Below are 103063 nucleotides of genomic sequence, written 5' to 3' on the forward strand. Positions count from 1 at the left end.
ACGAGGGGTTCCTCCTGGGCGGGGGCCGGTCGGCGGTCGACGGTGCCCGTGCGGTGATACCCACTGGCGCGGGGGGTGGCCGATGCGGTGTCATGGCGGGTGCATCTGCCAGCACCGTCCAAGGGGGACACCCATGACAGCTCGCGCCGAGCGCACCCCGGCCGCACCCGCCGGCACTCCGGTGGCGGCGGGGGCCGCGCCCACCGCCGGCCGGCTCGGGGCGGGCGTGTGGGTGGCGCTCGCCATCGTCTACGTGGTGTGGGGTTCGACGTACCTGGGGATCCGGATCGCGGTCGAGACCATGCCCTCCTTCCTCTCCGCCGCCGCGCGCTTCCTGACCGCCGGACTGCTGCTCGCCGGCTTCGTGGCCGTCCGCCACGGCCGGGCCGGGCTGCGGGTGGACCTGCGGCAGCTGGGCTCCGCCGCCCTGGTCGGCGGACTGCTGCTGACCGGCGGCAACGGGCTGGTGGTGCTCGGCGAGACGTGGATCCCCTCCGGCCTCGCCGCGCTGCTGGTCGCCGCCGTGCCGCTGTGGATGGTGCTGCTGACGGCGGCGGGCGGCGACCGGCCGAGGCCGGCCGAGCTGGGCGGGGTGCTGCTCGGACTGGTCGGCCTGACCGTGCTCTCCGCCCCCGCGATCGGCGGGGACATCGCGCCCGCCGGCGTGATCGCGATCCTCTGCGGCACCCTGACCTGGGCGTCCGGCTCCTTCGCGGCCAAGCGCATCCGGATGCCCGGCAACGTCCTGGCCTCCAGCGCCTACCAGATGCTCGCCGGCGGGCTCGGCAATGCGCTGATCGGGCTGCTCCGCGGGGAGCAGCACGGCCTGCACCCCGGCGACATCTCCACCCGCTCCTGGCTGGCGCTGGGCTTCCTGGTGGTGTTCGGCTCGCTGGTCGCCTTCACCGCGTACGCCTGGCTGCTGCGCTCCGCGCCGCTGACCCTGGTCGCCACCTACGCCTACGTGAACCCGGTGGTGGCCGTGCTGCTCGGCCGGCTGGTGCTGGCCGAGCCGCTGACCGGCCCCACCCTGCTGGGCGGGGCGATCGTGGTCGCGGGCGTCTGCCTGGTGGTGAGCGTCAGCCGGTCGTCGGCGCGCCCTTCCGCCCGTAGGTCCGCACGATGACCCCGTTGGGGAAGACGCGGGTGTCGGCGAGCGTGAACGTGTGCGGGGCGAAGTCCGTGCGGAACAGCGGCACTCCGGCGCCGATCGCCACCGGGGACTGCTTGACGACCAGTTCGTCGATCTCCGGCAGCAGCCGGCCGGCGAGCTCGCCGCCGCCGCAGAGCCAGAGGCCGAGGCCGTCCTCGCGCTTGAGCTCCCGCACCCGGCCCAGCGGGTCGGCCGCGGTGACCTCCACCGCGGGATCGGGGCTCTCGGCCAGGCTGCGGGAGAAGACGATCTGCCGCAGGTGGGCGTAGGGGTTGGTGAGGCCGACCACCAGGCCCGCCCCGTAGGTGGCGCGGCCCATCAGCACGGTGTCGTAGCGCTTGTTGGGCGCGTCGGCGATCCCCATCGCGGCCCGCCCGGGGGTCGGCACGGTCTCCGGGTACTCCGCGCACAGGTGGGAGAGGAACTCCCCGGCGACGTACGGCATGAGGAACTGGTAGTCGCCGTCCGGGGAGGCGATGAAGCCGTCGAGGGTGGTGCCGACGTAGTAGGTGAGCTTTCGCATCCGTGTCCTTCGTTCCGGTGAATGAACCACGACAGTTATAGTACTTCGCCTGTAGTGGTTGCCAGCGATTTCCTGAGGGAGCTTCAGCGATGGCCCAGAACCCCGCCCGCCGTGCTGCGCTCACCGACGCGGCGATCGACGTCCTCGCCGACCAGGGCGCGCGCGGACTCACCTTCCGTGCCGTGGACCTGCGGGCGGGCGTGCCGGCCGGCACCGCGTCCAACTACTTCGCCAACCGGGACGACCTGCTCGACCACACCGCCCGGCACATCCACCACCGGCTCACCCCGGACCCGGCGGTCATCGGGGCACTGCTGCGCGCGCCCCGCGACCGGGCCCTGGTCACCGCCCTGATGCACGACCTGCTGCGCCGCATCGACGCCGACCGCTCCGGCTACCTCGCGATGCTGGAGCTGCGCCTGGAGGCCACCCGCCGGCCCGAGGTGCGGGCGCGGCTCACCACCACCGTCCGGGAGGAGCTGGAGGCCAACATCGCCTACCACCTGGACGAGGGCTTCCCCGGCGACCGCGAGACCGTCGTCGTCCTCTACCTCGCGATGACCGGCCTGCTCGTCGAGCACCTCACCCTTCCCGGTGTGCTCGGGCCGGAGAACCTCCCGGCCCTCGTCGACACCCTGGTCGCCCGCACCGTCCCGGCGGCCTGAGGCCGACCCCGAGGGCCGGGTGCGCGCGGCGGCCGGCGGTGGCGCGGTGGGGTCCGGGCAGCCGGGGGTGTCCGTCGGGGCAGCGGTGCCGGGGCGTCCGGCCGTTACCGGCCGGTCGGGAGTGACGTCCCGTCAAGGGCGCTGTGAAGCTGGGGAGAAGGGGTGACCGCGGACGACCGGCCCCCGCACCGGCTGCCGTCCGGCAGCCGGGACACCGTGCGCATCGGAGGTCAGTGATGAAGGCGAACCGGCTCGGGAGGGCCGCCGCCTCGGCGGCCGTGGTCCTCAGCACGCTGGCAGGCGTCGTCGTCGGAACGGCGGGAACCGCCGACGCCATCGAGATCCGGCAGGTGGAGCAGACGTACAACCGGTACTGCGACAAGCCGACGACCTCGATCGAGACGACCGAGTTGTGGGGCGGCCGGATACTCTGCGGGGGCGGGTTCGGGGTGGAGATCTCATCGGTCCTCTTCAGGAACGACGGGCGGCAGGCGTTCTTCGTGGGAACGGACCACGCGGTGTGGACCCGCTGGAAGGAGTACGGCGTCATGAGCGACTGGGTCTCCCTCGGCGGCCGCCTGAGCGGAGACGTCACCATCAACGCGTGGAACAGCTCCGGGTTCATCCAGCTGATGGGGAAGGGCACGGACGGTCGGTACTGGTTCGACAACCGCGACGTCAACGGCAGCTGGACCGGCTGGTTCCGGTAGCCGCCGGCCCACCGCGGTCGCACGGTGCGCCGCCGGCCGCTGCGCCCCGACCGCCCGCCCGGTCGTCCCGGGGCCCGCCCGCGCACGGGCGGGCCCCGCACACGGCCGCGGAGCGGACCGTCGCGCCGCCCGGGTCGCCCTCCCCGGCGAGCACGTCCCGGGAGTGCCGCAGGAAGGCCCCGCCCGCCGCCCGGATCCGCGAACCGCCCGCGCCGGCGGGATCATTCGACTACCATCCACCGGGTGCCCGGCACGACGGGGCGGACCGGGGGAGTGGACGTCATGGCGGGTGCGGACGGGCGGACGGCGACGACCACCACGACGCCCCCGTCACCCGGGCCGCCGCCCGCCCTGTGGCGGCAGCGGAACTTCGCCGCGCTCTGGTCCGCCCACACCGTCAGCCAGTTCGGCACCCAGCTGAGCTTCTTCGTGCTGCCCGTCCTCGCGCTCACCACCGTCGGTGCGACCCCCGGCCAGGTCGGCCTGGTGTCCGCGGCCGAGACCCTGCCGTTCCTGCTGATCGGCCTGCCCGCCGGCGCGCTGCTCGACCAGTGGGACCGGCGGCGGGTGATGGTCGTGGCGGACGCCGGCCGGGCGGTCGCCCTGGGCGTCGTCCCGCTCGGCCACGCCCTCGGCGTGCTGAGCGTGCCGCTGCTCTGCGCGGTGGCCTTCGTCACCGGCCTGTTCACCGTCTTCTTCGACATCGCCGACCAGGCCTTCCTGCCCGCCGTCGTCGGGCGGCACCAGGTGGCGGACGCCAACAGCCGCCTGGAGTTCTCCCGTTCGGCCGCCGACCTCGCCGGACCGGGTCTGTCCGGCCTGCTGCTCCAGTGGGCGGCTGCCCCGCTGATCCTGCTCGCCGACGCGGCCAGCTACCTCGTCTCCGCGCTGCTCCTCGGCGCGATCCGCCCTCCGCGCCCGCCCGCCGGGCCGGTCCCGGCCCCGGCGGCCCGGGAGCCGATGCGCACCCGGATCGCCGAGGGCCTGCGCTTCGTCTTCCGCCACCGCGCCCTGCGATCGCTCGTCCTGGCCAGCGCGCTCGCCAACCTGGCCGGGTTCGGCGGCGCGCTCAGCGCGCTGCTGCCCGCCTTCGCCCTGCGGGACCTCGGCCTCTCGCCCGGCCGGCTCGGACTCGCGCTGACCGTGGGAAACGCCTGCGCCCTGCTCGGCGCGCTGTTCACCGCCCGGCTGGCCGGGGTGTTCGGCGTGGGCCGGGTGCTGCTGGCCGCCCGCTGCCTGCCCGGCCTCGGCGTGCTGCTGCTCGCCACGGCCGGGCCCGGCCGGGCCGTGCCCACCCTGGCGGTGGCGGCCGGGCTCCTCGCCTGTGGCAGCACCGCCTACAACATCGTCCAGGTGAGTCTGCGGCAGGCGGTGACCCCGGCGGCGCTGCAGGCCCGGATGAACGCCTCGGTGCGCTTCGTCATCTGGGGCGCGCTGCCGCTCGGTGCGGCCGCCGGCGGCCTGCTCGGGTCGGCGGTGGGCCCGCGGGCGGCGCTCTGGACGGTCGCCGCCGTCTCGCTGCTCTCCGTGCTGCCGCCGCTGCTGACCCGGGAGGTCCGGGCCCTGCGCGACTTCCCCGGTGCCGAGGTCGGCTGAGGCGGCGTCAGGCGAGGTAGGGCGGGCGGCCGGCCCACCAGTGACCGGGGGCCTCGGGGGTGCGGCCGGTCCAGAACTCGATGAGGCCGGAGATGAACTCCTCGGCGGAGAGGGTGCCGTCGCCGTCCAGGTCGAGGCGGTGGAACGCCTCGTCCGTGTCGTCGCGGGAGAGCGCGGAGAAGTGGCCGCGCTGGAAGACGAAGAACTCGCCCGCGTCCACCGTGCCGCTGCCGTCCACGTCGGCGACGGCGAGGAACGCCTCGGCGAGCGCCCCGAAGACGGTCCGGGCGGCCACCGGGTCGTCGGCGAGCGCGCGGGTCGAGGCGACGAACTGGCGGCGGCTGATCGCCGTGGTGCCGATCGGCAGGTGGGAGACGTGCAGGTCGCGCCAGATGGCCAGGTAGGCGGCGACGATCCGCTGTTCGGCGGCCGACCCCTCCGTGTGGCCCAGCGAGCGGGCCACCGCACGGCCCATCAGGACGTGGTCGTGCTCGGTGAGCAGACCGTCCCCGTCGGCGTCGAGGTGGTCGAACCCGTGGTTGATCCTGGCGAGCAGCAGTTCCTCGGACACCCGTTCATCCCCCGGCTGGTCGGTCCCGGCAATCACAACAGCAGCAGTCACAACGGTCGGACGCAGCACGCTAACCCGCCGGGTGCCGGGTGCGCAGCCGAAGCCGCGAAGTGGCACCCGGCCGGCTCCCGGGCCGCCGTTCAGCCCGCGTTCTGGAGCGCCGCGTCCGCCAGTCGCTCGGCCAACTCGCCGAAGACCTCCTGGAGTTGTTCGTCGGAGACGCCGTTGGCGTAGCCCTGGAAGGCGAGCGCGGCCTGCGCCTGGACGGCCGGGGTGGCATAACCCGCGTCGATCGGCAGCGGGCCGGTCGGCGGCCAGGGCAGCGGCCAGTGCCGCGGCCAGGGAATCCGCCCGTGCGGGGTGCCGCACCAGTCGTCGCCCACCTCGGCGAGGACCTGCCGGGCGTCGCCGCCGGAGACCCGGGCGGTGATGGCGGCGTTGGCCACGGCGGTGACGGTGCGGGCGACGGACAGCCGCAGCGCGGCGGCGACCGGCGGCAGCGGCTGCGGGTTGAGCCCGGCTGCCTCGCCGCCGCCCTCGGCGCGGGCCGCGAGCAGGCCGTCCAGGACGCCGTGGCCCGCCTCGTGGGGGATCAGTCCGTCCAGGGCCGCGGGATTGAGACGGCCGACGAGGGCGACCAGGGTGACGGATCGGCGGACGAGCGTGGTCATCGGAAAACCCCTTCTCCGGGGACGGGTGGCCGTGTGCTCACGGTCGGTGACCGATCGTAGGCGCAGCGTCCGCGCGGACGGGGGACCGACACCACCCGCCGCCGCCCGCTACCCGCCGCCGCCCGCCGCCGCCCGCCCGCCCGCCGCTCAGCGGGCGGCGGCGAGCAGTTCGCGGGTGTACGCGGTGTGCGGGGCGGCGAAGAGCCGGTCCCGCTCGGCGGACTCCACCAGCCGGCCGCGGTGCATCACGGCGACGCGGTCGCAGAAGTGGCGGACCACCGCGAGGTCGTGCGAGACGAACAGGAAGGCGACGCCGAGGCGTTCGCGCAGCTCCATCAGCAGGTTGAGCACCTGGGCCTGGACCGAGACGTCCAGGGCGGAGACCGGTTCGTCGGCGATGATCAGCCGCGGTTCGGGGGCGAGCGCCCGGGCGATCCCGATCCGCTGGCGCTGGCCACCGGAGAACTCGTGCGGGTAGCGGTCCAGGTGGGCGGCGGACAGGCCGACCTGTTCCAGCAGCTCGGCGGAGCGCTCGCGGCGCTGCCCGGCATCCAGCGCGGTGTGCAGCCGCAGCGGGGTGTCCAGCGTCTGGGCGACGGTGCGGCGCGGGTTGAGCGAGGCGTACGGGTCCTGGAAGACCAGCTGGACCTCCTTGGCGAGCCGGCGCCGCAGGGCCCGGCCGGGCGCCGTGGCGTCCACGCCGTCGTAGCGCACGGTGCCGGCGGTGGCGGGCTGGAGGCCGGCCAGCACCCGGGAGGTGGTGGACTTCCCGGAGCCGGACTCGCCGACCAGGCCGAGCGTCTCGCCGGGCGCGATGCGCAGGCTGACGCCCTCCACCGCCCGGACCGGTCCGGGCCGTCCGCGGCCCGGGAGCGGCAGGCGCCGGCCGCGGCCGGGGAAGTGCACGCAGAGGTCCTCGACCTCGGCCAGCCAGCGGCCGGACGGCGCCGCGGCCGGCCCGGGGCGGACGGCGGCCCGGGGCGCGGGCGAGGGGTCGTCGACGGTCGGCAGCGGCGCGCCCGGGACGGAGTCCAGGGTGAGCGCGGCCCCCACCAGGGCCCGGGTGTACGGCTCGCGGGGCGCGGCCAGCAGGGCGGCGGTCGGCGCGCTCTCCACCGGCCGGCCGTCGCGCAGCACGAGCGTGCGGTCCGTGGTGCCGGCGACCACCCCGAGGTCGTGGCTGACCAGCAGCACGGCGGTGCCGTGCTCGCGCTGCAGCTCGCCCAGCAGGTCCAGCACCTGGCGCTGGACGCGGGCGTCGAGCGCGGTGGTCGGCTCGTCGGCGATCAGCACGTCGGGGTCGTTCATCAGCGCCATCGCGATCATCACGCGCTGGCGCATGCCGCCGGAGAACTGGTGCGGGTAGTCGCGCACCCGGGCGGCCGGGATGCCGACCCGGTCGAGCATCGCCGCCGCCCGCCGGCGGGCCTCGGCGCGGCCCGCGCCGGGGTGGTGCAGCCGGTACATCTCGGCGAGCTGCGCACCGACGCCGTGGAAGGGGCTGAGCGAGGTGAGGGCGTCCTGGAAGACCAGGGCCGCCCGGCCGCCGCGCACCCGCCGCAGCACGGACTCCCCGGCGCCCACCAGCTCCTGCCCGGCCAGCCGGATCGAGCCGGTGACGGTGGTGGTGCGCGGGTCGTGCAGGCCGAGCACGGCGAGCCCGGTGGCGGACTTGCCGGAGCCGGACTCGCCGACCAGGCCGAGGACCTCGCCGCGGGCGAGGTCGAAGGAGAGTCCGCGCACGGCGGCGACCGGGGCGCCGCCGCGCGGGTCGGCGAAGCTGACGCGCAGGTCCCGGACGCTGAGCACCGGCTCGGCGTCCGGCCCGGAGGCCGCGGAGGGGGCGGGGGCGGGGGAGGTGGTCACGGGGAGGGCTCCAGAACGGGACGGGGACGGTCAGCCGAGGCGGATGCGCGGGTCGAGCCAGGCCACCACGAGGTCGGCCAGCGCGACGAACAGCACGACGAAGCAGGCGGCCAGCAGGACGGCGCCGACCACGGCCGGCAGGTCCTGGCCCTCGACGGCCTCGATGGCGAAGCGGCCGACGCCGTTCAGCCCGAACACCGTCTCGGTGATCACCGCGCCGCCGAGCAGCGCCCCCGCCTCCAGGCCGAGCAGCTGGACCAGCGGCCCGGCCGCGCCGCGCGAGGTGTACTTGAGGTGGGCGCGCAGCCGCCCGAGGCCCTTGCCGCGGGCCGTGCGGACGTACTCCTCGTTCATCGTCTCCAGCAGCTGGGAGCGCGACAGCCGGGCGAACACCGCCGAGTTGACGAAGCCGAGGACGATCCAGGGCAGCAGCAGCCCGCCGGCCCAGGCGGCCGGGTCGGTGGCCGGCGGGGTGTAGGAGGGCAGCGGCAGCAGACCGGTGGTGTAGACCAGTCCCCACTGGGCGACGTACCCGAGGAAGTAGATCTGCACGCTCGCGCCGATCAGGGTGAAGCCGGAGAGCAGCTTGTCCGTCCGGGTGCCGTGCCGCAGCGCGGTGACGAAGCCGGTGCCGAGCCCGAACAGGACCAGCACGGCCAGCGCGCCCGCCGCCAGCGAGACGGTGACCGGCAGGTGGTCGGCCAGCGCCTCGGTGACCGGCTGGTGCAGCCGGTAGGAGTAGCCGAGGCAGGGCGCGTCGCAGTGGATCGTCGAGCCGTCGACGTCCTGGATGTCCCGGCCGGCGACGATCCCGGTCAGGTAGTCGGCGTACTGGGCGAGCAGCGGCTGGTCCAGGCCCATGCTCGTGCGGACCGCCGCGACCTGGCCGGTGTCGCAGCGCGGGCCGCAGGCGGCCCGGGCGGGGTCGGCGGGGCCGGCGTAGAAGAGGGCGAAGGCGGCGGCGGAGACCGCGGCCAGGACGGCGAGCGCCTGGAGGATCCGCCGCAGGGCGAAGGAGAGCATGGTGGCCGGTCCGGGTTCGGGGGGCGTCGGGGCGGCGGCCCCGCCGCGCGCGTTCCCCGTGGGAGGCGCGCGGCGGGACCGTCCGGGGACTTCGGGCGGGTCAGGACTTCAGGTAGAGCCAGGCGAGGCTGACCGTCCCGTAGATCGGGTGGATGAACGCGCCGCCGACGTTGGAGCCGCGCAGCTGGTTGACCGTGGGGTAGGTGAACGGCAGGACCGGCAGGTCCTTCATCACGGTCTGCTCCAGGGCGTACAGCTCCTTGGCCTTGGCGTGCGGCTCGCCGATCTGGTTGATCCGGTCGATCTCCTTGTCCACCTCGGGGTTGCGGTAGCGGGCGGAGTTGAGGTCGCTGCCGGCGCGGCCGTCGAAGGAGAACGGGATCAGGGTGGAGGGCGTCGGCCAGTCGACCGAGCTGGTCTCCTCCCACAGGTCGTACGGGGAGTCGGCGCGGTGCACCTCGTCCAGCAGCGCCTTGGGGTCGACCGGCTTGGGCACGACCGTGATGCCGGCCCGGGCGAAGCCGTCGACCAGCACCTGGGCGACCCGCTGCCCGTTGGGCGTGTTGGCGTAGGCGTAGGTGAGCGCGCCGGGTGCCTGCTTGGCCTTGGCGAGCGCGGCCTTGGCGGCCTCCGGGTCGCCCTCCGGCTTCGCCGGGTCCAGGTCGTACTTCTGCCAGTCGACCAGGGCGGGGGAGCTGAGCGTGGTGGCCAGCTCGCCGGCCCGGGTGCCGCCCTGGACCTGGCGGGCCTGCTGGCGCGGGTAGGCGAGGTTGAGGGCCTTGCGGACCTCGACGTCGGCGACCCGCTCGTTGTTGACCATCAGATAGGTGACGAAGGCGCCCTGCCGGCCGGAGACGACCAGGTCCTTGGCCTTCGGGTCGGTGTCCACGGTCTGGTACAGCTCGGGGGAGAGCACGGTCGCCGCGGTGGTGGCGTTCTCGCCGCCGTCGCGCCCGGAGAGGATCTCCTGGTTGATGTTCAGCGCCTCCTTCCCGAAGGTGAAGACGAACTTCTCCGGGTACTGGCTGCGGATCGGGTCGGTCTCCGGCTTCCAGTGCGGGTTGCGCTCCAGCACCATCCGGGTGTTCTGGACGTGCTCGACGATCCGGTACGGCCCGGTGGCGAAGGGCTGGCGGTCGTAGTCGGTGCCGGTGTCCTTGTCCTGGCGCACCGGCGAGGAGGAGGACTGCGCGGCCATGTACGGCACGTCGGCCTGCGGCTGCGGGAAGCGGAAGACGACGGTGCGCTCGTCCGGGGTCTCGATCGCGGCGAGGTCGCCGTCCTGCGGGCCGCCGTACTTCTTGCGGGCGTCCTCGTAGCTGGCCTCGCCGGTCAGCCACTGCGGCCAGTACGGCGGGCCGACCTCGTAGCCCTTGCCGAAGGAGCGCTCGATGCCGTACTTCACCTGCCGGGAGGTGATCGGCTGGCCGTCCTCCCAGGCCAGGCCCTCCTTCAGCCGGTACGTCCAGGTCCGGCCGCCGTCGCTCGGGGTGCCGGTGTCGGTGGCGAGGTCGCCGACCAGCTTGGCCTTCCCGTCGACCACCTGGTACTGGGTCAGCTGGCGGCCCCAGAGCAGCGAGGTGTTGTAGGTGGCGCCCGCGTACACCTTCTGCGGGTCGAGGTGGCGGAAGTCGGTGGCGTTGTAGACGTTCACCGTGCCGCCCTGGCGGGCCCCGGCGACGGCGGGGGCCGGGCCGGCGCTCTCCTGCTCGGTGCCGAGCGCGGCGGTCAGCGGTGAGGTGTCCTTGGCCGCGCCGGTGGCGCCGGAGGAGCCGGTGCCGGCGCCGGCCGAGCAGGAGGTCGCCAGCAGGGCGGTCGCGAGGACGGCGAGGGACGGTCTGATCCAGCGCATGGCGAATCTCTCCTTGCCCCGGGGCTCCGGGGCGGGTCGGGTGAACGGGTGGAACGGTGAGGGTGGTGGTGGCGCGGGGCCTCAGCGGGCGGCGCGCGGGTCCAGGGCGTCCCGGACGGCGTCGCCGAGCAGGTTGAAGGCGAGCACGAAGAGCAGCAGCGCGGTGCCGGGGAAGACCATGTACGTCGGGTCGGCCTGGAAGACCTCGGAGCCGCGGGAGATCATCCGGCCCCAGTCCGGGACCGGCTCGTTGACGCCCACGCCGAGGAAGGACAGCACCGCTTCGGAGGCGACGAACGCCGGCACCGCCATGGTGGCGTGCACCAGAAGCTGCGCCCGGACGTTCGGCAGGAGTTCGCGCAGGACGATGTGGAATCCGCTCGCCCCGAGGGCCCGGGCGGACTGCACGAAATCCCTTTCCCGGAGCGACCGGACGGTGGCGCGCAGGGAAAGCGCCAGCGGAATCCAGCCGAACGCGGAGAAGACCAGGACGAGCACCAGGAACTGCATCCACTCCGGTTCCGCGGTGCCCGGATCGACCAGCCGGGACTGCACCACCGGGCTGAGCGCGAGCAGCAGGAGCAGCGTCGGGAAGGCCAGCAGGACGTTCGACAGGAAGCCGAAGAGCCGGTCGGTGATCCCGCCGAGGTAGCCGACCGCGACGCCGGCCAGCACCCCGAGGGTGGTGGTGACGGCGGCCGAGACGAAGGCGATCAGCAGCGAGGTGCGGATGCCGTAGAGCAGCTGGGTGAACACGTCGCGCCCGAGGCCGGGCTCCAGGCCGAACCAGAACTCCCCGGAGATTCCGCCGTTCGGCGCGACGGGCAGGCCGCCGTCGCTGAGCAGGCCGGGCGTGTTCTGGCCGTAGTGCTCGGTGGGGTTCTTGCCGTACAGCGCGGCGATCAGCGGGGCCGCCAGGGCGAGCAGCAGGAACAGGAGGACCACGCCGAGCGCCACGGCCCCGGTGCGGTCGCGGCAGACGCGGCGCAGCAGTCCCGCCGGGGCGGGTGCCGGGGGCGGTGCCGGGGCGTCCGGCGCTGCGACTTGTTCGACCACTGCCATGAGAGGCGTACTCCCCGAATTCTGTGCCGCCCCGTGGGTGAGGGTGCGTCGACGTGCATTTCCGGCCGGTCCTTCCGGGGGTTTCCCGGAGGGCCGGCAGGCGTCATCAGATCGGACCGGAAGGGGTTTTCGCAAATCATTCCGACGGTGGTCGCGGAGTGGTTCGGACCCTTTGTTTCGGGAATTGTGACGGCTTCATTCCGCCGCAATACTGCTGTAGCAGGAGAACGGACATAGCCGGGCAAAGTGCATGTCATGTCCGCTGCCGTCCCGTATGGTGAGATGTCCGCCACAGGCCGTCCGGCGTTGGTACGATTCCGGCGGGCCGCGACTGGCGCGCACGGATGGAATCGACCATCGGGAAGCGGCCCCGTGCCGGATCACGACGCAGTTGCCGAGCGCCTGGGCCCCCCGACCTCCCCACCAGGAGACCGCCATGGCCCCGCAGCCGCACACGGCCGCCACCCCCGCCGCCAACACCGCCTTCCGCTCCGCCCTCGACGTGGTCCGTGAGGTCGAGCCGCGGATCGCCGCCGCCATCGGCCAGGAGATCGACGACCAGCGCGCCTCGCTCAAGCTCATCGCCAGCGAGAACTACGCCTCCCCGGCCGTCCTGCTCGCCATGGGCAACTGGCTCAGCGACAAGTACGCCGAGGGCACCGCCGGCCGCCGCTTCTACGCCGGCTGCCGCAACGTCGACACCGTCGAGACCATCGCCGCCGAGCACGCCCGCGCCCTCTTCGGCGCCGACCACGCCTACGTCCAGCCGCACTCCGGTATCGACGCCAACCTCACCGCCTTCTGGGCCGTCCTCTCCCAGCGGGTGGAGAGCCCCGCCCTGGAGCGCGCCAAGGTCCGCAACGTCAACGACCTCACCGAGCAGGACTGGGCCGAACTGCGCCGGGACCTGGGCAACCAGCGCATGCTCGGCATGTCCCTGGACACCGGCGGCCACCTCACCCACGGCTTCCGCCCCAACATCTCCGGCAAGATGTTCGAGCAGCGCAGCTACGGCACCGACCCGGCCACCGGCCTGATCGACTACGACGCGCTGCGCGCCACCGCCCGCGAGTTCCGCCCGCTGATCCTGGTGGCCGGCTACTCCGCGTACCCGCGGCTGGTGAACTTCGCCCGGATGCGCGAGATCGCCGACGAGGTCGGCGCCACCCTGATGGTCGACATGGCGCACTTCGCCGGCCTGGTCGCGGGCAAGGTGCTCACCGGCGACTTCGACCCGGTGCCGCATGCCGACATCGTCACCACGACCACCCACAAGTCGCTGCGCGGCCCGCGCGGCGGCGCGGTGCTGTGCACCTCCGCACTCGCCGAGCACGTCGACCGCGGCTGCCCGCTGGTCCTCGGCGGCCCGCTCTCGCACGTCATGGCCGCCAAGGCGGTCGCCTTCGCGGAGGCCCGCCGCCCCGAGTTCCGCGCCTACGCCCGGCAGGTCGTCGACAACGCCCAGGCGCTCGCCGAGGGCCTGCTGCGCCGCGGAGGCACGCTCGTCACCGGCGGCACCGACAACCACCTGGTGCTCGCCGACGTCTCCGGCCACGGCCTGACCGGCCGCCAGGCCGAGGCCGCGCTGCTCGACTCCGGCGTCGTCACCAACCGCAACTCCGTCCCGCAGGACCCGAACGGCGCCTGGTACACCTCCGGCGTGCGGATCGGCACCCCGGCGCTCACCACCCGCGGCCTCGGCACCGCCGAGATGGACGAGATCGCGGCCCTCATCGACACCGTGCTGCGCGCCACCACCCCGGCCCTCACCGCCTCCGGTGCGCCCTCCAAGGCCCAGTACGCCCTGGACCCGGCGGTCGCCGAGGGCGTCGCCAAGCGCGCCGCCGACCTGCTCTCCGGCTTCCCCCTCTACCCGGGCGTCGACCTGGCCTGACCCCCTGCCGCCGCCCGGCCGGGTCCGTCCCGGCCGGGCCCGCGGCCGGTCAGTACTGGAGCGCCTTGTACTGCAGGAACTCCTCCAGGCCGTGGCGGCCCAGCTCGCGGCCGAGGCCCGAGTTCTTGTAACCGCCGAACGGTGCCAGGGGGTTGAAACGGGCGCCGTTGAGGTGGACCTGGCCGGCGTCCAGGCGGCGGGCGAAGCGGGCGGCGGTGTCGGTGTCGGCCGCCCAGACCCCGCCGGCCAGGCCGTACTCGGTGCCGTTGGCCAGCTCGGCGGCGTGGTCCTCGTCGTCGTACGCCAGGATCGCCAGCACCGGCCCGAACACCTCCTCCTGGGCCACCGTCATGTCCGGGGTGACGTCGGCGAGCACCGTCGGCCGGACGTAGAAGCCGGCCGTCAGGCCGTCCGGTGCCTCGGCGCCGCCGGCCGCCAGGCGGGCGCCCTCGGCGAGCGCGCCGTCGATGTAGCCGCGCACCCGCTCGCGCTGGCGGGCGCTGACCACCGGCCCGATCCGGGTCGCCGGGTCCGCCGGATCGCCCGGGACGTAGCCGTCGGCCGCCTTCGCGGCGAGCGCCACCGCCTCCTCGTACTGGTCGCGGTGGACCAGCAGCCTGCTCCACGCACTGCAGGTCTGGCCGGAGTTGGCGCACACGTTGGCGACGTTGGCCTTCACCGCGCGGGCCAGGTCGGCGCCCGGCAGCACCACGTTGGCGGACTTGCCGCCCAGCTCCAGGGCCACCCGCTTGATGCCGCGCCCGGCCGTCTCGGCGACCGTCCGCCCGACCGCCGTCGAGCCGGTGAACGAGACCACGTCCACACCCGGGTGGGCCGCCAGCGCCGCGCCCGCCACCGCGCCGGTCCCGGTCACCAGGTTGAACACCCCGGCGGGGAAGCCCGCCGCGTCCACCAGCCGGGCGAACAGCCGGGCCACCAGCGGGGTGTCCTCGGCGGGCTTGAGCACCACCGGGCAGCCGGCCCCCAGCGCGGGCACCACCTTGGCGGCGATCTGGTGCAGCGGATAGTTCCACGGCGTGATCGCCGCGACCACCCCGGCGGGCTCGGCGTGCACCACCGAATGGCCGATCCGCTCCTCGAACGGGTACCCGGCCAGCAGCTCCAGGTACGAGTCGGTGACCGTGAGCGGCAGGGTGGCCTGCACCGAGGTGGCGAAGCCGATCGGCGCGCCCAGCTCGGCCGAGACGGTGGCGGCGATCTCCTCCTGGTGCGCGGCCAGGCCGTCCCGCAGCCGGGTCAGCGGCACCAGCCGCTCGGCGACGGTGGTCGTGCCCCAGGCGCGCGCCGCCCGGCGGGCCGCCGCGACGGCGGCGTCGACGTCCGCCGCGCCGCCGGCCGGGACGGTGGCGAGCAGGCGCTCGGTCGCCGGGTCGAGCACCGGGATCGACCCCTGGTCCAGGGCGGGCCGCCAGGCGCCGTCGACGTACTGATCGGTGTACTCGGCGTACCCCTCGGCCCGGTCCGTCTCGCCCGCCATGTGCTGCCCTTTCGTGCCGATTCCACTGGCTTCCACTGGCCCCCGCGACCCCCGCCGGCCCTCCGTACGGCCGGTCCCGGACCAGTCAACGGTGCGCGCACCGGGGGTGCAAGGACCGGGCCGCCCCCGGGCCCGGTCGGTGCCGGACCGGCCTCCCCCGCGGACGCCGACCGGGTGAAGGTCATCTCCTCTGATGATGACAAATCGGGTGGCCCGGTTGCAGTATGGACGAACCGTCGGCCGTTCGCTGCGGATCCGTCAAGTACGCCCACAAATGGCCGGGCGGCGGAATTCTTCTTCACGAGTCCGCCCAACTCCGCCCGGCGGCGAGTAGATTGCAGCGCACTCGGGCGTGCCGGACCACGGTTGGCGGCAGGTCGGGTCCTGTCCACGCGCCCGGGCGCCACTCCGCCCGGGCCGGTGTGCCGGCGAGGACCGTCGGCCGCCGACCGCCGGGGACCGCCCTTCCGAGCCCGGAGATCCTGCCCATGGTCGTTCGTCCCGTCTTAGGAGCCGCCCCGTGAACGACGCCGCACGCAGTGCCGACCAGCAGCCGGCGGAGCCGGCGGTGCTCGACGACGTTCCCGGCTGGTTCTGGGACCAGGACCGTCACCTCTTCGACTGGTTCCTCGGCCGCCAGGAGAAGGCGGGCTTCACCGGGGACCTCCTGGAGATGGGCGCCTACCTGGGCCGCAGCGCGATCGTCATCGGCGCACACCTCCAGGCGGCCGAGACCTTCACGGTCTGCGACCTCTTCGACTCCGCGGCGCCGGACGACGAGAACGCCGCCGAGATGGACAACTCCTACCGCAGGACGCTGACCCGCACCGCCTTCGAGACCAACTACCTCTCCTTCCACGACCGGCTGCCGGAGATCATCCAGGCCACCACCTCGACGCTGGCCGGCGGCCGCATCCCGCCCGGCGCGTTCCGGTTCATCCACATCGACGCCTCGCACCTCTATGAGCACGTCGCCGGCGACCTCCAGGTGGCCCGGACCGCGCTCGCCCCGGAGGGCGTCGTGGTGCTGGACGACTACCGCTCGGAGCACACCCCGGGCGTCGCCGCCGCCACCTGGGAGGCGGTGTTCAACCACGGCCTGCGGCCCGTCGTGCTCACCGAGAGCAAGTTCTACGGCACCTGGGGCGACCCCGGGCCCGCCCAGCTCGACCTGCTGGCCCGCCGCGGCACCCTGCCCCACTGCGACATCACCACCGAGACGCTCGCCGGGCACCGGCTGGTCCGGATCAGCGGCAGCGACGAGGGCGCCGAGCCGTTCCGGCCCTCCCGCCACCACGCCCGGCTCTCCGTCGAGGCCGAGCGCCGGGAGAGCGCCCGGGCCGCCGAGGACGCCCTGCGCACCGCCGAGCGCGAGCGCGACGAGGCCGTCCGCGACCTCGCCGAGCGGCGGGCCCGGGCCGCCGAGCGCCGCCGTCCCGCCAATGTCGCCAAGCGCGCGGTGGGCGACCTGCTGCCGCCCGTGGTCACCTCCGCCATCCGCCGCGCCCGGCGCGGCTGACCCTTCCCGCCCCCGCGGCCGCCGGCCGCGCACCTCCCGCCGACGGGGGTGCGCGGCCGGCGTGCTGCTGCCCGCGACCGGTGCATCGCCGTGCCCGGCGCGGGAGCGTCGCCGTGCCCGGCGTGGGAGCGCCGGCGGTGGAGCATCGAAAGCGGTACCGCTCAGGGTCGGAAGAATGCGCTTTTCCGACTCCTCCCACCCGGCCGAGGATGGCAGACGAACCAGCCCGCCGGGAGGAATCCGTGTCGTCTGTCTCGCCCGCCGCCGCCCCGTCGTCCGCCGACGTCCGGTCCGCCGATCCCCAGCCCGCCGCCGCGCCGCCCGTCGACGCCGGACTGCTGCCGCTCACCGCCGAGACGGGCCCCGCCGGGCTGGCCGTCGGCGGCGTGCCGCTGACGGAACTCGCCCGCCGGTTCGGCACCCCGCTCTTCGTCTACGACGAGGAGCACCTGCGCCGCCGCTGCCGCGAGGCCGTCGCCGCCTTCGGCCCGGACAACGTCGCCTACGCCTCGAAGGCCTTCCTCTGCACCGCGATGGCCCGGCTCGCCGCCGAGGAGGGCCTGCTGCTGGACGTCGCCTCCGGCGGCGAACTGCGCACCGCCCTGCACGCCGGGGTCTCCCCGGAACGGATCGTGCTGCACGGCAACAACAAGAGCGGGGCCGAACTGCGCACCGCCCTCAGCGCCGGCCTGCGGCACGTCGTGGTCGACAGCTTCGACGAACTGGACCGGATCGAGCGCCTGGTCGCCGAGGAGGGCCTGCCGCCGGCCCGCGTCCAGCTGCGGGTGGCGCCGGGGGTCGCGGCCGGCGCCCACGAGGCGATCCGCACCGGCGGGCACGACTCCAAGTTCGGCTTCGGCCTCGCCGACGGCGCCGCCGAGGCCGCCGTCCGCCGGGCCGCGGCCTCGCCGGCGATCCGGCTGGAGGGCGTCCACGCCCACGTCGGCTCGCAGGTCCTGGACCCGGCCGAGCTCGCCGACGGCGCCGCCGCCGTGGCCCGGTTCGCGGTGGACAGCGGGGTCGCCCGGCTGACGGTGGGCGGCGGACTCGGCGTCGCGTACCTCGCGGGCCAGAGCGCGCCGTCCTTCGCGGTGTGGGCGGACCGGGTGCGCGCGGCCGTCCGCGGGGCCGGCTGGACGGGCGAGGTCGGCGTCGAGCCGGGGCGTTCGATCACCGCGCGGGCCGGCATGACCCTCTACGAGGTGGGCACGGTCAAGCGGATCACCGGCGTCCGGACGTACGTGAGCGTCGACGGCGGGATGAGCGACAACCTCCGCCCGGCCCTGTACGGCGCGCGCTACGAGGCGTTCCTGCCGCGCTGCCCGCAGGAGCCGCGGCCGCTGCGCGCCCGGCTGGTCGGCAAGCACTGCGAGAGCGGCGACGTCATCGTCGACGACGCCGCCCTCCCGGCCGGTCTGCGGATCGGCGACGTGCTCGCCACCCCGGTCACCGGCGCCTACGGGTACGCGATGGCCTCGAACTACAACAAGCTGCCGCGCCCGGCCGTGGTCTTCGTCCGGGACGGCGACGCCCGGGTGGTGGTGCGCCGGGAGACCGAGGAGGACCTGCTCCGCCTCGACGCCGACGGCCCCGCCGCCCCCGTTCCCGTCCCCGTTCCCGCCGCCTGACCCGGCGGCCCCCAGCAGGCCGGTCCACCCGCCGTGAGCGCTCCCGGCGGGTGGACCGGTCCGCTCCTTCCCGTCCCGGGATCCCGCCCGGGGAACCCGCCGCCCCGCCGCCCCGGGACCCCGCCGCAGCGAGGGAGCGACCCGGCCCGCCGAGCCGCCTTCCGCCCCTGACCAGCCACGATGACCTACCCTGGCCCGATGCTGAACAGCGCCCGTCTGCTCGTCCTGCTGGAGATCGCCCGCCGGGGCACCATCGTGGCCGCGGCGCAGGCGCTCCACCTCAGCCCGTCCGCCGTCTCCCACCAGCTCGCCCGGCTCGAACAGGAGCTGGGCGTCGCGCTGGTCGAACGTCAGCCGCAGTCCCTGCGGCTGACCCCGGCCGGCGTCCGGCTGGCCGAGCACGCCCAGGCGATCGCCGACCTCATGGCCGTCGCCCAGGACGACCTGCGCGCCCACTCCGAGGGCACGGCGGGTGTGCTGCGCCTCGGCTTCTTCGCGTCGGCCGGCCTCGACCTGCTGCCCCGCGCGCTCACCGCGTTCTCCGCCCGCCACCCGCAGGTCGAGCTCGAACTCATCATGGGCCAGCCGCACGAGCTGCTCCCCGACCTGGAGGCCGGCCGCCTGGACGCGGCGGTGGTCTTCGAGCACCCGCTCGACCCGTGGATCCGGCAGGCGAGCCGCCAGGGCGTGGCCGAGGTCCAACTCTACTTCGACGAGCCGCAGTTGCTGATCGTGCCGCTGCGCCACCGGCTCGGGCGCCGGGCCCTGGTCCGGCTCGCCGAGCTCGACGGCGAGAGCTGGATCGGCACCCACGGCGGTTCGACCGGCGAACCGGTGCTGGAACGCGCCTGCGCCGCCGAGGGGTTCCGCCCCCGGGTGCGCTGCCGCAGCGACCACTACCAGGTGACGATCAACCTCGCCCGGGCCGGCATGGGCGTCGCCCTGATCCCGGCCCTCGGCCTCGCCGACACCGCCGGTGTGCACGTCTGCCGCCTGGACCACCCCCAGCTGCATCGCCGGGTCGGCGTGGCCACCCGGGCCACCAACCGCAACCCCGCCGTCCGCACCTTCCTCGGCGAACTGCGCGCGGCCGCCGGGGAGGTCAGGTCACTGCTCGAACTCCAGTGGTCCTGACCACCCCGGCGGCCGCTCACCACCGGTCCCGGGCTCCCGCGCTCACCCGCCCGGCTGCCGCAGCAGCGCGCAGGTCGCCGGCTCACCGCGCTGCGCGCCCGCCGCGAGCGCCCGCCCGACCTCGCGGATGGCGTGCACCGCCGCCCGCTCCGTGCTCGGCCCGAGCGTCACGTCCCAGTGCGCGATCACCGCGTACGCCACCCGCCGGGCGCCGATCAGCACCCCGGCGTCGGCCCGCACCCCGGTGTCGGTCCCGGTCTTGTTGGCGACCAGCAGCCCGCCGGGCAGCGGGTCGGGGAAGCATTCCGCGTACGGGTCGTGCTGGACGAGCGCCGGCACCAGCCCGTGGTCGGTGTTGGAGCGCATCCACTCCAGCAGCCGCGCCGACGCGCCCGGCGAGACGAGGTCGCCCCGGACGGCCAGCGCGACCAGCCGCGCGAGGTCCCGGGCCGTCCCGGTGGCGAACACCGGCGGCACCCCGGGCCCGCGGACGTCGCGGACCCGGTCGTGCAGGGTCAGGTCCGTCAGCCCGAGGTCCCGGGCGAGCCGTTCGGTGGCGGGCAGGCCGACCGTGCGCAGCAGCGCGTTGGTGGCCGTGTTGTCGCTGACCGAGGCGGTCAGCCAGGCCAGGTCCTCGACGGTCCAGCCGCACGCGTCGCGGCCCGCACCCGCCGTCGCACCCGGGCCGGTGCCCGCGCCCGTGCGCGAGAGCCGGCGCAGCAGCCCGGTGCCCCCGGTCACGTCCTCGTCGGCGATCGGCACCACCGCGTCCGCCCGCAGCTCCCCGGCGTCCAGCCGGCGCGCCACCTCGGCGAGCAGCAGGAGCTTGGAGGCACTGGCGACCGGCAGCACCACCGTGTCGTCCACCCCGACCGAACCCCGGCCGGGCCCCACGGCGTGGCCCGCGCCGTGGCCCGCGCCGTAGTCCGTTCCGTGAGTCCCGCCGTAGCCCGTGCCGTGACCCCCGGCCGGTTCCCCGCCGGTGCCGGGCACCGGCTGCGCGTCGAGGTCCGCGTCCACGTCCACCGCCGCGACCGCCAGGGTCATCGGCAGTGCGGCCGCCGACCGTGCGGCGGCCGCCACCTGCGCCAGGATCATCGGACCCGTACCACCTCTCCGGCCCGGGCGTCCGTCGCCCGCCCGTCGCGCACCGCGACCTGCCCGGCGACCAGCACGGCCGCCACCCCCTGCGGCGGCAGCAGCGGCCGCTCGAAGGTGGCCGCGTCCCGCACGGCCTCAGGGTCCAGCACCACCAGGTCCGCCACCGCGCCGTCGCGGACCACCCCGCGCCCGGCGAGCCGGAACCGCTGCGCCGGCAGCCCGGTCATCTTGTGCACCGCGCTCTCCAGCGACAGCAGCCCCTCGTCCCGGCCGTAGTGGCCGAGGACCCGGGCGAAGCTGCCCGCCCAGCGCGGATGCGGCCGCCCGGGCTTGGGCACGCCGTCCGAGCCGATCATCGACAGCGGGCTGGCCAGCACCCGGCGGACGTCGTCCTCGCGCATCGAGTGGCTGATGATGGTCACCTCCCCCTGGGAGTCGAGCAGCAGGTCGCAGACGTAGTCGACCGGGTCGACCCCGCCCGCGGCCGCCAGGTCGGCGATCCGGTGGCCCTCCGCCGCGCGGCGGGCCGGGGCGGCGGCGACCGCGATGAGGTCCCAGCCGCCGTTGCCGACGGTGTTCTCCCAGCCGTCCACGCCGCCCGCGATGTCCGCCCGGATCCGCTCGCGCACCTCCGGGCCGCGCAGCCGCTCCAGCAGCGCGCCGATCCCGCCCTCGCTGGCCCACGGCGGCAGCATCGCGTGCAGCACCGTACTGCCCGCGGTGTAGGGGTAGACGTCGCACAGCACGTCGAGGCCGTCCGCCCGGGCCTGCTCCAGCCGGGGCAGGGTTCGCAGGGTGGCGCCCCAGGCGTGCCGGCCGGCCGTCTTGTGGTGGGAGACCTGCAGTGGCGCGCCGGAGCGTTCGGCGATCTCCAGCGCCTCCTCCAGGGCCTTCTCCACCTGGGACATCTCGTCCCGCAGATGGGTGACGTACGGCTTGCCGTGCCGGGCCGCGACGCGGGCGAGCTCCACGATCTCGGCGGTGTCGGCGTAGGTCCCGGGCGGGTAGATCAGCCCGGTGGAGAGCCCGGCCGCGCCCTCGGTGAGGGCCCGGTCGAGCAGGTCGCACATCGCGGCCAGTTCGTCCGGCCGGGGCGGTCGGTCGGCGAAGCCCATCACGCCGGCGCGCAGCGTGCCGTGGCCGACCAGCGAGGCCAGGTGGTTGCGCCGCAGCGCGGGCCGCTGGGCGGCGGCGAAGGCGGCGAAGTCCTCGGCCGGGCCGACCGGGCCGATGCCGAAGGTCACCCGCAGGTGCTCGGCCAGCTCCGGGAGCCGCTCGGGCAGGCAGGGGAAGAGGCTGCTGCCGCAGTTGCCGCTGATCTCGGTGGTCACGCCCTGGAGGAGCGGGGCGAGCCGCAGCTCCTCCAGGGCGTCCCACGCGGTGTCCCCGGGGGCGGCGCCCGGTGCCGGGTCCGGCCCGCCGACGGCGGCGAGCGCGTCGGAGTGGGTGTGCACGTCGATGAACCCGGGGGTGACGACCAGTCCGGTCGCGTCGACGACCGGCACCTCACGGCCGCCGGCCGCGCCCGCGCCGTCCCCGGGCGGCAGCACGGTGACCCGCCCGTCCGCCACCGCGAGGTCGGCGGGCCGCGCCGGCGCCCCGGTGCCGTCCACCAGCAGGCCGCCGCGCACCAGGAGTTCCACGGCCGCCATCACAGCACCGTCGCCAGGAAGGACCGGGTGCGCTCGTGGCGCGGGGCGGAGAAGAACTCGTCCGGGCGTCCGGCCTCGACGACCGCCCCCTGGTCCATGAAGACGACCCGGTCGGCGACCTCGCGGGCGAACCCCATCTCATGGGTGACGACGATCATGGTCATCCCGCTGCGGGCCAGGTCGCGCATCACGCCCAGCACCTCCCCGACGAGTTCGGGGTCGAGCGCGGAGGTGGGCTCGTCGAACAGCATCAGCGTCGGCTCCATGGCCAGCGCCCGGGCGATCGCCACCCGCTGCTGCTGCCCGCCGGACAGCTGGCCGGGGTAGTGGTCGGCCCGGTCGGCGAGGCCGACCCGGTGCAGCAGCTCACGGGCCTGCCGCTCGGCCTCGGCCCGGCCGCGGCCCTGGACGGCGACCGGTCCCTCCATCACGTTCTGCACCGCCGTGCGGTGCGGGAACAGGTGGAAGCGCTGGAACACCATGCCGATCCGCTCGCGCTGGCGCTGGATGTCCTTGGGCCGCCGCTCGCGCAGCGTGGTGCCGCCGGAGCCGGCCGGCTCGTAGCCGATCAGCTCGCCGTTGACGGCGATCCGCCCGGCGTCGATCTTCTCCAGGTGGTTGAAGCAGCGCAGCAGGGTGGACTTGCCGGAGCCGGAGGGCCCGATCACGCAGAGCACCTCCCCGCACCGCACCTCCAGGTCGATCCCGCGCAGCACCTCCAGGTCGCCGAACCGCTTCCGCACGCCGCGCGCCGAGAGGATCACCTCGTCCGTCGCCACCGTCACTTCGCCGCCCCCTTCGTCTTCACACCGGTCCTCACGTCCGTCTTCGCGCCCGTCTTCCTCGCACCGGGCCGCAGGTTGCGCAGCACCCGCTGCCCCAGCGCCGGTCGCGCCGGCTGCGTCCCGGGGCTGAACTTCCGCTCCACGGCGTGCTGCGCGACGCTCGCGATGGTCGTCAGCACCAGGTACCAGATCGACGCCACCACCAGCAGCGCGATGACCTCGAAGTTCGCCAGGTACAGGTGCTGCGAGACCGTCATCAGATCGGCGCCCGCGATCACCGAGACCAGCGAGGTGGTCTTCAGCATCGAGATGAACTGGTTCCCGAACGGCGGGATGATCACCCGCATCGCCTGCGGCAGCACCACCCGGACGAGGATCTGCCGGTTGGACATGCCCAGGGCCGCCGCGGCCTCCCGCTGCCCGGGGTCGACGCTCTGGATGCCGGCCCGGACGATCTCCGACATGTAGGCGCCCTCGTTGATCGACAGGCCCAGCAGCGCCGCCACGAAGCCGGTGATCAGCGAGTTCGTCTGCCAGCTGACCAGCTTCGGCCCGTCGAACGGGATCCCGATGCTGATCTCGGGGATCAGCAGCGCGAGGTTGAACCAGAAGATCAGCTGCACCAGCAGCGGCGTCCCGCGGAAGAACCACGTGTACGCGCCGGCCGTGGCCCGCAGCACCGGGCTGTCCGACAGCTGCATCACCGCCGCCAGCACACCGATCACGATGCCGGCCACCTGCGAGATGAGGGTCAGCTGGACGGTGACCCACAGGCCCTCCAGGATCACCCCGTCGAACTGGTACTTCGCGATGATGTCCCAATGCAGGTTGGGATTGACGATGATCGTGTAGGCCAGCCAGACCGCCACGAACGCCGCCACCAGGACGGCCACCCACCGCCCGGGCCGGGGCCGCCCGGTGACCCGCAGCGCGAGGTCGTCCTCGCCCGCCGTCGCCACGGGCACGGTCGCCGTGGCCCCTCTCATGCCGTCGTCCGCCACCGCACTCACTGCCCGACCGTGTTGACGGTGGCCTTGGTGACCGCGCTGCCGCCGACCTCGTAGGTGTCGAGCACCGTGCGGTACTCGCCCGAGTCGATCAGCTCCTGGAGCGCCCGCTGCACCGCGTCGCGCAGCCCGCTCTCCTTCTTCGCCACCGCGATGCCCCACGGCGCCGTCCCGTACTGCTCGGGCAGCACCTGGTACGCGGTGTTCTTCTGCGCGAACATCTGCGCCACCGGGTAGTCCACGATGGTGGCGACGGCCCGCCCGCTGTCGAGCTGCAGCAGCCCGGTCGGCGCGTCCTCGCTCTGCGAGATGGTCATCTTCTCGGCGCACTTGCCGTTCTGCTGCTCGCCGATCTCCAGGTTGGAGCTGCCCTTGGCCAGCACCACCTGCTTGCCGCAGAGGTCCTCCAGGGACTTGATGCCCAGCGGGTTGTCCTTGGTCGTCATGACGACCCCGCCGGTGCGGAAGTAGTCGACGAAGTCCACGGCCTGGCGCCGCTGCTCGCTGTCGGTCATCGAGGACATCACCAGGTCGAACCGGCCGGCCTGGAGGCCCGGGATCAGCCCGTCGAACGAGGCATTGGTCATCTCCAGCTTCAGCCCGAGCTTCGCCGCGATCGCCGCGGCGAGGTCCGGGTCGACGCCGGTCAGCTCAGTGGTGCCGGGCTTGTACATCTCCATCGGCGGGTACCCGACGGCGGTCGCCACTCTCAGCACACCGGCCTGCTTGTACTTCCCGGGCACCAGCTCGGCCGAGCTCTTCCCGGCGGTGTCCGCGGCCCCGCCGCCCGCACCCGGTGCGGCGGCGGAACCCTGGTCGGATCGCCCGCAGGCGGTGGCGGCCAGGGCCACCAGCGCCAGCGCGGCCAGACAACGCAGAGGACGGGGGCGGTTCATCGGCATCTCCCTCAGGCGGCGACGGTCCGCCGATGCTGGCAGCCGCCCCCGGCTGAATGGAAGATGATGAAACTATTGCCCCCTGACCAACGAAATACGTACGGCTGCCCCCCCTGGACCTGCATGGGAAAGCGCCGGCCGGACGACGCCCGGCCGGCGCTTTCCCATGTGCGGTGGCTGTCAGGCCTGGGGAACCGCGGCCCCCTCCGGAGCGGGCCTGGGCGCGCCGTCGGCGTCCAGGAGTTCGCGCTTGACCGCGGCGAGGGTGGGGTTGGGCCAGGCGCTGCGCAGGCCCCAGGCGTAGAAGGCGAGGCCGATCGCGGCGACGACCAGGAGGTCCCAGCCCTCCGGCAGGTAGCCGTGGCCGCCGAAGTCGGCGGAGCCGGCCCAGGAGACGCCGGCCATCACGAAGAGGTAGGCGATCATCCAGGCGCCTGCCTTGAGGTGCGGCTTCAGCTCGGAGAACGGCTTGCGCAGCTCGTACCAGGCCCAGATCGGCAGGCCGGCGGCCATCAGCAGGATGACCTTGCCGGTGAGCGGCCAGCGGGCCCAGTAGAGGACCAGCGAGCCGAAGACCATGGCGACCGGGGCGATCACCGGCATCGCGCGCAGCCGGACCGGGCGCGGCAGCTCGGGCGCCAGGCGGCGCAGCGCCATCACGGCGACCGGGCCGGTGATGTAGGAGATCACGGTGGCCACCGAGACGATCTCGGCGAGCGAGCCCCAGCCGCGGAAGACCGCGAGGAAGCCGAAGGCGACGACCAGGTTGAGCACCAGCGCCGGGCGCGGGATGCCGGTCCTGCGGTCGACCCGGCCGAAGACGGACGGCAGGTGGCCGTTCTCCTGGACGCCGTGGATCATCCGGGAGGTGGTGGCGGCGTAGATCATGCCGGTGCCGCTGGGGGAGACGAAGGCGTCGGCGTACAGCAGCAGCGCGAGCCAGTTCAGGCCCCAGGCGATGGCGAGGTCGGCGAGCGGGGAGGTGTAGCCGAGGCCGCTCCAGCCGTTGGCCAGGTCGGCGGTCGGGACGGCGCCGAGGAAGGCGATCTGCAGCGCGACGTAGATCACCAGGGCGATCAGGATCGAGCCGATCACGGCCTTGGGCAGCGACTTGCCGGGGTTGCGGGCCTCGCCGGCCAGGTTGAGCGGGGACTGGAAGCCGTTGAACGCCCAGACGATGCCGGAGACGGCCACCGCCGTGAACACCGCGCTCCAGCCGTTCGGGGCGAAGCCGCCGTGGTCGGTGAAGTGCGCGGTGTCGAAGTGCGCGAACAGCAGGGCCCCGGCGGTGAGCGTGGGGACGACGACCTTGAAGACGGTGATCGCGGTGTTGGTCTTGGCGAACAGCGTGATCGCGAACCAGTTCAGCGCGAAGTACACCAGGAGCAGCACACTGGCCAGCGCCACACCGCTGACCGACAGCTCCTTCCCGTCGTAGAGCCCTCTGGCCCACCCGAAGTCCCAGGAGCTCATGTACTGCACCGAGGCGGTCGCCTCGCCGGGGATGACCGAGACGATGGCGATCCAGTTGGCCCAGGCGGCCAGGTACCCGGCCAGCGACCCGTGCGAGTACTGCCCGTACCGGACCATGCCGCCGGCCTTCGGGAACATCGACCCGAGCTCGCTGTAGGTGAGCGCGATGGTCAGCGCGACGGCCGCCCCGATCACCCACGCGACGATCGACGCCGGCCCGGCCAGCCGCGCCGCCCGCTCGGCCCCGAAGAGCCAGCCGGACCCGATGATCGACCCCAGACCCACGGCGGTGAGGCTGATCGTGCCGAGCGAGCGGCGGTAGTGCTGATGGGATGCCGTCGTCGACTCGGGTTCACTCACCGTATCGGTCCTCTGTCTCATCGTGTCACTTGGTTTTCCGGACAAACGGAGACAGCCTAAACGGCGAAATCGGGCGAAACCTCAGATCAGCCTCAAATGCGAGACAAAACACCTGATCGTTGTCATCTCGTGCCCGAATCATCACGCTGTTGGCGGTATGTCGCACCGGCGCCGGCGGGGGTGCCGGGGGTGTGGGACGGGGGTGCGGCGGGGCGCCCGGAAAGCGACCCGGAGCCGGTCGGGAGCCGGTCGGGAGCCGGTCGGGAACCGGCGGGAAAGCGGCGGGAAAGCAGCCGGAAAGCGGCCGGGGAAAAGGAAATTCCCCGTGGGATCTCTTTCGAGTTCCCACGGGGAATCCATGGTGTCCGAGGGGGGACTTGAACCCCCACGCCCGATAAAGGGCACTAGCACCTCAAGCTAGCGCGTCTGCCATTCCGCCACCCGGACGGGGTGTGTGCTTCGGGGGATTTCTGCTCGCCCCCTCGGCGACAGAGAGAACATTACCAGGGTTTCGGAGTGCTTCTCACCTGCGTTTCCCCGGTGGGGATGGTGGGGGTCCGGGGGATGGTTCGCAGGAGTGCGCGAAGCGGTGGTTCGACGGCGGTAAACGGTCGAGTTGCGGACGGTGAACAGTCGGGAACGGGCGTGGGTGGTCCGACACGGGCAAGTTGTCGACGGTGCCCCGGCCCCGGGGGCGGCTCTCCTAGCCTCTGTGGACCGAGGGCGCCGTGAGCGGAACGCCTGATTCCAGGGTCGCGGACGAAGGACGGCTGGACGTGGAGCGGATCAGCGAGGACGAGGCGGCGGCGTGCGGCGGGCCCGTCGAGGGGGTGTGGCGGTTCACCGTGCCGGCCGAGGAGGCGTCGGTGCCCCGCACCCGGCACGCGGTGCGCGACCGGCTGCTGGCCCAGGGGCTGGCGGAGATCCGCTACCAGGAGCTGGTGGACGACCTGCTGCTGATCGTCTCCGAGCTGGTCGGCAACGCGGTGACGCACGCCGCCGAGCTGTCGCCGGAGGTGACCACCGAGCTGGCGGTGCGCGGCGGCTGGGTACGGGTCGCCGTCCAGGACGGCGACCCGTACCGGCCGAAGGCGCTGGCGGCCGACGCCGGGCGGACCGGCGGGCGCGGGCTGCTGCTGGTGAAGAGCGTCACGCTGCAGGCCGGCGGGGTCTGTGACGTGGAGAAGGCGGGGGAGGGCGGCAAGGTGATCTGGGCCTCGCTGCCGCTCCCCCGGGGGGACCGCGCCTGACCGGGGGGCGAGGCGCCCGGCCGGACCTACCAGGTGTTCCCGGCGATCTCGCGGATCCCCGGCAGGGCGGCCTCGAAGACGGTCCGGAACCACACCGAGAACGGCCGCTCCGCCTGCAGCGCGCGCAGCTCCTCGGCGGTCACGAAGGCGTAGTCGTCCACCTCCTCCGGGGCCGGCCGCACCGGCCCGGTGACCAGGCCCACGAACAGGTGGTTCCATTCCCGCTCGATCAGCCCGGACGCCTCGTCCGGCAGGTCGTAGCGGACCGTGCCCGCCTCGCAGAGCAGCGCCGGGGCGACGCCCAGCTCCTCGGCGGTGCGCCGGGCGGCGGCCACGAACGGCTGTTCGTCGGGGTAGGGGTGGCCGCAGGCGGTGTTCGACCAGACGCCGGGGGAGTGGTACTTGCCGAGCGCCCGGCGCTGCAGCAGCATCCGGCCCTGCCGGTCGAAGAGGAACACCGAGAACGCCCGGTGCAGCCGGCCGGGCTGCTGGTGGGCCCAGAGCTTCTCGCCGGTGCCGATGGTGACGCCCTCGTCGTCCACCAGCTCCAGCAGGATCTCCTGCGGCGCGCCGGCGGACCGCGCGGCGGTGTCCACGTCGGTCTCGACGTCGAGGCCGGTGTCCACACCGGTGTCGAGCGCGTTGTCGAGCCCGGCGTCCGCACCGGCGTCGGTGCCGGGACCGGCCTGCGGGTCGAGGTGGGTCGGGCGGTCGGTCGGCAGGCTCTGGGGCATGAGGCCTCTTTCGGCAGCTTCGGGAGCACTTCGGGAGCACGGGGAGCAACCACGGCTCGCACCGGTGGCGTCGCGCCCCAGTCTGCCGTACGGGTGGCACCGCGCAGAGGTCCCACGCACAACCCGGCGCGATGGCGGCGTCCGGTGGCCGGGGACGGGCGCCGCGCTCGCAGGTCTGTTCGAGATGTGTTCGATCTGTGTTCGACGCTCCGGCCGCGTTCGGGCTGGTCGCCGTGGTCGCCTACCATCACATAGGACACCGCGGCCGCATCTCGGCGGCCCCGGCGCGCCATCGCCGGTCACCCGGAGACTCCCGGTAGCCGCGCGCGGCCGCGCACCGCACGACGGATCAGGAGACCCCGCATGATCGGCCTCGTTCTGGCAGCCGGCGCCGGCCGCCGACTGCGCCCGTACACCGACACCCTGCCCAAGGCACTGGTGCCGGTCGACGGGGAGCGGACCGTCCTGGACCTCACCCTCGGCAACTTCGCCGAGGTCGGCCTGCGCGAGGCCGCGATCGTCGTCGGCTACCGCAAGGAGGCGGTCGAGGAGCGCAAGGACGCCCTGGAGCGCAGGTACGGCGTGAAGCTGACCCTGGTCGAGAACGACAAGGCCGAGGAGTGGAACAACGCCTACTCCCTCTGGTGCGCCCGTGACCTCTTCACCGAGGGCCTGCTGCTCGCCAACGGCGACACCGTCCACCCGGTCTCGGTCCAGCGCACCATGCTGGAGGGCAACGCCCGGCTGGCCGCCGAGGGCCGCGAGCCCGGCATCCTGCTCGCCCTCGACACGGTGAAGCGCCTCGCCGACGAGGAGATGAAGGTGGTCGTCCACCCCACCGCCGGCATGCGCCGCATCACCAAGCTGATGGACCCCTCCGAGGCCACCGGCGAGTACATCGGCGTCACCGTGATCAACCCCTCCGCCGCCGCCGACCTCGCCGACGCGCTGCGCGCCACCTACGAGCGCGACCCCCAGCTGTACTACGAGGACGGCTACCAGGAGATGGTCGACCGCGGCCTGCGGATCGACGTCCAGCCGATCGGCGAGGTCTCCTGGGTCGAGGTCGACAACCACGACGACCTGGCGAAGGCGCGGGAGATCGCGTGCCAGTACTGACCAGGCTGGTCCCGTCGCCGGTCTTCGTGGAGATCCGCCCGGGTGCGCTGGACGCGCTCGGCGGCATCCTCGCCGACCAGCGGCTGTCCGCCTCCGGCCGGATCGCGGTGGCGATCAGCAACGGCTCGGGCTCGCTGCTGCGCACCCGCCTGGAGCCGGCGCTGCCCGGCGCCGACTGGTACAGCGTCGAGGACGGCAGCCTCGACAGCGCCGTCCGGCTGGCGGACGAGATCCGCGGCGGCGTGCACGGCGGCCACTACGACACCGTCGTCGCCCTGGGCGGCGGCAAGATCATCGACGTGGCCAAGTACGCCGCCGCGCGGATCGGCCTGCCGCTGGTCTCCGTGCCGACGAACCTGGCCCACGACGGCATCTGCTCGCCCGTCTCCACCCTCGACAACGTCGGCGGCCGCGGCTCCTACGGGGTGCCCAGCCCGATCGGCATCGTGATCGACCTGGACGTGATCCTCGGCGCCCCGCCGCGCTTCGTCGCGGCCGGCATCGGCGACATCGTCTCCAACATCTCGGCCTGCGCCGACTGGGAGCTGTCGCACGCCGAGACCGGCGAGCCGGTGGACGGCCTGGCCGTCGCGATGGCCCGCTCGGCCGGCGAGAACCTGCTGCGCCACCCGGGCAACCTCCAGGACCGGGGCTTCCTCACGGCCCTCGCGGAGGCACTGGTACTGTCCGGCATCGCGATGAACATCGCGGGCAGCACCCGGCCCTCGTCGGGCGCCTGCCACGAGATCTCGCATGCCCTGGACGTGCTGTATCCCAAGCGGTCCGCCCAGCACGGCGAGCAGGTCGGCCTCGGGGCCGCCTTCGCCAGCTTCCTGCGGGGCGAGCGCGAGCTGACCGGCCTGATCGTGGAGCGTCTGGCGCACCACGGGCTGCCGGTGACCGCCGCTCAGATCGGCTTCACCGAGGCGGAGTTCACCGAGGCGGTGCACTACGCTCCGAACACCCGGCCGGGCCGCTTCACCATCCTTGAGCACCTCGACCTCTCCCCTTCCGCAATCAGGGACGCGTACGCCGACTATGTCCAAGCCGTCAACAGCTGACCGCTCCGCCGCGGAGGCCGCTCCGCCGCCGGTCGACCTGACCCGCCGGCCCTCGATCGAGGAGCTGCGCGCGGTGATCCACCCGGAGGGCATGCTCCAGCGCCGGAGCGCCGAGCACTGGGCCGGCCGGCTCTACATGCGGAAGATCTCGCTGCGGATCACCCGGGTGCTGTCGACCGTGACGGCGATCACGCCCAACGGCCTGACGTACCTGATGATGCTGACCGGCATCCTGGCCGGCGCCGCGCTGGTCGTCCCGGGGATCGCCGGCGCCGTGCTGGCGGCCCTGCTCATCCAGGTGTACCTGCTGCTGGACTGCGTGGACGGCGAGGTGGCGCGCTGGCGCCGGCAGACCTCGCTGACCGGCGTCTACCTGGACCGGGTCGGCCACTACATGTCCGAGGCGGCCCTGCTGACCGGCCTCGGCCTGCGCGCCACCGACCTGCTGCACCGCGAGGGGAGCGCCGCGCACTGGGAGTGGGCGTTCCTCGGCACCCTGGCCGCGCTCGGCGCGATCCTGATCAAGTCGGAGACCGACCTGGTCGACGTGGCCCGCGCCCGCAGCGGCATGACGGCGGTCGAGGACAGCGCCTCGGTGCCGCGCTCGGCCGGTGTCGCCAGGGCCCGCCGGGCGGCCTCGCTCCTCAAGTTCCACCGGCTGGTCGGCGCGGTCGAGGCCTCGCTGTTCATCCTGGCGGCGGGCGTCGCCGACCTTGTCCACGGCGGCCTGTTCTTCACCCGGATCGCGGTGGTCGTGCTGGCCGCGATCGCCATGCTGCAGACCGTGCTGCACCTGCTGAGCATCGTCCTGTCGAGCAGGCTCCGGTGAGCCGCGTGGAGGGGAGCGCCGTGGAGGGCAGCGCAGTGGAGGGGAGCACCGTGAACGGGAGCGCCGTGGAGGGGACCGGGACGACGGGGAGCACCGTGCCGACCAGCGCCGCCGGCGCCGACGCCTTCCGGCTCGGCGCTGTGATCATCACCATGGGCAACCGCCCGGCCGAGCTGACCGCGCTGATCGAGTCGGTCCGCGCCCAGCAGGGCCCGCCGGTCGAGCTGGCCGTGGTCGCCCAGGGCGTCCCGATGCCCCCGCTCCCGGAGGGCGTGCGCACCGTCGAGCTGCCCGAGAACCTCGGCATCCCGGGCGGGCGCAACGCCGGCATCGAGCTGTTCGGCCACAACGGCCGGGACGTCGACGCGGTGCTGTTCCTGGACGACGACGGCCGGCTGCCCGGCACCGACGCGGCCCGGCTGCTGCGCGAGGCCTTCGCCGGCGACCCGGAGCTCGGCATCGTGAGCTTCCGGATCGCCGACCCCGACACCGGCGTCACCCAGCGCCGCCACGTGCCCCGGCTGCGCGCCAGCGACCCGCTGCGCTCCTCCCGGGTGACGACCTTCCTGGGCGGCGCGAGCGCGGTGCGCTGCGCCGTGTTCGAGAACGCCGGGCAGCTGCCCGCCGAGTTCTTCTACGCGCACGAGGAGACCGACCTCGCCTGGCGCGCGCTGGACGCCGGCTGGGCCATCGACTACCGGGCCGACGTGGTGCTCCACCACCCCACCACCTCGCCCGCCCGGCACGCCACCTACTTCCACAACGTGGCCCGGAACAGGGTTTGGCTCGCGAGGCGGAACCTTCCGGCCCTGTTGGTGCCTCTATACCTGGGAACCTGGTTCCTGCTGACGCTGGCCCGCCGCCCCTCCCCGGAGGCGCTGAAGGCCTGGCTGGGCGGGTTCAAGGCGGGCTGGCGCGAACCCTGCGGTGCGCGGCGGCCCATGCGATGGCGTACCGTGTGGCGCCTGACCCGGCTGGGCCGGCCGCCGGTCATCTGATCCGCCCGGCGACCGTACGGTAGGACGGTCGCCACGGCCGGTGGCCACACACCGGCCGCACTCCCCCCGATATCCGAGTGGATCCCCCTCGGCGCAAGGCCGGCGGACCCCCGCCGACCGGCCCGCCCGACGATCCCGCGCGAAGGACGAATGTGTCGACAGTGAGTGAACCCGTCAGCCTCTCAGCCCCGAGGGGGGCGGACGCGGGCCTGACCCCCAAGCAGCTTGCGGACAAGTACGGCCTGACGGTCAGCGGCAGACGGCCCGGCCTGTTCGCCTACAGCAAGCAGCTCTGGGCCCGCCGCCACTTCATCTGGGCCTTCGCCACGGCGCGCCTGGTGGCCCAGTACACCGACGCCAAGCTCGGCCAGATCTGGCAGGTCGTGACGCCGCTGCTGAACTGCGCGGTGTTCTACCTGGTCTTCGGCGAGATCCTGAGCAACAAGGACGACAACCCGTACTACGTCGCCTGGCTCTGCATCGGCGTCTTCATCTTCCAGTTCACCCAGAACGCCGTGCAGTCCGGCACCCGGGCGATCGCGGACAACCTCGGGCTGATCCGGGCGCTGCACTTCCCGCGCGCCTCGCTGCCGATCGCGTTCACCGTGATCCAGCTCCAGCAGCTGCTGATCTCGATGGTCGTGCTGTTCGCCGTGGTGCTGCTGAACGGCGTCGAGCCCGGCCGGACGTGGATCCTGGTGGTCCCCGCGCTGGTGCTGCAGTCGATGTTCAACACCGGTGTCGCCCTGATCTTCGCCCGGATCGGCGCCAAGACCAGCGACATCTCCCAGCTGATCCCGTTCGCGATGCGCGCCTGGCTGTTCCTGTCCGGCGTCATGTACAGCATCACCGACAAGATCAAGGACTGGTCGCCGTTCTGGCAGAAGGTGATGGAGCTCAACCCGGCCTCGGTCTACATCGACCTGGTCCGCCACGCGCTCGCGCCCGTCATCTACAACAAGCACCAACCCCAGTTCCTGGAGTTCCCGCCGCACCAGTGGAAGTACGCGATCGCCTGGGGTGTGGGCATGCTGGTCATCGGATACGTCTTCTTCTGGAAGGCTGAGGAGGAGTACGGCCGTGGCTGACACCGACGTGCGAGGGACCGATCTGACCAAGGACCTGAAGGACGCCGCCCCGCGTCGCAAGGTGTTCGACGCGGACGTGGCCCGCGAGCCCACCGTGGTCGTCGACGACGTGCACATCGTCTACCGGGTGCACGGCGCCGGCTCCGGCAAGGGCAGCGCCACCTCGGCGCTCAGCCGGATCATCAGCCGCAAGCGCGGGGCCGGCGTGCGCGAGGTGCACGCGGTGAAGGGCGTCAGCTTCACCGCCTACAAGGGCGAGGCGATCGGCCTGATCGGCTCCAACGGCTCCGGCAAGTCCACCATGCTGGCTGCCATCGCGGGCCTGCTGCCGACCGAGAAGGGCGGCATCTACACCAACGGCCAGCCCTCGCTGCTCGGCGTCAACGCCGCGCTGATGAACGAGCTGACCGGTGAGCGCAACGTCGTCCTCGGCTGCCTCGCCATGGGCATGTCGCCGGCCGACGTGCGGCGCCGCTACCAGGACATCGTCGACTTCTCGGGCATCAACGAGAAGGGCGACTTCATCTCGCTGCCGATGCGCACCTACTCCTCCGGCATGGGCGCCCGCCTGCGCTTCGCGATCGCGGCGGCCAAGACCCACGACGTGCTGCTCATCGACGAGGCGCTCGCCACCGGCGACCAGGCCTTCCAGAAGCGCAGCAAGAAGCGGATCACGGAGCTGCGCGAGGAGGCCGGTACGGTCTTCCTGGTCAGCCACGACAACGCGTCGATCCGCGAGACCTGCGAGCGGACCATCTGGATCGAGGCCGGCGAGCTCGTCATGGACGGGCCGACCGAGGAGGTCGTCCGCCGCTACGAGCGCGGCGAGCGGCCGTAGCCGCGCGCCGCACCACCAGGGACCGCGCGGCGGGGCCGGTGACCGGAGGACGTCCGGGACCGGCCCCGCCGTCGTTCGTGCGCCCCCGGCCCGCCCCGTCGTGCCCCGGGTGGCCCGCCGCCGCCCGGGTGAGCGCCCCGTGCGCCGGGTGAGGCGCCCTTCTCCGGCGCGGTCGTTGGTGTCAGGCTGTAAGCGCGGGGGTGGTGTGCCGGACGTGACTCCCGTGATCGGACGCGTGTCCGACTCGGGCCCGTCACCGGAGCGGTGTAGAACGGGGGAGTGACAGCAGTGTCGGCTTCGGCCCAGCCCAACAGTGAGTCCCCGCCCGGAGGCGGTCGTCCGGTGGAAGGTCCCGCGGGAGCGGCGACCCTCGCCAAGGCGGACGCGGAGAACTTCCCGGTCGCCCCGTTCTTCCTGCCCGCCGCGTGGCGCGACGACCTCATGACGGTCTACGGCTTCGCCCGGCTGGTCGACGACGCCGGGGACGGCGACCTCGCCGACCCGGCCGGCACCGCCGCACTGCTCGGCGTGCCCGCCCCGCCCCCGGCCCCCGCGGCCGCCCCCGCGGACGGGACCGCTCCCGCCGGGGCGCACCGGCCCGGCCCCGAGGAGACGGCCTTCCGGCTCGCCCTGCTGGACGGCCTGGAGCGCGACCTCGACCGGGTCTTCGAGACCGCCCTCGCCCCCGCCGGGGCCGAGGCCCCCCGCCACCCGCTGCTGCGCCCGCTGGTCCCGCTGGTCGACCGCCACGGCCTCACCCCCGAGCCGTTCCGCCGGCTGATCCGGGCCAACCGGGTCGACCAGACCACCGACCGCTACGCCACCTACGAGGACCTCCGCGGCTACTGCACGCTCTCCGCCGACCCGGTCGGCCGCCTGGTGCTGGCCATCGCCGGCGTCTCCACCCCCGAGCGGATCGCGATGTCCGACGCCGTCTGCACCGCCCTGCAGATCGTCGAGCACCTCCAGGACGTCGCCGAGGACCTCGCCCGGGGCCGGATCTACCTGCCCGCCGAGGACCTCCGGCGGTTCGGCGTCACCGAGGACGACCTCGCCGCGCCGAGCGCCGGTCCCGCCGTGCGCCGCCTGATCGCCTTCCAGACGGACCGTGCCCGCACCCTGCTCGACCGCGGTGCGCCATTGGTAGGTACGGTTCGGGGGAGGCTTCGACTGCTCCTGGCGGGATTCACCGCAGGTGGTTACGCGGCCCTGGCGGCCGTCGAGGACGCCGGGTACGACGTGCTCGCCCAGCAGGCGAAGCCGGACAAGCGCCGCCTCGCAGCGAGGGCGGCGGCCATCTTCGCGAAGGGAAGGTGAACGCCCGAGTGGCGGCATCACCACTGGCGTCGGCGCCGGTCATGGCGGCGTACCGGTACTGCGAGGCAGTGACCGGGCTGCAGGCCCGCAACTTCAGCTACGGCATCCGGCTGCTGCCGGAGCCGAAGCGGCTGGCCATGTCGGCCCTGTACGCGCTCGCCCGCCGGGTGGACGACATCGGCGACGGCGACCTCCCGGACGACCGCAAGGCCGAGGCCCTGCTGCGCACCCGCGAGCTGCTGGACGAGATCCGGGCCGGCTCCGTCGCGGAGGACGACACCGACCCCGTCAAGGTCGCGCTGGCGGACGCGGCCCGGCGCTTCCCGATCCCGCTCGGCGGCTTCGACGAGCTGATCGACGGGGTCGAGATGGACCTCAAGGGCGCCGAGTACCAGACGTACGAGGAGCTCAAGGTCTACTGCCGGTGCGTGGCCGGGGCGATCGGGCGGCTGTCGCTCGGCGTGTACGGCTGCGACGACCCCGAGCGCGGCGCGCGCTACGCCGACACCCTCGGCCTGGCGCTCCAGCTCACCAACATCCTGCGCGACCTGCGCGAGGACGCCTTGAACGGCCGCACCTACCTGCCGACCGAGGACCTCGTCCGGTTCGGCTGCCAGGAGGGCTTCGCCCGGCCCCGGCCGCCGGTCGGCGCCGACTTCACCGGCCTGATCGCCTTCGAGGCGGCCCGCGCCCAGGCGGCCTTCGAGGAGGGCCTGCGGCTGCTGCCGATGCTGGACCGCCGCAGCCGGGCCTGCACCGCCGCGATGGCGGGCATCTACCACCGGCTGCTCGGCCGGATCGCCGCCGACCCGGAGTCGGTGCTGCGCGGCCGGGTGTCGCTGCCGGGCTGGGAGAAGGCGTACGTGGCGCTTTCCGGGCTCGCCGGGGGGCGTTCTTGATTCTTACCACAGTTCTGTCACGCTGTGTCAGCGGGGAATCACTTCTGGGTAGAGCCCTGTTGACGGCTGTGCCGGACCCGACCGCACTGGTCCCGGGTCCGGCCGCATTGACCACGGGCGCTCCGGCCACGACCGGACCGGGCGCGGGACGCGAGGGGGAGAGCCGATGACCGGGCGAGCCGACGCCGCGCGCCCGGCCGCCGTCGTGGTCGGCGGTGGCCTCGCGGGCATCACCGCCGCACTGCGGCTGGCCGAGGCCGGCCACCGGGTGACCCTCGCCGAGGGCCGCCCCCGGCTGGGCGGCCTGGCCTTCTCCTTCCAGCGCGGCGAGCTGACCGTCGACAACGGCCAGCACGTCTACCTGCGCTGCTGCACCGCCTACCGCGGCCTGCTGGAGCGGCTCGGGGCCAACCGGCTGGTGCACCTCCAGGACCGCCTGGAGGTGCCCGTGCTGGGCGTCTCCGGGCCCGTCGGCGCGCCGGTCCGCACCCTCGGCCGGCTGGGGCGCGCCGCCCTGCCGGTGCCGCTGCACCTGGCCGGCAGCCTGGCCCGCTACCCGCACCTGGGCCCGGCCGACCGGGCCCGGGTGGTCCGCGGCGCCCTCGCGCTGCAACGGCTCGACCTCGCCGACCCGGCGCTGGACGCGCTCTCCTTCGGCGACTGGCTGCGCCGCCAGGGCCAGAACGAGCGCACCCTCGCCGCGCTGTGGGACCTCGTCGGCGTGGCCACCCTGAACGCCCGGGCCGACCAGGTGTCGCTGGCGCTCGCCGCCATGGTGTTCAAGACCGGGCTCCTCTCCGACCCCGGGGCCTCCGACATCGGCGCGGCCACCGTCCCGCTCGGCGTGATCCACCACGACCGGGCGCTCGCCGAGCTGGAACGCGCGGGCGTGAAGGTGCTGCTGCGCGCCCGGGTGAGCGAGCTCAAGCCGGCCGTCCCGCAGCACGCCGTCCGGCTGGAGGGCGTCGACGAGCCGCTCGCCGCCGACACCGTGGTGCTGGCCGGCGCCCAGGACACCGCGGCGGCGCTGCTGCCGCCGGACGCGATCGCGGACCAGGAGCGGCTGGCCGGCTTCGGCACCGCGCCGATCCTCAACGTCCACGTGATCTACGACCGGCGGGTGCTGCGCAAGCCGTTCTTCGCCGCGCTCGGCTCGCCCGTCCAATGGGTCTTCGACCGCACCGCGCACTCCGGCCTGGCCGGCACCGCGCTCGGCGCGGCCCACCCCGGCGCCCAGTACCTGGCGCTGTCGCAGTCCGCCGTGCAGGACGAGATCGACCTGCCGGTGGCCGAGCTGCGCCGCCGCTACCTGCCGGAGCTGGCCCGGCTGCTGCCCGCCGCGGGCGGGGCCGAGGTGCTGGACTTCTTCGTCACCAGGGAGCGCACCGCCACCTTCGACCCGGCCCCGGGCACGGCCGCGCTGCGGCCCGGCCCGCGCACCGACGTCCCCGGCCTGGTGCTGGCCGGCGCGTGGACGGCGACCGGCTGGCCCGCCACGATGGAGGGGGCCGTGCGCAGCGGTCACGCCGCGGCCGACGCGGTGCTCGCCGCCGACGGCCGGCCCCGGCCGTCGGACCGCGGCGACGGGAGGTGGCCGCGGTGACCGGCGCCCCGCTCGCCGGGGACCGCGGCGAGCCCGCGAGAGCCGGCGTTCACCCGTTCGGTCCCGGCGGCGGGAGCGTCCTCGCCGGCCGCGGCCGCACCGGCCGCACCACCACCGCCAGCGTCCGGCCGTCCCACGCGGCCAGGCACCACCAGGGAGAGGGAACGTACGTGGAGTCACGCATCGGCAGGGCCGTCGGAGGTACGGCGCATGCCGAACCGGTCTCGGTGCCGGAGCTGCTCAACCGCACCCGCGCGCTCTGTACCCCGCCGCTGAGGGCCGCCGTCGCCCGTCTGGCGGCACCCATGGACACCGTCGCGGCGTACCACTTCGGCTGGATCGACCGGGACGGCACGCCGGTCGCCGGGGACGGCGGCAAGGCCGTCCGGCCGGCCCTGGCGCTGCTGTCGGCCCAGGCCGCCGGAGCGCCGGCGGAGGCGGGCGTGCCCGGCGGGGTCGCTGTTGAACTGGTGCACAACTTCTCCCTGCTCCATGATGATCTGATGGACGGTGACGAGACCCGGCGCCACCGGGCCACCGCCTGGACGGTCTTCGGTCCGGCCCAGGCGATCCTGGTCGGTGACGCGCTGGCGACGCTCGGTACGGAGGTGCTGCTCGACGCCGCCTCCACGGGCGGCGCGAGCGCCACCGACGCCGCGCGGGCCGTGCGCCTGCTCACCACCGCCAGCCGCCGGCTGATCGACGGGCAGGCGATGGACGTCGCCTTCGAGCAGCGGGACACCGTCACCGTCGCCGAGTGCCTGGAGATGGAGGGCGGCAAGACCGCCGCCCTGCTCTCCGCCGCCTCCGCGCTGGGCGCCGTCCTGGCCGGCGCCGACGACCGGGCCTCCGACTCCCTCCAGCGCTTCGGCGAGCACCTCGGCCTGGCCTTCCAGGCCGTCGACGACCTGCTCGGCATCTGGGGCGCCACCGAGGTCACCGGCAAGCCGCACTGGGGCGACCTGCGCCAGCGCAAGAAGTCCCTTCCGGTCGCCGCCGCCCTCGCCGAGGGCGGCCAGGCCTCCCGCGAACTGGCCGAACAGCTCGCCGACCCCAAGGGGCGCGGCGAGGAGAGCGAGACCGAGCTGGCCGCCCGCGCCCTGCTGATCGAGAAGGCCGGCGGCCGCGCCTGGACCCAGGAGGAAGCCCGCCGCCAGCACACGACTGCCCTCGCCGCCCTGGACGAGGTGCCCATGCCCGACGGGGTGCGCCAGCACTTCGTCGCACTCGCCGAATTCGTGGTGGTACGAGAGAGGTGACGTTACGTTGACAGCAACCGCGGACGGCCGGCTCGACCCTGAGTACGATTCCGAGCCGGTCGCGGTGGGAGGCCTCCCCCCGGCGCTGCTGAGCGCCGGGCGGTGGCAGCCCGAAGGATCCGCCCCGGACGCCCCGGCCGGCCGGACCGAGCAGCAGGACGGGGCCGCCTCCGCCGAGGAGGCGCTGAGCCGCGCCACCACGCACCTGCTCTCCCTGCAGAGCTCCGAAGGGTGGTGGAAGGGCGACCTCGAAACCAACGTCACCATGGACGCCGAGGACTTACTGCTCCGGCAGTTCCTCGGGATCCGCACCGAGGAACAGACCAAGGCCACCGCCGAGTGGATCCGCTCCCAGCAGCGCGAGGACGGCACCTGGTCCACCTTCCACGGCGGCCCGGCGGAGCTCTCCACCACCGTCGAGGCCTACGTCGCCCTGAAGCTCGCGGGCGACGACCCGAACGCCCCGCACATGCTGGCCGCCGCCCGCTGGATCCGCTCCGCCGGCGGCATCGCCGCCTCCCGGGTGTTCACCCGGATCTGGCTGGCGCTCTTCGGCTGGTGGCCCTGGGACCGGCTGCCGGAGATGCCCCCGGAGATCATGTTCCTGCCGAAGTGGCTCCCGCTGAACATCTACGCCTTCGGCTGCTGGGCCCGCCAGACCATCGTCCCGCTGACCATCGTCTCCGCGCACCGCCCGGTGCGTCCGGCCCCCTTCCCGCTCACCGAGCTGCACACCGACCCGGACGACCCGTACCCCACCCGGCCGCTCGCCCCGGCCACCAGCTGGGACGGCCTGTTCGAACGCCTCGACAAGGTCCTGCACGCCTACCACCGGCGCGCCCTGCGCCCGCTGCGCCGGCTCGCGCTCTCCCAGGCCTGCCGCTGGATCGTCGAGCGCCAGGAGGCCGACGGCTGCTGGGGCGGGATCCAGCCGCCCGCCGTCTACTCCCTGATCGCCCTGCACCTGGAGGGCTACGAGCTCGACCACCCCGTGATGCGGGCCGGGCTCGCCTCCTTCGACCGCTTCACCGTGCACACCCCCGACGGCCGGCGCTGGCTGGAGGCCTGCCAGTCCCCGGTCTGGGACACCTGCCTGGCCACCATCGCCCTGGTCGACGCCGGCCTGCCGGCCGACCACCCGGCGCTGGTCTCCGCCGTCGACTGGATGCTCGGCGAGGAGATCACCAAGCGCGGCGACTGGTCCGTCAAGCGCCCCTCGCTCGCCCCCGGCGGCTGGGCGTTCGAGTTCGAGAACGACACCTACCCGGACATCGACGACACCGCCGAGGTGGTGCTCGCGCTGCGCCGCGTCGCCCACCCGGACCCGGCCAAGGTGGCCGGCTCCGTCGACCGCGCGGTGCGGTGGAACCTCGGCATGCAGTCCAAGAACGGCGCCTGGGGCGCCTTCGACGTCGACAACACCAGCACCCTGCCGAACAAGCTGCCGTTCTGCGACTTCGGCGAGGTCGTCGACCCGCCGTCCGCGGACGTCACCGCGCACGTCGTGGAGATGCTCGCCGAGGTCGGCCGGGCGCACGACCCGCGCACCCGGCGCGGCGTCGAGTGGCTGCTGCGCAACCAGGAGGCGGACGGCTCCTGGTTCGGCCGCTGGGGCACCAACTACATCTACGGCACCGGCTCGGTGCTGCCCGCCCTGGTCGCGGCCGGCGTCCCGGCGGAGCACCCCGCGGTGCGCCGGGCGGTGCGCTGGCTGGAGGACCGGCAGAACGCCGACGGCGGCTGGGGCGAGGACATGCGCTCCTACGACGACCCGGCACGCTGGGCCGGGCGCGGCGACTCCACCCCCTCGCAGACCGCCTGGGCGCTGATGGCGCTGCTCGCGGCCGGCGAGGGCCCCGACGGCCGGGCCAACCCGGCGGTGGAGCGCGGCGTGGACTGGCTGGTGCGCACCCAGCTGCCCGAGGGCACCTGGGACGAACCCCAGTTCACCGGCACCGGGTTCCCCTGGGACTTCTCCATCAACTACCACCTGTACCGGCTGGTGTTCCCGGTCACCGCGCTCGGCCGCTACCTGCACGGCAGCCCCGCGACCGGACGCCCGGCCGGCGGCGCGGCGATCGGGGCGTCCCGGTGAACGCTTCCCCGCTGCTGGTCCTCTGCGCGCTCGGCCCCGAGGTGTGGGCCCTGCGCGGAGGGGACTGGCGCGGCGGGTCGGGCGGCCCGCCCGTCGTGGTGCGCACCGGCGTCGGCCGGCGGCGCGCCTCACTCGCCGTCAGGAGGCTGCTCACCGCCGCCCCGGGCGGCTACGGCGCCGTCGTGGTGGCCGGCTTCGGCGCCGCCGTCGCGCCGGGAATAACGCCCGGTGACGTGATCGTTGCCGACGGCGTGCGCGATGCCGAGGGCAACCACTTCGCCGTCGACTCCGGCCCGGCGCTCACCCGGGCCCTCACCGTGCGCGGCCTGACCGCGCACACCGGCGTGCACCACACCGCCGACCACGTGGTGCGCGGCCTGGAACGGCGCGCCCTGCACGTCCAGGGGGCGCTCGCCGTCGACATGGAGGCCGCCGCCGTGCTGGCGGCCCTGCACGAGCTGCGCCCGGGCCTGCCCGCGGCCGTCCTGCGGGTCGTGGTCGACACGCCCGAACGCGAGCTGCTGCGCCCGGGCACCCTGCCGGCCGGCGTCCGCGCCTGGCGGACGCTGCGCTCCACGGTGCCCGCCCTGGTCGACTGGCACCTGCGGAACGACCGGCCGCGCGGCCGCCCCGCGCCCGCCGCCCTCAACCACCCCACATCCTCGACGCTCCCCCAGGAGGCGAGCTAGCCATGGCCATGCCGTTGCGCCAGACCGTGCGGGTCGGCACCTACCTCATGCAGCAGAAGCTGAAGCGACGCGACAAATTCCCGCTGATCGTCGAACTGGAACCGCTCTTCGCCTGCAACCTGGCCTGCGAGGGGTGCGGCAAGATCCAGCACCCGGCGGGCGTGCTGAAGCAGCGGATGCCGGTCGCCCAGGCGGTCGGCGCGGTCCTGGAGTCGGGCGCCCCGATGGTCTCGATCGCCGGCGGCGAGCCGCTGATGCATCCGCAGATCGACGAGATCGTCCGGCAGCTGGTCGAGCGCCGCAAGTACGTGTTCCTCTGCACCAACGCGCTGCTGCTGCGCAAGAAGCTGGACAAGTTCAAGCCCTCGCCGTACTTCACCTTCACCGTGCACATCGACGGCCTGCGCGAGCGCCACGACGCCTCGGTGGCCAAGGAGGGCACCTTCGACGAGGCGGTGGAGGCGATCAAGGAGGCCAAGCGGCGCGGCTTCCGGGTGACCACCAACTCCACCTTCTTCAACACCGACACCCCGCAGACCATCATCGACGTGCTCGACTACCTCAACGACGACCTCAAGGTCGACGAGATGATGATCTCCCCGGCGTTCGCCTACGAGAAGGCACCCGACCAGGAGCACTTCCTCGGCGTCGACCAGACCCGCGAGCTGTTCCGCAAGACCTTCGCCGGCGGCAACCGGCGGCGCTGGCGGCTCAACCACAGCCCGCTCTTCCTGGACTTCCTGGAGGGCCGGGTCGATTTCGAGTGCACCGCCTGGGGCATCCCCAACTACTCGCTGTTCGGCTGGCAGCGGCCCTGCTACCTGATGGCCGACGGCTACGTGCCGACCTACCGCGAGCTGATCGAGAAGACCGACTGGGACAAGTACGGGCGCGGCAAGGACGCCCGCTGCGCCAACTGCATGGCGCACTGCGGCTACGAGCCGACCGCCGTCCTCGCCACCATGGGCTCCCTCAAGGAGTCCCTGCGGGCGATCACCGAGACCGTCGGCTCCAGCCGGAGCCGCTGACGCACCCGCAGGCGGGCGGCGCACCCCGCCGCCCGCCCCCGTCCGCCCCGGGCCGCCGACCCGGGCCGGACCACCCCGCGCGGCGCGGCCACGGCGGGGCACCACCGCACCGCTCCGAGTCGTGAGGTGAAAGCCATGTCACTGCTCTCCAGCGTCACGTCCCCGGCGGACCTGAGGGCCCTCCCGGCCGCCGAGCTGCCCCGGCTCGCCGACGAGATCCGCGACTTCCTGATCGACGCCGTCACCCGCACCGGCGGCCACCTCGGGCCCAACCTCGGCGTCGTCGAACTGACCATCGCCCTGCACCGGGTCTTCGACTCCCCGCGCGACCGGATCGTCTGGGACACCGGCCACCAGAGCTACGTCCACAAGCTGCTCACCGGCCGCCAGGACTTCTCCCGGCTGCGCAGCAGGGGCGGCCTGTCCGGCTACCCCTCGCGCGCCGAGTCCGAACACGACCTCGTCGAGAACTCCCACGCCTCCACCGCGCTCTCCTACGCCGACGGCCTGGCCAAGGCCAACCAGCTGCGCGGCAGCGACGACCCGGTGGTGGCCGTGATCGGCGACGGCGCCCTCACCGGCGGCCTCGCCTGGGAGGCGCTCAACAACATCGCCGCCGCCAAGGACCGGCCGCTGGTCATCGTCGTCAACGACAACGAGCGCTCCTACTCGCCCACCATCGGCGGCCTGGCCAACCACCTCGCCGCGCTGCGCACCACCCAGGGCTACGAACGCTTCCTGTCCTGGGGCAAGGACGCCCTCCAGCGCACCCCCGTGGTCGGCCAGCCGATCTTCGGCGCGCTGCACGGCGCCAAGAAGGGCTTCAAGGACGCCTTCGCCCCGCAGGGCATGTTCGAGGACCTCGGCCTCAAGTACCTCGGCCCGATCGACGGCCACGACCTCACCGCCCTGGAGTCCGCGCTCACCAAGGCCCGCGGCTTCGGCGGCCCGGTCATCGTGCACTGCCTCACCGTCAAGGGCCGTGGCTACCGGCCCGCCGAACAGGACGAGGCCGACCGCTTCCACGCCGTCAACCCGATCGACCCCTACACCTGCCTGCCGATCTCGCCCGCCGACGGCGTCTCCTGGACCTCGGTGTTCGGCGAGGAACTGCTCGCCCTCGGTGCCGAGCGGCCGGACGTGGTGGCCATCACCGCGGCGATGCTCCAGCCGGTCGGCCTGGCCGGCTTCGCCAAGGCCTACCCCGGGCGGACCTTCGACGTCGGCATCGCCGAGCAGCACGCCGTCGCCAGCGCGGCCGGGCTGGCCACCGGCGGCCTGCACCCCGTGGTGGCGGTGTACGCGACCTTCCTCAACCGCGCCTTCGACCAGGTGCTGATGGACGTCGCCCTGCACAGGCTGGGCGTCACCTTCGTGCTCGACCGCTCCGGCGTCACCGGCAACGACGGCGCCTCGCACAACGGCATGTGGGACATGTCGATCCTCCAGGTCGTGCCCGGCCTGCGGCTCGCCGCCCCGCGCGACGCCGACCAGCTGCGCGCCCAGCTGCGCGAGGCCGTCGCGGTCGAGGACGCCCCGACCGTGGTCCGCTTCCCCAAGGGCACCGTCGGCCCCGCCGTGCCCGCCGTCGAGCGGATCGGCGGCGTGGACGTCCTGCTGCGCACCGGGGAGCTGCCGGAGATCCTGCTGGTCGCCGTCGGCAGCACGGCCGGCGCCGCGCTGGACGCGGCCCGGCTGCTGCTCGCCGAGGGGTTCACCGCGACCGTCGTCGACCCGCGCTGGGTCAAGCCGGTCGACCCCGCGCTGCCGGCCCTCGCCGCCGGGCACCGGCTGGTGGTCACCGTCGAGGACAACGGCCGGGTCGGCGGCGTCGGCACGGCCGTCGCCCAGGCGCTGCGGGACGCGGACGTGGACGTCCCGGTGCGGGTGCTGGGCCTGCCGCAGGAGTTCCTCGGGCACGCCGCGCGCGGCGAGATCCTGGAGGAGACCGGGCTGACCGGCACCGGGGTCGCTGCCCAGACCGCCGCCTTCGCCAAGCACCTGCTCCCGGACCGGGGACGACCGGACCGGGGACTTCCGAACCGAGGAGCGAACCAGCACCATGCCGGCTGACCCCGACAGCACCGACCGCCTTGACCGCACCGGCCCTCCCGCGCCCGTCGACCGGTCCGACGGGACCGGCGGCTCCGGCGCACCCGGCCGCCCCGACGGCGCCGGGCGCGCCGGGTCGCGCTTCGACCTGGCCGCCCTGCTCGCCGAGCGCGGGGGCGAGCGGTACGAGCTGCAGAGCCGCTACCTGAACCCGCAGCTCACCCGGATGCTGCACACCATCGGCTTCGACAAGTACTACGAACGGGCCCGGGGGCAGTACTTCTACGACGCCGAGGGCAACGAGTACCTCGACATGCTGGCCGGTTTCGGCATCTTCGCGCTCGGCCGCCACCACCCGGTGGTCCGCTCGGCCGTCCAGCAGGTGATGGACCTCGACCTGCCGGACCTGGTCCGCTTCGACTGCTCGCCGCTGCCCGGCCTGCTCGCCGAGCGCCTGCTCTCCCACGCGCCCGGGCTGGACCGGGTGTTCTTCGGCAACAGCGGCACCGAGGCGGTGGAGACCGCGCTGAAGTTCGCCCGGTACGCCACCGGCCGCAAGCGGATCCTCTACGCCGACCACGCCTTCCACGGGCTCACCACCGGCTCGCTCTCGGTGAACGGCGAGAGCGGGTTCCGCAAGGGCTTCGACCCGCTGCTGCCGGACACCGCGATCCCGCTCGGCGACCTCACCGCCCTCGCCAAGGAGCTCAAGCGCGGCGACGTCGCCGCGCTGATCGTCGAGCCGATCCAGGGCAAGGGCGTGCAGGCGACCCCGCCCGGCTGGCTGCGCGCCGCGCAGGAACTGCTGCACGATCACAAGGCCCTGCTGATCTGCGACGAGGTGCAGACCGGCATCGGACGCACCGGCGACTTCTTCGCCTACCAGCACGAGGACGGCGTGCTGCCGGACCTGGTCTGCGCGGCCAAGGCGCTGTCCGGCGGCTACGTCCCGGTCGGGGCGACCCTCGGCAAGGGCTGGATCTTCGAGAAGGTGTACTCCTCGATGGACCGGGTGCTGGTGCACTCGGCCAGCTTCGGCTCCAACGCGCAGGCGATGGCGGCGGGCCTGGCGACCCTGGAGGTCATCCGGGACGAGCGGGTGGTGGAGAACGCCCGCAAGGTGGGCGACCACTTCCGCGAGCGGCTGACCGAGCTGGTCGACCGCTACGAACTGCTCGCCGAGGTGCGCGGGCGCGGGCTGATGATCGGCATCGAGTTCGGCCGGCCGAAGTCGCTGAAGCTGCGGACCGGCTGGACCGCGCTCCAGGCGGCCCGCAAGGGCCTGTTCGCCCAGATGGTGGTCGTCCCGCTGCTCCAGCGCCACCGGATCCTCACGCAGGTGTCCGGGGACCACCTGGAGGTGATCAAGCTGATCCCGCCGCTGATCATCACCGAGCGGGACGTGGACCGCTTCATGACGGCCTTCACCGAGGTGATGGAGGACGCCCACCGGGGGAGCGGCCTGATGTGGGACTTCGGGCGGACGCTGGTGAAGCAGGCGGTCAGCAACCGCTGAGGGCGCGGCGCGCGGAGCGTTCGCGGGGTGGGAGGCCGGGGGCCGGCTTCCCACCCCGCGGGAGACACCGCGTCAGAGCTCGGTCCGGCGCCGCCGGACGACGACGACGAGATCGACGACGGCGAACAGGGTGAGGATCCCGCAGGCCACGGCGAAACCGGTGAGGGTGCCCCGGCTCGGCGCGCCGAACGCGGGGGCGTTGGCGGCCCAGAACGCGAAGGCGGCGGTGGCCAGCGCGAACAGCGGGGTGAAGGTCAGCGACAGCAGGTAGCGCAGCTTGAGGTCGCTGCGGGCGGTGGCGGGCTCGGAGCCGCTGCGCCACCGCCGGGGGGTGGTGGCGGGCATCCGCGGTCACCTCCGGTGCTTCCGGCCCGTTCCGCGGGGCCGGTCCACGGTTCGGTCGGTCTACGATTCCAGCGTACGTCTGGGCGAGCCGGGGAGGGGCGATGACGGACACGGACGCGGAGGGTTACGCGGGGCTGCGGATCGAACGGGCCGAGGAGCTGGCGCGCCGGCACGGCTGGGCCTCGGTGCGGGTGCTGCCCCCGGGGGCGGCGATGACCATGGACCACCGGGAGGGCCGGCTCAACCTGGCGGTGCGCGACGGGCTGGTGGTGCGCAGCTGGGAGGGGTAGCCCTCCGGCGCCGTGCTCCGCGGTGCCGGGCGAGCCGGCGTTCGGCGGCGAGCACCAGGGGCTCCAGCAGCGGGAGCGAGAGCAGGACGAGCAGTCCGGCGGCCCAGCCGGCCAGCACGTCGGTGGCCCAGTGGGTGCCCAGGTAGACGGTGGTGAGGCCGACGGACCAGGCGGTGGCGCCCGCGAGCAGGGCGCCGGTGCGCCGCCAGCGCACCGCGAGGTAGGCCAGCACGCCCCAGGTGACCACGGCGTTCGCGGTGTGGCCGGAGGGGAAGATGGTGCCGCCGGAGAAGAGCTCGGGCGAGCCGACGTACCGGGCGTAGTGCGGGCCGAGCCGGCCGGTGACGATCTTGACCCCGCCGACGGTGAGGTTGAGCAGCAGCAGGGCGGCGCCCATCACCAGCAGTGGCCGGATCCGGCCCAGCCGGCGGGCGCGCCAGCCGAGCCAGGTGAAGGCGGCGAGCGCGGAGGGGCCGCGCTGACCGGCCACCACCCAGTTGTCCAGCAGCGGCTGCAGCCCGGGCCAGTGCTCGTAGGGCCGGTACAGCCGTATCTTCCAGTCGAGATCGACCAGCGAGGTGTCGAGCAGGACGGCCGCGGCCACCAGCAGGTAGCCGAGCGCGGCCAGCCCCAGCAGCGCGGCCTGGCGGCGGCCGAGCGGCGGCCGGGCCGGTCCGCCGGGGCGGGCGCGCGGGCGCGCGCGGGGGGTGGTCAGGTGCTCCGGGCGGTCCGGCGGTTCACTCGGCGCTGGCACGGCGGTGACCCTACCCAGCCACGCAGCGTGATTCCCGGTTCCATTCGGAATTCCCCGGCAAAGCCGTTCTCCGATCGCCGCGGGTCCGTTTCAGGACGATCAAAAGACGTTTTCGGATCGAATGTCCGTAAGGGGTTCGTGTGCTTTTCCCCAAGTTCGGGCAAAAAGAACGGGGCGGGAGACCGGCCGTGCCGGTTCCCACCCCGTGGTAACCCTGTGTAGGTTCGGTGCCTCAGTCGAGGGGGCCGCCCGCGACGTAGACCACCTGTCCGGAGACGAAGCCGGCGCCCTCGGAGACGAAGAACGCGATGGCGTGGGCGACGTCCTCCGGCGTCCCGACCCGCTGGACCGGGATCTGGGTGGCGGCGGCGGCCTTGAAGTCCTCGAAGTCCATGCCGATCCGGGCGGCGGTGGCCGCCGTCATGTCGGTGGCGATGAAGCCGGGGGCGACCGCGTTGGCGGTGATGCCGAACTTGCCGAGCTCGATGGCCAGGGTCTTGGTGAAGCCCTGGAGACCGGCCTTGGCGGCGGAGTAGTTGGCCTGGCCGCGGTTGCCCTGGGCGGAGGAGGAGGACAGGTTGACGATGCGTCCGAAACCGGCGTCCACCATGTACTTCTGGACCGCCCGGGTCATCAGGAACGCGCCGCGCAGGTGCACGTTCATGACCGTGTCCCAATCCGATTCGGTCATCTTGAAGATCAGGTTGTCGCGCAGCACGCCCGCGTTGTTGACGAGGACGACCGGGGCGCCGAGTTCGCCGGCGATCCGCTCGACGGCGGCCCGGACCTGGTCGGCGTCCGAGACGTCGGCGCCGACGGCCAGCGCGCGGCCGCCGGCGGCGGTGATCCGCTCGACGGTCTCCCGGCCGGCCGACTCCTCCAGGTCGAGGACGGCCACGGCGTAGCCGTCGGCGGCCAGGCGCACGGCGGTGGCCGCGCCCAGTCCGCGCGCGGCGCCGGTGACGACGGCGACCCGGGGGGTGGTGGTCTGCTCGGTCATGCTCGGTCTCGTCTCTCTCGGAGTAATCGGGCGTTGTTGCAGGTCAGTTGCAGGTGGAGGGGTGTTGCAGCGCGGCGGTGCGGCCCCGGCCCGGCATCGGTCGCGCTCCGGAGCCGGAGCGCCGGCCGTCCGGACCCCGGGCGGAACACCCAGGAAACTCCCAGGAAGCACTCGGGGGAAAACCGGCAGCGGGGGACTGCTCCGGAGGTCACGGCCGTCCCGGTGGCCACACCCTACCGGCGGGTAGGGGGCTCGGCCAGGGCGAAGGCGCAGGTGACCGTGGGTAAGGACCGACCGGTCGGCTTTCTCCTGCGAACGGGTTACCGGCGGGTCGGCGCGGCGCGTAAATATGCCAATGTTGCCGAACCTGCGTCTACTATCCGCCCCTGCCTGCCAGCGAGGGCCCGCCGTTTGTATAGTGTCCGCCAGCAGCCACCGGCTGCACGGCTGGAGCGCCCTCCCGAACAGCGGGACGCCCACTCGCCGTTACTGCCCCACCCGGGTGTCCCACACACACCGGGTGTGACATCGGGACGGATACATGGTGCTGGGGGAGATCCCGACGACCCGCGTGTCCGCGCGACTGCAGCAGTCGCCCGGACACCTCATCCGCGTTGCACAGCAGGTCCACACCCGCCTGTGGTCCGAACACGTCGGAGCCGATCTCACGGCTCCGCAGTTCGCGGTCCTGCTGGTTCTCGCCCTCGAACCGGGCGCTGACCAGCGCACGGTCGGCGAGCGTGCCTCGCTCGACAAGGCCACGATGGCCGAGATGGTCGCCCGGCTGGTCCGGCGCGGCCTGGTGCTGCGGCGCCGAGACCCGGCCGACGGCCGGCGCAAGTTGCTCGCTCTCTCGCAGAGCGGCGCCCAGGCTGTCCGCGAGGCCACCGGCGGAGTGGTCCGCGTGCAGCGCACGCTCTTCGAGCCGCTCACTCCGGAGGAGCAGCTGGAGATCGTCCGGGTGATGGCCAAGATAGCCAGACTGGAGCCGGCCCAGGTCGCCGTCCTCACGGACGCGCGGCCGATGCTGGACGCCCAGCGGGCGATCGGCTACCTGATCCGGGTGAGCCAGCAGGTGCACACCAAGCTCTGGTCGGAGCACGTCGGTTCGGAGCTGACGGCGCCGCAGTACGCGGTGCTGGACGCCCTCGAACTGGAGCCGGGCGCTGACCAGCGCACGGTGGGCGAACTGGCCTCGCTGGACAAGGCCACGATGGCCGAGATGGTCAGCCGGCTGGTCCGGCGCGGCCTGGTCCAGCGGCGGCGCGACCCCTCGGACGGACGGCGCAACCTGCTCTCGCTCTCACCGGCGGGACAGGACCTGCTGCACCGCTCGGCCGCGGGCGTCGCCCAGGTCCAGCAGCTGCTGCTGGCGCCGCTGGAGGAGGAGGAGCACGAGGCCGCGCTCGCGCTGATCGCCAAGGCGGCCCGGCTCTAGCCGGAACGTCGCGACTGTCAGCCAAAACGATTCATCACCGTGCCGCCGGCTCCGCCCGGGCCGGTGGCGGCTCTCGCGGCCGGTGACGGCCGTCGCGGGTCAACACGGTGAAGGCCGCCCTCCCCACGCGGGGAGGGCGGCCTTCACCGTTGACGTGCGGTCAGGCGGCCGGGGCCGCCCGTCCGGTCAGTTCCAGTCGAACTCCTGCGGGTCCGGGCCGATCCGGGTGCCGGTGGCGATGCCGGCGATCGCGGCGAGGTCCTCGGCGTCCAGCTCGAAGCCGGCGACGTCCAGGTTCTCCTTGATCCGCGACGGGGTGACCGACTTCGGGATCGCGATGACGCCGTTCTGCAGGTGCCAGCGGAGCACCACCTGGGCGACGGTGCGGCCGTGCTTGGCGGCGATCCGGGCCAGCTCCGGCTCGGAGAGCAGCTCCTTGCCCTGGCCGAGCGGGCTCCACGCCTCGGTGGCGATGCCGTGCCGCGCGTGGAAGGCGCGCAGCTCCTCCTGCGGGAAGTACGGGTGCAGCTCGACCTGGTTGAGCGCCGGGAGGAGCGAGGACTCCTCGGCGATCCGGGCGAGCTGCTCGGTGCCGAAGTTGGAGACGCCGACCGAGCGCACCCGGCCGTCGGCCTTCAGCTGCTCCAGCGCCTTCCAGACGTTGAGGTAGCTGCCATGCATCGGGCGCGGCCAGTGGATGAGGTAGAGGTCGAGGTGGTCCAGGCCGAGCCGGTCCAGGGAGGCGTCGAACTCGCGCAGCACCGCGTCGCGGCCCTGCTCGCCGGACCAGTCGCGGGTGCCGGAGTTCCACAGCTTGGTGGTGATGTAGAGGTCCTCGCGGGCGACGCCGCCGGCCAGGGCCTCGGCGATCGCCTTGCCGGTGCCGGACTCGTTCTCGTAGATCGCGGCGGTGTCGATCGAGCGGTAGCCGGCCTCGATCGCGGCACGGACGGCGGCGGTGGCCTCCGCGTCCGGCACCTGCCAGACCCCGAAGCCGAGCTGCGGGATCCGGGTGCCGTCGTTCAGCGTGACAGTGGGGATGTTGCTCACGGAAGGGGTGCCCTCTCCTGGTCGCGTGTCGTTCCGATGGGCAACCGGTGCGGTGGCCGGAAATGTTCCCCGCCCGGGAAAATTTTCTGACGCTTCCTACCGGCGCGCGCATAACACTACGACGTCGGCCGGGTGCCGGGAAAACCTGTTGCGCAGGTCACATCCGAGTTGGCACGCTCACTGCCATGACCTCCTGACGACCCACGGCCGTGACCATACCGGCCGTCCTCCGCACCCTCCGCCCGTACCGCCCCGCAACGGAGCGTCATGCCGCTCAAAACCCTCCCCCTGGCCGATCCCGGCCTCCCCGACCTCTCCTCCCCGCTCGCCCTCCTGCGCTGGCTCCAACGCGGCCAGCGGCGCGGGCAGGTGCTCGCCACCTGCTGGTCGCTGCTGGAGATGGGCAGTCAGGCCGCCCTTCCGGTGGTGGTCGGCCTCGGCGTCCAGGCCGTCGTCGACGGCGACACCGGCGCCCTGTGGCGGGCCGGCGGGCTCGCCCTGGTGCTGGTCGCGCTGTCCGCGCTCGCCACCGTGCTGCTGCACCGTCAGGCGGTCTGGAACTGGATCCACGCCGTCTGCCAGGTCCGCCAGCTGGTCGCCCGGCAGGCCTCCGACCTCGGCTCCGGGCTGTCCCGGCGGATCGCCACCGGCGAGATCGTCGCGGTCGGCAGCGGGGACGTCGAGAAGATCGGCTGGTACGTCGAACTCGTCGCCCGGGTGCGCGGGTCGGTCGCCGTCTGGCTGGCGGTCGGCGTCGCGGTGCTGGCCGTCGAACCGGTGCTCGGGCTGGCGGTGCTGCTCGGGGTGCCCGTGCTCGCCGCCTCGGTCTGGCCGCTGCTCGGACCGCTCGAACGCCGCTACACCGAGCAGCGCACCCTCGGCGGCAGGGCCACCGAGCTCGCCGCCGACACGGTGGCCGGGCTGCGGGTGCTGCGCGGCATCGGCGGCGAGGAGCTCTTCCTCGACCGCTACCGGGCGGCGTCCCAGAAGGTCCGCGCGGCGGCCGTCCGCTCGGCCCGGGTCTGGTCCCTGATGCACGCCCAGCAGGTGCTGCTGCCCGGGCTCTTCGTGGTCGGCGTCACCTGGTACGGCGCCCACCTCGCGGCCGACGGGCGGATCTCGGTCGGCACCCTGGTGGCGGTCTACGGCGCCACCGTGTTCCTCGCCGCGCCGCTGCGGGTCCTCGGCGAGGCGGCGCACGCCTGGAGCGTGGCCCGGGTCTCCGCCGGGCGCGCCGTGCGGGTGCTCGCGCTGGCCCGGACGGAGGGCCCCGGGGCCGGCTCGCTCGCCGACCCGGCGCGCTCCGACCTGTTCGACCCGGTCACCGGGCTGACCGCCCGGGCCGGTGAACTGACCGCCGTGGTCTGCGGCGACCCGGACTTCGCCGGCGCGCTCGCCGAACGGCTCGGCGGGCACGTCCCGGCGGGCGACGACGAGCGGCCGGAACCCTCCGTACGGCTCGGTGGCACCGAGCTGGACGCCGTCCCGAGGGCCGAGGCGCGGGCCGCGGTGCTGGTGCACGACAAGGAACCGGTGCTGCTCTCCGGCACCCTGGCGGCGCTGTTCGACATCCCCGCCTCCGGCCGGGTCGACCCGTGGGAGGCGCTCGCCGCCGCCCGCGCGCAGGACGTGCTCGACGCCCTGGCGGACGGCGCGCCGCCGGTGGACCCGCAGGCCGGCGCGGCAGCGGCAGCCGCACCGGCAGCGGCACCGGCAGCGGACGCGCGGAACGTGATGGCGGCGAAGATCACCGAGCGGGGGCGTTCGCTGTCGGGCGGCCAGCGGCAGCGGCTGGCGCTGGCCCGGTCGCTGCTCGCCGACCCGCCGGTGCTCGTGCTGGACGAGCCGACCAGCGCGGTCGACGCGCACACCGAGTCCCGGATCGCCGCCGGGCTGCGGAAGAACCGCGAGGGGCGCACCACGGTGGTCTTCGCCACCAGCCCGCTGCTGCTCGACCGGGCCGACCGGGTGGTGCTGATCCGGGACGGCCGGGTGGCCGCGAGCGGCGTCCACCGTGAGCTGATGCGCGGTGAGCCGGCCTACCGGGCGGTGGTCACCCGGACCGAGGACCCGGTCCCGGCGGGGGACCGGGCGTCGCAGCCCGCCACCGGCCCCCGGCCCGCCGCCGCCCGGCCCGCGACCACCCGGACCGCCGCCGGCACCCGGACCGAGTCGAGGAGTGAGGCATGAAGCCCCCCGAACACCACGAGCAGGGACCGGCCACCACCCTGCCGGTCGGCTCCCCGGCCGCCGTGCGCGGCTATCTGCGGGTGCTGGCCCGGCGTCACCGCGGCGCCTTCTCGGCGGTGGTCGGGCTGCACGCGGTGGCCACGGTGGCCGGCCTGGTCGGCCCCTGGGTGCTCGGCACGCTCGTCGAGTCGCTCGCCACCGGCACCGCGGAGTCCGCCATCACGGTCGCCGTGGCGTGGTACCTGCTGGCGCTCGCGGTGCAGTCCGCCTTCACCTGGGGGTCGCGGCTGCGCGGCGCGGTGCTCGGCGAACGGGTGCTGGCCGACCTGCGGGAGGACTTCCTGGTCCGCTCGGTGGCGCTGCCGACCGGCGTCCTGGAGCGGGCCGGGACGGGGGACCTGGTCTCCCGGGGCACCACCGACATCGACCGGCTGGACAAGTCGGTGCGCGAGGCGGTGCCGGAGCTGGCCGTGGCGATCGTCTCGCTGGTGCTGGTGTTCGGCGCGCTGGTGGTCACCTCGCCGCTGCTCGCCCTCACCTCGCTGATCGGCCTGCCGCTGCTGCTGGTCTCCTCCCGCTGGTACTTCCGGCGCGCCCCGCAGTCCTACCACAAGGAGTCGGCGGGGTACGCGGCGGCCAACTCCGTCCTGGCCGAGACGGTCGACGCCGGCCGGACGGTCGAGGCGCTGCGGCTGGGCGGGCAGCGGCTGCGGCTGACCGACCTCAAGCTGGCGCAGTGGATCGCCTGGGAGCGGTACACCCTCTGGCTGCGCTCGCTCTGGTTCCCGACCATCGACGTGGCGTACACCCTGGCCGTGCTCGGTCCGCTGGTGCTCGGCGGGCTGCTCGCCCTGCGGGGCTCGGTCACCGTGGGCCAGCTGACCACCGGGGTGCTCTACGCCCAGGCCCTGGTGGCGCCGGTCGACCGGATCCTGCGCTGGTGCGACGAACTGCAGATCGGCGAGGCCTCGCTGGCCCGGCTGGTCGGCGTGCACGAGGTGCCGCGGGCGGAGGGCGACGACGGGGAGCGGCCGAGCGGGCGGCGGGTCGAGGCACGGGACGTCGGCTTCGGCTACCGGGAGGGCGCCGACGTGCTGCACGGCATCAGCCTGGACGTCGCGCCCGGCAGCCGGGTGGCGCTGGTCGGGCCGTCCGGGGCGGGCAAGTCCACCCTGGGCCGGCTGCTCGCCGGGATCTACGCGCCGGGCCGGGGCAGTGTGACCCTCGGCGGGGCGGCGCTGTCGCGGATGCCGGCCGAGCGGGTGCGGGCCGAGGTCGCGCTGGTCAACCAGGAGCACCACGTCTTCGTCGGGACGCTGCGCGACAACCTGCGGCTGGCCGCGCCGGGCGCCGACGACGCCGAGCTGCGCCGGGCCCTGGACGCGGTGGACGCCGGGGGCTGGGTGGACGCGCTGTCGGCCGGGCTGGACACCGAGGTCGGCTCCGGCGGCACCGCCCTGACCCCGCCGCAGGCCCAGCAGCTGGCGCTGGCCCGGCTGGTGCTGGCCGATCCGCACACCCTCGTGCTGGACGAGGCCACCTCGTTGCTGGACCCGAGGGCCGCCCGGCACCTGGAGCGTTCGCTCGCCCGGGTCCTGGAGGGCCGGACGGTCATCGCCATCGCGCACCGGCTGCACACCGCCCACGACGCGGACGTGATCGCGGTGGTCGAGGGCGGACGGATCAGCGAGTACGGCAGCCACCCCGAGCTGGTGGCGGCGGGCGGCCCGTACGCGGCCCTCTGGCGCTCCTGGCGGGACGAACACTGACGAGGCCTGACGGAAGCCGACGGGAGCCGACGGAAAGTGACAAGGGGTGAACCCGCGCGGGGCGAAATCGCCCCGTGTGGGGCGCCCCCGGCCGCGTATCCGGGCAAATGTCCTCATTCGGCCCCAGAATGCTCGGGTGACCAAGATTTCGGACTCCTCGGGTACCAGGCGCAGTGAGATCGGTGGGATTCCCACCCGCTACATCGGGATCGGCGTCATCGTCGTCCTCGCGGTCTGGTTCCTGTTCGCCAACCTCGACAAGGTGAAGATCCAGTTCTGGGTGTTCACCGTGACCGCCCCGCTCTGGATCGCCCTGCTGGCCACGCTGATCGCCGGCGTGGCACTCGGCTGGCTGCTGAAGGGGCGGCGCGGGAAGTGACCGCCGCCGCCGAGCCGCCCGCCGCCGAGCCGCCCGCCGCGCCCGGGCCCGGCGGCTTCACGCCGCTGATCGAGTTACGCGGGGTCAACAAGCACTTCGGCGCCCTGCACGTGCTGCAGGACATCGAGCTGACCGTCGGCCGGGGCGAGGTCGTGGTGGTGATCGGCCCCTCCGGCTCCGGGAAGTCCACGCTCTGCCGGGCCATCAACCGGCTGGAGCCGGTGGAGTCGGGCTCCATCCTGATCGACGGCCGGCCCCTGCCCGAGGAGGGCAAGGGGCTGGCCCGGCTGCGCGCCGAGGTCGGGATGGTGTTCCAGTCCTTCAACCTGTTCGCCCACAAGACGGTGCTGCAGAACGTCTCGCTGGCGCAGGTGAAGGTGCGCGGACGCTCCAGGGCGGAGGCGGACGCCAAGTCCCGGGCCCTGCTGGAGCGGGTCGGGCTGGCCACGCAGGCCGACAAGTACCCGGCCCAGCTCTCCGGCGGTCAGCAGCAGCGCGTCGCGATCGCCCGGGCGCTGGCGATGGACCCCAAGGCGCTCCTCTTCGACGAGCCGACCTCGGCGCTCGACCCCGAGATGATCAACGAGGTGCTGGACGTCATGCGCCGGCTGGCGCACGAGGGCATGACGATGGTCGTCGTCACCCATGAGATGGGCTTCGCCCGGGCCTCCGCCAACCGGGTGGTCTTCATGGCCGACGGCCGGATCGTCGAGGACCGCGCCCCGGAGGAGTTCTTCGGCGCCCCGGAGAGCGAACGGGCCCGGGACTTCCTCTCCAAGATCCTGAAGCACTGAGGCCCGGCCCGTGAAGAAGATCGTGACCCTCGCGGCCGCGGCCCTGCTGCCGGCCCTGGTGCTGTCCGGCTGCGGCAAGCCCGGCACCCCGCCCCCCAAGGGGCCGCAGCCCAGCGCCCTGCCCACCTACCAGGTGGCCGCCGGCGCCCCGGTGAGCGGCTCGCCGACCCTGGACGCCGCCCGCGACCGCGGGCACCTGGTGGTCGGCGCCAAGGAGGACCAGCCCTACCTGGGCCAGAAGAACCCGGCCACCGGGGAGTACTCCGGCTTCGACATCGAGATCGCCAAGATGGTCGCCGCCGACCTCGGCTTCGGCCCGGAGCGGATCGAGTTCAGGACCATCGCCTCCGCCAACCGCGAGACCGCGCTGCAGAACGGCCAGGTCGACTACTACGTCGGCACCTACACCATCAACGACAACCGCAAGAAGCTGGTCGGCTTCGCCGGGCCGTACTTCCTGGCCGGGCAGTCGCTGCTGGTGCGCCGGAACAACAAGGACATCACCGGCCCGCAGGACCTGGACGGCAAGAAGGTCTGCTCGGCCGCCGGCTCCACCCCGTACCAGCGGATCCAGAAGCAGTACCCGAAGGCGCACCTGATCGGCTACGACACCTACTCGGCCTGCGTGGACAACCTGATCACCTCCCAGGTGGACACCGTCACCACGGACAACACCATCCTCATGGGCTACGCGGCCAAGGTGCCGGACGAGCTCAAGGTGGTCGGTCAGCCGTTCTCCCAGGAGCCGTACGGGATCGGCACGCCGAAGAACGACACCGTGCTGCGCGGCGCGCTCAACGACGCGCTGGCGCACCACGAGCAGAACGGCGACTGGAAGAAGGCCTACGACGCGACCCTCGGCCTGTCCGGGGTGCCCGCGCCCGCCCCGCCGCCGATCGACCGGTACTGAGGAGGGGCCGGGCTGTGAAGACGCTGACCGACAACTGGTCGACCTACTGGGACGGTTTCCTCGGCACCCTCTCGCTGTTCGCGGTGAGCGCCGTGCTGTCGCTGGCGCTCGGGGTGCTGATGGCGAGCTTCCGGGTCTCGCCGGTGCGACCGCTGCGCGCGTTCGGCACCACCTGGGTGACCCTGCTGCGCAACACCCCGCTGACCCTGCTGTTCTTCATCGTGGTGCTGGGCCTGCCGCGGTTCGACATCACCCTGCCGTTCTTCACCTTCGCGGTGCTCGCGCTCGGCTGCTACACCTCCGCGTTCGTCTGCGAGGCCATGCGCTCGGGCGTGAACACCGTGCCGGTCGGGCAGGGCGAGGCGGCGCGCAGCCTGGGCATGACCTTCGGCCAGACGATGGGGCTGGTGGTGCTGCCGCAGGCGTACCGCTCGGTGGTGGCCCCAATCGGCAGTGTGATGATCGCTCTGGCGAAGAACACGGCGATTGCCGGCTCGTTCAGCGTCACCGAACTGCTCGGCACCTACCGGACCATCAACGAACTGGGCTACAGCATCGTGTGGACCTTCGTCTGGATCGCCGTGGGCTACCTGATCATCACCCTGACCATCAGCGCCGTGTTCAACCTCATGGAACGACGACTGGCGGTGTCGCGATGACGGCGGAATCCTCGGCGCTCTACGACGTCCCCGGCCCGAAGGCGCTCGCCCGGCACCGGCTGTACGGCGGGATCGCGCTGCTGGCGATCGCCGCGCTGCTCGGCTGGATCGTCTACATGCTCTTCCACACCCACCAGTTCACCGCGGCCAAGTGGACCGCCTTCCAGTACCAGGGCGTCCAGGACCTGCTGCTGAACGGGCTCGCCAACACCCTCAAGGCCTTCGGCTGGACGGTGCTCCTCGCCCTGCCGTTCGGCGCGCTGCTCGCGGTGGGGCGGCTGTCCGACCACCGGGCGGTGCGCTGGGTGTCCACCCTCGTGGTGGAGTTCTTCCGGGCCATGCCGCTGCTGGTGATGATCTTCTTCATCTTCGTCGCCCTCAAGGTCGCCCCGCTCTGGGCGCTGGTCGCCGGGCTGGTGCTCTACAACGGCTCGGTGCTCGCCGAGGTGTTCCGGGCCGGGGTGCTGGCGGTGCCCGGCGGCCAGCGGGAGGCGGCCTTCGCGCTGGGCATGCGCAAGTCCCAGGTGATGACGTACGTGCTGGTGCCGCAGGCCTGCCGGGCGATGCTGCCGGCGATCATCAGCCAGCTGGTGGTGGCGCTCAAGGACACCTCGCTGGGCTTCCTGATCACCTACGAGGAGTTCCTGCACGCCGGCAAGCTGATCGCCACCAACCTCGACTACGACCTGCCGTTCATCCCGGTGGTCATGGTGATCGCGCCGGTCTACATCGGCATGTGCCTGCTGCTCTCCTGGTTCGCCCACTGGGTCGAGCGGCGCAGCCGGCGCAGCCCGAGCGCGCGCGGCGGGGCCCCGGTGGCGCCGGCCGAGGTGTCGATGGGCGTACCGCCGTCCGCCCGGATGTGACCGCACGGGGCCCACGGGGACGGACGGTTCAGCCGTGAACCATAGGTGCAGCCGGGGTCTGGCTCGGTACCTCCAAACTCTGCTTATGATTTCCGGGCGTGCACGACGAAACGGCGCGCCCGGGGACCGGCGTGCCCGAGCGACGGCGCACGACGGACCGCGACACGACGGCCGGGCGGAGGGACAGGGGAACGGGTGTTCGACTCACGGCACATCAGGACCTTCCACGAGGTCGTCCGGGCCGGCTCCTACTCGGCGGCCGCCCGCGAACTCGGCTACACCCAGCCCGCCATCACCCAGCAGATGAAGGCCCTGGAACGCACCGTCGGTCTGCCGCTGTTCACCCGGGCCGGGCGCGGGCTGCGCCTCACCGAGGCCGGCGAGACGCTCGCCCGGCACGCCGAACAGATCCTCGGCAGCCTCTCCGCCGCCCAGCAGCACCTGGCCGCGCTCGGCCGGCTGCGCGCCGGACGCGTCCGGGTCTGCGCCTTCCCCAGCGCCAACGCCACCCTGATACCGGAGGCGATGGCCAGGCTGCTCGCCGAGCACCCCGGCGTGCGGGTCGAACTCCTGGAGGCCGAACCGCCGGACTCGGTGCAGCGGCTGCTGCGCGGGGAGTGCGACATCGCGCTCGCCTTCCGCTACCCGGGAGCGCCCGCCGAGGTGCCGGACGGGCTGGACGAGATCCCGCTGATGGAGGACCTGCTGACCGTGCTGCTGCCGGTCGGCCACCCGCTCGGGCGCCGGCACGCCGTCCGGCTGGCCGACCTCGACGGCGAGCGCTGGATCGCCGGCTGCCCGCGCTGCCGGGCCAACCTGCTGCAGGTCTGCGCCGAACAGGGCTTCGCCCCGGACATCGTCTTCTCCACCGACGACAACCTCGCCGTGCAGAGCCTGGTGGCCGCCGGGGTCGGGATCGCGCTGATGCCCGCCCTGGTGCTCTCCTTCATGTGCCACCGCAAGGTCACCGGCCGGGCCGTCGAGCCGCACCTGCGGCGCGAGGTCAGCGCGTACGTGCTCCGCGAGCACCGGCGGATTCCGGCGACCGCGCTGGTCCTGGACCACCTGCGGCAGGCCGCCGCGGCGCGGGTGGGCTGCTGAGCACCGCTCACCGATAAGCGGTGGTTGGGGGAGAGCGAAAGAACCCTCCTTGGACGTGATGGGTCGGCGGCGGCGAACCTGCTCCCATGACGACGTCTGCCACGGTCGGCGGCGGCCGGCTCACCGCGTGCATGACCGCCCTCGTCGGCGAGATCCGCGCGGTCGTGGACCGCGGCCTGCCCCCCGAACTCACCGCCTACCTGGTCGGCGAACGGCTCGCCCCGTACCTCGGCGACGGCGAGCTGCTCACCGCCGACCAGCGCGAGGGCGACCCCGAGCGCTACCGCCAGCACGTCCTGCACGCCGAGAGCGACGGCTCCTTCTCCGTCGTCGCCCTGGTCTGGCTGCCCGGCCAGCGCACCCCCGTCCACGACCACGTCTCCTGGTGCGTGGCCGGCGTCCACCAGGGCCAGGAGAGCGAGACCCGCTACCGGCTGGTCTCCGACGGACGCACCGCCCACCTCGTCGAGACCGAGCACGTGGTCGGCCCGGCCGGCACCGTCGCCGCCTTCGCCCCGCCCGGCGACATCCACCAGGTGCGCAACGCCTGCGCCACCACCGCCATCTCCATCCACGTGTACGGCGCCGACGTCTCCCGGCTCGGCACCAGCATCCGGCGGGTCTACCGGCTGCCCGCCCCCGAACAGCGGTGAACCCCCGATGGCACTGACCCTCCGGGACCGCGCGGTCCGGCCCGCGCGCACCCGCACCCTGCCCCCGCTCGGCGGCAACGCCCCCGGCCTGCTGCTCGCCGCCCTCGGCGTCGCCGCCGCGCTCGCCGTCCACCGCGCCGTCCCGGCGGTACCCGGGCTCACCGCCGCCGTGGTGCTCGGCGTCGCCGCCGCCCACCTGCCCGGCCTGCGGCCGCTGGTGCGCGGCGTCGCCCGGCCCGGGCTCTCCGCCGCCGGCAAGCGGCCGATGCGCCTGGGCATCGTGCTGCTCGGCCTCAAGCTGAGCCTCGACGACGTGCTCGGCCTCGGCTGGGCCACCGTCGCCATGGTGCTCGCCGTGGTCGCCGCCACCTTCACCGGCACCCTCTGGCTCGGGCGCCGGCTCGGCCTGCCCGGCGACCAGCCGCTGCTGGTCGCCACCGGCTACTCGATCTGCGGCGCCTCCGCGATCGGCGCGGTCAGCCAGGCCGCCGGCAGCGAGGAGGAGGACGTCGCCGCCTCGGTCGCCCTGGTCACCCTCTGCGGCACCCTGGCCATCGGCGTGCTGCCGCTGCTCCAGCACCCGCTCGGCCTGGACCCGGCCGGCTTCGGCCGGTGGGTCGGCGCCGGCGTGCACGACGTCGGGCAGGTGGTCGCCACCGCGCAGAGCGGCGGGCCGGGCGCGCTGCGCGAGGCGGTGCTGGTCAAGCTGATGCGGGTGGTCCTGCTCGCACCGCTGGTCGCCGGCGTCGCGGTGGCCGCGCGGCGCTCGCACCGGCGCGCCGGCACCACGCCGACGGCCGGCCGACGGCCGCCGCTGGTGCCGCTGTTCGTCGTCGGCTTCCTGGCGATGATCGTGCTGCGCAGCACCGGGGTCCTGCCCGAGCGGGCCCTCGCCCTCGCCGGGGACGCCCAGGAACTGCTGCTCGCGGCGGCGCTGTTCGGGCTCGGCAGCGCCGTCCACCTGCCGACCATGGTGCGCACCGGCGGCCGGATCGCGCTGCTCGGGCTCGGCTCCTGGGTGGTGGTCGCCGGGGTCTCTTACGCCGGGGTGCTGGCCACCCGGTAAACGGCGGGCGTCCGGGCAGGGGCTGGACTATTGTCGGGCGGGTGGTCCGGCCGGTCGGCCGGCCCGTGCACCCGTGCACCCGTGTTCCCGAGCACCGCGGAGGAAGCCACCGCATGTCGACCGCATTGCCCGCCCGGGACGGCTCCGCGGCCGTCGTCACGCTCGACCGCCGCGAGGGCCCCTACGGGGAGGTGGCGCTGCGGCGGCGGGGCGCCACCTACGAGATCATCGCCAACGGCTGCTTCCTGATGGACACCGCCGACGGCCGCTCGGAGCGGCTGCTCGTCGGGGCGGCGCTGGAGGCACTGGAGCGGACCGCCGAGCCCGCCGTGCTGATCGGCGGGCTCGGCGTCGGCTTCTCGCTCGCCCACGCGGCGGCCGAGCCGCGCTGGGGGCGGATCGCCGTGGTGGAGCGCGAGGGCGCGATCATCGCGTGGCACCGGGACGGCCCGCTGGCGGCCTTCTCGGGCGGCGCGCTGGACGATCCGCGGGTGGAGGTGCTGCACACCGACCTGCTGGAGTACCTGGCCGGCACCGACGGCGCCCGCTACCACGCGCTCTGCCTGGACATCGACAACGGGCCCGACTGGACGGTCACCGACGCCAACGCCGGGCTGTACGGCCCGGACGGGCTGGCGGGGCTGCGCCACCGGCTGGAGCCGGGCGGGGTGCTGGCGGTGTGGAGCGCCCGGCCGTCCGGGGCCTTCGAGGAGGCGCTGCGGGCGGCCGGCTTCACGGACGTGACGACGCGGGAGGTCGCGGTGGCCCGCGGCGTGCCGGACGTCGTGCACCTGGCCCGCCGCGCGCGGTGAGCGCGTGACGGGCCAGGTGGCGCAGCGGCGGGGCCGCTTCCGGCCGGTCTACTTCATGCCGGTCTACTTCAGGCCGTTGTCCACCGCGGCCATCAGCTCGCCGTTCGGGGTGTCACCGTCGAAGGCCCAGACCATCGCGCCGGCCAGCCCCTGGGACTTGATCCAGGCGGTCTTGCGGGCGATCTCGGTCGGGTCGTCGTAGGTGTAGAAGACGTTCCCGTTGTAGATGTAGGCGTGGCCGGCCACCGGGTCGCGGTAGACGGTGTAACCGCCGCTGGTGGCCATCTCCTTGAGCCTCTTGTAGTCCTCGAAGCCCGCCTCGTAGGTGCCCGGGCCGGGGCCCGTCGCGGTCTGGAAGAGGCCGTTGGTGGTGCCGCGCGGCACGCCCGTCCAGCCGCGTCCGTAGAACGGGATGCCGAGGGTGAGCTTGCTCTTCGGGGCGCCGCCGTCGACGTACGCGCCGATCGCGACCTCGGAGCTGAACTGGCGGGCCGGCGGGTTCGGGTCACCGGCGGCGACCTTGATGCCGGACTGCTGGTTGGTGACCATCTCCCAGCCGCCGTGGTAGTCGTAGCCCTGGATGGTGGCGAAGTCGAAGGCGCCGAACAGGCCCGGGATGTCGATGCCCGCGGTGACCTTCGCCGGGTCGGCCGGGAGGAAGGCGCTCAGCGTGTAGTGCTTGTTGGTGGTGGCGCCGAGGGCGTCCAGCTGGCGGCGGAACTCCTGGGCCAGCAGGGTGTAGTTGGCCTTGTCGGCGGGCCGGAAGATGTTCCCGGTGTGCCCGTCGGAGTTCGGCCACTCCCAGTCGAGGTCGATGCCGTCGAAGATGCCGGCCGCGCTGCCCGCGCCGCCGCGGCCGTCGATCACCGGCAGGTTGCCCTTGATGTACATGTCGATGCAGGAGCTGACCAGCGCCTTGCGGGAGGCGTCGGTGGCCGCCGCGTCGGAGAACCACTTGCTGTAGGACCAGCCGCCCAGCGAGATCTGGATCTTGAGGTTGGGGTACTTGGCCTTGAGCTGCTTCAGCTGGTTGAAGTTGCCGGCCAGCTTCTGGTCCCAGGTGTCGGTGGTGCCGGCCACCGAGGTGCCGGCGTCCCAGCCCCGGCCGAAGTCGGCCCAGGCGTCACCGGCGCCGTCGCCCGCGTTCGGGTCGTTGTCCGGCCCGGCCGCCTTGTTGGTGATGAAGCACTGCTTGGTGCTCGGGTGGATGTTGGCGAAGGCGTAGTTGATCACCGAGAGCCGGCCGGCCGAGCCCGAGGTGTCGAGCTGCTTCACGCTGTAGCCGCGGGCGTAGACGCTCCACTGGGTGAAGTAGCCGATCTTCAGCGCGCCGCCGGTGCCGCCCTTCTTGGTGCGGGCGGTCACCGCGCCGGAGGCCGGGGAGACGTTGCCGGCCGCGTCGCGGGCCTTCACGGTGAAGGTGTACTCGGTGTCCGGGGCGAGGCCGCCGACGGTGCCGGAGGGGCTGGTGACGGTGGTCACCACGCCGTTGCTCGCGGTGATGTCGTAGGCGGTGACGCCGACGTTGTCGGTGCTGGCCGCCCAGCTCAGCGAGACCGAGCTGGAGTCCGAGCCGGTGACGGCCGGGGTGCCCGGCGTGGTCGGCGCCTCCTTGTCCTCGATCGGCGGCGGGGTGGTGACGCTCACCGGGCCGGCCGCCGCGGAGCGGTTGCCCGCCGCGTCGAAGGCCTGGACGGTGAACTGGTAGGTGGTGCCGCCGGTCAGGCCCTGCACGGTGACGGCGGTGGTGGCGCCGTCGGTGGTGGCCACCTTCGTGCCGTCCCGGTACACGTCGTACCCGGTGACGCCGACGTTGTCGGTGCTCGCGGTCCAGGACAGCGCCGCGGTGGTCTGGGTGACGGTGCCGGACTTCAGGGCGCCCGGAACGGTCGGCGGGGTCAGGTCGTCGCCGCTGCCGTCGCACGGCTTGCCGTTCAGCTTGCAGTTCGCCAGCGGCTGGTAGCCGCCCGAGTAGGCGATGTTGAAGCCGACGTTGTAGGTGCCGCCGGCCGGGAGGGTCGAGGCCCAGCCGGGGTTCTTCACCGTGACGTGGGAGGCCGAGGTGGTGTAGGAGGCGTTCCACAGGCCCGCGACGGTGTTGCCGCCGGGCAGGTCGAACTCCAGGGTCCAGCCGTTGACCGCGGCGCCGGTGCCGTTGGTGATGGTGTAGCTGCCCTCGTAGCCGCTGCCCCAGTCGCTGCCCTTGGTCAGGCTCGCGGTCAGGGACCCGGCGGCCGCCGGTGCGGCGGGCCCGGCGGCGTGGGCCAGGGTGGCGGGCAGGGCGGCGCCGAGCAGCGGGACGAGCAGGGTCCCGGCCGCGAGCAGCGGCAGGCTGATCCGACGTTTGTGCATCGATGTGGCTCCTGTCCTGGGGTCCCGGGGCAGGCCCGGACCCCCCGTAACCCGTGGGGAGGTGTCAGGTGCGTGGAGCGGCGCGCTCCGGGCCATGGGGGCGGCCGCGGAACCGGTCCTCGGGCCGTCGGGGTGCCACGGAGGATCCTGTGCCGAGGGTAGGGAGCCGACGCTGAACTGGCAATAGGTCTGTACCACTTGTGGATCGTGGACATGACCGGGTGGCAGACGGCGACCGCCCCGGCGACGGGCGTCGCCGGGGCGGTCGCGGGGTGCGGCGGGGCCGCGGGGTTCCGGGCCCTCAGCCGAAGGGGTCGTGCTCCGGGGCGGCGGCGGGCGGCGGGGCCGGGGTGTCCTCGGGCTGCGGGGCGAAGGGGTTGAAGTCCGGCGGCGGGACCATCACCGGAGTGCCCTTGGCGGGGCCGGCGGTGGCGGGGACGGCCGGCGGGGCGCTGGGCGGCGGCGGGACGGCCGCGGCGCGGGGCGCCGGGAGGGTGGTGCCGAAGGGGTCCGCGGGCAGGTCGGCGGCGGTCACCGTGCCGAACGGGTCGGTGGCCGGGGCGGCGGCGGGCTGGGCGGCGGGGGCCGGCAGCGGTTCGGCGACCGGGGCGCCGAGGATGCCGAAGGGGTCGAAGTCCGGCGGGGGCACCATCACGGGGGTGCCCTTGGGCGGCTCGGGGGCCTCCTGGGCCGCCGGTTCGGCGACCGGGGCGCCGAGGATGCCGAAGGGGTCGAAGTCCGGCGGCGGGACCGTCACCGGCGTGCCCTTGGGCGGGGCGGGCGGCCCGGCGGCGTCGTCGGGCACCAGGATCGGCCGGGCCGGGGTCGGGTCGGCGACCGGGGCGAAGGGGTTGAAGTCGGCCGGCGGGACGCGCACCGGTGCGGCGTGCTCCTCGGGCACCGGCGGCACGGGGGGTGCCGGGGGAACGGGCGGCGCCGGGGGCGCGGCGGGCTCGGCCGGGGCGGGCAGGGCGGGCTCGGCCGGGGCGGGCACGGCGGTCGGGACGGCGGCGACCGGGGTGGCGGGCACGCCGTCCCAGCCGAACTGCACGCTCTTCAGCAGCTCGGCGAAGACGTCCGTGTACAGCTCCCAGTCCTGCGGCTGGGCGGTGGTCAGCTGCACGCAGAGCACCGAGACGCCGTCCGGCAGCGGGACGAACGCCTCCACCACCGAGGTGACCGCCCAGCGGCGCGTCCCGTCGGCGGCCAGCGGGCCCGGCACCGGGACGCTGCGGGCCTCGACCAGGACGGCGGCCGGTCCGGCGGGCAGCAGCACCGTCCAGACCTCGGCGTGCCGGCGCACGGTGGCCAGCTCGGTGGCGAGCCCGGTGATCGGCAGCGGGTGGCGGGCCAGCGAGACGACCAGGGTGGCGTCGGTCGGCCGGCCGTCCAGGTGGAAGGCGCCGAGGCCCGCGTACACGGTGCCGGAGGCGGTGACGGTGTCCGCCAGGGCGGCGGCGATCAGCGCGAAGTCGCGGCGCTCGGCCGGGCCGGCGCCGCTGAACAGCTCCTCGGCGGTCTCGGCCAGGTGCGCGGTCAGCCCGGCGGCGGCCGCGGCGGTGGCCGGGGCGATCCCGGCTCCGGCCGGGATGCCGTCCACCGGCCCGGTGCGAACCGTCCGGGCGGAGACCCCGGGCGGGCCGTCCGGCGAGGTGAGGGCATGGAAGCCCGGCGGGACGACCAGGCGCACCTCGGCGCCCGCGCCGGTGGGCAGTTCGACCGGCTGACGGGTCTGCCGGCCGTCGGCCAGCGCGGCCAGCGGCGCGGCGAAGGCGGGGCGGAGCTTGGGGTCGGCGGGCTCGCCGGTCACCGGCAGGCCGAGGTCCCCGGCGGTGGGCGCCCCGGTGGAGCCGGCCGCCGCGCCGCGGACCGGGCCGGCGGCGCCGTAGCGGGCCAGCAGCGCGCCGCCCGCCAGCGGGGCCAGCGCGGCGCCGGTGCCCGGGCGGGCGGTGCCGGCGGTGACCACGGTGCCGAGCCGGTCGACGGCGGTGTGCACCGGGCCGTTGGGTGCCAGCGGCAGGTGGAACAGGGCGTCGGCGGCCGGGTGGGCGCCCGCCCGCAGCACGGTCAGCGCGGCCGCGGGGTGGCGCGAGGCCCGGGCGCCGAGGAGCGCGTCGGTGAGGCTGCCGAGGGTCGCGGAGACCCGCTCCGCGGCTGCGAAGGGGCTGGCCTCCGCGCTGAACTGGCCGTCCTGGGTCACCTGTTGAGCCCCCCGCTCCGTTCGCTGTGCGTTCGCTGGTCCATGGACCCCGGCCCGGGGGTGACCGGCGGGCCGTCAGATCCGTGCACATTCCTATCAGAGGGCGCCGACGGGGCAGAACCGGCCGCCCGGCGTCGGCCCGCGTCCGGGGCCCCGCATCCGGAGCCCCGGCCCGCCCGGGCCGCTACGCCTGCTCGGTGCGGCCGGGCTCTCCCGCGGCGGGGCCGGGGACGGCGGCCGGGGCGGCCGGGGCGGTCAGGGCGGTGAGGGCGTCGGCCAGGCCGGGGACGGCCAGCAGGCCCGCGAGGTCGCGCACCAGCCGTCCGGTCGGGCCGTCCGGGCGTTCGTCGGCGAGGAAGCCGGCCAGCTCGGCGGCCAGCGCGGGCTCCCGGGCGGCGGTCAGCGTGAGCGCGGCCACGAACTCCTGCACCAGGTGCAGCTGGAGGTCCTCCAGCGGCACCGAGCGGTCGGCCAGCCATTCCAGCGAGGTGATCTCGGCGTTGGCGATCCAGGCCCGGACGGTCAGCCGCAGCGCCGGGCTGGGGGAGGGCAGCGCCAGGTGGCCGAGGAGCTGGTCGTGGGCGGCCTGGCGGACCTCGTCGATCACCGCCGAGGTGTTGGTGCTGGCCGTCACCGAACCGCCGCGCAGCAGCGCCGCGAAGCCGGGGCCGTGGCTCTGCACGAAGTCCAGGTAACGGCCCATCACCCGGTACAGCCGCTCGGAGAGCGGGCCCTCGGCCGGCTCCTCGAACCGGGCCGACAGCTCCCGGCCGGCCCGGCGCAGCGACTCCTCGTAGATCGCCTGCTTGCCCGGGAAGTAGTGGTAGACCAGCGGCCGGGAGGCACCCGCGGCGGCGGCGATGTCGTCGATCGACACCTCCTCCGGCGGGCGGTGGCTGAACAGCTCCAGCGCCACCGCGATCAGCTGCTCGCGCCGCTCGTCCACGCTCAGCCGCCGGCGCGGGCGCCCGGCGCTCTCCGGGCGGTCGCCGCCTCCGGGCGCGGGCGCGGACGCGGGGGAGGGGGCCGACGGCGTTCGGGATGCCATGCGCGTCACCCTAATTCGTTGATAGCGGATTGGTGCAGCCAGGGGGCTGATGTCGGTCCGTTCGAATGCCGAGGTCGTGACGCCTCGCGCCACCCGGGCCGTTGAGGCCTTCGGATAGATCGGCGCGCGGCTCCGGCATTCGTGGTGGTGGCGACCGCGTGGGCGCCGGTCGGATGCCTTTCGGATATCGGGTGCTCGACGCCTACTTACAGACCGTGCGGCGTCCGGCGCCTTCGTGGCCGCCACCACCGTCGTCAACACCGTGCGCTTGATCACTCGTTGGTGTTGGTGGTGCGAGCCCGCCGCACGGTGACCTCTCGAATTGCCCGAGCCGCCCGAGCTCCCGCAACAGACCGAGGCCCGCGCGGCGCGCTGGTGCCACGAACGGCTAGTGAGGTGGCGGACCGGCCGGGTGGTCGAGTCCTGGAATTAGGTCGCTGCGTGGCCCGCATGTGCTCGTGACCAGCGCAAACACCGCGCCCTGGGGAGGGAACAAATTGATCTACTGCGGCATCGACTGGGCCGAGCGGACGCACGACGTCGCCCTGGTCGACGACACCGGACAGCTGCTGGCCAAGCGGCACATCACCGACGACGCGGTCGGCTACAAGCTGTTGCTGGACCTGCTCGCCGAGTACGGCGACACCGAGGACACCCCGATCCCGGTCGCGATCGAGACCTCCCGCGGCCTTCTGGTCGCGGTCCTGCGGACCGGCCGGCGCAAGGTCTTCGCGATCAACCCGATGGCCGCCGCCCGATACCGCGACCGGCACGCCGTCTCCCGCAAGAAGTCCGACCCCGGCGACGCCCTGGTCCTGGCGAACATCCTGCGCACCGACATGCACGCCCACCGGCCGCTTCCCGACGACAGCGACCTGGCCCGCGCCGTCGCCGTCCTCGCCCGCGCCCAGCAGGACGCCGTCTGGAACAAACAGCAGATGTCCAACCAGCTCCGCTCCCTGCTCCGCGAGTACTACCCGGCGGCCCTCGCCGCCTTCGAGCCGTGGAAGAACGGCCTGTGTCGACCCGAGGCCCGCGAGATCCTCAAGACCGCCCCCACACCGGCGAAGGCCGCGCGGCTGACCCGCACGCAGCTCGCCGCCGCCCTCAAGAGGGCCGGCCGCCAGCGCGGCATCGACGCGGAGGCCGAGCGGCTGCGCGAGGTCTTCCGCGCCGACTGGGCCCACCAACCGGCATTGGTCGAGGACGCGCTCGGCCGGCAGATGCTAGCCATCCTGGGCCAGCTCACGGCCGCCTGCACCGCCGCCGACGACCTCGCCCAGGCCGTCGAGGAGGTGTTCCCGCAGCACCCGGACGCCGAGATCATCCTCAGCTTCCCCGGCCTCGGCACCCAACTCGGCGCCCGCGTCCTCGCCGAGATCGGCGACGACCGCGCACGCTTCGCCGACGCCCGCGGCCTCAAGGCCTACGCCGGCGCATCCCCCGTCACCCGGGCCTCCGGCAAGAAGTCCAGCATCACCCGCCGCTGGGTGAAGAACGACCGGCTCAACCACGCCGGCTATCTCTGGGCGTTCTCCGCGATCACCGCCTCACCCGGCGCGAAGGCCCACTACCGGCGCCGCCGCGACGACCACGGCGACTGGCACGCCGCCGGCCAGCGCAACCTGTTCAACCGGATGCTCGGCCAGCTCTACCACTGCCTCAAGAACCGCCGCCTGTTCGACGAACACGCCGCGTTCCCCGCGCCGCAGTCCCCAGCACTGGCGGTGGCGTAGGTGATATCGCTTGCGGCTCACCGACCTGCGGAGGTCGCTCGGCAGCGTGCTTGAATCACCGGATGATCGACTGGTCCACACTCCACGACGCCTACGGCCCGGCACACGCGATACCCGGGCTGCTGGACCGGGCCGTCGATCGTGACCGGGAGGCGATCGACCTGCTCTGGGGGCGCTTGTGCCACCAGGGGACGATCACCCCCGCGAGCATCGCCGCACTGCCGCGGCTGGCGGAAATCGCGAAGGCCGGGGACACCGGGGACTGGGCGCTCAATCTGGCCGGCGCCATAGCGGGCGGCCTCCTCCAACCCCACGGCGCCGACGAAGAAGTCACCCGCTGCACGCCGGCCCTGGCCGAGCTGCGGGCCACGGCCGCCGCCCGGCTGAGGCCTGGCCTGGACGGGAAGGCCTACCTCAGCCGGCTGCAGGCCATGCTCGCGTTCGACGGCCAACCCCTGTGGTTCGAGACCCTGGACGACTTCACCGATTCCTTCGTCACCGTCGCCTGCCCGCACTGCGACGCACCGGTGACGATCGCGGTCGGCGACCACGGCTGCTACTCCTCGATCCGGGACTGGAACCTGGGGGACGTCCACCAGGTCCCGCTCCGGCCGGCCACCCCGCACGAGCTGACCGGCACCGCGCGGATGCTGCACGAGTCGGCCGTACGGGATGGCCAGCAAAGGCTCGCCTGGGGCCTGACGCACCTGTTCGGCCGGGCGGAATGCCCAGGATGCGGGAGCGTCTTCGGCATCGCCGACGAGTACGAAGCCGCCAATGCACCCGCCCCATGGAACTTCGCCCGAAGCCACACCAAGGACGCTCCCTGACCACCGGCAGGGCCCTCGAAATCGAACATTGAGCTCGTGCCCGCTGTCCCGACTTGACGGCTTGGCGCCGTGAGGTGCCCGCTGTCCCGACTTGACGGCTTGGCGCCGTGAGGTGTCTATCCGCCCGGTCGGGCCCGGCGGTGCTCCAGGTAGCGGCGGTAGGCCTCCCGGCCGTCGGGGACGAAGACGTCGCGCTCCAGCCGGGCGGCCAGCTCGGCCGGGGTGAGCCAGGCGTGCCAGGCCACCTCGGACTCCTGCGGGGAGACCGGGCCGTCCCACTGGGCCTCGTGCACGTCGGACCACCAGGCGAGGCCGTCGCCGCGGTACAGGAAGCGGAACAGCGGGCGCGGGGCGATCCCGGTGACGCCCAGCTCCTCCTCCGTCTCCCGGACGGCGGCCCGCCCGTAGGTCTCCCCGGCGCCCACCACGCCGCCGACGAACATGTCGTGCGCGCCCGGGGCGAACAGTTTGGTGTCGGTGCGCCGGTGCACGAAGATCCGCCCGGCCGGGTCGCGGACCAGGACGAAGACGCACCGGTGGGTCAGCCCGAGCCGGTACACCTCCCCCCGCCGCGCGGTCCCGGTCACCCGGTCGTGCTCGTCGACGACGTCCAGCAGCTCATCGGCGGGATCGCTCTGCGCAGGCTCGCTCATGACCGACAGGTTAGGGTTTCCGGGCGATTCACGAACGGACGGACGAGGGACGGCACGCGCGGTGGTGGAGATCTGGGGCGAGACGGCCGGGGGCTTCGAGCCGGTGCGGGAGGCCTTCGCGCGCAACTTCCGGGAGTACGGGGAACTCGGCGCGGCCTTCGCGCTGTACGTGCACGGCCGCAAGGTGGTGGACCTCTGGGGCGGCGACGCCCGGCCCGAGGTCGGCGGGCGGCCCGCGCCGGCCGTGCCCTGGACGGCGGACACCGCGCAGGTGCTGCGCTCGGTCACCAAGGGCCTGACCGCGACCACCGCGCTGCTGCTCGCCGAGCGCGGGCAGCTCGACCTGGACGCCCCGGTGGTCTCCTACTGGCCGGAGTTCGGGGCGGCCGGCAAGGGCGGGGTGCCGGTGAGCTGGCTGCTGTCGCACCAGGCCGGGGTGCCGGCGCTGGACGTGCCGCTGCGGCTGGAGGACGTGCTCACCTGGGAGCGGGCGGCGGCCGCGGTGGCCGCCCAGGCGCCCGCCTGGGAGCCCGGCACGGCGCACGGCTACCACCCGTACACCTTCGGCTGGCTGGTCGGCGAGGTGGTGCGCCGGGTGAGCGGGCGCACCGTCGGCCAGTACTTCGCCGAGGAGATCGCCCGTCCGCTCGGCCTCGACCTGTGGATCGGCCTGCCGGCCGGCGCCGCGCCCCGGGTGGGCCGGCTGGTCGACCTGCCCGCGCCGGCGGCCGCCCGGACCGGTCCGAGCGGGCTGCGGCTGCGCCCCAAGCAGTCCGTGCGGGACGCCTACCAGGACCCGTCCTCGCTGACCGCCCGGGCGTTCGCCTCGGTGCGGCCCGGGGTGGACCTGAACGACCCGGCGGTGCAGGCGGCCGAGATCCCCGGCGCGGGCGGGATCGGCACGGCGCGCTCGGTGGCCCGGTTCTACGCGGCGCTGATCGGCGCGGCCGACCGGCACGGCAGCGGCGGCGGGGCGCTGCCGCCGCTGCTCGGTCCCGGGATGCTGGCCCGCGCGGTCGGGCCGGTGGTCAGCGGCCCGGACCGGGTGCTGATCGTCGGTTCCACCTTCGGGCTGGGCTTCTTCCGGCACAGCCCGACCTCGCCGATGGCCTCGCCGGCGAGCTTCGGCCACCCGGGCCGGGGCGGCTCGCTGGGCTTCGCCGACCCGGAGCTCGGGATCGGCTTCGGCTACGTCACCAACGGCATGCAGCCCGGTGTCACCGGGGACATCCGCTCCCGCGCGCTGATCCGGGCGGTGCGGGAGTGCCTGGGGGCGGCCTGAGCCCGGGCCGGGCCGGGGCCGCGCCCGGGGCGGGTCAGGCCTGGCCGGTCGCGAAGTGGCTGATCCGGCCGCCCTCGACGGTGAACCGCCAGGCGGTGCGCATCTCGCCCCAGGTCTCGTTGCGGTAGTCGGCGACCAGGGCCCGGCCGCCGTCGGACTCGGAGCGGACCTCCATGTGACCGTGGACGGTGAAGATCTCCCGGTCGATCCAGTCCTGGAGGTCGCGCTCGGAGCCGTCGTCGGACATGGTCGCGTCCGGGGCGAGCAGGTCGACGAAGGCCTGCCGGTCGCCGGCGTTGATCGCGGTGACGGCGGCGCGCACGGTCGGGTCGGAGAGTTTGGCGGGGGCGATGGTCATCCGGTCTCCCAGGAGTCGAAGCGGGTCGGAACTCCTGTTTAGGACCTCGGCGGGGACTCGCCGCGCATGTCGGCGGCGAGTCGGGGATTTCCGGGGGCCGACTGTGCTTGGATCCCGCTACGGGCGATTCACCCCCCTGGGGTCCCCGACCGGGCCACGGGGAGTGGCGTACGGAGCGGGAAGCCGGCCGGCCCGGCTTCCCGCCCCGCGTTCCGGGGCCGTGCGGCGGTGCGCCGCCGCCTAGAACAGGCCGGTGGCCTGCGGGGAGTAGCTGACGAGCAGGTTCTTGGTCTGCTGGTAGTGCTCCAGGACGGCCTTGTGGCCCTCCCGGCCGATGCCGGAGTTCTTGTACCCGCCGAACGCGGCGTGGGCCGGGTAGGCGTGGTAGCAGTTGGTCCAGACCCGGCCGGCCTGGATGGCGCGCCCCGCCCGGTAGGCGGTGGTGCCGTTGCGGGTCCAGACGCCGGCGCCGAGCCCGTAGAGGGTGTCGTTGGCGAGCGCGACCGCGTCGTCGAAGCCCTCGAAGCGGGTGACCGCGACGACGGGGCCGAAGATCTCCTCCTGGAAGATCCGCATCCCGTTGACGCCCTCGAAGACCGTCGGCGTGACGTAGTAGCCGCCGGACAGCGCGCCGCCCAGCTCGGCCCGCTCGCCGCCGGCGAGCACCTTGGCGCCCTCGGCCTGGCCGATCTCGACGTAGGAGAGGATCTTGCGCAGCTGTTCCTCGCTGGCCTGGGCGCCGATCTGGGTGTCGGTGTCCAGCGGGTTGCCCTGGCGCATCGCCCGCACCCGGTCCAGGCCGTCGGCGAGCAGCCGGTCGTACACCGAGGACTCGATCAGGGCCCGGCTGGGGCAGGTGCAGACCTCGCCCTGGTTGAGGGCGAACATCGCGAAGCCCTCGACGGTCTTGTCGTAGAAGGCGTCCTGTTCGGCCGCGACGTCGGCGAAGAACAGGTTGGGGCTCTTGCCGCCGAGCTCCAGCGAGACCGGGATGAGGTTGCCGCTCGCGTACTGCGAGATCAGCCGGCCGGTGGTGGTCTCGCCGGTGAAGGCGATCTTGCGGATCCGGTCGCTGGAGGCGAGCGGGCGGCCGGCCTCCAGGCCGAAGCCGTTGACCACGTTGAGCACGCCCGGCGGCAGCAGGTCGGCGGTCAGTTCGGCCAGCAGCAGGACGGAGGCCGGCGTCTGCTCGGCGGGCTTGAGCACGACCGCGTTGCCCGCCGCCAGCGCCGGGGCGAGCTTCCAGACCGCCATCAGGATCGGGAAGTTCCACGGGATGATCTGGCCGACCACGCCCAGCGGCTCGTGGAAGTGGTAGGCCACGGTGTCCTCGTCCAGTTGCGAGACACCGCCCTCCTGGGCGCGCAGCGCGCCCGCGAAGTAGCGCAGCTGGTCGACGGCCAGCGGCAGGTCGGCGCCCAGCGTCTCGCGCACCGGCTTGCCGTTCTCCCAGCTCTCCGCGACGGCGAGGGCTTCGAGGTTCTGCTCGATCCGGTCGGCGATCCGCAGCAGCACCTGGGCGCGCTCGGCGGGCGGGGTGCGGCCCCAGGCCGGGGCGGCGGCGTGGGCGGCGTCCAGCGCGGCCTCGATGTCCTCGGCGGTGCCGCGGGCGACCTCGGTGAAGACCTCGCCGGTGACCGGGCTGGGGTTCTCGAAGTAGCGGCCGAGGGCCGGCGGCGTCCACCGGCCGCCGATCCAGTGTTCGTAGCGGGGGCGGTAGCCGACGATGGATCCGGGCTGCCCGGGGGGCTGGTAGACCGGCATGTTCTGGTGCCTCCTCGCGCTGTCGGGGCACCGCTCCGGCCACGCGGGCCGGAGCGGTGCGCCGGGCCGCGCAGGGGGCGGCCCGGCGGAGGGTACGGACACACACGCGGGTCGGGCGCCCCCGTGCCGGGGCGTCCGCCGGGTTGCACCCTAACCGGCGGGCGGCCGGTTCGGCTACGGTCCGTGCGGCATCGGTCGACGCAGGGTGGCGCGGGCCGCCGGCCCCGGGGCGGGCCGGGTCAGGCGGTCTGGTAGCGGCCGGTGCGGCGCTCCCAGCTCAGGTAGCCGGCCAGCCAGGTGACCAGCCCGTCGGCGTAGCGCTGGGCGACGATCCGCTCGACCCGGGCCAGGCCGAGCTCCCGGTGGACGTCGGGCAGTCCCTCGTACAGCTCCCGGGAGCGCTCGACCATCAGCTGCGCCTCGGCCATCACCACGGCGCACGCCTCCTCGGCCGAGCAGTCCCGCTCCCGCCGCACGATCATCACCAGGTTGTTGACGTCGCCGCGCGGCGCCTCCAGCGGGAACGAGCGCACGTCGTTGGTCAGCGAGGGGATGTCGGCGGCGAGCTGGCGCAGCTGACGCAGCACCGGATGGTGCAGCACGGCCGGGGGCACCTCGAAGTGGCCGAGCCGCTCGATCATGTCGAAGATGGTCTCCATCGCGGCGGTGCCGCGCCGCAGCACCTGGTAGCCGGCCCGGTCCGGCGGGTTCGGGCTGATCCGCCCGGCCGCCTCGGCGGGGTGGGAGGCGAGGTAGTACTCCCAGTTGTAGGCGGCGCGCGCCTGCCAGCGCGCCGGCATGCCCTGGACGCTGCGCTCCCACAGGTCCGCGAAGGCGGTCTCCACGGGCGAGCCGCGGTCGGGCGACGCGCCGTGCAGGACGGCGACCAGCCGGTCGCAGATCGGCGCCACCTCGGTGGGGCGGCGGCCGAGCGGGCCGTCGAACTGGTCGTCGAAGAGGAAGTAGAAGCCCATGAGGTCGGCGGCGAGCGCGAGTTCGTCGGGCCCGGCCTCGGGGTAGCCGAGCGCCGCGAGGTCCACGACGTCCCAGTGGGCGTAGGACGGGTGGGCCGGGTCGGGCAGCAACGGATGGCGGGTCAGCCAGGCGCGGTGCAGTTCGGTGGCGTACGGCCCGTGGTCGCTGCGACGGTGCGGGAACGGAATCTGAAGTGAGGTGTCGTCAGACATCGGACTCCCGGAGCTGCGAAGGGTGGGGATGCTGATGGGTATTGCGGGCGTGGGCGGGGGAGTTGGGGTGGCGCTGCCGGAGGGGTGAACATGGTCATGGCATGATCAACTTGGTATGCGGGGCGTAGAGTATCTGATGCAATGATCCGACGTTAGGGATATACGGCAATTGCCCTCGGCAGGTCTTCCAAACCCTTCAACTCGCCCCTCGCCTGCGTGAATACACTCCACCAGGCCCCCTGCGGCGCTAACCTCGGCTCCACGAGCAGGGATCGGCGAGGCGGAGGCACGACGGTGACCGAGCGGGACAGGGAATTCCGGGCGGAGGCGAAGCCGGGCGCGCGGGAGGCCGAAGGCGCCCCCAATCGCATCAGACTGCGCGACCGCGACTCCGAACTCCGCTCCGCCGAGTCCGCGGTGGACAAGCTCTGCCGCGACTTCGCGGCCGGCGGCACCGAGATCGGCGAACTGCTCACCTTCTCCGGCCGGCCCGGCATCGGCAAGACCAGCCTGCTGCACGAGGTCCGCCGGATCGCCAAACTGCGCCCCGGCGCCACCGTGCTGTTCGCCCGCGGCGGCGAACGCCAGTTCAAGGAGCCCTACCACGTCCTGCGTCAGCTCCTCCAGCCAGTGCTCGGCAGCCTGGAACCGGGCGAGTTCAGCCAGGTGATGGGCACCTGGGAAGAGGTCGTCGGCCCGGCCATGGGCCTCAAGCAGCCCAGGAAGGGCGCCCGCCGCCTCGACCCGCAGGGCGTGCGCGACGGCCTCGACTTCGTCCTCACCCAGCTCGCCCCGCGGCGCGCCCCGCTGGTGATGATCGTCGACGACCTGCACTGGTCCGACCCCGAATCGCTCAGCTGGCTGGCCCAGTTCGCCGTCCGGGCGCGCGAGCTGCCCGTCCTGCTGGTCTTCGCCTACCGCGACGACACCGCCGACTGGCAGCAGGAGTCCCAGGAGCACCAGCGCGCCGTCGCCGCGCTGGCCACCCGCCGGCACGAGCTGAGCCGGCTCTCCCTGGTCGCGGTCACCGACATGATCCGCGCCGAACTCGGCGAGCGGGCCGAGGACGCCTTCTGCTACGAGTTCTGGAACGTCGTCAACGGCAACCCCTTCGAGGTCGTCGCCCTGCTCGACCAGGTCCGCGACCAGGAGCTGGAACCGGTCGAGGAGAACTCCCAGCAACTGCGCGAACTGGCCGTCGACGCCACCGGGATGACCCTCAAGTCCTGGCTGGACCGGCTCGGCGCCGCCACCCTGCGCTTCGCCTGGGCCGCCGCGATGCTCGGCACCGACATCCAGCCCGAACTCGCCACCCGGATCTCCGCCCAGAGCGCCGAGGGCGCCCGCGAGTCCATCAAGGAACTGCGCAAGCAGCGCGTCCTCACCAAGACCCCCAACGGCAACCTCGAATTCGTCCACCCGCTGATCGCCAGCTCGATCTACAACACCATGCCCGAGGCCACCCGCACCGGCATGCACGGCGTGGCCGCCGCCGAGATCGAGAACGCCGGACTCGGCCTGCTCGCCGCCTCCCGCCACCTGGTGGAGACCTTCGCGGGCGAGGGCGACGACCGCACCGTGCGCAAACTCCGCCGGGCCGCCTCCGAACACCTGCTGATCGGCGCGCCCGAGGCGGCCCAGCGCTGCCTGCACCGCGCGCTCGCCGAACCGCCGGACGACCAGGACCGCGCCGAGGTGCTGTACGAGCTGGGCTGCTCCGCCCTGCTCACCGACCCCGTCGCCACCGTCAACCAGCTGAAGCTCGCGCTCGACCCGGACGAAGGACCGCTGCGCCCCTCGCTGCGGGTCGACGCCACCTTCCGGCTCTCCGAAGTGCTCGCGCACAGCGGCGAGCTGCGCCAGGCCGCGGTGGTCTGCCAGGACGAGGCGGAGCGCACCGTCGGGGACCCGGCGGGCCGGCTGCGGCTGGAGGCCGCGTCGTTCATGTGGCACGCCTACCGCAAGTCCGAGGAGGACGGACCGGCCCGCTCCGCCCGGCTCGGCGCGCTGTGCGAGAGCCTCACCGGGCGGGAGGCGGCCGACCGGGCGGTCCTGGCGCTGCGGGCCTGGGACCTCACCCTGCGCGGCGAGCCCTCGGCCGAGGTGCTGCGGCACGCCGACGACGTGCTGGACAACGGCCGGCTGCCCAAGGGCCTCGGCTGGACCGACAACACCTGGGGCTTCGAACTGCCCGCCACGCTCGGCCTGTCCTACACCTACAACGACCGCATCGCCCAGGCCGAGCGGCTCTTCTCGGACGCCATCGTCCAGTTCGAGGTGGCGGGCTGGAGCGGTGCCCACCGGGGCTTCGCCTACTTCCTGATGGGCCTGGCCCGGTTCCGGCGCGGCCTGCTCGCCGAGGCCGAGGACTTCCTGCGCCGGGCGCTGCGGCTGTCCGAGCGGATCAGCTCCAAGCTGCCGCTCGCCTGGGACGCGGTCGGCGTGCTGATCGACACCCTGATCGCCCGCGGCCGCAGCCAGGAGGCCTGGGAACTCGCCCTGGAGTTCGGCTTCCACCCGCCGTACCACGCCACCGCGATGGTGCTGCCCGACGCCGCCTCGCTGTACGGCAAGCTGCTGCTCGCCGTCGGCCGGCCCGCCGGCGCGGCCGCCGCGCTGACCGAGGCCGGCGCCCAGCTGGACGTCCGGGGCTGGCACAACACGGTCTGGGCGCCCTGGGCCGGCCACCTGGCCATCGCGCTCGCCGCGGACGAGCCGGAGCGGGCCCGCGCGTACGCCCGCCGCTCGGTCGTCGACGCGGAGCGGTTCGGCACCGCCTCGGCGATCGGCACCGCGCTGCGGCTGCATGCCCAGATCGAGGACGGCCAGCAGGCGGTCGAACTGCTGGAGCGGGCGGTCACCCACCTCGGCCAGTCGCCGGCCGGCTACGAGCACGCCGTCGCCCTGGTCGACCTCGGAGCCGCGCTGCGCCGGGTCGGCCGGCTGGAGGACGCCCAGGAGCACCTCTACCAGGGCATCGAACTGGCCCAGCACTGCGCGGCCGACGGGCTGGTCGACCGGGCCCGGCGCGAGCTGGCCAACTACGGCCTGCGGCCCAACCGGCTCGGCGACGTGCGCGAGACGCTCAGCCAGCCGGAGTGGGACGTCGCCGAGCTGGCCGTGCGGGGCATCCCGCCGCAGCGCATCGCCGACCACCTGGCGCTCCCGCTCAACCTGGTCAACCGCCGGCTGGCCGCCGTCTACCGCAAGGCCGGCAGCGGCCCCGACGGCCTGGCCGCGGCGCTCGGCCTGCCGCCCGCGCAGCGCGACGGCTCCGACCCGGTCGACCGGCCGGGCGGCGCGCACGGGGACGAGGGCGGGTTCGGCGCCGGCCGCTGAACCGGTCCCGGCGACCGGGCGGGTCCCACGGCGACACGCCCGGCCGTCCTCCCGGCCGCAGCGCACGGCGCACCGGACGGCGCGCGGGCACTCGATGAGCGCCCCCGCGTCGTCCGCTGCGGCTCGCGGCCCGTCGCCTGGCTCCCTGCCGGGCCCGCGACGCCAGGGCACGCACGCCCCCGGCCTTCGGCCGGCGGGCACCCCCGCGCCGCGTCGCCGCCGGTCGCCGACGGCCGGGGGAGCCGCGGCCCGGTCCGACGAAATCCGGGGGACAGGCCCTAGGCTGACGCCGACCCGGGCCCATGCGGGGCCCGGCACCCCGGCGAAAGGGCGGGCGCGCTCCCGTGGCCCGCCAGTGAGGAGCAGGCCATGGCGACGCCCCCGGCGAACGGGCCGCAGACCACCAGCGTGCGGCGCGAGCCCTTCGAACCCTCGGGCGCGGGCGCCGCGATCGAGCGGTGGACGCTGCGCGCCGGACCGTACGAGGCGAGCGTGCTCACCCTCGGCGCCACCCTGCACACCCTGGTCGCCCCGGACCGCGACGGCCGCCCCGCCCAGCTGCTGCTCTCCACCGACCGGCTCGCCGACATCCTCGGCCCGGCGCGCCACTACGGCACCGTGGTCGGCCGGTACGCCAACCGGATCGCCGGCAGCAGCATCACCGTCGACGGCGAGGAGCACCAGCTCGCCCCGACCGGCGGCGGGGTCACCCTGCACGGCGGTCCCGACGGCTTCGCGCACCGGATCTGGACGGCCGAGGAGGTGCCCGGCGGCGTCCGGCTCGCGCTGCACAGCCCCGACGGCGACCAGGGCTTCCCGGGCGCCCTCGACGTCACCGTCGAGTACACCCTCGACCCGGGCGGCGAGCTGGCGATCCGCTACCACGCGGTGACCACCGCGCCGACCGTGGTCAACCTCACCAACCACGCCTACGTCAACCTGGCGGGCGAGGGCTCCGGGGACGTCCTCGGCCACCTGCTCACCCTGGACGCCGACGGCTTCACCCCCGCCGACGAGCGGCAGATCCCCGACGGCCGGATCGAGCCGGTGGCCGGGACGCCGTTCGACTTCACCACCGCCCGGCCGATCGGCAAGTCGCTGCACGACGGCCACCCGCAGCTGACCGGACCCGGCGGGTACGACCACAACTGGGTGCTGCGGCCGCGTCCGGCGGACGGCACCCCGGCCCGGGCGGCGCTGCTGGAGGACCCGTCCAGCGGCCGCACCCTGGAGGTGCTGACCACCGAGCCCGGCATCCAGGTCTACACCGCCAACACCTTCCAGGGCCGGGTCACCGGCGCGCGCGGGGTGCCGTACGGGCCGTTCGCGGGGATCGCGCTGGAGACCCAGCACTTCCCGGACTCCCCGCACCACCCGGCCTTCCCGAGCACCGAGCTGCGCCCGGGCGAGGAGTTCCGTTCGACCACCGTGCTGCGGCTCGGAACCACCGGCTGACGGAGGCGCTGCAAGAGGCTTTCCTCACGGAGGGTGGCCCCGGCGGCGACGGCCGACCGGGGCAAACCGTACAAAGTGTGGCGACATGCCCGACTGTCAACGACCGTGCGGCAACGCGGAGGACACGCCGATGTAACGATCGGCGTTTCTTGCAGAAACTTTCTGCAAGGTCTTTCCGCAACTGTTGCCCCGCTGTTAACTTCCTTGCGGGCCCGGCGGCAGCAACGGTGCGGTCGGCGCGAGGCAAGGCAGCCATTATGCGCCTGTCTCCGGTCATTTCGGGCACCCCCACCCTCCAAGGAGTTCTCATGCGGCGTGGCATCGCGGCCTCTGCCCTCGTTGTGGCCCTCGCGGTCTCGATGGCTGCCTGTGGCAGCAGCGGCTCCAGCTCCGACGGCAAGGCCGACGGGCCGGTCACCCTCACCTACTGGGACACCTCGAACGCCACCAACGAGGCGCCGAACTACCAGGAGCTCGTCAAGAAGTTCGAGGCCGCCAACCCGGACGTCAAGGTCGACTTCGTCAACGTGCCCTTCGACCAGGCGCAGAACAAGCTCCAGACCGCGATGGGCGCCAAGGGCGCTCCGGACGTGTTCCGCTCCGAGGTCGGCTGGACCGCCGCGTTCGCCAAGGCCGGCTACCTGGAGCCGCTGGACGGCACCCCGGCCGCCGCCGACACCGCCAAGTTCCAGCCCAGCCTGATCCAGCAGGCGAGCTACGAGGGCAAGCTCTACGGCGTGCCGCTGGTCACCGACACCCTCGGCCTGCTCTACAACAAGGAGCTCTTCGCCAAGGCCGGCATCACCGCCGCCCCCACCACCTGGGACGAGCTCAAGACCGCCGCCGCCGCGGTCAAGGAGAAGGCCGGCGTCGACGGCTTCTGGCTGAAGGCCGCCGACGGCTACTACGCCATGCCGTTCCTGTTCGGCGAGGGCACCGACACCGTCGACGCCAAGGGCAAGAAGATCACCGTCGCCGGGCCGGACGCCGTCAAGGCGATCGAGACCTACAAGTCCCTGTTCACCGCGCCCGGCACCGCCAAGGCCGACGTCACCACCGACGCCTACGCGCACATGATGGACGCCTTCAACAGCGGCAAGGTCGCGGCGATCGTCCAGGGCCCCTGGGAGATCACCAACATCTACAAGGGCTCCGCCTTCGCCGACAAGGCCAACCTGGGCATCGCCCCGGTCCCGGGCGGCTCCGCCGGCAAGGGCGGCGCCCCGACCGGCGGCCACAACATCTCCGTCTACGCCGGCGCCGACAAGGCCCACAAGGCCGCCGCCGGGAAGTTCGCCGCCTTCATGACCTCGGCCGAGAGCCAGGCCTTCATCGCGCAGAAGAACTCCACCCTGCCGACCCGCGAGGACGCCTTCACCCCCGAGGTCAAGGCCGACCCCGGCATCGCCGGCTTCCAGGCGGTCCTGTCGAGCGCCAAGCCGCGCCCCGAACTGCCCGAGTACAGCTCGCTGTTCGCGTCGCTGGGCACCAACCTCGGCAAGATCGTCCAGGGCACCGCGACCCAGGACGGCCTGAACACCGTCGCCACCGACTACGCCAAGCTCCTCCCGGGCTTCGCCAAGTAGTCCACCCCCCACCCAGCCGTCCGGTCCGCCGTTCCCCCGGCGGCCCGGACGGCCGGACCCGTCACAGCAGTCGCCGAAGCGAGGCGGCGGACCTCCCCCGAGAAGGTGTCGAACAATGTCAGTCGCCGTGCAGGGCGCCACCGGCAAGGGCAGCCGGCAGCGCGATCCGCGTCCGGGCCTGATGGAACGCGTCAAGCGCTCGTACGCCAGGCACTGGTACGCCTACGCGATGATCGCGCCGGTCGTGCTCGTGCTCGGCGTCCTGGTGCTCTACCCGCTCGCCGAGGGCCTCTGGCTCACCCTCACCGACGCCAACAGCCTCAACGTCGCCCGCAAGATCGGCGCCAACGAGATCCCGGCGGGCTACCGCTTCGTCGGCTTCGACAACTACGCCGACATCCTCTGGGGCCCCGGCTCCTACGACCGCTTCTGGTCGCACTTCGTCTGGACCATCGCCTGGACCGCGCTCTGCGTCGGCCTCCACTACACCATCGGCCTGGGCCTGGCCCTGCTGCTCAACCAGAAGCTGCGCGGGCGCGCCGTCTACCGGATGCTGCTCATCCTGCCCTGGGCCGTGCCGACCTTCGTCACCGTCTTCTCCTGGCGGCTGATGCTCGCCGACGGCGGCGCCGTCAACGGCCTGCTCGCCGCCCTGCACCTGCCCGAACCCGGCTGGCTGGACGACCCGACCGCGCAGAAGGCCGCCGCCGTCATGGTCAACACCTGGGTCGGCGTGCCGTTCATGATGATCTCGCTGCTCGGCGGCCTCCAGTCGATCCCCGCCGAGCTGTACGAGGCCGCCGAGATGGACGGCGCCACCGCCTGGCAGCGCTTCCGCCACGTCACCCTGCCCGGCCTGCGCACCGTCTCCTCGACCGTCGTCCTGCTCGGCATCATCTGGACGTTCAACCAGTTCGCCGTCATCTTCCTGCTGTTCGGCAACGGCGCCCCCGACGCCCAGCTGCTGGTCACCTGGGCCTACCGGCTCGGCTTCGGCCAGCAGCCCCGGGACTACGCGCAGTCCGCCGCCTACGGCGTCATCCTGCTCTCCATCCTGGTCGTCTTCACCGCCTTCTACCGCCGCTGGCTCGCCCGCAACGAGCGGGCGAACGGCTGACCCCGGCCAACCAAGCGACCACGAAGGAGGCACCCCGATGAGCACCACCACCGACCGACCCACCCCCCTCGCCGCCCGGTCCGCGGCCCCCGCCGCCCGGCCGGCCAAGGTCCGCCGCCGCGGCGGCACCGGCCCGCTCGCCAGGACCCTGATGCACGGCGCGCTGATCCTGGCCAGCCTGATCGCGCTGTTCCCGGTGGCGTGGATCCTCTACGTCTCGTTCGGCCCGGACAAGACCGACTACCTGCACCCCGGCGAGATCCTCGACAAGCTGACCCTCTCGAACTACGAGACGGTGCTGTTCGACACCGACTTCTTCACCTGGTTCGGCAACGCCTTCCTGGTCTCCGGCGTCACCACCGTCTTCGGCGTGCTGATCGCCGCCTCCACCGGCTACGCCGTCTCCCGGATGCGCTTCCCCGGCCACCGGCCGCTCATGTGGTCGCTGCTGGTCACCCAGATGTTCCCGATCGCGGTGCTGATCGTGCCGATGTACACGATCCTGTCCGAGCTCGACCTGCTGGACAGCTACCTCGGCCTGATCCTGGTCTACTCGACCACCACCGTGCCCTACTGCGCCTGGCTGATGAAGGGCTACTTCGACACCATCCCGGTGGAGATCGACGAGGCCGGCCGGGTCGACGGGCTCACCCCGTTCGGCACCTTCTGGCGGCTGGTGCTGCCGCTCGCCCGCCCGGGCCTGGCGGTCGCCGCGTTCTACTCCTTCCTCACCGCCTGGGCCGAGGTCGCCTTCGCCTCCACCTTCATGCTCAGCTCCGACAAGTACACCCTCGCCGTCGGACTCCAGACCTTCGTCAGCGAGCACGACGCCCAGTGGAACCTGATGGCCGCGACCGCCGTGCTGATCGCCATCCCCTCCTCGGCCCTCTTCTACCTGGTGCAGCGCCACCTGGTGACCGGCCTGACCGCCGGCGCCTCGAAGTCCTGACCGGCGTCCCCGCCGACGTCCCGACCGCTCCGCCCGCCACACTCCGCAAGGGATACCGTCCATGACCCAGAACCTGGCCGACACCTCCCGGCCCGCCGACGACGCCACCGCTCACGAGGCCGGTGCCGCCGCGGACAGAGGCTGGTGGCGGGACGCGGTCATCTACCAGGTGTACCCGCGCAGCTTCGCCGACTCCAACGGCGACGGCATGGGCGACCTGCCCGGCATCCGCAGCCGCCTGTCCTACCTGCGCGACCTCGGCGTGGACGCCGTCTGGCTCTCGCCGTTCTACGCCTCCCCGCAGGCCGACGCCGGCTACGACGTCGCCGACTACCGGGCCGTCGACCCGATGTTCGGCACCCTGCTGGACGCCGACACGCTGATCCGCGACGCCCACCGGCTGGGCCTGCGGATCATCGTGGACCTCGTCCCCAACCACTCCTCCGACCAGCACGAGTGGTTCAAGCGCGCCCTGCGCGAGGGCCCCGGCTCCCCGCTGCGCGAGCGCTACCACTTCCGCCCCGGCAAGGGCGACAACGGCGAACTGCCGCCCAACGACTGGGAGTCCATCTTCGGCGGCCCCGCCTGGACCCGCACCGAGAACCCGGACGGCACCCCTGGCGACTGGTACCTGCACCTGTTCGCCCCCGAGCAGCCCGACTTCAACTGGGACAGCCCGGCCGTCGCCGACGAGTTCCGCTCCATCCTGCGCTTCTGGCTGGACATGGGCGTCGACGGCTTCCGCATCGACGTCGCCCACGGCCTGGTCAAGGCCCCCGGCCTGCCCGACCTCGGCGGCGCCGACCAGCTCAAGCTGCTCGGCAACGACGTCATGCCCTTCTTCGACCAGGACGGCGTGCACGCGATCTACCGCGCCTGGCGCACGATCCTCGACGAGTACCCGGGACAGCGGATCGGCGTCGCCGAGGCCTGGACCCCGACCGTCCGGCGCACCGCCAACTACGTGCGCCCCGACGAACTGCACCAGGCCTTCAACTTCCAGTACCTCGGCACCTCCTGGGACGCCGCCGAACTGCGCGCCGTGATCGACCTCTCGCTCGACTCGATGCGCCCCGTCGACGCCCCCACCACCTGGGTGCTCTCCAACCACGACGTCACCCGGCACGCCACCCGGTTCGCCAACCCGCCGGGCCTCGGCACCCAGATCCGCACCCCCGGCGACCGCGAACTCGGCCTGCGCCGCGCCCGCGCCGCCACCCTGCTGATGCTCGCCCTGCCCGGCTCCGCCTACGTCTACCAGGGCGAGGAACTCGGCCTGCCGGACGTCACCGACCTGCCCGACGAGGTCCGCCAGGACCCGTCGTTCTTCCGCAAGGCCGGCCAGGACGGCTACCGCGACGGCTGCCGCGTCCCGATCCCGTGGTCCGGCACCGAGGCCCCCTACGGCTTCGGCCCCACCGCCGGCGGACCGTCCTGGCTGCCGCAGCCCGCCGAATGGGCTGCCCTCAGCGTCGAGGCGCAGACCGGCGACCCGACCTCCACCCTGGAGCTCTACCGCTCGGCCCTGGCCGTCCGCAAGGCGAACCCCGACCTCGGCGCCGGTGCCGACGTCCAGTGGCTCCCCGCGCCCGAGGGCGCCCTGGCGTTCCGCCGCGGCTCCTTCGTCTGCACCGTCAACACCACCGGTGCCCCGGTCCGGATACCGGCCCCCGGCCGACTGCTGCTCACCTCCGCCGGCGCGGGCCCGGACGTGGTGGACGGCGAGGCGGTGCTCGCCGCCGACAGCACCGACTGGTGGGCGGTCTGACGTGGTTGCAATAGGCTCTGGGACCGTGACTACGGCGCGACTCTCAGACATCGCGGCGCAGGCGGGGGTCAGCGAAGCCACCGTCTCCCGCGTGCTCAACGGCAAGGCCAACGTCTCGGCCACCACCCGGCAGACCGTGCTGGCGGCCCTGGACGTGCTCGGCTACGAGCGGCCGACCCGGCTGCGCCGGCGCAGCGCCGGGCTGATCGGCCTGATCACCCCGGAGCTGAGCAACCCGATCTTCCCGGCCCTGGCCCAGGTGATCGAGCAGGTGCTGAGCCGGCACGGCTTCACACCGGTGCTCTGCACCCAGACGCCGGGCGGCTCCACCGAGGACGAGCTCGTCGAGATGCTGGTGGACCGGGGCGTGGCGGGCATCGTCTTCGTCTCCGGCCTGCACGCCGACTCCACCGCCGACCACGACCGCTACGCCCGGCTGGCCGGGCGCGGGGTACCGTTCGTGCTGATCAACGGCTACAGCGAGCGCATCGACGCGCCGTTCATCTCGCCGGACGACCGGGCCGCGATGTGGATGGCCGTCCAGCACCTGGCCGAACTCGGCCACGAGCGGATCGGCCTGGCCGTCGGCCAGCAGCGCTACGTGCCGGTGCTGCGCAAGATCGAGGGCTTCACCGCGGCCATGCGGGAGGTGCTGGGCCTCGGCGCCGAGGAGGCCGAGGGGCTGGTCCACCACACGCTGTTCAGCGTGGAGGGCGGGCACGCGGCGGCCGGGGCGCTGCTCGACAAGGGCTGCACGGCGATCATCTGCGGCAGCGACATGATGGCGCTCGGCGCGATCCGCGCGGTCCGGCAGCGGGGCCTGGCGGTGCCGCAGGACGTCTCGGTGGTCGGCTTCGACGACTCGCCGCTGATCGCCTTCACCGAGCCGCCGCTGACCACCGTCCGCCAGCCGGTGGAGGCGATGGCCACCGCGGCGGTGGACGCGCTGCTGGAGGAGGTCGGCGGGAACGCCGCGCAGCGCGGGGAGTTCATGTTCCAGCCGGAGCTGGTGATGCGCGGCTCGACCGGCGCCCGGGCGCGCTGAGTCCGTACGCCGCGGGGCCCGGGAGCACGCTGCTCCCGGGCCCCGCGGCGTTCCGGCTCAGCCCTCCTGGACGGTCGGGCGGTCCTGGGTGACCCGGTGGCCGTCGGCGGCGTCACCGGTGCGGGTCTCGGTGCGCCGGCCCCGCTCCAGGTAGTCGCGGAGGATCAGTTCGACGGCGTCCTGCGGGCTCTTGGTGCCGGAGAGCATCATCACGTCGATCGCGAGGTTGGCGTCGAGCGAGACGGTGACCTGGGCCATGGTGACTCCTTCTCGGGTGCAGGGCAGCAGCATGCCCGTCGCGACCCCGGTTTGACCATGGCCGTCCGGCGTCCGGACCCGCCGGGGCACGCCGCCGCCCCCGGGGAGGAGCGACCGGACTCTCCCCGGGGGCGGCGGCGTGCGGGGATCAGACCCGGCCGGCGAAGTCCGGGGCCCAGTTGGCGAGCGTCTGGACGCGCACGCCCGAGCTCGGGTTGGCGGCCTCGACGTACTTGCCGTCGCCGATGAAGAGCGCGACGTGGTAGACGCCGGAGTCCTTGCCGTTGTTGGACCAGAACAGCAGGTCGCCCGGCTTGAGGGCGTCCAGCGCGACGTGGGTGGAGGCGGCGGCCTGGTCGGCGGCGACGCGCGGGACGGAGACGCCCGCGGCGCGCAGCGCGGCCTGGGTCAGCCCGGAGCAGTCCCAGCCGCCGTTGCCGGTGCCGCCGTAGACGTAGGCCTGACCGACCTTCGACTGGGCGAAGGCGACGGCCGCGGCCATGCTGCCGGTGGCGGTCGGGGCCGGGGCGGGGGCCTCGGCCTGCGCGGCGGGCTTGCTCGCCGGCTTGGTGGCCGGGGTCTGGGCCGGGCCCTGGGCCGGGGCCTGCGTGCCGCCCTGGCCGCGGTTGAACCAGTCGAAGCCCTGCCCGGTGGCGCGCTCGCCGAGGGTCAGGTGCTGGCCCGGGTAGATGGCGTGCGGGCCGTCGGTCAGGGTGGCGCGGTTGAGCTCGTAGAGCCGCTGCCAGCCGCCCTGGACCTGGTTGCGGTCGGCGATGGTGGACAGCCAGTCGCCGGCGACCACGGTGTAGTCCCGGGAGGCCTGCTGACCGGTCTGCTGACGCCACTGCCGGTCGCCCTGGGCCGCCTGCGGGGCGGCGGCGGGCTCGGCGGCCTGCTGCTGCGCGGCGGGCTTCTCGGCGGGCTTGGCGGCCGGCTCGGTGGCCGGGGTCCGGGCCGGGGCCTTGGTGGCCGGCCCCGCGGCGACGGAGGTGTCCACCGAGGCCGGGGTGCCGCCCTTGGTGAGACCGGCCTGGACCGAGCAGACCGGCCAGGCGCCGGGGCCCTGTACGGCCAGGACCTTCTCGGCGGTCGCGATCTGCTGGTCCTTGGTGGCGAGGTCGGCACGCGCGGCGAACGCGGTGCCGCCGAACGCGGCCCAGGTGGAGTTGGTGAACTGGAGGCCGCCGTAGAAGCCGTTGCCGGTGTTGATGCTCCAGTTGCCGCCGCTCTCGCACTGGGCGACCTTGTCCCAGGTGGCGATGGAGGCGGCCGAGGCGGTGCCGGCGGTCAGGCAGGGGATGGTGAGGCCGATGCCCGCGACGCCGAGGGCGGCGATCGCGCGACGGGTACGGCCGGACAGTCGGGTGCCGTTGGTGGGCAGCATGAAGACGCGGTCCTCTCCCACGCCTGCGAGGTGAGCTGTCGGATTCGGGCTGGAGTTGCCCGGCCGCGCTGTGGACGCGGCTTCACCCCTAGCCCGGGGCCGGTCCGTGGACCGGTCCTGGGCGAACTACCTGTGGTTCCCCCGCTCCTGCCGTGGTGCATTGCGCTGCCAGCACGCCCGACGGCAGGACTCGGCGTCGCGGACGTGCTGGGTCCGTGTGGCCACGAACGGGGAGCACGTTAAGCAGAGGCGCGTTCAAACCGCAAACATGTGTGACGCTCGTCACGGTTTGCGAAACGCATGCCCGCCGGCTGTCCTTCATGATCAGAAATGACCGATTTCCCGCAACGCCGTTCGCGGTCAACGCACCTGCCTGTGCCTCAGGGTGCCCGCGCCGGTCCGCCGTGCCGCAGCCGTCCCGGGGGAGGGCCGTGCACCGGCGGGCGCCGACGAGGAGCCGGGCGCTCCCGCCCGGCCACCCGGCCGTGCGGAGTGCACCGTCGGGCAAAGCTCCGCAGAACGGACATCACGCCCGAACCATCCCCAACTGGCCCGACTCGCCCGGCCCTCCGGCGCCGGCGCGCCGCCGCCACCCCCCCCCGGCGGCGATCGGCGGCACCGTCGAGAGCCGTGGCGCCCTCGCCCCCGGCCACGTCGACGCCCCGAGCCTTCCTCTCCGGGATCCACGAGAAGCCCCCCGGGGCGACGACGGGAAGGTGGCCGGTGCCGGCGCCGGCACGCCCGACCGGGGGCTTCGCCGCCGCCTGCGACGCCGTCAGCATCCGGGCCGTCAGCGGAGCTGCCGTCATCCTGAGGCCCCCCGGCGTGAGTTGGGCGGCAGCAGGCCGCCGCCGGACCGCAGGCGGGCCCCCGGGACCGTCCTGCTGCAGGACGCCGCCGCAGGGCCGTCTCCCGGGAACGCCGGAGGGCCCGGAACGGTGCGTCCGTTCCGGGCCCTCCGGGCGAGCGGGGCTACTGGGCGGCGTGGCGCCCGGCGGCGCGCGGGCCGCCCTCCTCCGCGGCGCCGGCCTCCCCGGCCAGGGCCTCGGCGTCGACGGCCGGCAGCGCGGCCAGGTAGGTGGAGGCGACCAGCTGGCCGACCGCCTGGTACGCGCCCACCGGTGCGGCCGAGGGGCAGCCGGACTCCTCGGCGGCGGTGGCGAGCAGCTCGGCGTCCGCCTCCGGGCCGATCACCAGCGGGGCCAGCGCCGGGTTCTGGGCACCCATCTCCTTGAGGTGGGCGACGGCGTCGGCGACCGAGCCGGGCACGTCCAGTGCGGCGGCGACGACCGGCACGGCGAGCCGGGCGGCCAGCAGCATGCCGGTGATCCCGGCGGCGTCGGCCGCGGCCTGCCCGCCGACGGTGGTGAGCACCACGCCGTCGGCGGCGGTCGCGATGGCGAACAGCCGGGCCCGGTCGGCGCGGGCCAGCCCGGCCTCGGAGAGGCGGACGTGCACGGCCTCGGCGAGCAGCGGGTGCGGGCCCAGCGCGTCGGTGACGGGGGCGCCGAACTCGGCGGCGAGCCCGTGCAGCGCGGGGAGGAAGTCGTGCGGGCCGGGCACCAGCGGCACCACGACCGGCGCGGGCAGTCCGGCCTCGGCGGCCTCGGCCAGCAGCTCGGCGACGGTGCGCTCGCCGTCCGCCTCGACGTCGGTGTCACCGGAGGGGAGGTAGCCGGCGACCGTCCGGACGCCGTTCTGCTCGCTGCGGACGATGGACAGCAGCTCCTCGACGACGGACCGGGAGTCCGGCCCGGCGGCCGCGGGGACGGCGAGCAGCAGGGCCGGGGAACCGGACGGGATCTCGGGGCGCTCGGGACGGCGGTGGCGCCCCCGCGCACGGGAGCCTGGAGTGCGGACGGGCAGTGGCGCGCCCGGGATGGCTGCGGTGCTCATGGCGGAGATCGTAGGACATCGCTCCACCCGCTCCGCAGTCGGCTGCCGAACCGGACGGGAGGGCCGCCGTGAAAACCGGACATAACCGGCCCCGGGGCGGCAGTTCTCCCGGTACCCCTTCAGATGCGCCGGAACGGGAACCGCGTTGCCGCTCCCGCGCGTGAGATGTCTCACAGCGCCCGCGCGGCCTGACGGAGGGTCACGGAAGGACGACTCCCGGCGTTCGAAGATCAACAATCGGCGGGTGGCCGCCTACGGGCGGTTATCGGCCCCTTGCCGATTCAGTCGGCTATGTCCGTTTACGTACCGTCAGGCGGGTGCCGCGTGAAGAGTTCCGGTTCGGTGTCGAAAAGGCCGTGCACCTGCAACGTCCCGTGCTGATGCACGTGCACTGGAGCTATCATCACGTCAAGTGAGGCGTTGTGCCGGGCCGGTACGGGGCCGGCCCGTCCGTTCGGCCGGGGCCGGGGCGCCGAGCTGAACGACCCACTCCGGAGCTCTTCGGGAGATTTCTATGCACGACACGCACGACACGTACGACACGTACAACGGGATGGCCGCCACCGACCTGGAGGGCGTGGTCTGGCAGAAGAGCCTGCACAGCAACTCGCAGGGCAACTGCGTCGAGTTCGCCGCCCTCCCGGGGGGCGAAGTGGCGATGCGCAACTCGCGCTTCCCGGACGGTCCGGCGCTCATCTACACCCGCGCCGAGATCGCCGCACTGCTCCTGGGGGCGAAGGACGGGGAGTTCGACCACCTGGCGGTCTGACCGGCCGCCGGCTTCACCAATCGGGGGGCCGTCGTGGGTGCTGACACCACGACGGCCTTTGTCTTTGTCCGGAGTCCCGGAGGCCCGGGAGTCCTGGAGGCGCGGGAGTCCCGGAGGTCCTGCTCCGGAAAGCCCTTCCGGACGGGGTCCGTCCGTGCCTGCGCCCGGGAATCCGCACCTCCGCCCGCGATCCGTGCCGCCGGGCGGGCCGGGAACGCCACGGCTCCCGTGCGCCGCCGCCGTGCCGAGCCGCCGCACGCGGATCGGAGGAGGGGGGCGCCACCGCCGGGGGCTGCCGGTGCCCGCTGCCCGAGGGTCGCCGGTCGCCGCTGCCGGGGTGCCGTTCGCCGTGCTGTGGTGGTTCCCTGAATCCTTCGGTTCCCCGGTTCCCCGGTTCCCCGGTTCCCCGGTTCACCAGTCGGTCGCTCAGGCCGAGCGCCGGTGCCGTCCGCCGAACTCCGTGACCTGGACGGGGGCCGGCCGCAGGGCCTCCTCCGCCTCGAACAGGGCCCAGACGACCTTGCCGCTGCCGAGCGGGTGCCAGCCCCAGGAGCGGCTGAACGAGTCGACCAGGTGCAGTCCCCGGCCGGACTCCGCCACGAAGTCCGCCTCCCGGGCCACCGGGCCGGTGCTGCTGGGGTCGCTCACCGCGCAGACCACCTGGGGCGCACGGTGCACGAGGCTTATTCGGATCGGCAGCCGGCTCTCCACCGTCGGTTGCGTGGGAAAGTCGTAGTCGTCCGCCGCACCGGGACACGCGCCGATCGCGTGCCGCAGCGCGTTGGTCACCAGCTCCGATGCCACCAGCGCGACGTCGTCGAAGAGCTCGCCCAGCCCCCACCGCTGCAGGGCGGTCCTGGCGAAGTCGCGCGCGGTTCTGACAGCCTCATAGCGGGGAGCGAGCGTACAGGTGACCACAAGGGGGTCGACTGCCAAGGCCGTTCCGGTGCTCATGAAGAGCTCCTCCCATAAGGGGGCGGACACGGCTGGACCCGCCGGGGTCATGCCGGTCACCTCCGACTCGCTCGGCCGCGCGGCCGCCCCTCGACCAGGCGCGCGCGCACGAGGGCCCGGAGGCGCGGGGGCGCTGCCGGGCCGGTGCACGGAATCGCGCGTGGGGTCGACGCGGAGCCCGCGGGATTGCCAGGGATGTGCAGGTGCACGTGCACCATCGTGCTCTGCGCTCACTGCAGATGCAAGAGTCGATTCACGTGCAGTCGTTCAAATGGCATATGCAAGCGCCGGATGCACGTGCATCCTGGTGTGCGGAGTGCAGAACTGATAGGAACATCCGTCAGTATCGGCACCGTGAGCGCTCAACTGATGGCAGACTGTGCGCTGTTTGCCCTAGGTGGAGGTTAGGACCGCATGACCACAGTTCAGCCGGGCGGCGGCTCGATGGTCCGCCGGATCCTCCTCGGCTCCCAGCTGCGCCGGCTCCGCGAGACGCGCGGCATCACCCGCGAGGACGCGGGCTACGCGATTCGCGCCTCCGAGTCCAAGATCAGCCGCATGGAACTCGGCCGGGTCAGCTTCAAGGAACGTGACGTCGCCGACCTGCTCAGCCTCTACGGCGTGGACGACGGCCTCGAACGCGAGGCACTGCTCGGCCTGGTCCGCGAGGCGAACAAGTCGGGCTGGTGGCACAGCTTCAACGACGTCCTGCCGGGATGGTTCCAGACCTATGTCGGCCTTGAGGAGGCCGCTGCCCTCATCCGTACCTACGAGGTCCAATTCGTCCCCGGCCTGCTCCAGTCCGAGGAGTACGCACGGGCGGTTTTCGGCCAGAGTCGGCCGGTGATCAGCGAGGAGGAGGTCGAGCGCCGGGTCAGCCTGCGCATGCGCCGTCAGAAGCTGCTCACCGAGGGCAACAGCCCGCGGCTCTGGGCGGTCATCGACGAGGCCGCGCTGCGCCGGCCGGTCGGCGGGCCCCAGGTCATGCGCGGCCAGGTCCAGTACCTGATCGACGCCGCCGAGCAGGCCAACGTCGTCATCCAGGTCATGCCGTTCCGCTTCGGCGCCCACGCCGGTGAGTCCGGTGCGTTCACCATCCTGCGCTTCCCCGAGCAGGATCTCGCCGACGTGGTCTACCTGGAGCAGCTGACCAGCGCGCTGTACCTGGACAAGCGCGACGACGTGGACGCCTACATCCAGGTCATGGAGCGGCTCTGCGTGGACAGTCTCACGCCCGAGCGCACCATCGACCTGCTGGCCTCGATCCTGAAGGAACGCTGAGCGGGAGCCGGGAGACGGCCGGGAGACCGGGCGGCGACCGGAGCACGACGGGGGAGCGGCCGCCGGCCGCCGCGGGTCAGCCGCGGGCCGGCGGCCGCTCCCGTTCCGGGGGGAGGGGCTGCGGCGGGCGGCCCAGCTGCCAGGGCAGGTCGTAACGGCGGAACAGGTCGGCGCGGATCGGGGCCAGCGGCAGCTCCGCCCCGGGCAGCAGCACGCCTATGCAGCCGCCCATGAGCGCGCTGCGCAGCACCGCGTGCTCGGCCACCGGGTCCGGCGCCCCCCAGTCGCGCAGCAGCTCCTGGAGGATGGTGCCCAGCCGCTGCTGCTCGGGGTCCTGGACGAAGGCGCCGGTGTCCGGGTCGAGGATCAGCGCCAGGTGCGAGCGCATCACCCGCGGGTGGTCCATGGCCAGGCCGAGCACCGCGTCGATGGCCCGGGCCAGCCGGGCCTCCGGGCCCGCGCCGGGGTCCAGCTCGTCGAGTGCGGCGGAGAGCGTCTGGTGCATCATCCGGTGGGTCGCGGACTGCATCAGCAGCCGTTTGCCGTCGAAGTAGTAGGAGAGCAGGCCGCGGGCGAGCCCGGCCCGCTCGGCGATGTCGGTCAGCGTGGTGCCGGCGTATCCACGCTGGTCGACCAGTTCGACGGTGGCCCGCATGATGCGTCGCCGGGAGCGCTGTCGCATCTCCTCATTGACCGAATCCCCGCGAGGTGCCATCGTGTCTGCTCCGTACGTTCGTTGGCTGGCGGCCAATATACTGGCCCGGCCGCCGACCGAACCCCGGCGGCCGGCCCCTGGCCGGGCGGACGGGTTCGGATCGTACGGAGGCGCCGGCCCTACCAACACGGGGGTTTGGTAGAGCCGGCGCCCTGCTCCTCGGCGAGGGCCGGACCGCGGCGCCGGGAGTCCCCGTCCGGGGTCCCTGCCGTCGTCCGGCGCTCGCCGGTCAGCTCTTGCTGAGGACCTCGCCACGCTCCTCGGCCAGGCCTTCCCGGCTTACTGACGGATAATCATAGTCCGGCACCGGACGGGGAGTTGCCTTCTTCCGCCGGTCGAGCACGGCGCCGGTGACGGCGATCACCAGGCCGATCAGCGCGACCCCGGTGACGAAGAGCAGTGCGGGCCGGTAGCCGTCCAGCTGGGCCTGGGCGCTGGTGCCCCCGCCGTTGCCGGCGGTGATGATCGCGGTGGCGCCGGCCAGCACGACCGCGGTGCCCACCTGGATCGCGGTGTTCACCAGTCCGGAGGCGAGCCCCTGCTCCTCGTCGGCCACCCCGTCGGTGGCGGCGATGTTCACCGAGGGGAAGGCCAGCGCGAAGCCGATGCCCAGCAGGACGATCGAGGGCAGCACCAGGGCCGGGTAGGAGCTGTGCTCGTCCAGCCGCAGGAACAGGGCGAAGGCGGCGACCAGGGCGAGCAGGCCGATCGGCAGCAGCCGGCCGGTGCCGAAGCGGTCCACCACCGGGCCCATGAACGGCGCCGAGAGGGCGATCATCGCACCGGCCGGGAGCAGCCCGAGCGCCATCGCCAGGGCCGACCAGCCGAGCAGGTCCTGCAGGTAGAGGGTGACCACGAACTGGAAGCCGCCGTACGCGCCGGCCATCGCGAAGGCGATCACATTGGCCCGGGCGACCCCGCCGTTGCGGAAGATGCCGAGGCGGACCAGCGGGTGCGCGGTGCGGCTCTCGGTCACCAGGAAGGCCGCCACGAGCAGCACCACGGCGGCCAGCGAGCCCAGGGTGCGCAGGCTGAGCCAGCCGGCGCCCTGCGCCTCGGTGGCGGTGAAGACCAGCAGCAGCACGGCGGCGGTGCCGGTGATCGCGCCGAGCACGTCGTAGCGCCCGTGCGCCTTCTCCTCGACGGGGCGGGGCAGCAGCCGCACGGCGAAGGCCAGGGCGATCAGCGCGATCGGGACCGGCATCAGGAAGGTCCAGCGCCAGCCGACCGAGGTGAGCAGTCCGCTGAGCACCAGGCCGAGCGAGAAGCCGCTGGCGCCGCAGGTGGTGTAGATCGACAGCGCCCGGTTGCGGGCCGGGCCCTCGGGGAACGTCGTGGTGATGATCGACAGGCCGGCCGGGGCGGTGAAGGCGGCCGCGACGCCCTTGAGGAAGCGGGCGGCGATCAGCAGGCCGCCGTCGTCGACCAGGCCGCCGAGCAGGGAGGCGGCGGCGAAGACGGCGAGCGCGGTCAGGAAGACCCGGCGGCGGCCGAGCAGGTCGGCGGTGCGGCCGCCGAGCAGCAGCAGGCCGCCGTAGCCGAGCACGTAGCCCGAGACCACCCACTGGAGGGTGGAGGTGGACAGGTGCAGTTCGGAGCCGATGGACGGGAGGGCGATGCCCACCATCGAGACGTCCAGGGCGTCCAGGAAGAGCGCGGCGCAGAGCACGATCAGCGTGCCCCAGAGGCGGGGAGTCCAGTGGGCCCCGGCAGATGACGGTGCGTCGGGTGTCGCGGCGGTCGCTGTGGTCATGGCGCAAGAGACTACATGCACATGCATCCAATGCAAGTGAATAAGATGTTAACGCAGTAATTGTGGTCGCCTGTGATACCGTGGCGGCGTGGCTGAACTCGACTCCCCGGCGGAGGCAGGTCTGGTCGCCCAGTGGCGCGACCTGCTGGCCCGGCATGCCCAGACCGCCTGCCTGCTGGACCGCGAGCTCGGCGAGAAACACGGGCTCGGCATGAGCGAGTTCGAGGTGCTGGAACGCCTGGTCGAGGGCTGCGACGGCACCGGCGGCGGGCTGCGGGTCCAGGAGCTCGCCCCCACCGTGCACCTCAGCCAGAGCGCGCTCTCCCGGCTGATCGGCCGGCTGGAGAAGGCCGGACTGGTCACCCGCGCGATGTGCGCCGACGACCGGCGCGGCATCAACGTCGCGCTGACCGGCGAGGGGCACCGGCGCTACACCGAGGCGCGCGCCCTGCACCGCGAGGTGCTCTCGCTCACCCTGGCCGACGACCCGGCGCCCGGCTGCGGGCCGGCCACCGGCTGACGTCGCGTCAACCCGCTCTCCGGGCCCGAGAGTTCACGGGCCCGGTGCACGGATCCTCCGGCGCCGGCCGGCGCTCAGCGCAGGGCGAGCAGGCCCGGCGCGGCGGCCAGCACGACGACCGCGGCGGGAGCCGCCAGGGCGGCCAGGGTCAGCTGCAGCCGGCTCGGCACCGACAGCCGCGGCCGCCCCGCCAGCAGCCGGTCCACCCGCTTCGGCGACTGCGCCAGCCCGGGCGGGCAGGAGCCGAACACCCCGCGCCCCAGATTGATCTCGGCCAGCGCCAGGGCCGTGGTGTGCCGCCCGTGCCGGCGCGCCGCCCGGTCGTCCGCCGCCAGCTCCACCAGCTCGCCCACCTGGTCCCGGAAGGCGCTGAACACCCCGACCCCCGGGAACCCCGAGGCGAGCGCCTGGGCACCCTGGGCCAGCCAGTGGTGCCGGGCCCGGACGTGCCCGCGCTCGTGGCTGAGAACCGCCGCCAGCTCCCGGTCGGTCAGCTGCCGCATCGCCCCGGTGGTCACCACCAGCCGGGATTCGTGCCCCGGCAGCGACCACGCCTCCGGACGGACGTTCTCCAGCACCACCAGCCGCTCCCGGCGCGGCCGGGCGCCGTGGCCCGAGGACGGCTCGATCGACTCCGGCAACGGCGGTGACAGCTGGGCGAGTTGGGCGTGCCGCCGGTCGCGCAGCGCCTTCGCCGTACGGACCTCCCGGGTCAGCGCCAGCACCGTCTGCAGCCCGCCCGCCGCCAGCACCGCCGCGCAGAGCCGGCCCCAGCCCTCGGCGTTGTGCAACCCGTACGCGGCCTCCACCCCGGTGGGCGCGCCGGAGAACAGCACCGAGCGCAGCGCGGGGAGGGCGGCCATCGCGGCGAGCACCAGGCTCAGCGCGCAGCACAGCAGCACGGCCACCACCAGGCACTGCCAGACCAGCAGCGCCAGCACCGGTTCGCGTTCCACCCAGCGCGCCCGGGCCAGCAGCCGCGGGGCGGCCGTCGCGAGCAGCAGTCCGAGCAGCAGCAGGCCGAGCAGGGCCGTCATGGCATGGGCTCCCCGAGGACGCACGGAGCGCGACAGTGCGCTTCCCGCCAACTTATGCGCTGCCGGGGCGCGGTGGTACGCATTCCGGCCGGCCAGTGACCAACGCCACGGCGACGCGGCGGCGCGGCGGGTTCCGCATGCGGCGCGCGACCGCTACATGGTCAGGAGCATGGCGAACATGCCGATCACCACCGACAGCCGGCAGGCCCGCGGCAGCCCGGCCGAGACCGCCGGCACCGCACCGCCCGGCCCGCTCAGCAGCCGGCTGCCGGACCACAGCGCGTACCCCCCGAAGTAGAGGAGCAGCACACCGGTCAGCGCCGGCCAGCCCGGCGCCGCGTGATGACCGGCGTGGCCGGGCGCCGCCGCCATCACCAGCGCCATGTACGTCATCGCCAGCGCGCCCACCGCGTGGTGCAGCCGGTGCGCGCGCCGCGCCGGGCGGCGGACGGCCGCGAGCAGCAGGAGCACCGCCGGCGGACCGTACACCCAGGCCCATACCTCGCCCGGCACCGCCGTCCCGGTCACCGCCATGGCCGCCATCCCGCAGCCCATCAGTCCCTCGGCGAGATCCGACTCGTGGGTGCGCAGCCGCGGACCGGCGGGCGCGGCCCGCCCCCGCGCCGGTGCGCACGGCGTGCGGCGCAGCCGGGAGAGGCAGTAGCCCCCGGAGGCCGCGCCGAGGACGGCGAGCAGCCAGCTGACCAGGTTCGGACCGTGCAACGTCGGCCTCCCGGGCGGCGCGGACGGGCGTTCGGTCCACGGTCGCCGCCCGCCGCCCCGGGCAGCAGGGCGCGAACGGGGGCGCACGGAGGTGCCCGTCGCGCAGCGCCCGGCGGCCCCGCGCCGGTCGGCCGCTTCGCGTCCGGCGTCGCCCGCCGCCCCCGGTGGCGGCGCCCCGGCACGCGCGGCATGGTCGGCTTGGGGGCCTTCGTCCGGCCGCGTCCGGAAGGTCCCGCGGACCGTTCGCCCGCCCGCCGCTCGCGCCCGCAGGGCGGGCCGCCGAAGATCCGTCGCCAAGCCCCCCCTTGAACAGAAGAACCTTTCGTACTTATGGTGGTCTCGTTGAAAACCCTCCTGTCGAAGTGAGTCCACGATGCAGAATCTTTCGCCAAGGCTCGCTGTGGCGGCCGACGCCCCGGCCCAGAACCTCGCCGAGCACCCGGCCTGGCTGCGACTGAAGGAGGCCGTCGAGAACCTGCGCCCGCTGCAGTCCAAGGACGGCTCCATCGACCTGTCGGCCGTGCAGCGCCACACCGTCGACCCGCTGGTCGCCACCGTGCGCACCGCCGTCGCGGAGCTGGCCCCGCACTTCCCGCACGACGCCGCCTACCTGGCCGCCGTCGACGCCGACCTCGCCAAGTGGGCCGACACCGGCTACCGGGAGCCCGACTTCCTGGACTCGCTGCTCGCCTTCCAGCCCGCCGACCAGCGCGAGGACGGCCTGCAGCACCTGGTCGTCTTCCCGATGTACACCCAGAACGGCAACCCGAACCGCAACCTCGAAGCCGTCCTGCTGAACGTCGTCTGGCCCGAGTGGCTCGCCGAGCTGGAGCGCACCCGCTTCGACAACCCGATGTTCGTGCCGATCACCTTCACCGACTTCACGGCCGGCTACGACACCAACTCCGCCGTCCTCTTCCCCGAGACCGTCGCCGTGCGCAAGGCGCCGGAACGTTTCACCTGGGGCGGCATCTTCTGCGACCGCGAGGCCGCCCGCTTCCGCGTCGTCACCTCCAACGCCGTCGACCTGCTCGGCCTGGAGATCCCCGCCGACGCCGAAAGCCTGCTGGGGGACCAGGAGCGCACCCAGCAGACCTTCGTGCTCTGGGACCTCATCCACGACCGGACCCACAGCCACGGCGACCTGCCGTTCGACCCCTTCATGATCAAGCAGCGCAGCCCGTTCTGGATGTACGGCCTGGAGGAGCTCCGCTGCGACCTCACCACCTTCAAGGAGGCGGTGCAGCTGGAGTCCGAGGGCAACGAGCACGCCCGCGACGTCCAGTACGCCGTCCTCTTCGACCGCCTCTTCCGCTTCCCGCTCAGCGGCGACCGCGTGCGCAACTACGACGGCATGGGCGGCCAGCTGCTCTTCGCCTACCTGCACAAGCACAACGCCCTGCAGTGGCGCGACAACCGCCTGAGCATCGACTGGGACCGCGCCCCGCAGGTCACCAACGCGCTCTGCGCCGAGATCGAGACCCTCTACCGCGACGGCATCGATCGCCCCAAGCCGGCCCACTGGGTCGCCGCCTACGAGCTGGTCTCCCGCTACCTCACCCCGCACCCCGCCTCCACCTGGGCCAAGGGCACCGAGGCGCTGCCGTTCGACCTCACCGACCCCAAGGCGCTCAACAAGGCCCTGTGCGACGCTGTGCTCCCCGACGAGTTCCCGCTGAGCATGTTCTACGAGGCCCTCTCGAAGAAGCTCGGCGGCGTCATCGCCTCGACCGCCGGCATCACCGGCGCCGGCCTGCAGGGAGCTGCCGCGTGACCACCGCACCCAAGGGACCGCTGACCGGCAAGGTCATCGCCGTCGCCGGAGCCAGCGGCCCGGCCGGCCAGGCCGTGCTGCGCCGCCTCGCGGCCGACGGCGCCACCGTCATCGGCGCCGACATCGACGCCCAGCGCCTGGAGACCGCGCTCGACACCGTCCGCGTCGCCGTGCGCGGAGCGCGGATCAGCGGCCAGGTCATCGACCTCCTCGACCCGCAGGAGGTCCACGACTGGGCCGACCACCTGGAGGCCGAGCACGGCCACGTCGACGGCGTGTTCCACCTCGTCGGCGGCTGGCGCGGCAGCAAGACCTTCTTCGAGAGCCGGATCGACGACTGGGACTTCCTGCACGACACCGTCGTGCGCACCCTCCAGCACACCTCGCTGGCGTTCCAGCCCGCGCTGCTGCGCAGCGAGGCCGGCCGGTACGCGATGATCTCCGCCGCCGCCGCCCATAAGCCCACCTCGGGCGGTGCCGCCTACGCCGCCGCCAAGGCCGCCACCGAGGCCTGGACGCTCGCCATGGCGGACTCCTTCCGCAAGGAGACCACCGCCGAGGACGGCAAGCCCACCGCCGCGGCTGCGATCCTGGTCATCAAGGCGTTGGTCAGTCCCGAGATGCGGGCCGAGAAGCCGGACGCCAAGTTCGCCGGCTTCACCGACACCGCCGACCTCGCCGCACACCTGGCGGGCCTCTGGGACCGCCCCGCAGAAGAACTGAACGGACAGCACCTGTGGCTGACAGCCCGATGACCGACCCCTCCGGCAGCACGGACGCGGTACGGCGGCACGACCCCGCCGTCCGCGGCTTCGCCAGCGACAACTACGCCGGCGTGCATCCCGAGATCCTCGCCGCGATAGCCCTCGCCAACGGCGGCCACCAGGTCGCCTACGGCGAGGACGACTACACCGCCCACCTGCAGGACGTCTTCCGCCGCCACTTCGGCGAGCAGGCCGAGGCGTACCCCGTCTTCAACGGCACCGGCGCCAACGTCGTCGCCCTGCAGGCCCTGCTCCCGCGCTGGGGCGCGGTGATCGCCGCCGACACCGCCCACATCAACGTGGACGAGGGCGGCGCGCCGGAGAAGATGGGCGGCATCAAGCTGCTCACCGTCCCCACCCCGGACGGCAAGCTCACCCCCGAGCTCATCGACCAGCAGGCCTGGGGCTACGGCGACGAGCACCGCGCGCAGCCGCTCGCGGTCTCGATCACCCAGAGCACCGAGCTCGGCACCCTCTACACCGTGGAGGAGATCCGGGCGATCGTCGACCACGCGCACCAGCTCGGCATGCTGGTCCACGTGGACGGCTCGCGCCTGGCCAACGCCGCCGCCTCGCTGGGCGTGCCGCTGCGCGCCTTCACCACCGACGTGGGCGTCGACGTGCTGTCCTTCGGCGGTACGAAGAACGGCCTGCTGTTCGGCGAGTGCGTGGTCGTGCTCAACCCGGAGAAGGTCCGGAACATCAAGTTCCTGCGCAAGACCTCGATGCAGCTCGCGTCGAAGATGCGTTTCGTCTCGGTCCAGTTCGAGGCGCTGCTCTCCGGCGACCTCTACCTCCGCAACGCCGGCCACGCCAACGCGATGGCCACGCGACTGGAGACGGCCGTCCGCGCGATCGACGGGGTGACCGTCGTGCGCCCGGCCCAGGCCAACGCGGTGTTCGCGATCCTCCCGCGCGAGGTGAGCGAGCGGCTGCAGAAGCGCTACCGCTTCTACTTCTGGAACGAGCACACCGGCGAGGTCCGCTGGATGTGTTCCTTCGACACCACGGAGGCCGACATCGACGCCTTCGCGGCGGCCATCGCCGAGGAGATGGGCCGCGCCTGAGGCCGGCTCCGGACCGCGGATCGTCCCGTCCTGCGCGAGCAGGGCGGGACGATTTGCATGTGGCGTCCTCGTCCCCGTACAGTTCCGGAGTCGCCGCGAGAGAGCGGGGACAAGCGGAAAGCGAAGTCGGCTGAATGAAACTCCGGAAAACGGAGCGGAAAACATCTGATAAGCTGGAAACACGAAAGAACGAAGCGCCCGGAGGGCCGGTGTGAAAGCCGCCTGATGGAAGCGTCCGTTCCTTGAGAACTCAACAGCGTGCCAAAAGTCAACGCCAGATATGTTGACATCCCCGGCCTCGGTCTTCGGATCGTGGTTGGAGATTCCTTTTGAAATAACACAGCGAGGACGCAGTGCGCGGGGCCGCCCTATTCCGGTGGTTGCCGTGCCGCTCAACGCGAGTGTGAAC

General features: G+C 73.7%; 88 protein-coding genes, 1 tRNA gene and 2 riboswitches (1 of these 91 cut by a window edge). Of the genes, 53 read left to right on the forward strand and 36 right to left on the reverse strand.

Annotation, left to right across the window (positions count from 1 at the left end):
- A protein-coding gene (locus tag ACFVVL_RS25490) for a gamma-glutamylcyclotransferase family protein (RefSeq protein WP_387678981.1) crosses the window boundary here: on the reverse strand, nucleotides 1-2 show a 2-nt sliver of it. The gene continues 439 nt to the left of window position 1, outside the view; just 2 of its 441 coding nucleotides fall inside the window; only part of the start codon is in view: it crosses the left edge, with 2 bases visible at nucleotides 1-2; its stop codon lies off the left edge, out of view.
- 131 nt (nucleotides 3-133) lie between these two features.
- On the opposite strand from ACFVVL_RS25490, the gene ACFVVL_RS25495 reads away from it, so the two are divergent.
- Nucleotides 134-1126 carry an EamA family transporter gene (locus ACFVVL_RS25495; RefSeq protein WP_387678984.1) on the forward strand — a complete coding sequence of 331 codons (993 nt, stop codon included), beginning with the start codon at nucleotides 134-136 and terminating at the stop codon, nucleotides 1124-1126.
- On the opposite strand, the gene ACFVVL_RS25500 is transcribed toward ACFVVL_RS25495, so the two are convergent.
- Complete coding sequence (locus tag ACFVVL_RS25500; RefSeq protein ID WP_387678986.1) at nucleotides 1080-1676, reverse strand: dihydrofolate reductase family protein; 597 nt, start codon at nucleotides 1674-1676, stop codon at nucleotides 1080-1082. The two genes, ACFVVL_RS25495 and ACFVVL_RS25500, sit on opposite strands and share 47 nt — an antisense overlap.
- Nucleotides 1677-1765: 89 nt before the next feature.
- Here ACFVVL_RS25500 and ACFVVL_RS25505 point away from each other — a divergent pair, with 89 nt between their 5' ends.
- From ACFVVL_RS25505 to ACFVVL_RS25515, 3 genes are all read left to right on the forward strand, one after another.
- Nucleotides 1766-2341, forward strand: coding sequence for a TetR/AcrR family transcriptional regulator (locus ACFVVL_RS25505; protein ID WP_380287485.1), 576 nt, complete (start codon nucleotides 1766-1768; stop codon nucleotides 2339-2341).
- 236 nt (nucleotides 2342-2577) lie between these two features.
- The gene (locus ACFVVL_RS25510; RefSeq protein ID WP_387678990.1) at nucleotides 2578-3051 is read left to right on the forward strand and encodes a hypothetical protein; all 474 of its coding nucleotides are present in this window, start codon (nucleotides 2578-2580) and stop codon (nucleotides 3049-3051) included.
- A 243-nt stretch (nucleotides 3052-3294) separates the two neighbouring features.
- Entirely contained in the window at nucleotides 3295-4647 is a 1353-nt protein-coding gene (locus ACFVVL_RS25515) for an MFS transporter (protein WP_387678993.1), read from the forward strand.
- Between the two features lie 7 nt (nucleotides 4648-4654).
- Here the strand turns inward: ACFVVL_RS25515 and ACFVVL_RS25520 are convergent, their stop codons facing one another.
- The 6 genes from ACFVVL_RS25520 to ACFVVL_RS25545 form a co-directional block, all read right to left on the reverse strand.
- Entirely contained in the window at nucleotides 4655-5218 is a 564-nt protein-coding gene (locus ACFVVL_RS25520) for an EF-hand domain-containing protein (RefSeq protein ID WP_380287488.1), read from the reverse strand.
- A gap of 140 nt (nucleotides 5219-5358) precedes the next feature.
- On the reverse strand, nucleotides 5359-5889 hold the full coding sequence (locus tag ACFVVL_RS25525) for a hypothetical protein (RefSeq protein ID WP_387678997.1): 531 nt from the start codon (nucleotides 5887-5889) through the stop codon (nucleotides 5359-5361).
- A gap of 147 nt (nucleotides 5890-6036) precedes the next feature.
- Nucleotides 6037-7755, reverse strand: a complete 1719-nt coding sequence (locus ACFVVL_RS25530) for a dipeptide ABC transporter ATP-binding protein (protein WP_380287490.1) — start codon at nucleotides 7753-7755, stop codon at nucleotides 6037-6039.
- A gap of 30 nt (nucleotides 7756-7785) precedes the next feature.
- Nucleotides 7786-8778: an ABC transporter permease gene (locus ACFVVL_RS25535; protein ID WP_380287491.1), complete on the reverse strand. Its 993-nt coding sequence runs from the start codon at nucleotides 8776-8778 to the stop codon at nucleotides 7786-7788.
- A gap of 100 nt (nucleotides 8779-8878) precedes the next feature.
- Nucleotides 8879-10630, reverse strand: coding sequence for an ABC transporter substrate-binding protein (locus ACFVVL_RS25540; RefSeq protein ID WP_380287492.1), 1752 nt, complete (start codon nucleotides 10628-10630; stop codon nucleotides 8879-8881).
- 81 nt (nucleotides 10631-10711) lie between these two features.
- Nucleotides 10712-11692 carry an ABC transporter permease gene (locus ACFVVL_RS25545; RefSeq protein ID WP_380287493.1) on the reverse strand — a complete coding sequence of 327 codons (981 nt, stop codon included), beginning with the start codon at nucleotides 11690-11692 and terminating at the stop codon, nucleotides 10712-10714.
- Nucleotides 11693-12009: 317 nt separating this feature from the next.
- A riboswitch (ZMP/ZTP riboswitch) is annotated at nucleotides 12010-12107 on the forward strand.
- Nucleotides 12108-12128: 21 nt separating this feature from the next.
- Between ACFVVL_RS25545 and ACFVVL_RS25550 the strand changes: the two genes are divergently transcribed.
- Nucleotides 12129-13586, forward strand: a complete 1458-nt coding sequence (locus ACFVVL_RS25550) for a glycine hydroxymethyltransferase (protein ID WP_380287494.1) — start codon at nucleotides 12129-12131, stop codon at nucleotides 13584-13586.
- Between the two features lie 49 nt (nucleotides 13587-13635).
- Here ACFVVL_RS25550 and ACFVVL_RS25555 read toward each other — a convergent pair whose 3' ends face one another.
- A complete protein-coding gene (locus ACFVVL_RS25555; RefSeq protein WP_380287495.1) occupies nucleotides 13636-15084 on the reverse strand; it encodes an aldehyde dehydrogenase family protein in 1449 nt (482 codons plus the stop codon).
- Nucleotides 15085-15604: 520 nt separating this feature from the next.
- Here ACFVVL_RS25555 and ACFVVL_RS25560 point away from each other — a divergent pair.
- From ACFVVL_RS25560 to ACFVVL_RS25570, 3 genes are all read left to right on the forward strand, one after another.
- Nucleotides 15605-16603, forward strand: coding sequence for a class I SAM-dependent methyltransferase (locus tag ACFVVL_RS25560; RefSeq protein WP_380287496.1), 999 nt, complete (start codon nucleotides 15605-15607; stop codon nucleotides 16601-16603).
- Nucleotides 16604-16845: 242 nt separating this feature from the next.
- Complete coding sequence (lysA, locus tag ACFVVL_RS25565) at nucleotides 16846-18231, forward strand: diaminopimelate decarboxylase (RefSeq protein WP_387679004.1); 1386 nt, start codon at nucleotides 16846-16848, stop codon at nucleotides 18229-18231.
- 198 nt (nucleotides 18232-18429) lie between these two features.
- The gene (locus ACFVVL_RS25570; RefSeq protein WP_387679007.1) at nucleotides 18430-19365 is read left to right on the forward strand and encodes a LysR family transcriptional regulator; all 936 of its coding nucleotides are present in this window, start codon (nucleotides 18430-18432) and stop codon (nucleotides 19363-19365) included.
- A gap of 42 nt (nucleotides 19366-19407) precedes the next feature.
- Here ACFVVL_RS25570 and ACFVVL_RS25575 read toward each other — a convergent pair whose 3' ends face one another.
- The 7 genes from ACFVVL_RS25575 to ACFVVL_RS25605 form a co-directional block, all read right to left on the reverse strand.
- Nucleotides 19408-20463 carry a serine hydrolase gene (locus ACFVVL_RS25575; protein WP_387679010.1) on the reverse strand — a complete coding sequence of 352 codons (1056 nt, stop codon included), beginning with the start codon at nucleotides 20461-20463 and terminating at the stop codon, nucleotides 19408-19410.
- Nucleotides 20460-22118: an amidohydrolase family protein gene (locus ACFVVL_RS25580; protein WP_387679013.1), complete on the reverse strand. Its 1659-nt coding sequence runs from the start codon at nucleotides 22116-22118 to the stop codon at nucleotides 20460-20462. Before ACFVVL_RS25580 ends, ACFVVL_RS25575 begins: the two co-directional genes overlap by 4 nt.
- Complete coding sequence (locus ACFVVL_RS25585) at nucleotides 22118-22879, reverse strand: amino acid ABC transporter ATP-binding protein (RefSeq protein ID WP_380293232.1); 762 nt, start codon at nucleotides 22877-22879, stop codon at nucleotides 22118-22120. The genes ACFVVL_RS25580 and ACFVVL_RS25585 overlap by 1 nt, the downstream gene beginning before the upstream one ends.
- Before the next feature lie 20 nt (nucleotides 22880-22899).
- Nucleotides 22900-23889, reverse strand: a complete 990-nt coding sequence (locus tag ACFVVL_RS25590; RefSeq protein WP_387679016.1) for an amino acid ABC transporter permease — start codon at nucleotides 23887-23889, stop codon at nucleotides 22900-22902.
- A gap of 20 nt (nucleotides 23890-23909) precedes the next feature.
- Nucleotides 23910-24806: an ABC transporter substrate-binding protein gene (locus ACFVVL_RS25595; RefSeq protein ID WP_380293209.1), complete on the reverse strand. Its 897-nt coding sequence runs from the start codon at nucleotides 24804-24806 to the stop codon at nucleotides 23910-23912.
- Between the two features lie 180 nt (nucleotides 24807-24986).
- A complete protein-coding gene (locus ACFVVL_RS25600) occupies nucleotides 24987-26639 on the reverse strand; it encodes an APC family permease (RefSeq protein WP_387679020.1) in 1653 nt (550 codons plus the stop codon).
- 359 nt (nucleotides 26640-26998) lie between these two features.
- Nucleotides 26999-27086, reverse strand: a tRNA-Leu gene (locus ACFVVL_RS25605).
- Between the two features lie 338 nt (nucleotides 27087-27424).
- Here ACFVVL_RS25605 and ACFVVL_RS25610 point away from each other — a divergent pair.
- The gene (locus ACFVVL_RS25610; RefSeq protein WP_380293230.1) at nucleotides 27425-27889 is read left to right on the forward strand and encodes an ATP-binding protein; all 465 of its coding nucleotides are present in this window, start codon (nucleotides 27425-27427) and stop codon (nucleotides 27887-27889) included.
- Between the two features lie 26 nt (nucleotides 27890-27915).
- On the opposite strand, the gene idi is transcribed toward ACFVVL_RS25610, so the two are convergent.
- Complete coding sequence (gene idi / locus ACFVVL_RS25615; RefSeq protein ID WP_380293228.1) at nucleotides 27916-28485, reverse strand: isopentenyl-diphosphate Delta-isomerase; 570 nt, start codon at nucleotides 28483-28485, stop codon at nucleotides 27916-27918.
- Nucleotides 28486-28986: 501 nt separating this feature from the next.
- Between idi and ACFVVL_RS25620 the strand changes: the two genes are divergently transcribed.
- The 15 genes from ACFVVL_RS25620 to ACFVVL_RS25690 all read left to right on the forward strand — a co-directional run bounded on the left by ACFVVL_RS25620 (nucleotide 28987) and on the right by ACFVVL_RS25690 (nucleotide 47014).
- Nucleotides 28987-29742: a sugar phosphate nucleotidyltransferase gene (locus tag ACFVVL_RS25620; RefSeq protein ID WP_387679023.1), complete on the forward strand. Its 756-nt coding sequence runs from the start codon at nucleotides 28987-28989 to the stop codon at nucleotides 29740-29742.
- On the forward strand, nucleotides 29730-30803 hold the full coding sequence (locus tag ACFVVL_RS25625; RefSeq protein ID WP_387679026.1) for an iron-containing alcohol dehydrogenase family protein: 1074 nt from the start codon (nucleotides 29730-29732) through the stop codon (nucleotides 30801-30803). Before ACFVVL_RS25620 ends, ACFVVL_RS25625 begins: the two co-directional genes overlap by 13 nt.
- Nucleotides 30804-30894: 91 nt before the next feature.
- Nucleotides 30895-31632, forward strand: a complete 738-nt coding sequence (locus ACFVVL_RS25630; RefSeq protein ID WP_380293226.1) for a CDP-alcohol phosphatidyltransferase family protein — start codon at nucleotides 30895-30897, stop codon at nucleotides 31630-31632.
- Between the two features lie 152 nt (nucleotides 31633-31784).
- Nucleotides 31785-32630, forward strand: a complete 846-nt coding sequence (locus ACFVVL_RS25635) for a glycosyltransferase family 2 protein (RefSeq protein WP_380293224.1) — start codon at nucleotides 31785-31787, stop codon at nucleotides 32628-32630.
- 152 nt (nucleotides 32631-32782) lie between these two features.
- The gene (locus tag ACFVVL_RS25640; protein WP_380293201.1) at nucleotides 32783-33718 is read left to right on the forward strand and encodes an ABC transporter permease; all 936 of its coding nucleotides are present in this window, start codon (nucleotides 32783-32785) and stop codon (nucleotides 33716-33718) included.
- A gap of 34 nt (nucleotides 33719-33752) precedes the next feature.
- On the forward strand, nucleotides 33753-34556 hold the full coding sequence (locus tag ACFVVL_RS25645) for an ABC transporter ATP-binding protein (protein WP_380293222.1): 804 nt from the start codon (nucleotides 33753-33755) through the stop codon (nucleotides 34554-34556).
- A gap of 342 nt (nucleotides 34557-34898) precedes the next feature.
- Entirely contained in the window at nucleotides 34899-35873 is a 975-nt protein-coding gene (hpnC, locus tag ACFVVL_RS25650) for a squalene synthase HpnC (protein ID WP_387679029.1), read from the forward strand.
- 41 nt (nucleotides 35874-35914) lie between these two features.
- Entirely contained in the window at nucleotides 35915-36772 is an 858-nt protein-coding gene (gene hpnD / locus ACFVVL_RS25655; RefSeq protein WP_380293220.1) for a presqualene diphosphate synthase HpnD, read from the forward strand.
- 166 nt (nucleotides 36773-36938) lie between these two features.
- Complete coding sequence (gene hpnE / locus ACFVVL_RS25660; RefSeq protein ID WP_380293197.1) at nucleotides 36939-38375, forward strand: hydroxysqualene dehydroxylase HpnE; 1437 nt, start codon at nucleotides 36939-36941, stop codon at nucleotides 38373-38375.
- A gap of 170 nt (nucleotides 38376-38545) precedes the next feature.
- Nucleotides 38546-39634 carry a polyprenyl synthetase family protein gene (locus tag ACFVVL_RS25665; protein ID WP_380293195.1) on the forward strand — a complete coding sequence of 363 codons (1089 nt, stop codon included), beginning with the start codon at nucleotides 38546-38548 and terminating at the stop codon, nucleotides 39632-39634.
- Nucleotides 39635-39641: 7 nt separating this feature from the next.
- Nucleotides 39642-41729, forward strand: coding sequence for a squalene--hopene cyclase (gene shc, locus ACFVVL_RS25670; protein WP_380293193.1), 2088 nt, complete (start codon nucleotides 39642-39644; stop codon nucleotides 41727-41729).
- A complete protein-coding gene (locus tag ACFVVL_RS25675; RefSeq protein ID WP_380293191.1) occupies nucleotides 41726-42418 on the forward strand; it encodes a 1-hydroxy-2-methyl-2-butenyl 4-diphosphate reductase in 693 nt (230 codons plus the stop codon). The genes shc and ACFVVL_RS25675 overlap by 4 nt, the downstream gene beginning before the upstream one ends.
- Before the next feature lie 2 nt (nucleotides 42419-42420).
- Complete coding sequence (hpnH, locus tag ACFVVL_RS25680; protein ID WP_380293189.1) at nucleotides 42421-43446, forward strand: adenosyl-hopene transferase HpnH; 1026 nt, start codon at nucleotides 42421-42423, stop codon at nucleotides 43444-43446.
- Between the two features lie 135 nt (nucleotides 43447-43581).
- Nucleotides 43582-45519: a 1-deoxy-D-xylulose-5-phosphate synthase gene (gene dxs, locus ACFVVL_RS25685; protein ID WP_387679035.1), complete on the forward strand. Its 1938-nt coding sequence runs from the start codon at nucleotides 43582-43584 to the stop codon at nucleotides 45517-45519.
- Nucleotides 45509-47014, forward strand: coding sequence for an aspartate aminotransferase family protein (locus ACFVVL_RS25690; RefSeq protein WP_387679038.1), 1506 nt, complete (start codon nucleotides 45509-45511; stop codon nucleotides 47012-47014). The genes dxs and ACFVVL_RS25690 overlap by 11 nt, the downstream gene beginning before the upstream one ends.
- Before the next feature lie 72 nt (nucleotides 47015-47086).
- On the opposite strand, the gene ACFVVL_RS25695 is transcribed toward ACFVVL_RS25690, so the two are convergent.
- Complete coding sequence (locus ACFVVL_RS25695; RefSeq protein WP_380293184.1) at nucleotides 47087-47359, reverse strand: DUF6343 family protein; 273 nt, start codon at nucleotides 47357-47359, stop codon at nucleotides 47087-47089.
- A 101-nt stretch (nucleotides 47360-47460) separates the two neighbouring features.
- Here ACFVVL_RS25695 and ACFVVL_RS25700 point away from each other — a divergent pair, with 101 nt between their 5' ends.
- The gene (locus ACFVVL_RS25700; protein ID WP_380293182.1) at nucleotides 47461-47649 is read left to right on the forward strand and encodes an I78 family peptidase inhibitor; all 189 of its coding nucleotides are present in this window, start codon (nucleotides 47461-47463) and stop codon (nucleotides 47647-47649) included.
- On the opposite strand, the gene ACFVVL_RS25705 is transcribed toward ACFVVL_RS25700, so the two are convergent.
- Nucleotides 47600-48403, reverse strand: a complete 804-nt coding sequence (locus ACFVVL_RS25705) for a phosphatase PAP2 family protein (RefSeq protein ID WP_387679042.1) — start codon at nucleotides 48401-48403, stop codon at nucleotides 47600-47602. The genes ACFVVL_RS25700 and ACFVVL_RS25705 overlap by 50 nt on opposite strands.
- A gap of 232 nt (nucleotides 48404-48635) precedes the next feature.
- Nucleotides 48636-49403, reverse strand: a complete 768-nt coding sequence (fabG, locus tag ACFVVL_RS25710) for a 3-oxoacyl-ACP reductase FabG (protein WP_380293178.1) — start codon at nucleotides 49401-49403, stop codon at nucleotides 48636-48638.
- Between the two features lie 571 nt (nucleotides 49404-49974).
- Between fabG and ACFVVL_RS25715 the strand changes: the two genes are divergently transcribed.
- Nucleotides 49975-50841: a MarR family transcriptional regulator gene (locus ACFVVL_RS25715; RefSeq protein WP_350756300.1), complete on the forward strand. Its 867-nt coding sequence runs from the start codon at nucleotides 49975-49977 to the stop codon at nucleotides 50839-50841.
- A 186-nt stretch (nucleotides 50842-51027) separates the two neighbouring features.
- On the opposite strand, the gene ACFVVL_RS25720 is transcribed toward ACFVVL_RS25715, so the two are convergent.
- Nucleotides 51028-51891 (reverse strand): aldo/keto reductase, encoded by an 864-nt coding sequence (locus ACFVVL_RS25720; protein WP_387679046.1) that lies wholly within the window; start codon nucleotides 51889-51891, stop codon nucleotides 51028-51030.
- Between the two features lie 267 nt (nucleotides 51892-52158).
- Between ACFVVL_RS25720 and ACFVVL_RS25725 the strand changes: the two genes are divergently transcribed.
- From ACFVVL_RS25725 to ACFVVL_RS25775, 11 genes are all read left to right on the forward strand, one after another.
- Nucleotides 52159-54081 (forward strand): ABC transporter ATP-binding protein, encoded by a 1923-nt coding sequence (locus ACFVVL_RS25725; protein WP_387679049.1) that lies wholly within the window; start codon nucleotides 52159-52161, stop codon nucleotides 54079-54081.
- Entirely contained in the window at nucleotides 54078-55850 is a 1773-nt protein-coding gene (locus tag ACFVVL_RS25730) for an ABC transporter ATP-binding protein (protein ID WP_387679052.1), read from the forward strand. Before ACFVVL_RS25725 ends, ACFVVL_RS25730 begins: the two co-directional genes overlap by 4 nt.
- Before the next feature lie 136 nt (nucleotides 55851-55986).
- The gene (locus ACFVVL_RS25735; RefSeq protein ID WP_380297205.1) at nucleotides 55987-56229 is read left to right on the forward strand and encodes a lipopolysaccharide assembly protein LapA domain-containing protein; all 243 of its coding nucleotides are present in this window, start codon (nucleotides 55987-55989) and stop codon (nucleotides 56227-56229) included.
- 65 nt (nucleotides 56230-56294) lie between these two features.
- A complete protein-coding gene (locus ACFVVL_RS25740) occupies nucleotides 56295-57023 on the forward strand; it encodes an amino acid ABC transporter ATP-binding protein (RefSeq protein ID WP_387679137.1) in 729 nt (242 codons plus the stop codon).
- Nucleotides 57024-57033: 10 nt separating this feature from the next.
- Nucleotides 57034-57933 carry a glutamate ABC transporter substrate-binding protein gene (locus tag ACFVVL_RS25745; protein ID WP_387679055.1) on the forward strand — a complete coding sequence of 300 codons (900 nt, stop codon included), beginning with the start codon at nucleotides 57034-57036 and terminating at the stop codon, nucleotides 57931-57933.
- A 14-nt stretch (nucleotides 57934-57947) separates the two neighbouring features.
- Nucleotides 57948-58592 (forward strand): amino acid ABC transporter permease, encoded by a 645-nt coding sequence (locus ACFVVL_RS25750; protein ID WP_380297208.1) that lies wholly within the window; start codon nucleotides 57948-57950, stop codon nucleotides 58590-58592.
- On the forward strand, nucleotides 58589-59458 hold the full coding sequence (locus tag ACFVVL_RS25755; protein WP_387679058.1) for an amino acid ABC transporter permease: 870 nt from the start codon (nucleotides 58589-58591) through the stop codon (nucleotides 59456-59458). Before ACFVVL_RS25750 ends, ACFVVL_RS25755 begins: the two co-directional genes overlap by 4 nt.
- 195 nt (nucleotides 59459-59653) lie before the next feature.
- Nucleotides 59654-60559 carry a LysR family transcriptional regulator gene (locus ACFVVL_RS25760; RefSeq protein ID WP_380297211.1) on the forward strand — a complete coding sequence of 302 codons (906 nt, stop codon included), beginning with the start codon at nucleotides 59654-59656 and terminating at the stop codon, nucleotides 60557-60559.
- A gap of 86 nt (nucleotides 60560-60645) precedes the next feature.
- Complete coding sequence (locus ACFVVL_RS25765; protein ID WP_387679063.1) at nucleotides 60646-61212, forward strand: cysteine dioxygenase; 567 nt, start codon at nucleotides 60646-60648, stop codon at nucleotides 61210-61212.
- Between the two features lie 7 nt (nucleotides 61213-61219).
- A complete protein-coding gene (locus tag ACFVVL_RS25770; RefSeq protein WP_387679066.1) occupies nucleotides 61220-62278 on the forward strand; it encodes a YeiH family protein in 1059 nt (352 codons plus the stop codon).
- A 113-nt stretch (nucleotides 62279-62391) separates the two neighbouring features.
- Nucleotides 62392-63090, forward strand: coding sequence for a spermidine synthase (locus ACFVVL_RS25775; RefSeq protein ID WP_387679069.1), 699 nt, complete (start codon nucleotides 62392-62394; stop codon nucleotides 63088-63090).
- Between the two features lie 63 nt (nucleotides 63091-63153).
- Here the strand turns inward: ACFVVL_RS25775 and ACFVVL_RS25780 are convergent, their stop codons facing one another.
- The 3 genes from ACFVVL_RS25780 to ACFVVL_RS25790 form a co-directional block, all read right to left on the reverse strand.
- The gene (locus ACFVVL_RS25780) at nucleotides 63154-65442 is read right to left on the reverse strand and encodes a glycosyl hydrolase family 18 protein (protein WP_380295247.1); all 2289 of its coding nucleotides are present in this window, start codon (nucleotides 65440-65442) and stop codon (nucleotides 63154-63156) included.
- Nucleotides 65443-65743: 301 nt separating this feature from the next.
- Nucleotides 65744-67642 (reverse strand): hypothetical protein, encoded by a 1899-nt coding sequence (locus ACFVVL_RS25785; RefSeq protein ID WP_387679073.1) that lies wholly within the window; start codon nucleotides 67640-67642, stop codon nucleotides 65744-65746.
- 184 nt (nucleotides 67643-67826) lie between these two features.
- A complete protein-coding gene (locus ACFVVL_RS25790) occupies nucleotides 67827-68690 on the reverse strand; it encodes a TetR/AcrR family transcriptional regulator (RefSeq protein ID WP_387679076.1) in 864 nt (287 codons plus the stop codon).
- A gap of 458 nt (nucleotides 68691-69148) precedes the next feature.
- Here ACFVVL_RS25790 and ACFVVL_RS25795 point away from each other — a divergent pair, with 458 nt between their 5' ends.
- Both ACFVVL_RS25795 and ACFVVL_RS25800 read left to right on the forward strand, forming a co-directional pair.
- Nucleotides 69149-70426, forward strand: coding sequence for an IS110 family transposase (locus ACFVVL_RS25795; protein ID WP_387679079.1), 1278 nt, complete (start codon nucleotides 69149-69151; stop codon nucleotides 70424-70426).
- Between the two features lie 62 nt (nucleotides 70427-70488).
- Entirely contained in the window at nucleotides 70489-71256 is a 768-nt protein-coding gene (locus ACFVVL_RS25800; RefSeq protein ID WP_387679082.1) for a hypothetical protein, read from the forward strand.
- A 116-nt stretch (nucleotides 71257-71372) separates the two neighbouring features.
- On the opposite strand, the gene ACFVVL_RS25805 is transcribed toward ACFVVL_RS25800, so the two are convergent.
- Nucleotides 71373-71909 carry an NUDIX hydrolase gene (locus ACFVVL_RS25805; RefSeq protein ID WP_387679085.1) on the reverse strand — a complete coding sequence of 179 codons (537 nt, stop codon included), beginning with the start codon at nucleotides 71907-71909 and terminating at the stop codon, nucleotides 71373-71375.
- A 61-nt stretch (nucleotides 71910-71970) separates the two neighbouring features.
- On the opposite strand from ACFVVL_RS25805, the gene ACFVVL_RS25810 reads away from it, so the two are divergent.
- Complete coding sequence (locus ACFVVL_RS25810; RefSeq protein ID WP_387679088.1) at nucleotides 71971-73191, forward strand: serine hydrolase domain-containing protein; 1221 nt, start codon at nucleotides 71971-71973, stop codon at nucleotides 73189-73191.
- A gap of 34 nt (nucleotides 73192-73225) precedes the next feature.
- Here ACFVVL_RS25810 and ACFVVL_RS25815 read toward each other — a convergent pair whose 3' ends face one another.
- From ACFVVL_RS25815 to ACFVVL_RS25825, 3 genes are all read right to left on the reverse strand, one after another.
- On the reverse strand, nucleotides 73226-73549 hold the full coding sequence (locus ACFVVL_RS25815) for a nuclear transport factor 2 family protein (protein WP_387679091.1): 324 nt from the start codon (nucleotides 73547-73549) through the stop codon (nucleotides 73226-73228).
- A 240-nt stretch (nucleotides 73550-73789) separates the two neighbouring features.
- Nucleotides 73790-75313 (reverse strand): aldehyde dehydrogenase family protein, encoded by a 1524-nt coding sequence (locus ACFVVL_RS25820; RefSeq protein ID WP_387679093.1) that lies wholly within the window; start codon nucleotides 75311-75313, stop codon nucleotides 73790-73792.
- Between the two features lie 239 nt (nucleotides 75314-75552).
- Nucleotides 75553-76500, reverse strand: coding sequence for a terpene cyclase (locus ACFVVL_RS25825; protein ID WP_380295235.1), 948 nt, complete (start codon nucleotides 76498-76500; stop codon nucleotides 75553-75555).
- 294 nt (nucleotides 76501-76794) lie between these two features.
- Here ACFVVL_RS25825 and ACFVVL_RS25830 point away from each other — a divergent pair, with 294 nt between their 5' ends.
- The 7 genes from ACFVVL_RS25830 to ACFVVL_RS25860 all read left to right on the forward strand — a co-directional run bounded on the left by ACFVVL_RS25830 (nucleotide 76795) and on the right by ACFVVL_RS25860 (nucleotide 87759).
- Nucleotides 76795-79839 (forward strand): ATP-binding protein, encoded by a 3045-nt coding sequence (locus tag ACFVVL_RS25830; RefSeq protein ID WP_387679096.1) that lies wholly within the window; start codon nucleotides 76795-76797, stop codon nucleotides 79837-79839.
- Between the two features lie 369 nt (nucleotides 79840-80208).
- Nucleotides 80209-81294, forward strand: a complete 1086-nt coding sequence (locus tag ACFVVL_RS25835) for an aldose epimerase family protein (protein WP_387679099.1) — start codon at nucleotides 80209-80211, stop codon at nucleotides 81292-81294.
- Between the two features lie 308 nt (nucleotides 81295-81602).
- On the forward strand, nucleotides 81603-82880 hold the full coding sequence (locus ACFVVL_RS25840) for an extracellular solute-binding protein (protein ID WP_387679102.1): 1278 nt from the start codon (nucleotides 81603-81605) through the stop codon (nucleotides 82878-82880).
- 115 nt (nucleotides 82881-82995) lie between these two features.
- A complete protein-coding gene (locus ACFVVL_RS25845) occupies nucleotides 82996-83997 on the forward strand; it encodes a carbohydrate ABC transporter permease (RefSeq protein WP_387679105.1) in 1002 nt (333 codons plus the stop codon).
- Between the two features lie 37 nt (nucleotides 83998-84034).
- Nucleotides 84035-84946: a sugar ABC transporter permease gene (locus ACFVVL_RS25850; protein ID WP_380295225.1), complete on the forward strand. Its 912-nt coding sequence runs from the start codon at nucleotides 84035-84037 to the stop codon at nucleotides 84944-84946.
- A 61-nt stretch (nucleotides 84947-85007) separates the two neighbouring features.
- The gene (locus ACFVVL_RS25855) at nucleotides 85008-86714 is read left to right on the forward strand and encodes a glycoside hydrolase family 13 protein (protein WP_387679109.1); all 1707 of its coding nucleotides are present in this window, start codon (nucleotides 85008-85010) and stop codon (nucleotides 86712-86714) included.
- 25 nt (nucleotides 86715-86739) lie between these two features.
- Nucleotides 86740-87759, forward strand: a complete 1020-nt coding sequence (locus ACFVVL_RS25860; RefSeq protein WP_387679112.1) for a LacI family DNA-binding transcriptional regulator — start codon at nucleotides 86740-86742, stop codon at nucleotides 87757-87759.
- Nucleotides 87760-87816: 57 nt separating this feature from the next.
- Here ACFVVL_RS25860 and ACFVVL_RS25865 read toward each other — a convergent pair whose 3' ends face one another.
- The 3 genes from ACFVVL_RS25865 to ACFVVL_RS25875 form a co-directional block, all read right to left on the reverse strand.
- Nucleotides 87817-88017 (reverse strand): hypothetical protein, encoded by a 201-nt coding sequence (locus tag ACFVVL_RS25865; RefSeq protein WP_380298127.1) that lies wholly within the window; start codon nucleotides 88015-88017, stop codon nucleotides 87817-87819.
- A gap of 148 nt (nucleotides 88018-88165) precedes the next feature.
- Nucleotides 88166-89422: a transglycosylase family protein gene (locus ACFVVL_RS25870; protein ID WP_387679115.1), complete on the reverse strand. Its 1257-nt coding sequence runs from the start codon at nucleotides 89420-89422 to the stop codon at nucleotides 88166-88168.
- A riboswitch (cyclic di-AMP (ydaO/yuaA leader) is annotated at nucleotides 89409-89607 on the reverse strand. (Overlaps the previous gene by 14 nt.)
- Nucleotides 89608-90373: 766 nt before the next feature.
- Nucleotides 90374-91297 (reverse strand): hypothetical protein, encoded by a 924-nt coding sequence (locus tag ACFVVL_RS25875; RefSeq protein WP_380298131.1) that lies wholly within the window; start codon nucleotides 91295-91297, stop codon nucleotides 90374-90376.
- Between the two features lie 514 nt (nucleotides 91298-91811).
- Here ACFVVL_RS25875 and ACFVVL_RS25880 point away from each other — a divergent pair.
- Complete coding sequence (locus tag ACFVVL_RS25880; RefSeq protein ID WP_380281362.1) at nucleotides 91812-92066, forward strand: DUF397 domain-containing protein; 255 nt, start codon at nucleotides 91812-91814, stop codon at nucleotides 92064-92066.
- Nucleotides 92067-92492: 426 nt separating this feature from the next.
- Here ACFVVL_RS25880 and ACFVVL_RS25885 read toward each other — a convergent pair whose 3' ends face one another.
- A complete protein-coding gene (locus tag ACFVVL_RS25885) occupies nucleotides 92493-93020 on the reverse strand; it encodes an ATP-binding protein (protein ID WP_380298134.1) in 528 nt (175 codons plus the stop codon).
- A 414-nt stretch (nucleotides 93021-93434) separates the two neighbouring features.
- Between ACFVVL_RS25885 and ACFVVL_RS25890 the strand changes: the two genes are divergently transcribed.
- The gene (locus tag ACFVVL_RS25890; RefSeq protein ID WP_350571705.1) at nucleotides 93435-94301 is read left to right on the forward strand and encodes a helix-turn-helix transcriptional regulator; all 867 of its coding nucleotides are present in this window, start codon (nucleotides 93435-93437) and stop codon (nucleotides 94299-94301) included.
- Between the two features lie 76 nt (nucleotides 94302-94377).
- Here ACFVVL_RS25890 and ACFVVL_RS25895 read toward each other — a convergent pair whose 3' ends face one another.
- On the reverse strand, nucleotides 94378-94983 hold the full coding sequence (locus ACFVVL_RS25895; RefSeq protein ID WP_387679120.1) for a TetR/AcrR family transcriptional regulator: 606 nt from the start codon (nucleotides 94981-94983) through the stop codon (nucleotides 94378-94380).
- A gap of 262 nt (nucleotides 94984-95245) precedes the next feature.
- Nucleotides 95246-96769, reverse strand: coding sequence for an MFS transporter (locus ACFVVL_RS25900; protein WP_387679123.1), 1524 nt, complete (start codon nucleotides 96767-96769; stop codon nucleotides 95246-95248).
- Nucleotides 96770-96857: 88 nt separating this feature from the next.
- On the opposite strand from ACFVVL_RS25900, the gene ACFVVL_RS25905 reads away from it, so the two are divergent.
- Complete coding sequence (locus tag ACFVVL_RS25905) at nucleotides 96858-97289, forward strand: MarR family winged helix-turn-helix transcriptional regulator (protein WP_380297811.1); 432 nt, start codon at nucleotides 96858-96860, stop codon at nucleotides 97287-97289.
- 74 nt (nucleotides 97290-97363) lie between these two features.
- On the opposite strand, the gene ACFVVL_RS25910 is transcribed toward ACFVVL_RS25905, so the two are convergent.
- On the reverse strand, nucleotides 97364-98326 hold the full coding sequence (locus ACFVVL_RS25910; RefSeq protein WP_380297810.1) for a M56 family metallopeptidase: 963 nt from the start codon (nucleotides 98324-98326) through the stop codon (nucleotides 97364-97366).
- A 153-nt stretch (nucleotides 98327-98479) separates the two neighbouring features.
- Nucleotides 98480-99049 (reverse strand): DUF5134 domain-containing protein, encoded by a 570-nt coding sequence (locus tag ACFVVL_RS25915; protein ID WP_387679127.1) that lies wholly within the window; start codon nucleotides 99047-99049, stop codon nucleotides 98480-98482.
- Between the two features lie 373 nt (nucleotides 99050-99422).
- Here ACFVVL_RS25915 and ACFVVL_RS25920 point away from each other — a divergent pair, with 373 nt between their 5' ends.
- The 3 genes from ACFVVL_RS25920 to ACFVVL_RS25930 are packed head-to-tail and all read left to right on the forward strand — an operon-like array spanning nucleotide 99423 to nucleotide 102654.
- Nucleotides 99423-100823, forward strand: coding sequence for a DUF6421 family protein (locus ACFVVL_RS25920; RefSeq protein ID WP_380297807.1), 1401 nt, complete (start codon nucleotides 99423-99425; stop codon nucleotides 100821-100823).
- The gene (locus ACFVVL_RS25925) at nucleotides 100820-101578 is read left to right on the forward strand and encodes an SDR family oxidoreductase (protein ID WP_380297805.1); all 759 of its coding nucleotides are present in this window, start codon (nucleotides 100820-100822) and stop codon (nucleotides 101576-101578) included. The genes ACFVVL_RS25920 and ACFVVL_RS25925 overlap by 4 nt, the downstream gene beginning before the upstream one ends.
- Entirely contained in the window at nucleotides 101575-102654 is a 1080-nt protein-coding gene (locus ACFVVL_RS25930; RefSeq protein ID WP_380297816.1) for a threonine aldolase family protein, read from the forward strand. The genes ACFVVL_RS25925 and ACFVVL_RS25930 overlap by 4 nt, the downstream gene beginning before the upstream one ends.
- Nucleotides 102655-103063: the final 409 nt, after the last annotated feature.

Origin of the sequence: Kitasatospora sp. NPDC058115 (assembly GCF_042884635.1) — a bacterium.
Lineage (GTDB): Bacteria > Actinomycetota > Actinomycetes > Streptomycetales > Streptomycetaceae > Kitasatospora.

Excerpts from the sequence above, each read along its gene's own strand:
- ACFVVL_RS25495 (WP_387678984.1), top strand. The coding sequence starts at position 134 with ATGACAGCTCGCGCCGAGCGCACCCCGGCCGCACCCGCCGGCACTCCG.
- ACFVVL_RS25525 (WP_387678997.1), bottom strand. The coding sequence starts at position 5,889 with ATGACCACGCTCGTCCGCCGATCCGTCACCCTGGTCGCCCTCGTCGGC.
- ACFVVL_RS25580 (WP_387679013.1), bottom strand. The coding sequence starts at position 22,118 with ATGGCGGCCGTGGAACTCCTGGTGCGCGGCGGCCTGCTGGTGGACGGC.
- ACFVVL_RS25805 (WP_387679085.1), bottom strand. The coding sequence starts at position 71,909 with ATGAGCGAGCCTGCGCAGAGCGATCCCGCCGATGAGCTGCTGGACGTC.
- ACFVVL_RS25815 (WP_387679091.1), bottom strand. The coding sequence starts at position 73,549 with ATGACCATCGCCCCCGCCAAACTCTCCGACCCGACCGTGCGCGCCGCC.
- ACFVVL_RS25775 (WP_387679069.1), top strand. The coding sequence starts at position 62,392 with ATGTCGACCGCATTGCCCGCCCGGGACGGCTCCGCGGCCGTCGTCACG.
- ACFVVL_RS25700 (WP_380293182.1), top strand. The coding sequence starts at position 47,461 with ATGACGGACACGGACGCGGAGGGTTACGCGGGGCTGCGGATCGAACGG.
- ACFVVL_RS25885 (WP_380298134.1), bottom strand. The coding sequence starts at position 93,020 with ATGAGCACCGGAACGGCCTTGGCAGTCGACCCCCTTGTGGTCACCTGT.
- ACFVVL_RS25765 (WP_387679063.1), top strand. The coding sequence starts at position 60,646 with ATGACGACGTCTGCCACGGTCGGCGGCGGCCGGCTCACCGCGTGCATG.
- ACFVVL_RS25535 (WP_380287491.1), bottom strand. The coding sequence starts at position 8,778 with ATGCTCTCCTTCGCCCTGCGGCGGATCCTCCAGGCGCTCGCCGTCCTG.
- ACFVVL_RS25865 (WP_380298127.1), bottom strand. The coding sequence starts at position 88,017 with ATGGCCCAGGTCACCGTCTCGCTCGACGCCAACCTCGCGATCGACGTG.
- ACFVVL_RS25630 (WP_380293226.1), top strand. The coding sequence starts at position 30,895 with ATGCTCCAGCGCCGGAGCGCCGAGCACTGGGCCGGCCGGCTCTACATG.
- ACFVVL_RS25820 (WP_387679093.1), bottom strand. The coding sequence starts at position 75,313 with ATGCCGGTCTACCAGCCCCCCGGGCAGCCCGGATCCATCGTCGGCTAC.
- ACFVVL_RS25505 (WP_380287485.1), top strand. The coding sequence starts at position 1,766 with ATGGCCCAGAACCCCGCCCGCCGTGCTGCGCTCACCGACGCGGCGATC.
- fabG (WP_380293178.1), bottom strand. The coding sequence starts at position 49,403 with ATGACCGAGCAGACCACCACCCCCCGGGTCGCCGTCGTCACCGGCGCC.
- ACFVVL_RS25880 (WP_380281362.1), top strand. The coding sequence starts at position 91,812 with ATGCACGACACGCACGACACGTACGACACGTACAACGGGATGGCCGCC.
- ACFVVL_RS25840 (WP_387679102.1), top strand. The coding sequence starts at position 81,603 with ATGCGGCGTGGCATCGCGGCCTCTGCCCTCGTTGTGGCCCTCGCGGTC.
- ACFVVL_RS25825 (WP_380295235.1), bottom strand. The coding sequence starts at position 76,500 with ATGTCTGACGACACCTCACTTCAGATTCCGTTCCCGCACCGTCGCAGC.
- ACFVVL_RS25635 (WP_380293224.1), top strand. The coding sequence starts at position 31,785 with ATGGGCAACCGCCCGGCCGAGCTGACCGCGCTGATCGAGTCGGTCCGC.
- ACFVVL_RS25845 (WP_387679105.1), top strand. The coding sequence starts at position 82,996 with ATGTCAGTCGCCGTGCAGGGCGCCACCGGCAAGGGCAGCCGGCAGCGC.
- ACFVVL_RS25510 (WP_387678990.1), top strand. The coding sequence starts at position 2,578 with ATGAAGGCGAACCGGCTCGGGAGGGCCGCCGCCTCGGCGGCCGTGGTC.
- ACFVVL_RS25620 (WP_387679023.1), top strand. The coding sequence starts at position 28,987 with ATGATCGGCCTCGTTCTGGCAGCCGGCGCCGGCCGCCGACTGCGCCCG.
- ACFVVL_RS25770 (WP_387679066.1), top strand. The coding sequence starts at position 61,220 with ATGGCACTGACCCTCCGGGACCGCGCGGTCCGGCCCGCGCGCACCCGC.
- ACFVVL_RS25550 (WP_380287494.1), top strand. The coding sequence starts at position 12,129 with ATGGCCCCGCAGCCGCACACGGCCGCCACCCCCGCCGCCAACACCGCC.
- ACFVVL_RS25780 (WP_380295247.1), bottom strand. The coding sequence starts at position 65,442 with ATGCACAAACGTCGGATCAGCCTGCCGCTGCTCGCGGCCGGGACCCTG.
- ACFVVL_RS25920 (WP_380297807.1), top strand. The coding sequence starts at position 99,423 with ATGCAGAATCTTTCGCCAAGGCTCGCTGTGGCGGCCGACGCCCCGGCC.
- hpnD (WP_380293220.1), top strand. The coding sequence starts at position 35,915 with ATGGCGGCGTACCGGTACTGCGAGGCAGTGACCGGGCTGCAGGCCCGC.
- ACFVVL_RS25850 (WP_380295225.1), top strand. The coding sequence starts at position 84,035 with ATGAGCACCACCACCGACCGACCCACCCCCCTCGCCGCCCGGTCCGCG.
- hpnH (WP_380293189.1), top strand. The coding sequence starts at position 42,421 with ATGGCCATGCCGTTGCGCCAGACCGTGCGGGTCGGCACCTACCTCATG.
- ACFVVL_RS25695 (WP_380293184.1), bottom strand. The coding sequence starts at position 47,359 with ATGCCCGCCACCACCCCCCGGCGGTGGCGCAGCGGCTCCGAGCCCGCC.
- ACFVVL_RS25890 (WP_350571705.1), top strand. The coding sequence starts at position 93,435 with ATGACCACAGTTCAGCCGGGCGGCGGCTCGATGGTCCGCCGGATCCTC.
- dxs (WP_387679035.1), top strand. The coding sequence starts at position 43,582 with ATGTCACTGCTCTCCAGCGTCACGTCCCCGGCGGACCTGAGGGCCCTC.
- ACFVVL_RS25895 (WP_387679120.1), bottom strand. The coding sequence starts at position 94,983 with ATGCGACAGCGCTCCCGGCGACGCATCATGCGGGCCACCGTCGAACTG.
- ACFVVL_RS25875 (WP_380298131.1), bottom strand. The coding sequence starts at position 91,297 with ATGAGCACCGCAGCCATCCCGGGCGCGCCACTGCCCGTCCGCACTCCA.
- ACFVVL_RS25755 (WP_387679058.1), top strand. The coding sequence starts at position 58,589 with ATGACGGCGGAATCCTCGGCGCTCTACGACGTCCCCGGCCCGAAGGCG.
- ACFVVL_RS25910 (WP_380297810.1), bottom strand. The coding sequence starts at position 98,326 with ATGACGGCCCTGCTCGGCCTGCTGCTGCTCGGACTGCTGCTCGCGACG.
- ACFVVL_RS25930 (WP_380297816.1), top strand. The coding sequence starts at position 101,575 with ATGACCGACCCCTCCGGCAGCACGGACGCGGTACGGCGGCACGACCCC.
- ACFVVL_RS25555 (WP_380287495.1), bottom strand. The coding sequence starts at position 15,084 with ATGGCGGGCGAGACGGACCGGGCCGAGGGGTACGCCGAGTACACCGAT.
- ACFVVL_RS25545 (WP_380287493.1), bottom strand. The coding sequence starts at position 11,692 with ATGGCAGTGGTCGAACAAGTCGCAGCGCCGGACGCCCCGGCACCGCCC.
- ACFVVL_RS25800 (WP_387679082.1), top strand. The coding sequence starts at position 70,489 with ATGATCGACTGGTCCACACTCCACGACGCCTACGGCCCGGCACACGCG.
- ACFVVL_RS25855 (WP_387679109.1), top strand. The coding sequence starts at position 85,008 with ATGACCCAGAACCTGGCCGACACCTCCCGGCCCGCCGACGACGCCACC.
- ACFVVL_RS25590 (WP_387679016.1), bottom strand. The coding sequence starts at position 23,889 with ATGAGAGGGGCCACGGCGACCGTGCCCGTGGCGACGGCGGGCGAGGAC.
- ACFVVL_RS25690 (WP_387679038.1), top strand. The coding sequence starts at position 45,509 with ATGCCGGCTGACCCCGACAGCACCGACCGCCTTGACCGCACCGGCCCT.
- ACFVVL_RS25790 (WP_387679076.1), bottom strand. The coding sequence starts at position 68,690 with ATGGCATCCCGAACGCCGTCGGCCCCCTCCCCCGCGTCCGCGCCCGCG.
- ACFVVL_RS25540 (WP_380287492.1), bottom strand. The coding sequence starts at position 10,630 with ATGCGCTGGATCAGACCGTCCCTCGCCGTCCTCGCGACCGCCCTGCTG.
- ACFVVL_RS25835 (WP_387679099.1), top strand. The coding sequence starts at position 80,209 with ATGGCGACGCCCCCGGCGAACGGGCCGCAGACCACCAGCGTGCGGCGC.
- ACFVVL_RS25500 (WP_387678986.1), bottom strand. The coding sequence starts at position 1,676 with ATGCGAAAGCTCACCTACTACGTCGGCACCACCCTCGACGGCTTCATC.
- ACFVVL_RS25730 (WP_387679052.1), top strand. The coding sequence starts at position 54,078 with ATGAAGCCCCCCGAACACCACGAGCAGGGACCGGCCACCACCCTGCCG.
- ACFVVL_RS25575 (WP_387679010.1), bottom strand. The coding sequence starts at position 20,463 with ATGATCCTGGCGCAGGTGGCGGCCGCCGCACGGTCGGCGGCCGCACTG.
- hpnE (WP_380293197.1), top strand. The coding sequence starts at position 36,939 with ATGACCGGGCGAGCCGACGCCGCGCGCCCGGCCGCCGTCGTGGTCGGC.
- ACFVVL_RS25725 (WP_387679049.1), top strand. The coding sequence starts at position 52,159 with ATGCCGCTCAAAACCCTCCCCCTGGCCGATCCCGGCCTCCCCGACCTC.
- ACFVVL_RS25570 (WP_387679007.1), top strand. The coding sequence starts at position 18,430 with ATGCTGAACAGCGCCCGTCTGCTCGTCCTGCTGGAGATCGCCCGCCGG.
- ACFVVL_RS25595 (WP_380293209.1), bottom strand. The coding sequence starts at position 24,806 with ATGAACCGCCCCCGTCCTCTGCGTTGTCTGGCCGCGCTGGCGCTGGTG.
- ACFVVL_RS25900 (WP_387679123.1), bottom strand. The coding sequence starts at position 96,769 with ATGACCACAGCGACCGCCGCGACACCCGACGCACCGTCATCTGCCGGG.